The sequence below is a fragment of the bacterium Unc6 genome, from assembly GCA_013626165.1.
GTDB lineage: Bacteria > Omnitrophota > Gorgyraeia > Velesiimonadales > Velesiimonadaceae > Velesiimonas > Velesiimonas alkalicola.
The window spans coordinates 1-115,343 of the sequence record NDHX01000004.1 but is presented as its reverse complement, the minus strand read 5'-3'; the positions used below and the strand labels follow the sequence as shown (position 1 = coordinate 115,343).

Below are 115,343 nucleotides of genomic sequence, written 5' to 3'. Positions count from 1 at the left end.
GAATTTAAAAAATAAAAACAGATAATATATAATATTTTACAATGAAACATAAATACATACTAATCGGTATAATTGCACTTTTAATTAAATTTTCGGGAATTTACTGGGGGTTACCTTCTGTAAAATTAAATCGTCTCTATTTCACTGATGGGAAAAATGTTATAGAACATATAGATGCATTAAAAAAATATCCCCTGGAAGAGTCATGGAAGGGGATGGGTGCCCATCTGGTTCAGCACCCGGAAGAAACCGAACGTAAACTACCCCGTTCCAAGTATAACCCTATCCGTAGTTATCACCCTGACGAGTATTTTATAATTAAGAGCCTTTCTACGATGAAACCAGGGGAGTTTAATTTTAATCCACATCAATTTACAGTGGGAGGAGCGTATCTGTACCCTGTGGGTGGGCTGATTTTTCTTTTGTCTAAATTAAAGGTTATCACCGTAGTACCGGACATAAGTTATTATTTTTTAAATCCACAAGAGATAGCAAAGTTTTATATTGTCGGCAGGGTTATAACAACTTTTTACGGTGTGGGTATTATTCTGTTGGTTTATTTTTTACTTGCAAAACTTGCTTCCCGGAAATGGCAGTCCCTTACAGGTGCCTTGCTGCTCTTGTTTGCTCCGTTAATGCTGCTTAATTCGCTCTATATGTATGTTGACATCCCGGGGGTATTTTGGATAATGGCTTGTCTTTTTACAACGGTCCTTTTTATGGAGAGATTTTCATTCAGAAGAGTATTTTTTGCAGGTATATTTGCAGGGCTTGCCTGCGGGACAAAGATTACTTTCCTTGTTGCATTTTTTATTCCCTTACTTGGAATGGCTTTAATTTATAACAACTGGAAAAATTTTATCAAGGGAGTATGTCTTACGTTTACAGGATTTTTTATTATGTTTTTTGTTACCAATCCGTATTTTTTCCTTACTTTTCCCGCTCCTCTGATTGAATTGGGACAGCATACTGAACAGGCATTCAGCGGTATGTTTTATCTAAAATCTTTATTCTATGGAATGGGAATGCCTTTATTTTTTTTCTGTTTAGCAGGTATGTTAAGTGCTGTAATTTTGTTAAAAAAACAAAATACGTATCAGAGAAAAATAACTGTTTTACTTCTGTCATGGACGGTTTTCTTTTTTGTTTTTATTTCTCTTTTTGCAAAAAACTTTGCCAGGTATATCTTGCCTGCGATTCCATCACTGGTTATTATGGGCAGTATTGGATGGTTCAGGCTTTACGAAAGACTGTACCCTGCAAATAAAAAATTTTTATCAGTAGTTTTTATTTTTGTAGCATTATGGACTTTTGTTTACGGGATGAGTTACAAGATGCTTTTTATAAGAGAGAATATCAGAACTGAAGCAGGTGTGTGGATTAAGGAGAATATACCTGCGGGAAGCAGTATCGGAGTGGCTGAGGTGCCGTGGCAGTTCCAGATGCCCCCTTTTGATTACCAGAGATACAATGTTGTGGTTACAGGATACGATTTTAAGAGAGTGGAAGGAACGAAACCGGATTATTTTATCCTTTCATCCTTTCAGGCACCCTTTCCTCCATATCCATTGAAGTTACAGCAGGAACGTGTTGCCTTCTGGGAAGAGTTCAGGGGTTCAAAACTTTACGAAGAGAGAAAAACTTTTCAAAAATTCCCACAGTTTCTCGCATTTGTTTTTAGGACGAAAGTTCTCCCTGAAGATTTGATATATCTTAATCCCACAATTATTGTATTTGAAAAGAAATCATAAGATGCAGAAGTTTTTTAAGTATTGCCTGCCGAAGGAGTTGATAGCCCAATACCCCTCAAGGAGAAAGAAAAAGCCTGTTTGATAGTGCCTGACAAAAAAAAGAAGATAGCAGAAGAAGACATTTTCAGTAATATAGAGGATTATTTTCAGAACGAGGGCATTCTGGTTTTGAACGATACACGCGTTATCCCTGCACGGCGGGAAGGGAGAATTATTAGTTCTATTCTGGATATTTTTCTGTTTGTTGTTTTTTTGTTTCTCTTAAAAGGTTTGATAAGTACATTCTTGCTGTTGGTCCTTTTTTGACTGTTATTTTTGCAAGGGAATAGGTTTTTTAATCACTCGCCACTATTTTTCAAATAAGGAAAAGAAAATTTTTCTGTTTTGCCTTCCTGCTGACGCAGGAATTGCGGAAACGCTTTTCCACCCCATTCCGCCTTCGGCGGAAAGCAGGCGGGCAAAAAGGAAGGGGGTTTGAGTGTCATCCCCACCAGGAATTTTTGCCCGTTTGCCTAAAAAATCTCACAAAAAATTTTTGGGTCGTTTCTTTAACTTTTAAAAATTATTGCGTATAACGGTTGAGCGTATCTGAAGTTGCGAGCGAAGCGAGCAATTTGGGCAGAGTGCCGAAGGCACGAAGCCAGATACGCTCTGTTATATGACCGAGCCGAAGGCGAGGCAAGGAAACCGAAGGTTTCCGCAAGATTCGGCTTGGCGGTAATCATTTTGTCCACTCCCTTAATTTTTTAATTACAGCTAAATCTTCTGATTCTTCTCTCCACTCTTTCATTATTCCATTTATTTCGTCTTCTAATTCGTTTGGTGTCATTTTTTCGGGCGGACTACAACTCACATTTTTCGATTTGAAAAACTTGTACATCTCCATTAGAGAATTTTCTTGTCTAAATTCAATTACTTTAATTCCTATTTTTTCAGATTCTTCCTTCATCATCTCTGTCAACCTATCTATCAGAAATAAACTTACTTTTCTGGCAAGTGCCTCGTCACCTATTTCGGGATTTCCGATTCCAAGTAGTTTTAACTCAATAGTTAGAGGCTCTTTGTTCTTACTGAAAACTATGGCATCGATTTCTCTGTTCTCAACCAGTCCTTTTTTCTTCATTTCCGCAGTTGTTAAAATATAGTTATCTTCTGGAATTTTCAGTAATCGAAATATCACAAAGAGTAAACCTTTTTCGGTTTTCTTTCCCACTTCACTCCAAGCTCCTCCTTGAATTGTTAGTTTCATTGCTGAGATAATATTAACGAAAAATATACTTTCAACTTCGTCTAATTCAACTTGTTCTTTACCTTTCCGGATTATTATTCTGAGTTGATATAAGTTCTCACTACTATCAAATTCTTTTAGCAATATTTTCAATGCTTCTATGTTCTTCCTACCTAAATCCAAACATACTTCCTTTGTAGATGTCCCGCCTGTCATATTCTTTACAGTCTTATCATTTAAACCGCCAAACCACAGAAGTTTAAATTTGTTCTCTTTCCCCTTCTTTTTGAAAGTGTCTTCTAAAAGTTTTTCAAGCCAATTATCACCTCTTCGTTTGTGCTCAAACACTTCGGAAATCAGTTCTTGCGCTTTATCAATGAATCTTTTATTTATTGTAGCAAGAACATAGGCCCTATAATCTTGCCCTGTGAGAATTGAGTATATTATTTTGCTAATAAATTCTTTCATGTTTCTTACCTCTTTATTTTTGTGTCTTCAGATATCGTTTCTATTGCCTCACTAATCTTATCAACATTCTTCAATAGTCTCTCATTTGTTGGTTTTCTACTCCTAATGGAAGTGCCTTGACATTTCTTTATTTGCTCTTTAAATCCTAACATCTGCTCTTGCACAACATCGGAAACAAAATTATCATCATCTGCAGAAATATTGGTATCATCTACCTTTTGCATTACAAGGATATATTCATCATCAATTTTCCCTATATCTGCACTTGTGTATTTCCTTGTTTTATCAATATTCCTAAAAATTGTTTTTATTGGCTTAAATCCTATCTTTTCACCCATTTCTGCAAAAAAATTATGACTTTCAATCAGTTCATACTCCAAACTGGAGTTCCCTACTACAATTACGCATGTTTTATCTTTTTTCAAAACTCTATTCATCTCTATCATTGAACGGAGCATATCACCTAAATATTCTGAAAGTAGTCTAAATCTATTGATAATGAAATGGGAATGCCCACCGATCTCATGTTTTCTAAACAAGTCAAAATCCATTCCAAGCCAAAGCATGTTATACATATGGGCTCTATAATAATCCAACGCATTTACATAAGGAGGAGAAGTTACTATTAAGTTTATTGAGGCTGTTTCAACCTCTAATTTTCTTGCATCGCCACAAATTACTCTTACAACCGGAACAGTCCTAATAATCTTAGCCATCCTATTTAGGTCATTCTGCATAGATTTTACTTTTTTCAGAAACACATCATCAACATCAATTCCATTACCATTTTCTACCAATGACCATATTGTTGATGATAAAGCAACTCTTCCAAAATCAAATAAGTCATTATGTCCTTCTTCTTTTACCTCTAATAGAGTTTCACGGATGCTTTCTAATTTTGAGATTACAACCCTGTTGAATATCTTGCTTACCTTTCTGTTAGGCAGATTATTAATTCTTTCATCAACTCTTCTATAATCCAAATCTAAATATCGCTTCATAACTGCCAATTTTTTATTAAAATATCTGAACTCGTTTTCATCAATTAGAGTGGTTTTTACTTTGGTTATTAGGGTTGCAAGTGGGTTAAAGTCATTCCCAATAGAATTTCGATTATTTAAAAAAGCCTCTACCAATGTTGTTCCACAACCGCACATTGGGTCTAAGACAGTTTCTTTCTCTTTTGTAAATAATTTGATGAAAGTCAGAGGTATTTGAGGTATAAACCTTGCGGGGTAAGAATGAAACGTATGTGTAAGATACTGAGTCGTAAAATCTTTAAAGTCCCAATCAATTTTATCTAAAACTTCAACTCCTTTAGAGATGTTATGCTCGTTATTGATTAATTCTAAGTATTTTTGCTCGATGGTCCTTTCCCCAAACAAAGTTTCTTGTTTTGCCTCGTAAAGCGTTTTCATCACATCCACCTATATGTTTTTGTTTTCATTAATTTTGTTATCCGTCCGCCAAGCCGAATTTCATATAACGTTTCCAGCATAAAAGAAGTCCTGAGCGATAGCGAAGGATTTGGGTGAGTGCCGAAGGCACGAACCTTTTATGCTGTGTTATATGAAGTGGCGGTCTCATTTTGTTATTATCAAAACCTTTGTAACTGCTGTATATGTTTTTCTGCCAAAAGTGAAAACAATCTCGTCTTTCTTTGACACCGTCTCTCTATCAAAGAAATTATCAATCTTTTGGAATACTAAAGTAAAATCTCTTTTTAATTCCCAACTTCTTTCAGTGTTATCTTTATCCAACAATACAACAAATAACCGATTGTCAGCCCCAAATCTTTGAGCACCCTGATTTTCATATAGCCAGACAGCTAAATCAGTAGGATTTTTTATAGCATCAGAGGGATTATATTCACGAGGAAGGTAGGTCACTTTTAAGTCAAATGGCTGTCCATCAAAGAAAATATCAATTCCTTTTATATTTTTAATAGTGGGGATCACCCTCTTGTGAGTGCTTATATGTTCTTCTATTAACACAGTTGTCCAATGATTAAACCAAGTACAAATTACATATTTAGTCACATCTTCGTGAAGTTTCGCCCTGACATTATTTAGCAGGTCTTCATATCTTACAATTCTTCTCACATATTCAGCCTGTATTTTCTGATCTAACTGCCCTTGAACCACGCCCCAAGAAAAGGTTTGGACTTTTAACAATTCTTTTTTTAAGTCCTCATCAGAAATAACCTCCCTCCGTTCCTGGATTCTTTCATTATATTTTTGTTTTATGAATCTCTGTATTACTTTTTCGTCTACCCCTTTATCCAAAACTCTTTTAATAATCTCTGTTGCTGAACCTGTATTGTTTATTCCTAAGTTTAGAGCAGGTAGTTTTAACTGCGGTAAAGGAATACAACTGAGTTTTAAATTTAAGACTTCTTTTTGACTTAATAATGGCATAGTTTTATCTCCTATTTTTTCTTAAATAACATTATATATTCATGCTTAAAAATATAAAATCCACCTACTAACGCCCTATATCTCCAAAGTTCTTGTTGATTTCTCTTGCCTCGCGTTTCTTCAAAGTTTTTAACAATTATACTTTTTAATAAATAGCCTCTTTTTAATACTTCATTCATACAATAAAATCCTAAAGGTATCCATTCACCTTTAGAATACTTATCGCCAATAACTAAAGCAAAGTACCGCTCTTTTTCTAAGTATGGAGTTGCATTATTTATCACCTCCCCAAACATTTTCAAAAATTCTTCAGTATTTTTTGCGTTCGAAAGGTCTTTTTCATCTTTTGAAAACTTAATAATATTATGGTACGGAGGATGCATAATAAGAAGTTGAACTTGATTAATTTTGTGCTTTGTCAAAATTTCTTCTATATTCATCGTCCTACTGTCCCCAATTATTACTTCACTAACTACATTATCTTTATTTTGTTCCTTTTCAATCAATTTCTTTGCTTCTCGTGCCACTTCTTGGTTTAATTCTATTCCTATTCCGTTTCTACCCAATCTTCGGCACTCAATCAAGGTCGTTCCACTTCCCACAAATGCATCTAAAACCCAATCTCCTTTTTTGGTATATCTTATCAGGGTCTGATGCGGAATCTGTGGGATGAAATTTCCCCAATACCAACCAAGATGGACACCTGAAGTATCCCTCTTATCTAATACCCAAAGGCTATCGGTAATAATATCATCATATTCTTTCCACCTTAAAAGATTTATGTCGTTGATTTTACTTGTCTTAACTTTTTGGACTCCATTTTCCAATCTTTTTAAATAGTACTTAGCTCTTTCAACTGTTTGCGACTCAAGGATTTGATTTAATTCAGAAGTTAGAACATCTCTGCGTAAGGAGACCGTATCTCCATTAGCGTCAATATTTAATATGCCTTCTTGGTCCTTTTTATGATTAGTTATAATATCTTTTAATACAATTAGTTTGTTCTTAAGAGAAATTAAATCCTGTAGAGTTTTAGTCTCAACCAAAACTTGAATAAACATCTCTTTATTTAGAATAATTGAACCATAAGTAAGCGGAATAGCCTCTAAACTTTCTAATGTTAATTGTCGGGTATTATTTGTTTTCATGGTTTTCCTTTCTTCATTCATTTTGGAACCGCCATTTCATATAACGTTTCGAGCGTATCTGAAGTTCTCCGAAGGGGGATTTGGGCGGAGGCGTAAGCCGAAGCCAGATACGCTCTGTTATCGGAAGTTGCATATTTATTGCCGAAGGATAGATACTATCCTCTCAATTATCTGATCGATCTTTTTAGGTTTAAGATGACCAACTCGATACAGGATGATGTGACGATCTGCTGTGAATATGCGGTTAGGTCGCACATTACTTTTTCGCCTAAGCGTCCCGGTTTCAAAATCATTCTTGTCAATTAAAACTGCGTATCTGTCTCTAATAGACTGACTGGTTATCTGGCAAAGAATCAGATCATTACCTTCTAACTCTGCGATTACCAAAGCCGGTCGTCTTTTAGCTCGGGTTAAATCTGAGAAAGGGAAAGGAACGACTACTACATCCCCTTTTACAAATCTTTCCATGCTTCATCCTCCTCAGGCTTCAGCCAATCTTTTTTAAGAGACGCTTCACTTGCTAATGCAAGTTCCATCTTTTGTTCCAAAGCCTTAGTCTCTAAAAATCGGATAAAATCCAGTATCTCCATGAGATAGGGCTCAGGAACATTTTCTATCTCCTTGGCGATTAATTCTTTCACGTCCATTTTTCCATTCCTCCAATTTTATTTTATAATTCTCAAATTAAAAGCAATTTCATATAACTCGTTTCTATACGAATTGAATGTATAATATCGACCTTTTGTTGCATATTATACGAACTTAATGTACAGCTAAACTTTGGCAAATTTAGTCTTTTTACCCTGTAACAGCATAGTTTAACCTAAGCTGTTTGTTCTTTGGCATAGCTAACCTAAATACTTCATCCGCATCTAACTTCTTTTGGAAATAGCTATAGCTCCAAAAGATAAAGGAGCGTAAGATCTCACCTGCTGCCATCTGACATTTGCCGCCAATGGTAACTGAAAATTTCTGTCAAGATACATTACCGCCACAATAAGCATTGTTTCTTTTCTAACTTAATAAATAGGGCTTACTGAAAAATGCTAAAAATTTGGATACTACGACGGAAATTAAGCGATTTAAACCACAAAAATAGCGCTAAAAGTGCACGATTTTTTGTTCTTTTTATGTAAAAACCTTGCACTTTTGACAGATGTAAATTTTTCAGTAAGCCCTGATTACACAGATTTTTGAAAGATTACACCGATTTTGTCATCGGGTTTTAATCTGTGTAATCTGCTTTTTAATCTGTGGAATCAGGGTCTGATGAGTTTTTCAGCAGACCCTAAATAACTCCGTGCGGAAATCTACTTGTACGACAATGACATAACTTTCTTCAATAGTTTTATTTTCTCGTTTTATTTTGCACTTCTTTTATTGTCAAACTTTTTTTAATTGTTTTATTCTATCTCTTATCAAAGCTGCTTTTTCAAAGTTTAGTTCTCTTGCAGTCCTTTTCATTTCTGCTTCAAGTTTTTGTATATTTTTTTCCTTGTAGTAGGCTATGTTATCTGTCACCTTTGAGATCTGGTTTTTCTCATAGGTGTCAAGATAATTTTTAACCGCCTTCTGGATTGTTTTCGGTTTTATATTGTGTTGCTTATTATATCGTATCTGCACAACTCTTCTTCTTTCCGATTCTTTTGATGCCTCTTTCATTGAATCGGTGATTGTATCGGCATACAGTATAACGCTTCCGTCAATATTTCTTGCGGCTCTTCCAGAAACCTGTATCAGCGAGGTTTTTGACCTTAAGAACCCCTCTTTATCAGCATCAAAAACAGCAACAAGAGAAACCTCCGGAAGGTCAAGCCCTTCTCTTAAAAGATTCACTCCTACAAGCACATCTATGTTTCTGAGCCTCAAATCTTTCAGGATGCCAACTCTTTCAAATGCATTTAAATCGGAATGTATATATCTTGCCTTTATACCCATTTCTTCAAGGTACCTGGACAATTCTTCTGCCATTTTTTTTGTAAGTGTTGTTATAAGCACCCTTTGTTCTTTTTTTATCCTGTTTTTACATTCTTTTATAATATCGTCTATCTGTCCTTTTATCGGGCGAACCTCTATCTTTGGGTCAACAAGTCCCGTGGGTCTTATAATTTGCTCAATAATTCTATCTAAACTTTTCGTCAGTTCATATCCACCGGGGGTTGCAGACATAAATATACATTGAGGTGTAAGCATATCCCATTCTTCAAATTTTAATGGCCTGTTATCCATACAGGACGGAAGTCTGAAACCAAAATCAACGAGTGTTTGTTTCCTTGATTTATCTGCATTATACATTCCCCGAATCTGAGGGATTGTAACATGTGATTCATCAATAATGGTAAGAAAATCTTTTGGAAAATAATCAAGAAGCGCATAGGAACGGCTTCCTGCTGGACGGCGGGAAAAATGTCTAGAATAGTTTTCTATGCCATTACAGACCCCTGCTTCTTCAAGCATCTGAATATCAAATTCTGTTCTTGTTTTTAACCTGTTTGCCTCCATTTCTTTACCCGCAGATAAAAGTTCTTTTACTCTTTTTTTAAGTTCCTCTCTTATAGAGTCAAGGGCATCTTGAAATCTATTTTGTGATACAACAAAATGTTTTGCTGGATAAAGAAAAAGTTTTTCAAGGTTTGAAACAAAGGCCCCGTCTGTTTTTATAAGAGAAATCTTTTTTATTCTGTTGCCAAAAAATTCTATCCTGAAAGGGGTTTCCTCATATGACGGAAAAATTTCAACAACATCCCCTCTTACCCTAAAAATACCTCTCTTAAACCCTGTTTCGTCTCTGTTATAGCGAAGACTAACAAACTCTTTTAAAATATCCTCCATCGGTATAGTCTGTCCGACGCTTATATTTAAGTGTGCTCCCTCATACTCGGAAGGTTCACCGAGGTTATATATACAGGAAACGCTTGCAACAACAATCACATCTCTTCTTGTAATAAGGCTGCTTGTTGCTTTAAGACGAAGTCTGTCTATTTCTTCGTTTATGGTTGCGTCTTTTTCAATATATGTGTCTGTCTGCGGGATATATGCTTCGGGCTGGTAATAATCATAATAACTTATGAAGTATTCTACTGCATTGCTGGGGAAAAAATCTTTGAACTCTCTGTATAATTGTGCGGCAAGTGTTTTGTTGTGTGATATTACAAGGACGGGTTTATCAATATTAGAGATTACATTTGCAATGGTAAATGTTTTTCCTGTGCCGGTTGCGCCAAGCAGTGTCTGATATCTTATATTTTTTTTAATACCATCTGACAGGAAATAAATAGCAGAGGGCTGATCACTAACAGGTTTGTATGGACTTTTGAGATGAAATATCATATTTTTTTCAAATATGAGGTGACAAATTTACATTCGGGATACCTTGAACAACCGTAGAAGAGCCTTGCTCCTTTTTTCCTTGCTCTTCTTTCTACAAGTTCGCCCCCACAGTCTTGTGACGGACACTTCACACCTGTTCCTATGGACTTTGTATTTTTACAAGACGGGTATGCCGAACAGGCAATAAATCTACCATTTCTTCCCCATTTTATAACCATTGGGCTTTGGCACTTTTCACACTTTTTATCGGTTTTCACTTCTATTTTTTTAAAGTTTTGCATATCTCTCCCGGCATTATCAAGAGAAATCTTAAACGGCCTGTAAAAATTTAAGATAACTGCATCCCACTTTGTTTTACCTTGCTCAATGATGTCAAGCTCATCTTCTATCTGTGCTGTGAACTTAACATCTAAAATATTGGGAAAAGATTTTATAAGCATATCGGTAACTATTTCTCCTATCTCTGTTGCAAGAAGTGCCCCCTTTTCTCTCTTCACATACCCCCTATTAACGATTACTTGAAGTATGCCCGCATATGTAGATGGCCTTCCTATACCTTTTTCTTCAAGTGCTTTTATAAGGCTTGCATCTGTATAATGGGGCGGCGGTTGCGTAAAATGCTGACCCGATTTTAACTCTTTCAATTCAACCTGTTCATTTTTTGTAAAAGATGGGATTTTTATTTCACCTTCACTTTTTTCTTCCAATCCCCGTTTGTCAGCCTCCTGATAAACGGAAAGGAAACCTAAAAACACAGGCACAGAACCAGTTGAGACAAAAAGAAATTTGTCCTGATTGTTTATACCTGTAATTTCAATTCTTATTTGAGAAAATATAGCAGGACTCATCTGACTTGCAACAAATTTCTGCCATATAAGTTCATAGATTTTAAATTGCTCTTCTGTTAGGTTTTGCTTTATATCATCGGGTGTCCTATAAACAGATGTCGGGCGGATTGCCTCGTGTGCTTCCTGTGCGGTTTTTTTTGATTTATATCTGTTGGGCGATTCGGGACACAACCCATCTCCATACTTTTCCCCAATAAATTTTCTTACATCTTTGATTGCTGATTCTGAACACCTAACAGAGTCTGTTCTGATGTATGTAATAAGTCCAGCCTGTTCCTTGCTGCCTATCTGAAGCCCTTCATAAAGTGTCTGTGCAATCTTTATAGTTTTTATAGCAGGAAAATGAAATTTATTAAATGCTACCTGCTGTAATTGACTTGTTATAAAAGGAGGGGATGGATTTTTCTTTTTTTCTGTAATTTTTATATCAGATACAGAAAATTTTTTACACCCTTTAATTCTGGCGATAATACCATCTGCCTGTTGTTTTGTTTTAATGTTTATTTTCTCATCCTGTATTCTATCAAGACGAGAAGTAAATACCTCATTGTTTAATTTAGAAAATATAGCATCTATTGTCCAGTATTCTTCCGAAACAAATGCCCTTATCTGCCTATCTCTTTCAACAATAATCCGCACTGCAACAGATTGGACCCTGCCTGCGCTTAAACCCCTGCCCACTTTTTTCCACAATATCGGACTTATTGAGTAGCCAACAACCCTGTCAAGTATTCTTCTTGCCTGCTGGGACTGAACCTTATTATTGTCTATCAAGGATGGATGTTCGATTGCATATTGAACGGCTTCTTTTGTTATTTCATATAAAAGTATTCTCCTGGGATTTTCAGCCTTAATGTAATTTAAGATATGCCAGCCTATTGCCTCACCTTCTCTGTCTGGATCTGTTGCAATATATACATTTGAATTTTTCGCAATTTTTTTTAATTCTGTAAGCACGGTTTTTTTCCCTTTTATTACTACATATTCAGGTTCTCCTATTTTTTCATTACTTATTTCTATTCCCATTCTGTTGCCCGGCAAATCTATAACATGTCCCATAGATGCTTTGACGGTATAGTTTGTCCCAAGAAACTTCCCTATGGTTTTAGCCTTTGCAGGAGATTCTACTATTACAAGATTACTCAATATGTTGTTTTCCCCTTTATTTTGTGGTCCATAAACTGTAGACTATGGACTGTTGAGGATGGACCTGAATTTTCAACCAGCCATCAGTTACCTATCTTCTACATTACCACTCTTTGTCTTCCTGTAAATTTGTATATAAAATCCATGCCCTCAGACAGTGTTAGAGCCGGTTCTTTATTCTTGTATTCAAGCATCCAATATCCCCTGTATTTTGTTCTTAATATTGCAATACCAAGTTTTACCCATAAAGTCTGACCCTTTCCCGGGATAAGATGTGATTGCTCTTTATCTGCATCTGATACATGGATCTCTATTATAGATCTACCGAGTATATCTATAGCCTGTGCTGAACATTCTGGATTTAAATTCCCGCCGTTATTTGTGCAATTCCCTATATTGAAAACTGACCTTACAAAAGGAGAATTTATATTTGCTATTACACTTGCAATATTTTGTATATGTTCAAAATCAGTATTTTCTATACCGATGATAACCTTGTGTGCATGAGCAATTGGAAGTAGTTTCACAAGAATACTGTGCGCGTATTCTGACTGTTCCTGTGCTCCTCCGCTTTCAAATGATATGACAAAAAACTTACATCCGATGGCAACGGCTGTTGCAAGTTCATTATAAAGTGAATCAACCGTCTGCCCTACATCATCTTTCATATCAAGTATGGTCGGACAATGGCAGGATGATATACTTATCTTTATCTCAGAGACTGCTTTTATAACAGATGATATATCTGCAACATCGGGCAGGTCCTCGGCACATATACCAATAAATGGAAAGCCCGCATCCTTTATTATCCTTAATTTTTCTATAAGTGGAATCCCCGAATCTACACAAAATGTACTGCAACCTATAAGCATATTTTACTCCATGTAGTTATCTGGTTGTTTAATGGTTTGGTTATCTAAATAACTAAATAACCAGATAAATAACCAATTGCCATTGAGAAGATATTATATTTTAGTCGTAGAGATCTTTAAGGTGTTTAAGGTGTCATCTTTTCTTTCCTTCCTCACCCTGGACAAACATCCTAAAAGGAATAGAATCAGTAATTTTTTCTCTGAATACTGTTATTGCAGACGGTCCATACTCTGTCCATGTGCTTCTTACTTTGAGGTTTATATCCCTTTCAGTTTCTGATGGATAAAAAACACATACCAAATGACAACCACCCTGATTTTTTTCTTCTGAAGGTGCTCTTAAAACCATCTCTGAACTATCCCCGCTGTTAAAAATACTGATATCAAGACAAACATTTGATACAGGACAGATTATAAGACCTGTTCCGTTTTCAAGCCTCACAGATGCTAACCCCCTTTCCTTATTCCACACAATCTTTGCGATTTTTATTTTATATTTGACAATTAATTCCTTATCTTTTATTCCCATTAACGAGTCGGCAACAATCCAGTATCTGTCCTGTTCAAGAAGAAAGGTTTTGCTTCTTGAATTTTCGCCTGTTATACGAAGCATCCTTCTTTTTTTCCCGACCGCCCACAGGTCAACGCTACACATACTGTTTTTTTCAAAAAGTTCCTGATTCTGTATCACAGGTTTTTCCGATAAAAACATGTCAAAACCGGGCTGTTTTTTTGTTCTTACACAAAGTGTGTTTATATTTTTATGGTGCACTGCCCTTTGTATATATAGACCGGTGTAAGGAAATGAAACAGCCGATTTCTGGGATGATATTTTATCTGTATCTGTCTGATTTATATATTTTTTACCGAAACTAAATGCACAGTCTATATCTAATTTTTTATAATCAAAGATTGGCTTCTTGCCAATTATGAGTCTGACCTTTTGCACAACAGAATATATCTGTTCATTGTTTAGTCCTTTTGAATTATAGAGAATTGTTTTGTCCGGCATTATTACATTTGCAAGTGCAGATGAAGCCTTTTCAAGCCTGTTTATAAACTGTGGACTAAATTTAGTTCTTAAAAAAAAGAGAGACCGAATCTTTATAATCTCATTTAAGATGTCCACAATTGAAGATGTATCAGTATCTTTACTAAAACCATCTGTAAGAATATTGTCTAACACAAAGCCTTCAACCACAGGTAGGGTAGATCTGATCTTTTTATGTGAGCCCTGAAATTCAGAGAAATAAGAAGATATGTAAAGTAGTGTTGATGCGGCCTTAAAATTATTAAATGAACCATCACAGGATAAGTGATTAAATAAAGATTGGAAACTTGTATAAATAAATTCTATTAGATGTTCAAATTCATCATCTGTCCACTGTTTATCCTCCAATAAGAGATAAAACAAATCAACCGCTTCACATAACCTTGCAGTGAATAACAATATATTCTTATCCTGCTCAATATTGATAAATGCTTGCAAATATTTTTTTATAAATTTTAAGTATCTGATATCGGACTCTAAATAGTACACGCGAGAAAATGGCAGGATAGAAACCACAAGGGGATTCTTTAAATCAGAAGACATTATCCTTTCACAATCTGTGGTTAGTATATCCCACTGCTTGGAATTTTGCTCTTTGATAGTATTTTTTAGCCACTGTTTTTGCTCCTGTGTGTAAAACCAGGCAGAAATCTTATTGATATAATATTTCCTTAAACTAGATAAAAACATCTGGTGACTTATAACCAATGAGTTTTTTATTTCTCGAAGTTCAGGGTTATTCAGATTAATTTTGGATGAAATCATAATCAGTCACCAGTTGCCTTGTTACATTACAATTACTGCTTTGAGCGATTTTCCTGTCTTTACTGTTTCTATAGCCTTTGTTATATCTTCAAGCGAAAAACGGTGTGTTATAAAATCATTTGCTTTTATTTTACCTGATTTAATAAATTCCAGCGCCCTTACAAACTGTTCCCTGTGAGATGCAAAAGCGCCGAAAACAGATATTTCCCTGTAGTGTATAAGGTTTGAATCAAATTTTATATAAGGATTGTCTTTTGGAAGCCCGCCAAAAAAACTTATCCTCCCCTTTTTTGAAGCCATCTGTAATGCCTGTTCCTGTGCAATGCCAGCAGGACAGGCTGTTATGATACAATCGGCTCCCTGTCCCTGTGTAAGTTCAAGTATCCTTTTTACAGGATCTTCTCTGGTGCTGTTTATACATATATCCACACCAAAAGGCTTACTCATAGAAAGTCTTTCGTCAGATACATCTATAAGATATACAGAATCTACGCCTTGTGCTTTTGCAAGTGCGATATGCATACATCCGATAGGACCAGAACCAAAAACAACAACACTATCCCCTTCCTGTATGTTTAAGTAATCCTGTCCGTTTATACAACAGGAAAAAGGCTCTATAAGAGACGCAACATCAAAATCCATACCTTTGGAAAGTTTTATAAGAGAATTCTGTGAGATAGCCTCTGCTGGAATTATCATCTTTTCTGCAAAACCACCGTCCCAGAAATAACCGATTGCCCTTGTTTCAGGACAAAGATTGACATTGCCTTTTGAACAATATTTACAATCTCCACACCCAACAGAAGTAACGGTTGTTACAGGAGTTCCCGCTTTTACATTTTTTACTTCCTCTCCGACATCCTCAACAATACCCGCTATCTCATGCCCTGTTATCCGCGGTGGAACAACATTCTTCTGCCCATGATAAAATATCCGCACATCTGTTCCGCATACTGCACAGGCCTTTATGTTAAGCAAAACCTCGCCTTTTTTTGGTTTAGGATCTGAGATATTTTTAACCTCCATTTTTCCGGGTCCAAGAAATATTGCGGCTTTCATTTTGTCTTCTTTTTCTCCGAGTGAATATTTTTTTCCAATACCAGCATAAAATACATTTCTCTTTTTTTTATCTTTTCCAAATCTTTCCTTTGCCCACCTGCTGGTAATAGACCGGTTTAGGTATCTTGCCAAAATAGTATGTCCCGTAAGCACCAAAGAAGATTGAATAAAATATTGGGCATAAGGCGAAAGTTCAAAGGTGCCCAAATTATCTTCTACAGGCTGTCCCTGTTTATTCATCTCTGTTCCGATAATAACAGGTATATTCATTTTTATTGCAGTATCAAGAAACATGTAAAGGTTCTTAACTTTTCTATTTTGCTCTTTCTTATTTTTTATATTCCAGTTTCTATCCGGAATAATATTTACAATCTCTATACCTTTTTGCATAAGAAGTGAAAGAAAATTTTCCGGCTTTTTTTCTGCCTCACTTGTTCCATCAAGCCAGGTTGCGGTCGGAACAGCCTCGCATCCTGTTATCATTTCTATAACCTCTTCAATGGTTGAAAAAGAACCAGTGTCGGGTTTTATATAGGCGGGGCCCCCATATTTCATAAGATTGAAACGAATAACCTCATAAAATGCCGGTTTATCTTTCATCAAAGACTTAATTATATTTATATCTTTTTTGAATACATCTGACCAGAACCTACATAGTTTACCTGTATCAGGGAAACATTGTCTTGTTTTTATATCATATGCACATACAATATGTCTTTCTGTTGCATTGCCGGAAGGAGTAAGGGGTATAACATCTTTTTCATAATCAACCCGTACATTTTTTAAATATTCATTTACTTTTTTAACTACCTGTATATTCCTCTGTCTTGCCGTTGTCCTTAATTTTATAAGTGTGTTTTCTAGATTGCTATTTTTCTTAGGCAATTTCCAGAAACCGGTTCCCATAAGATAAAATATGCCAGGTTCGTAGGGTGAGTTTATAACCTTCTGTCCCCATTCTTTTATAAATACTCTTGTTTCAAGTCCTACCTCTGATTTTAATCCTAATATTTCACCTGCACATAGAAATTCTTCCATTCCATCAAGCACATCAAAATCAACAATCCCGGATGTTAGAAATCCTTTTTTATAAGACTCCCATGCCACCCTTAGAGGAGACCAGCCTAATAAATTATATGAAAAAAAAGTATGAAAATGCATATTTGTGGCCTGTCTTACCGGTCTTACATGTATCTTACCTGATTTTACTTTTTCGGATAATTCTTTTAAAGCCGATGTTCTTGACTCTAAATTAAAATCATTAAGTTTATTTTCCAGGATTTTTATCTCTGTACAAACCTTTTTCAAGTATATATCCTCTTACCGGATCAGGAACAAGATACCTTATAGAATGACCTTCTCTTATTTTTCTTCTTATCTGTGTTGAAGATATTTCAAGGGGGGTTATTAAAACAACCTTTATCTGACTTGGAACATCTTTAACAGGAAAACCGGGTCTACTGGCAACAACAAACTGAGACATGCGAAATACCTCCTGTATATTTTTCCAGGAAGTCAATTCTCCAAGTGAATCAGAACCTGTTATTAAAAAAAAGCCTGTGCCTTTCCCATACTGCTTGTGTAAATCTCTTAATGTATATACCGAATATGACATCCTTTGTTTTCTTATCTCTATATCACTTACTTCAAATGCATCATTCCCCTGTACAGCAAGACAGACCATCTGAAGTCTGTCATCAGGGTTGATAATGCTTGAACTATTTTTATGAGGCGGCATAAAAGCAGGTATGAATATAACCCTATCAAGTTTTAAGGATTCTTTTGCTTCTTCTGCAAGAACAAGATGCCCGATATGAATTGGATTAAAGGTCCCCCCAAGTATGCCTATTCTCATATACCTACTCTTGATAAGTAACGAGGTGACAGACTCACTAGAGACTGGTAACCGAAAAACCAGTCTCCGAAGCACCAGAGCACCTGTCACCTGTGTTTTATATCTTCCGATACCTCGACACCTATTTTTACCTTATCTGCCCCTCCCCTAATATTATATATTTGTAAGAGGTCATCTCTTCAAGTCCCATAGGTCCTCTGGCGTGAATCTTGTCCGTTGATATACCAATCTCGGCACCCATTCCAAACTGTCCACCATCTGTAAATCTGGTAGAGGAGTTGACATATACACAGGCTGAATCAACTTCTCTTATAAATTTCATTGCATTCGTATAGTTTTCTGTAAGGATTGCATCTGAATGAGAGGACCCGTACCGTCTTATATATTTTATTGCTTCATCAATTGAATCAACTATACGAACGGCAAGTATAAGGTCAAGGAACTCTTTCCCCCAATCACCCTGCACAGCTTTTTTTGCCTTTGGAACAAGACTGCAAGTTTTGTCGCATCCTTTTATTTCTACTCCAGCAGTGAACAGAAGTTCTGAAAGATCCGGCAGAATAACATTTGCAATATCTTTGTGAATCAATACACATTCTACAGCATTACAAACACCGGGTCTTTGGACCTTTGCATTATAGATTATTTTACAAGACTTCTGTATATCTGCTGTTATGTCAACAAATATATTACAAACACCCTTATAATGTTTTATAATAGGTATGCGGGACTTTTGTATAACCTCTTCTATAAGCCCCTCTCCGCCCCTTGGAATAACAAGGTCTATATACCTGTTTTGCTTTAACAATATATCAACTGCTTCTCTGTCAAATGTTCTTACAACCTGTACTGCACTCTCATCTATCCCTGCTTTTTTAAGTCCTTTTCTTAAACTTTCATCAATTGCAATGTTTGTATTTATAGATTCCTTCCCGCCTTTTAATATACAAGCATTCCCACTTTTAAGGCACAGTCCTGCTGCATCACTTGTAACATTCGGCCTTGATTCGTATATTATAAGCACAACTCCTATCGGGACATGCATCTTTCCTATCAACAATCCGTTGGGCATTCTTTTTATATTTTCAATATTACCGACAGGGTCATTAAGTTTTTGTATATCAATAAGTGCGCCACACATTGAATCAATAGTTTTCTTATCCAGTTTAAGTCTCTCAATAAATGCAGGAGGCTTTTTAAGTTTTATACAAGTATTTATATCTTTTTTATTTGCATCTAAAATTTTTGAAGATGATTTTGAAATCTCATCTACTATGAAACATAGTGCAGAATTTTTTTTCTCTGTTGGCAGAATCCCAAGAGCGATAGATGCCTGTTTTGCTTTTTGGACAACATCAAAAACATATTTTTCTATATCCATATCCACCCCTGTTACAAATTCCACACCCAAAGAGTGCCCGAATTTCCAAACAATAATCAATTTTCAAATTTTAAATTACAAACTTTGTCATTTGTCATCCGACATTTGCCATCTGTCATTTGACATTTATTTGAAATTTGTATCTTCGGGCACCCCCTGGGTGTGATGCCTGGTGTTTGAAATTTTAAGGCCTCAGTATTCCCATATTATCCCTGTGTATAATCTCATCGCCAGATGTCCAGCCCAGTATTTGTTCTATCCTGTCTGTTCGTGCTCCTTTTATTTTTTCAATTGCATCCGATGAATAACTAACAATGCCTATTCCTATCTGGCTATTGTTTTTGTCTAATATCTTTACGACTCTACCTGCATCAAACCTGCCTGCTACACTTAATATGCCAGAAGGAAGAAGACTTTTACCCTTTTTGAGCAGTACATCTTTTGCTCCATCATCAATAATTACGGAACCTACCGGATGTGCGCTAAACAAAAGCCATCTTTTTTTTGAACCCTCACACGCAGGTGAAGGAATAAAAAGTGTTCCGACATCTGCTGCTGAAACAACCCTTTGTAATATATCTTTTTCACTTCCATTGGCAATAATAACAGGAATACCAGCGCTTGTTGCAACCTTTGCGGCCTTAATCTTGGTAGTCATACCCCCGACGCTTGTGGCTCTTTTTGTCCCTTTGGCAAAATCCTGTATCTTCTCGTCTATTCTTTCAATAATATTTATTCTCTGTGCATCTTTTTGTTCAGGGTTTTTTGTATATAATCCGTTCACATTTGAAAGTATTATAAGAAGGTCTGCCTCAACAAGTATTGATACAAGAGAAGAAAGCATATCATTATCTCCAAACTTTATCTCATCAACTGCAACCGTGTCATTTTCATTGACAATAGGAACGATATTATACCTTAACAGTGTCCATAATGTATTTCTGGAATTCAAATATCTCTGTCTTGACCTTAAATCCTCTCTTGTGATAAGAACCTGTGCAGAATGAAAGTTTTTGCTGCTGAATATATCTTCATACATTTTCATCATTTTTCCCTGTCCTATGGCAGCACAGGCTTGAAGTTCGGGTAAAGACACCGGCCTTTTTGAAAAACCCAGTGTGTTCATGCCAGCAGCAATTGCTCCTGATGAAACAAGCACAACCTCTTTATTATTGTTTTTAATATCAACTATCTGCTGGACAAATCTTTCAATATAGTCTATTGAAAGCCCTGTCCCTTCTTGTGAAAGTACACTTGTCCCAACCTTTACAACAACTCTTTTTATATTATGAAGATATCTTTTTCTCATAGACTTGTTTTATTCTGTTTTTCAGTTCTTCAATTCCTTCTCCTGTAACACAAGAAATTGGAAGAACATCTGCTATCTTTTTTTTCAATACTTTAAGATTTTCTTCTGATCTTTGTAAATCCATTTTATTTGCAACCGCTATTTGAGGTATTTTATCTAACCCTTTGCCATAGTGTTTTATTTCTCTGTTCAGAATACAGTAGTGGTCAAACGGATTATCACTTATATCAAGAAGGTGGACAAGCATTTTTGTTCTTAATGCATGTCTTAAAAAATCAAGCCCCAATCCCTTTCCTTTGTGTGCTTCTTCAATAATGCCAGGTATCTCTGCTATTGTTAATTGCAAATGGTCTGTGAATCCCATTTTCCCAAGTACAGGAGACAGTGTAGTAAAAGGAAAATCCGCAATCTTCGGTTTTGCATTACTTAATGTTGAAATAAGAGAAGATTTACCGGCATTTGGAAATCCAATAATTCCTATATCCGCTATTAAGTGAAGTTCAAGAATAAGAAACCGTTCAACCCCTTGTTCTCCTTTTGTTGCACATCTCATCCTTGCGTTCCCTGTTCCCCCTCTTCCGCCTTCTGCAACCGTAAGGGCTTGCCCTTCTTCTATAATATCTGCTATAATTTCGTTTGTCTGCACATCTTTTACAACGGTGCCCTGCGGAACCCTTAATACCAGAGGCTCTCCGTTTTTTCCTTTTTTGTTTTTGCTTCCTCCATTTAAGCCCTTCTTTGCACTGTATTGGCTATGGAAAAGAAAGTCAAGAAGTGTCTGAACATTTCTATCTGCAACAAGTGTAACATCCCCGCCTTTTCCGCCGTCTCCTCCATCAGGTTTTCCCTGTCTTAAATATTTATCTCTGTATCTACTGTTACACCCATCCCCGCCTTTTCCGGAAAATATGTGTATCTTTACAACATCAACAAATTTTCTCATTTTAAAACATCCCGTATCTTTAACACCTTTGCTGTATACGAATTTTTACATAATACCACGTCTTCAGGTGTTCCTTCAACAACTATACTTCCTCCTTTATTTGCTGATTCAGGTCCAAGATCAATGATATAGTCTGCTGCTTTTATCACATCTAAATTATGCTCTATAACTATAACAGTATTACCCATTAAGACGAGCCTGTTTATAATATCAAGCAGACTTTGTATATCATAAGAATGAAGCCCTACGGTCGGTTCATCCATAATAATAAGTGTTCTGCCCGTCTGTTTTCTTGACAATTCAGCAGATATTTTTAGTCTCTGCGCCTCTCCTCCTGAAAGTGTCGCGGCACCCTGCCCCAGATGGATGTATCCAAGTCCAACATTTTTTAAAATAGAAAGTTTAAACCTTATACTGGGAATTGCAGAGAATACATTTATTGCCTCATCAACGGTTAAATTTAATACATCGCTTATTGAAAGTCCCTTAAATCTTACACATAGTGTCTGTTCATTATATCTTGTGCCTCTGCAGGTATCACAGGTTACATATACATCGGGCAAGAATTGCATACCAATTCTTTTTACTCCTTTGCCTGTGCATTCTTCGCACCTTCCGCCTTTCACATTAAAACTAAACCTCCCGGATTTAAATCCCCCTGCCCTTGAATCCGGCAATTGACTGAAAAGATTTCTTACACCTGTAAAAAGTCCTGTATATGTGGCTGGATTTGAGCGGGGTGTTTTTCCTATCGGTTTCTGGTCTATGATTTGAACCCTGTCTATATCTTGAAAACCTTTTATCTCTTTGTATCTGCCAGCAGTGCCTCTTTTTAAGCCTAATTTATGACAAACAGCAGGATATAGTGTTTCCATAACAAGTGAACTTTTACCACTGCCGGATACACCGGTTATACAACAAAAAACACTCAATGGAAAATTTGCGGTTATATTCTTTAAATTATTGTGTGTTGCACCTGATAATGTAATAGTTTTATCAAAACTTCTTCTTTTTTCAGGCATCGGTATCTTTTTTGCACCAGATAGATACTGTCCGGTTAAGGAATCTTTAACCATTTTTATCTGTTCAGCCGTACCTGTTGCAACAACATTTCCTCCATATATACCCGCACCAAAACCTAAATCAACAATAAAATCAGCCTTTCTCATTGTATCTTCATCATGTTCTACAACAATTACAGTATTGCCCATATCCCTTAGATTTGACAGCGCAGTTAACAGCATCTTATTATCCCTGTGGTGAAGGCCTATACTGGGTTCATCAAGAATATAGAGAACCCCTATAAGTTGGGAGCCTATCTGTGAGGCAATCCTTATTCTCTGTGCCTCTCCGCCTGCAAGTGTAGTGCCATTTCTTCCCAGTGTTAGATACCCCAGCCCCACATCTTTCAAAAATGAAAGCCTTTTTTGTATCTCTTTTATAATTTGAAAACCTATCAGACGCTCTCTTTTATCAAGTTGTATATGAGAAAGGGTTTTTAACAGTTCTTCAACCGATACTTCACAAATCTCTTTGATATTTTTTCCACCCACATAAATATTTAAAGCGGACGACTTAAGCCGTGCACCCTTACAATCAGGACAAAACTTATATTCTTTTATTTGTTCATTGTTTACCTCTTCCTCAATTGTAAGTCCGGTCCCCTGACAGGCTCTGCAGGCACCATAAGAACTATTAAATGAGAATGTTCTGGGCTCTATTTCGGGAAAACTAAAACCGCATCCAGGGCAAGCATTTAACTGGCTGAATGCAGTCTGATTTTTTATATCTGAAATGGATGCAATATTCACAAGTCCTTCTGATAACCTGATTGCAGTTTGAATACTTGACGAAAGCCTTTGGACAATATAAGTATATGCGGGATTTACGGTCAGTTGGTCAACAACAACAGATATATTATGCAACTTTTTTTTATCAATTTTTGGAATGGGGGTAAGGTCTTTTATACTGCTGTCTACAAATACCTTTGCAAAACCCTGCATTCTTAATTGTTCTAATAAAGCGACATGTTCTCCTTTTCTACCTCTTATCACAGGGGAAAGAACATACACGGGCTCACTTTTAAAATCCTCTAAAATTTTTTCAAGTATGTGCTGATGTGTTTGAAATGTGATAGGTTTTTTACATTCAGGGCAATAAGGGGTACCTATTCTTGCAAAAAGAAGCCTTACATAATCATAAATACCGGATTGTGTGCCGACAGTTGAACGGATACCCCCGAAAGATGTTCTCTGTTCTATTGCAATAGAAGGAGAAAGTCCTGAAATATAATCAACATTTGGTCTTTCAATCTGTTCTATAAACTGTCTGGCATATGTAGAAAGACTCTGTGCATACCTTCTCTGTCCTTCTGCATATATAGTATCAAAGGCAAGGGAAGATTTTCCGGAACCAGAAACACCCGTTATAACAACAAACTTATTTTTAGGAATCTTAACAGATATATCTTTTAAGTTATGCTGTTTTGCACCAATAATAACAATATCACCGTTCTGCATATCTGTAATATTATAACAAAAAAGGCTTCCCAATGCATAACATCGGAAAGCCTTTTTTGCCGCTGAGGGCTCTTAGGTCTATCTCTTTTTTGCCTTCTTTTTTTTCCCACCTCTTACCATCTTTGCCCTTGCAATATCACCCTGCCTATCAATAAAATAAAGGTACCCCTCTTCCTTTTTTATGCCTGTTTTTTCAACCTTCTTTGGGCTTCCTTTCCTTTCGCCGGCTCTTGCCATCTTTACCATCGCAATATCACCGTCTTTATCAAGATAATACATATAACCCGACTCTCTTTTTATACCCACTTTCTGAACTTTCTCTGCCATCTTCTATCACCTCCTTTCAACCTCAAACACATATACTCAATAATAATTTGAAAATGTTGAAAAAATCTTAAAATCTTTCAAGAACCAGATTCCCCGCCACACACTGTCGCTCACCGAGCCCTGTCTGCTGATAGGCAGGGGCGAGTCAAAAAGATACAAATAAGCACCACATCCACAGGGTACCCGAATATCAAATCCCAAAATCCAAATTCCAAATTAAAAGATAACCCCCTCCCCCCTTTTTTTATAAAAGGAGGGTATTTTTCCCTACCTCCTATCTACTACCTACTACCTCCTCTCTTATTCCTGTCACCTGTTGCCAGTTTTATTTATATTATGTTCCAATCTTCACTGTACCCATCAATCCCTGTTGTAGACAGCAGAGGGCCGAAAGTATGGCAAGAAAACTGGTTTTTGGATTTTCCTTTGATGGAATATTTTCTGTTACTGTAAAAATCTTTCCGAAATCTCCTTCAACTTCTATCTGATGTATATTTCTTTTTAAGCCAGGAACCGCTACTATCTTAACCTTTGTTTTATCAGGTCCTAGTCCTGCTGCAAGACTTAGTACAGATGCAACATTTATATTTTCAGGAAAACCCTGTATTGCTTCTCTCACACTACCATTAAATAATATTTTCTTTTCTATAAGGTTGTCAAGAGAAATTTTCATCTTTTCCAAATAGGGAGCGCCTTTAAGCCCTTCAGGGGGCTTTTTTGTAGTAAGTGTTGCAGAATAGATATTTCCAAAACAGCCTGCCTTTATTCCATCAAGCCCGCATATTGCGCCACTTGGAATAAGAAGCACAAGGTTTGCTTTTTTAAAATATTCAATTATTTCCGGATATAAAACAAACGCACCCACGCTCATCACAAGAAGTCCTTTTTTCTCTCTTAAACAAATATCCGCTATCTCTTTTACACAATAAAGGCTTGCAGATTCTATAATAAAATCACTTTTTTTAACAAGATTGGAAATACTATTTGAAATTTCAGGTTTTATGGATGGGAACAATTCAAGAAGTTTTTTAGACTTTTCCAAATCTTTGTCATACAGGCAGGATATATTGATAGAAGAAAATTTTTTGAGAATCTCCTTTGCAAGTGTTTTTCCTATGGCACCACATCCAACTATTCCAATATTTATCATACAAGTCTCTTTTTTATACCATCCGTTTCCGCCCGCCGTCGGGCGGGGAATATCTCTATTCTATACTATCTCCTCGTTATAACAAGAAATTTTTTAAGGATTCCTTGCCGTCTATTACAATCAGGGCATGGAAGTCCTGGTATATCACATACTCTTTCCCCTCATAACCCTGATACCGCCGCGCCACTGATTTCAGATTTGTCTCGAATAGTTCCTGAAGATTTTTATATGACCTTGTATCGGTTATTTTTTCTTTTAAAACAAGCCTTCTTGTATATTCATCTATAACAAAGGATGGTTTTTCAAGAGCGTAAAGAAGAATATCATCTGCTGTTTCATCTCCAATTCCGTTTAAGGATAAAAGTTCTTTTCTCAAAATAGATAACTCCACTTTTGATGCCTCTTCAATGTCTTTATACCTGCTGATAAAAAAATCTGCTGTTCTTTTAAGCCGTTCTGATTTTTGTTGATAAAAACCGGATGGTTTTATAAGAAGTGCAATTTTTACCATACTTGTTATCCGAATTTTTTTAAGAGAAGATACATTTCCCCTTTTTAGGTTTTCAATAGCCATCTGAACATTGTTCCAGTTTGCTCTCTGTGTAAGGATAGATTCTATAATTATCCTCTCCTTTTCTTCTAATGTTTTTGGTCTTTTACACCATAATGACCACTGTCCTTGCGGTTTTCCATATTTTTTTAACAAACTAAAATATATCTTTTCAATTTTGTTCATCTTTAACCCCGCTCTTTTATCCCTTGCTGTGCTTTAGGATAGAGCACTGGTGCACTGGTATTCTGGTGCTCTGATGCTCTCTGCGGTCTTACCTGCACGTTTTTTGCAAATAGATAGCGGGGAAGAATCTTATCAGAACTTATAAACCTGCCTCTTTTTACCATCTCCATTGCATATATTGATAACCCTGTAATACTTGGATACCATAGATTTTCATTTTTGCATATCATAGCAATATCCTGAAAAATTTTTCCATATACAGAAATAGCATCGCCAATAATAAGTTCAGATTTGTTTAAAATCTTTAAAAAATGATCAGCCCTTAAAAGTTTTGGAAGAGTCATTGTTTTTATTTTACCTTTTCCACCTGAATAAAACTTTCGGACATATACAGATTGTTTTTTTGCATCTACTGCAACCCATATATTTCCTTGAAAATACAGCGCGTTGTAAGCAACAGGGCTTAAACTGCACAAAGGTATTATGTTGAAATTTTTTACCAACGAAAGCCCTTTTACAGTGCTTATTCCTACCCTTAATCCTGTAAATGAACCAGGCCCTATACCAATACATATTATATCAATATCTATTATATCAGTTTTAACCCTTGATAAAAGTTCTTGGACCGTAGAAACAAGATTCTGTGAATGCTTGAATCCTTTTATCTGTATTCCTGCAATAATTTTATCATCTTCAAACACAGAGCCTATCAATAAAGCACCGGAGGTATCAACTGCAATTGCTTTCATCCTTTTACCACACCCAATGGACGCATTCTTGCAACTTTTTTGGCAATCCCTGCATTGTGGGCAACATCCACGACCTCATTAACATCCTTATATGCAGATGGCGCCTCTTCTGCAAGGGTTTCTCTTCCGCTTGAAAACACATATATGCCTTTCTGTTCTAACTCTTTTGCAATAGATACGCCTTTTGCCATTTTTATTGCGGCTGCTCTTGAAAGGCACCTTCCTGCACCATGACAGGTGCTGCCAAATGTATTTTCCATTGCACCGATAGTTCCAGCAAGAAGGTATGAGTTTCTTCCCATATCCCCCGGTATTATAACCGGTTGTCCTGCATCTTTATACTTTTGAGGAACATCTATGTGGCCTGACGGAAAGGCTCTTGTTGCGCCTTTTCTATGAACACAAAGTGTTTTTTCTTTCCCATCTATATTATGTTTTTCAAACTTTGCTATGTTATGTGCAATATCATATATGAGATACATACCCAATTTTTCCCATCCTGTTTTAAAAAATTTTTCAAATGTAATTCTAACAAGATGCATAAGACACTGCCTGTTTCCCCAGGCATAGTTTGCGGCACATTTCATTGCAGAAAGATATTCAAGCCCCTCGGGTGATTGGACAGGAGCACATACCAGTTGCCTGTCAGGAATATATATGTTGTATTTAGAAAGGCAGGGCATAAGTTTTCGGACATAGTCCTCACATATCTGGTGCCCAAGTCCCCTTGAACCTGAGTGTATCATTACAACTGCCTGCCCTTTGAATATGCCAAAGGTGAACGCTTTTTGCTCATCATATATTTCTTCTACTTCCTGCACTTCAATAAAATGGTTGCCTGAGCCAAGTGTGCCGGACTGTTTTTTTCCTCTTTCATATGCTCTTTCTGAAACCGCACCCGGGTCCGCACCCTGCATCTGTCCTTTTTCTTCTGTACATTCAAGGTCCTGTTCTATCCCGTAACCCTGTTCAATGGCCCACCTTGCGCCTTTTAAAAGTATCTTTTTTTCTTCCTGTGATGTGACCCTGATATTGCCGCTTGAACCCACACCAGCAGGGATTTTATGATAAAGACTTAAAGTGAGCTCTTTTAATTTAGGTTTGATATCTTCTACCTTTAAATCTGTTCTGACAAGCCGCACGCCGCAGTTTATATCGTAGCCCACGCCTCCGGGGGATACCACACCCTCTTCAGAAGGGTCGGTAGCGGCAACTCCTCCTATGGCAAAACCATACCCCCAGTGTATATCTGGCATGGCAAGTGATGCTTTTACTATCCCCGGCAGTGTTGCAACATTTGCAACCTGTTCAGGTGCAAAATCTTTCTTAATCTGTCCTATAAGATGTTCATTTGCATATATTATGCCATCAACACGCATCTTAGATTTGTATGTCTTTGGAATACGCCATCTGTATTCATCTATTCTTTCAATAGTCCCTGTCCATTCTTTTGACATAGCACACTCTTCTTTAATGTTATGAGCCCGTTGCATAATTCCATAAGAGCAGGCAACTGGGGGATAAATGGGGTCAACTCTATTTTCTTTTTTTAATAATACTACATTGGTTTTTTAGAGAAAATAGAGTTGACCCCATTTATCATTTATACAAAGGTCAATACTTATGATATTAAGAATTATGTTTGCAAGCAAACCCGATACTATATCATCAATTATTATACCCATTGTGCCTTGAATTTTTTGTAATTTTTTAATATAAAACACCTTTGTTATATCAAAAAATCTAAAAAGTAAAAATCCGATACAAAGTATAGGCAATGTTTTCTTAACCGCAAAAAATGTTATGTATATTCCCATTACCTCATCTATAACAATCTGCTTTGGGTCATCTGTTTTTAAATCTTTTAAAGACAAGTCTATTGAAAGAAAACCTATAAAAAATATAAATAAACCTATGATAAAGTAGACTAAAACAGAGATATTTGACAGAGTATATACAAATAAAAGTCCTATTAAACTTGCAAAAGTTCCGGGAGCAAACGGAATATATCCTGCAAAAAATACTGTTGAAAAAAGATGCGCAAGTTTTTTCATCCTATAATTTCTTTATTATTCCACAGGAATTTCCATCCCGACCATAAAGTAATTACAAGAACAATAAACATAAGTATGCTTACGCAGCCTTTAAAAAACCATTCATAACTTTGTAAAAAGCCCTTGACATTATTGTAGTGGACAGAATCCAATAAAAGCCATAACAGTATAAAGAAAATAACTCCCATCTGCCAGGCTGTTTTATGTTTACCTGAAATTTCTGCTGGTATAAGTTTTCCATTGTACGCGGCAAAAACTCTTAAACCAGTTACTAAAAGTTCTCTGAATATTATTACTACAACTACCCAGACCGGAACTATAGAAAGCCTGACAAATGAAATAAATGCTCCAAGTACAAAAATTTTATCTGCCACAGGGTCAAGCAATTTTCCAAAACCGCTGATTGCATTGGTCCTTCTTGCAATAAAACCATCTAAATAATCAGAAATACCCGCTATAATAAAAATACACATAGCAAGAAAATTAAAAAAAAGGGTCTGTTTTAGAACAAACCATATAAAAAAAAATGCACACACAATTCTTAACAAAGTAAGAATATTTGCAAGATTTTTAAACATAATTTATGGAACCTGTTGCAAAAATTTTGATATTACCAGTTCTCTGCCAGTATCTCATAATAAAAACCGTCGTCTGTATTCCATATTCTGTATTCTGTAAAAAACGGGCGACAACATACGGATAGCAGAATACGGGTTCCTTATTCCATCTCATCTGCTATCGTTGTGGGTTCTCCATGTCCTGGCCAAACAATGGTTTGCCCTGATAAAACAAAAAGTTTTTCTCTTATAGAGATTTCTAATTGCTTTTGTGAACCGCCCAGCAGGTCTGTTCTGCCCACCCCTTTCTTAAAAAGTGTATCGCCGCTGAACAGACTTCCTTCTGTATAAAGACACATACTTCCTGGTGTATGTCCAGGCGTGTGTATGCATTTTAAATTTATGCTACCAACACTTATAATATCTTCATCTTCAAGAATCTTAGATGGTTTTCTTGACCGAAAAAATGAACCGAGGAAAGAATATGAAAGGTTTGAATCTGAGTCTGTTAAACACTGCGCATCATCTTTGTGAATCCATACGGGATAATCAAACTCAGGGTTTGCTCCAATATGGTCTATATGTCCATGTGTATTGACAATGGCAATAACGGACAGTTTTAAGTTTAAGACTTGTTTTTTTATTACATCTGCATCTGAGCCCGGGTCAATAATTATTGCCTGTCCTGTTTCTTTATCTGCAACCAAATAACAGTTTGTTCCAAGAGGACCTACACAGATTGTTTTAATGAACAGTTTAGAGACTTTCACATTTTACCTGCCTGTCTCTGTCTGCGAGAGTTCAACAGGTAATATTCTTGCAAAGAACAAACATCTGCAACAGTGTTTCTTGTCTCATATATACCAGAGGCACAAGCCGATGCACCTGCAACTGTTGTAAATGTGGGAATCCCTAATGTCACAGCAAGAGACCTTATCATAGCCTCATGGTTCCTCGGTATTTTACCCGACGGTGTATTTACAACAAGATGTATCTGGTTATTTTTCATCAAATCAAGAACATTGGGTCTTCCTTCCTGAACCTTCCAGATTTCTTGAACAGGTATATTTGCATTTTTTAATACCTTTGCTGTTCCAGCCGTTGAAACAATTTTAAACCCCATATCATAAAATCTTCTTGCAACTGCGGGTATGTCACGTTTGTCTCTGTTGCTTACGCTTATAAATACTGTGCCTGTTGAAGGAATTTTCTGTCCTGCTGCAATTTGTGATTTAAGGAATGCTTTTCCAAAATTTTTATTGATTCCCATCACTTCACCCGTTGAACGCATCTCGGGCCCAAGAAGTATATCAACTCCCCTGAACTTTGTGAACGGGAATACAGTTTCTTTCACGCAAAAATAATCCATTTGTTTTCCTTGGGAAAACCCCGATTCTTTTAATGTTTTGCCTACCATAATTTTTGCTGCAATTTTTGCAAGAGGAATACCTATTGCTTTTGATACAAACGGAACTGTTCTGGATGCCCTCGGATTAACTTCAAGTACATACACCATATCTCCCTTGACTGCAAACTGAACATTCATAAGTCCTTTGATACAGAGCGCCCTTGCCATTACATATGTCGCACCTGTTATTTTATTTATTATCTCATCTGCCAATGTGTGTGGGGGCAAAACCATTGCAGCATCCCCTGAATGAACACCTGCATCTTCAATATGTTCAAGTATACCTCCTATACAGAAATTTTTTCCATCTCCTACCATATCCACATCTACCTCTATTGCATCCTCAAGAAATTTATCTATAAGTACAGGCTTTTCATCAGATACATCAATGGCTTTTTTCATATATTCACGAATCTGTTCATCGTCATACACAATCTCCATAGCCCTTCCGCCAAGAACATAAGAAGGTCTTATCAGAACAGGGTATCCGATTTTTTTTGCAACACGGATTGCCTCAACCAAAGTTGTTGCGGTCTTATTCTCAGGTTGTAGTAGGTTTAATTTATTAAGAAACCTTCTGAATTTTTTTCTATCTTCCGCTATATCTATAGAGTCTGCAGGTGTACCAAGTATGTGGACCTTTGCTTTTGCAAGAGATAATGTAAGGTTCAGGGGCGTTTGTCCTCCAAACTGAACAATCATGCCATCCGGCTTTTCCTTTTCATATATATTCATTACATCTTCAAATGTAAGAGGTTCAAAATAAAGTTTATCGGATATATCATAATCGGTTGAAACCGTTTCAGGGTTTGAATTTACCATTATAATTTCATACCCGAGTTCCTTTAAAGCAAATGATGCATGAACACAGCAATAATCAAATTCTATCCCCTGCCCTATCCTGTTGGGTCCTCCTCCGAGTATCATTATTTTTTTCTTATCCGAAACTCTTACCTCATCCTCTGTCTCATATGTAGAATAATAATAAGGGGTATATGCCTCAAACTCGGCGGCACAGGTATCCACAAGTTTATAAACCGGTTTTATTTTCTGTGACTTTCTTAAGCGTCTTATATTTAATTCACCACTAGAACCAATAATTTTTGCGATCTGTCTGTCACTGAAACCATTTTTTTTGGCAAGAAGCATGTTTTCTCTTGATATAGAATTTTTTAATTTTGTCCCTGTCCGGATTTTAAGGCGTGATATTTTGTTTTCAATGTCTGTTATTTCCTTTATGTTTGCCAAAAACCACCTGTCAATTTTGGAAAGGCTATAAATTTCATCTATTGAAAGTCCAAGGCAGATAGCCTGTTTTATATAAAATATCCTTTCTGCATTAGGGATAGAAAGTTTTTGGCGAACTCTTTCAATATCTGTATCTTCACCCTTTATTTCAAGACCACTTCTTCCTATCTCAAGTCCTCTTAAAGCCTTTTGCAGTGCTTCTTTAAATGTTCTTCCTATCGCCATGGTTTCCCCGACAGATTTCATTTGTGTTGTAAGTGTCTGGTCCGCCAGGGGGAATTTTTCAAATGTGAACCTTGGGACTTTTACAACACAATAATCTATGGTGGGTTCAAAACTGGCAGGGGTGTATCTTGTTATATCATTCGGTATTTCATCAAGCGTATATCCGATAGCAAGTTTGGTAGCAATCTTTGCGATAGGAAATCCTGTTGCTTTTGATGCTAAGGCAGAAGAACGGGAAACCCTTGGATTCATTTCTATAACCACCATTTTTCCATCTTTGGGATCTATTGCAAATTGTATGTTTGAACCTCCTGTATCAACCCCTATCTCTCTTATACAGGCAATTGCTGCATTTCTCATCCTCTGATATTCCTTATCTGTAAGCGTCTGAGCGGGTGCAACAGTAATTGAATCGCCTGTATGAACTCCCATAGGGTCAAAATTTTCTATAGAACATATAATTACAACATTATCATTTTTATCCCTCATTACCTCAAGTTCAAATTCTTTCCAGCCGGCAACGGATTCTTCTATAAGTACTGTGCCATTCATACTAAGAGAAAGCCCAAGGGCTACAACCTGTTCAAACTCATCTATATTATAGGCTATTCCTCCACCTGTTCCTCCGAGAGTAAATGAAGGCCTTATAACAACAGGAAGATTTATCTCTTTAAGTACTTCTCTTGCGGTTTCAATGTTTTTTACATATGAACTTTTGGGCAATTCAAGTCCTATGTTTTTCATTGCTTTCTTGAAAAGGTCTCTGTCTTCTGCTTTTTTTATAGCCTGCAAAGATGCACCTATCATTTTTACATTATATTTTTCAAGCACACCTTTTTCTGCAACCTGAACAGAAACATTTAAAGCGGTCTGCCCCCCGAGTGTTGGAAGAAGTGCATCGGGCATTTCTTTTTCTATTATTTTTTCTACAAACTCCGCAGTGATGGGCTCTATGTATGTTGAGTCTGCAAATTCAGGGTCTGTCATAATGGTTGCAGGATTTGAATTAATAAGAACAACCTTAATACCTTCTTCACGAAGTGCCTTGCAGGCCTGTGTCCCCGAATAATCAAACTCACAAGCCTGCCCTATGATAATAGGGCCTGAGCCGATAAGAAGAACTTTTTTTATATCAGTTTTTTTAGGCATAATTTTATAAATTCATCAAACAGATAATTTGAATCCTGAGGGCCCGGAGAGGCCTCGGGATGATACTGAACAGAAAAAACAGGTAAACTCTTGTGTCTTAATCCTTCTGATGTTTTATCATTAAGATTTATATGTGTAAGTTCCACATCATTATCTTTAATAGACTGTGTATCAACCGCAAAACCATGATTTTGACTTGTGATTTCAACTTTTCCTGTTTTAAGGTTCATCACAGGCTGATTTGCCCCCCTGTGTCCAAATTTTAGTTTATATGTTTTTCCGCCAAACGCAAGCCCAAGTATCTGATGGCCAAGACAAATGCCAAATATCGGAACTTTACCCACCAGATTCTTTACAGTCTCTACCACATATGGAATAGCCGCAGGATCTCCGGGGCCATTTGAAAGTAAAACACCATCCGGATTTTTATCTTGAATTTGTTTATAATCGGTAGAAGCTGGAACAACAATGGTATGGCATCCTCTTGTTACAAGCAGTCTCAAAATATTTCTTTTTGTACCGCAGTCAAGCACAACCACTGTAAGTTTTTTTTCAAAAGATTTTACAATAGGACCTCCTATATCACAAACTGGCTCTTCCCAGGTGTAAGGCTTCTGACAGGTTACTTCTTGGACAAGGTCTATTCCCACAATACCAGGGCTTTTTTTAGCCTTTTCAATAAGGCTTTTTCTGTTCAGGTCTATTGTTGAGATAACCCCTTTTTTTGAGCCTGAACGGCGCAAGTGTATGGTAAGTTCCCTCGTATCTATTCCCTGTATCCCAAGAACCTTATTTTCAACAAAATACTCCTGTAATGTTTTTTCCTGTCTAAAGTTTGAAGACAGCAGAGAAAGTTCTTTTATTATAAAGCCTTGGACCTGCGGCTTTTCCGATTCTACATCAATTGAATTAACACCGTAATTACCGATAAGAGGATAGGTCATACAGACTATCTGACCATAATAGGAGGGATCTGTAAGAATTTCCTGATAACCTGTGATGCTTGTATTAAAAACTACTTCTCCGTAGGCTTCACCTTCACATCCAAAAGATAAACCTTCAAAAGTCTTACCCGATTCAAGTGCAAGTATTGCATTCTTTGGCATTCTACAAATACTATTTTATTATGTATTTTTAAAAAGGCAAGGGGATTTGAGTGTTGTATGGGAATGGGAACAGACATCGGTATAAACTGGTGTTCTGGTGCATTGGTGTCTGGTGCCCTGGTGTCTGGCGCACTGGTGCTCTGGTGCTCAGGTGCACTGGTGCCCTGGTGTCTGGTGCACTGGTGTCTGTTCTATTGGAATTATACAACAGACTCTTTATAATATTTGTCAAGACACTCTATCCTGATGCGCTTTAATTCTCCCTTGGGAAGTTTGTTTAAAATTTTCCATCCTGTATCAAGTGTCTTACTTATGGTTCTTTCTTCATCTTGCCCTTGTCGGATAAATTTTTCTTCAAATTCGTCCGCAAAAGAAGAGTACAGTTTGTCTATATCTGAAAGCGCAGATTCGCCGAGTATGATCGCAAGCTCTTTTGCCTCTTTGCCTCTTGCATAGCATGCAAATAGTTGGTTGGCAACATCCGGATGGTCCTCTCTTGTCTTTTCCTTTCCTATGCCCTTGTCTCTTAATCTGGAAAGACTGGGAAGCACATCTATGGGCGGATATACACCTTTTCTGTGAAGAGAACGGCTTACCATAATCTGTCCTTCTGTGATGTAACCTGTAAGATCGGGTATGGGATGTGTCTTGTCATCATCAGGCATTGTAAGAACAGGGATAAGTGTTATTGAACCTTTTTTTTCCTTTAAACGCCCCGCTCTTTCATACAGTGTGGCAAGGTCTGTATAAAGATAGCCCGGATACCCCCTCCTTCCCGGTATCTCCTTTCTTGCAGCAGACACTTCTCTTAGTGCTTCACAATAAAATGTGATGTCTGTAAGTATTACAAGAACATGCATATCAAGTTCAAATGCTAAATATTCAGCGGTCGTTAATGCCATCCGAGGGGTTGAAATCCTTTCTATGGCCGGCTCATCTGCAAGATTTATAAAAAGAACAGCCCTTTCTATGGCACCTGTTCGGTTAAAGTCTGATATAAAAAACTCTGCTTCTTCAAATGTTATACCTATTGCACCGAATACAACTGCAAAGCTTCCCTGTTCATCTAAAACTTTTGATTGTCTTGCAACCTGAGCGGCAATATTGGAATGCGGCAACCCTGAACCTGAGAATATCGGAAGTTTCTGTCCTCTTACAAGTGTATTAAGTCCGTCTATTGCAGAGATTCCGGTTTGTATAAATTCTGAAGGATAATCCCGCGACCGAGGATTTATAGGATTCCCATTTATATCAGCCCGCCTGTCTGGTATAGGACTTTTTCCTTTATCCTTAGGTCTTCCCATACCGTCAAATATTCTTCCAACAATATCAGCAGAGACACCAAATGTTATACCTTTTCCTAAAAATCTTATCCTGCTCGTTCCAATGTCCATTCCTCTTGTTCCTTCAAAAACCTGAACAAGAGCCTTATCATAACTAACCTCCAACACTTTCCCTGTTCTTATCTGAGCATCAGGAAGAATAAAATTTGCAATCTCCCCGTATTTTACTCCTTCAACACCCTCTATCAAGACCAGTGGGCCTACAATCTCTGAGATACTTATGTATTCCTTTAACAGTGGATCAGACATTTTAACTCACCTTCCTGCCTTTTAGAGCACCAGACACCAGGGCACCAGGGCACCAGGGCACCAGAGCACCAGGGCACCAGGGCACCAGAGCACCAGAGCACCAGACACCAGTGCGCCAGACACCAGAACACCAGTTCTATGAGTAATTATGCAATGCGCTCTTTAAGTACTACAATGTCAAATCTTTTGTTGCCCTGGTGCTCTGGTGCTCTGGTGCGCTGGTGCACCTTTTTAAGTACTACAATGTCAAATCTTTTGTTGCCTGCCATACACCGTGAATATTGCAACCTGCAATTACTTTTAACATTCCAGGATATTTTGGTATTATCTCAAATATTACTTTCGGATTTATTCTGGAAGGGGACATATCAACTCTTGCGATAAAAACATCGTTCTGGTAGAGTTCTATGAATCCTATAAAGTGATTTATCTCGTTTGGATGCGAAGCCAGCCTACCTACTTCAATGATAACTGTTATAGGTTGTTCCGGTTTTATAAAATCAGGCGCTGTTATAACAGGTGTATGTTTTTTTTCAATATCAGTCAGATTTTTAGGGTCTGATATTTGATTTATCTGCGATAAAAGGTCTGTCATATTTTTCTTCCTTTTCTTATAGAGTCCTTATCATTGTTTGAATCCCTCTTCTTATAAGCATAACAGCAATTGATGCAAGAAAAAGACTGGCTATTTTTGATATTGCTCTTACCCCGCTCTTACCTAAAAATCTTATTATTGTGCTTGAAGATAGAAATACAAACCCTGCAAAAAAGATATTTAAAAGCACTGCAACCAATGTAGCAACATAACCATACACATCTATACAAAGAAGCACTGTTGTTAAAACAGCAGGGCCCACGATAAGAGGCACACCTATGGGCACAACACCCAACCCGGTACCACTGGTGGTGCCTGGTTGGATATCGGTTATATGCCTGTTTCTTTCATCTGTCTTAAGTAGATCCCTCATAGCAAAGATAAAAAGAACCGCTCCTCCTGCAACCATAAAATCTGAAATTGTTATTCTGAGAAAACTCAAAAGGATTTTCCCTGCAAAAAGAAATCCTAATGCTACCACAAGTGCAGTAAGAACAGAGTTCTTGAGAAGTTCCTTTCTCTGTTGAGATGACAACCCTTCTGTAAGTCCAATGTATATTGGAAGCACCCCGATGGCATCAACCGCTACGAACACAGAAATTGAAGCAAGCATTATATCTTTTATAAGAGGCATATTCAAATAAATTTAGCAATCATATCTCCGACTTCTGTTGTTGAATATCCCATTTTTCCTGCTGCAAGACTTTTTAATTTTTCTCTCACGACTTTTATTACAGAGTTTTCTATTGCCTGTGCAGATTGGATTTCTCCTAAATTTTCAAGCATCATACCAGCTGCACATATTGCAGCAAGCGGATTTATAATATTTTTACCGGTATATTTTGGCGCAGAACCACCTATAGGTTCAAACATAGATATACCTTTAGGGTTTATATTGCCGCCGGCTGCGATACCCATCCCACCCTGAATCATAGCACCAAGGTCAGTTATAATGTCTCCAAACATATTCTCTGTTACAATCACATCAAACCACTCGGGATTTTTCACAAGCCACATTGCTGTGGCATCCACATGTGCATAGTCTGTTTTTATATCGGGATAATTTTTTTCTCCAACCTCATTAAATGCCCTCCACCAGGTATCATGAACAAAGGTTAAAACATTTGTTTTTGCAACAAGATGAACCTTGCCCTTGAAACCCTGCTTTTTCTCATCATCAGAGAGCCCCTGCCACATCTTCTTTAAATGCCTTGCCTTGCAAACCTCAAAAGCATATCTTATGGCTCTTTCTGCCCCAAACCTTGTTGTGCAATGAACCTGTGTTGATACCTCCTGTTGCGTTCCCTTATATTGAACTCCACCCATTCCTGTATATAGTCCCTCTGTGTTTTCTCTTACAACAATAAAATCTATGTCTTTCGGAGTTTTGTCTTTTAGAGGCGTAAATCTCTCATCATACAGTTTTACGGGTCTTATGTTTATATACTGGTCCAATTCAAATCTTATTTTTAATAGTATGCCCCTTTCAAGTATGCCGGGCCTTACATCAGGATGTCCTATGGCACCTAAATATATTGCATCTGTTTTTTTTAAGTCATCAATTGCAGAAGACGCAAACGCCTCCCCTGTTTTTAGATATCTTTCCCCACCAAAATCATATTCTATATAATTTAGATTAAATCCGAACCTTGAACAGACAGCATCCAGAACCTTTTTACCTTCCCGTACAACCTCAGGTCCTGTCCCATCTCCCCCTATAACAGCAATATTGTATATTTTATCCGCCATCCATTCCCCTATCTACTACCTACTACCTACTACCTACTGTCTTCTAATCCTTTTACAAGATATGTTTTATATAAAGATTGTTTTTTTATTTTTTTTAAGATTTTTAATGCCTGTTGTTTGTTATTGCATATGGTGAACAAACAACTACCGCTTCCTGTTATGGATACATTAGAAATTTGAAGTTTAAAATAATTATATGCATTATATATTATCCTATTGGTATGGATATAGAATAAAAAGTCATTCCCCATTAATCTACAGATACTCTTAAAATCTCCATTAGAAACCGCACTAGAAATATCAGACAAATTTCCTCTTATATGAACCTTCTTTTTTTGTTTATCCCATTCTTGAAATATTTTTTTTGTAGAAATATTTATCCCCGGATCAAGCAAGATATACCATATACTACAACCAGCTTTTATGGGTGTCAATATATCGCCTGTGCCTGTTGCTTGAGCACAGGTATAACCTGTTATAAAAAAAGGAACATCAGCACCTAATTTTTTTGCTATACCTATCAGTTCTTTTCTATCTATTTTTAAGCCCCAAAGAGTATTTAAACCCAAAAGAACAGATGCCGCATCTGATGAACCGCCCCCCAATCCTCTTCCGACTGGAATACTTTTATGAAGATGGATATGAACACCTTTTTGGACATTATTCCACTTTTTTAAAATCCTTGCAGCCTTTACAACAATATTTGAAGAAAGTCCGGGACACTTAATACCTGAACTTGTAAAATCTATCCCTTTCTGTATTCGTTTTAAGGTAATTATATCAAACAATCCTATTGAATGGAAAACTGTTTGAAGGTTATAATAACTGTTTTTTCTTTTATTTCTAATTTTTAAAAAAAGGTTTATCTTTGCCGGTGCAAAAATTTTTATTTTCATTTTGCATAATCATACCACCAAAGTAGAACATTGTCAATTTTCTGGAATATACTACTTTTTATTTGTTTTTTTTGAGGGTGGGGTGTTCTGGTGCACTGGTGCGCTGGTGCACTGGTGCTCTGGTTATGCAACAGGCTCTTTAGACTTAACAGATTGGGTAAGTGTTTTTATTTCGTCCCTGATCCTTGCTGCTTCTTCAAACTGTTCTGTCTGGATTGCAGTTTCTAACCTTTCTTTTAACATTGCTATCTGATTTTCTATGGTTTGTGTGGGAACAACACCCCCTGAGGGTGCCTTGCCCCTATGCTGGTCTGCCCCATGTATTTTTTTTAATAATGGACTGAGTATTTTTTGAAATGTCTCATAACATTTGGAACATCCAAGCATACCTTTTTTTCTAAAATCTTCCTGCGTAAGATGACATATCTGACATTTTATTAAGACACCTTCTTTTTTTTCAAAAGTTTTTTCAATATCCAGAAGTCCTGCAAGAAGTGTAGCAAGTGCCTCTGATGTAATATTTTTTTTTGCCGCACAGTTCTGACACAGATGCTGTTCTTTGGGCTTGTCATTTATTATTTCAGTAACATGAACTGTTGCAGTTTTTTTCCCGCATACCTGACAAAACATTATTTCTCCTATATTATCTGTCCATCTTTCAGATGAAAAATCTTTTTTGCTTTTTTAGCAAGGGAATCTTCGTGCGTAACAAATATTATTGTCGTATTATATCTTATGTTTAAGTCTTCAAGCAATGTCCAGACAACCTGTGCGGCATCTGCATGAAGATTCCCTGTCGGTTCATCGCATAAAAGTACAGGCGGATTATTTATTATTGCCCTTGCTATTGCAACTCTCTGTTGTTCTCCTCCTGAAAGTTCAGATGGTCTGTGTCTGCGCCTTTCTGAAAGCCCTACGTATCTGATAACTTCTTCTGCCTTCTTAAAAGCAAACTCTTTTTTTTCACCATTTATGACACAGGGCATTGCAACATTTTCAAGTGCTGTAAATTCAGGAAGAAGATGATAAAACTGAAATACAAAACCCAAACTGCTGTTTCTTATTTTTGATATTTGTTTTTCACCTATCCGATACAGGTTTTCATTGTTTAAAAAAACCTCACCTTGCGTCGGACAATCAAGACCTCCCATTATATGAAGAAGTGTTGACTTGCCCGAGCCTGAGGGCCCTGTTATACAAACCATATCCGCTTTTATTATATTAAGTGTTATACCTTTTAAGACCTCTAAATTCTCATCACCTGTTTTGTATATTTTTTTTACACCCCTTACAGAGATAATATTATTCATATCTTAGTGTTTCCACAGGATTAAGCCGGGCTGCCTGATGGGCCGGATAAAGCGTTGCAAGAAAGCTTATCATTAAGGCACAGACTATTATCAAAAAAATATCTTGAAAAGTCATCTGAACTGGTAATTTTTCAAAATAGTATATATCGCCCGGAAGTTTGATAATATTTGTTGTTTTTATTAGAAGACACATACCTATACCGGATAAAGAACCTAAGGCTGTGCCAATTGTCCCTATAAAAAGTCCGTAGGATGTAAATATGAGTTTTATGGAAGCATTTGCCGCACCTATTGCTTTAAGTATCCCGATATCACGAACCTTTTCCATAACAGTCATAATAAGTGTACTTAATATACCAAAACAGGCAACAACTATCATAAGTGTAAGTATGATAAACATTGTTATTCTTTCTAACCTTAATGCTGAAAATAATGCCTTATTTGATTCTATCCAGGTTCTTGCATAATATGGAAAACCAAGCCTGTGCTCTATTTCTGTTTTTACTTTTCCTGCTCTGTATATATCACCTACCTTTATGCTAATACCTGAAACTGTATTGCCAGTAATAAAAAACTCTTGCGCATCTTTTATATCAATGAACATTATACCAATATCATATTCATACATTCCGCTTGAAAATATTCCTCTAACCTTAACATCATATTCACTACCATCAGCAGGAGATATAATAGTAATGTGATCCCCAACCGTAACACCTAACACTGATGCCATCTGTTCGCCGATTATAACATTCCAGGATGAAAGATAAAGTGTGCCATGTTTTAGATAATCTTTTATTTTTGTTACCTCTATTTCTGTGTCTATATTTATCCCTTTTAGGATACACCCCAGTACCTTATTCTTTGACCTTACCATTGCCTGACCTATGATATATGGGGATGCGGCTTTAACATCTTTTATAGTTTTTATCTTTTCCAGTATTTTCTCATAATCTTCAATACCACCCTGTTTCTCTACCACTATGCTTGCATTCATCCCGATGATTTTTCTTTTTAATTCGGTACTAAAACCCCGCATCACTCCTATTACAACTATCAACGCCATTACCCCTATGGCAACACCGAATATTGAAAAAACACTGATAAGAGAAACAAATTTTTCAAGTCTTTTTGCTTTTAGATACCTGTAACTTATCCAGTACTCATATCTCATATTTCTTGTTTCTTTAACTGCGGGAAAAGAATCACCTCCCTTATAGAGTCTTTTCCGCAGAGCAACATAATAAGCCTATCAATTCCTATACCAAGTCCTCCTGCAGGCGGCATACCATACTCAAGGGCATTGATAAAATCCTCATCCATAAAATGCGCATCAGCGTCTCCTTTCTCTTTTGCCTGAATCTGTTCCTCAAATCTTTTTTTCTGGTCCACCGGGTCATTCAGTTCAGAGAATGCATTTGCAACCTCAAGCCCTCCTATAAACAACTGGAACCTCTCAACAAGGACAGGGTTATCCTGTTTTCTTTTAGCAAAAGGCGAAAGCTCTACCGGATAGTCCACAAAAAATGTAGGCTGAATAAGTGTAGGTCCCACACATTTTTTTAAAAGCTCGTCTAATATCTTCGCCCTTGTCAGTGTATGTGATACATCAACCCTTATTTTTTTTGCAACCTCTCTTAGTTCTTGTTCTTTTTTCTTAGATAAATCTTCTCCTGCAACACAGTTTAATGTATCAAAAAAATCTAATCTTTTCCATTGCCCTGATAAAATGATTTTTTTACCTTCATATTCAATCTCTTCTGCCCCCAGTACATTTTTTGAAGCAAATTTTATAATACCTTCACAAAGACTCATCATATCGCCATAATCAGAGTATGCCTGATACGCTTCAAGCATTGTGAACTCAGGATTATGCTTTGTGGATATACCTTCATTCCTGAAATTTTTACCTATCTCAAAAACTTTTTCAAACCCTGCAATAAGAAGTCTTTTTAAGTATAGCTCGGGTGCAATTCTTAGGTATAGATCCGTCCCGAGTGCATTATGATGCGTAATAAACGGCTTTGCAATGGCACCACCGGGTATGCTCTGTAATACAGGAGTTTCAACCTCAATAAAACCTTGTTTCTCCAAGTACTGCCTGATGGATGATACTATTTTTGACCTTTTTTCAAATATGCAACGAACCTCATTATTCATTATAATATCAAGAAATCTCTGTCTGTATCTTATTTCAGTATCTTTTAATCCATGCCACTTTTCAGGCAATACCTTCAATGATTTTGAAAGAATCTTAAACCTTTCTATAACAACCGTAACCTGTCCTGTTCTTGTCTTAAAAAGTTTTCCTTCTACACCTATAATATCTCCGATATCTAAACCTTTAAAAGTTTCAAATTCATTTTCGCCCAATATATCTATCTTTGCATAGACCTGAATCCTGCCCGTTAAATCCTTGATATCTGCAAATACGCTTTTCCCATGGGCTCTTACTGACATAAGTCTTCCTGCAAGGCTTACCTGTAATTCTTCAGTAAATTTTTGCTCTGCTTCACAACAGGATAGACTTTTCTTAAACCCCCCTGAATAAGGTGAGATACCTTTTTGTCTTAATGCTTCTGTCTTTTTTAGCCTCTTTTCAAATAAAATATTTTCCACAATCTCTTCACCACTGTTACGGCAGGTGTAGCGCGCCTTCAAGGCTTGCATATGCTGCTTCCTGAATTGCCTCTGAGAATGTTGGATGGGCATGGATTGTATTTGCAATATCTTTCACAGTTGCCTGCATCCGGATTGCAAGTGAGACCTCGGCAATAAGTTCTGTTGCACAAGGGCCTATAATCTGACAACCGAGAACCTCTCTGGTTTTTTTATCAAATACAATTTTAACAAAACCCTGTGTCTGTGAAGAAGCAACCGCTCTGCCGAGTGCCTGAAACGGAAACTTTGAAGATTCTGCATCTATACCCGAAGAAGTCGCCTGCTCTTCTGTAAGTCCTACACTTGAAATTTCAGGGAATGTAAATATGCAGTTAGGCACAACGCTATAATCCATCCTTCCATCCTTACCCACTGCATTTTCAACAGCAACAATCCCTTCCATCGATGCGGTATGAGCAAGATACCTTTTCCCCGCAAGGTCTCCTATTGCAAATATTGTTGAAACATTTGTTCTCATATACTCATCAACTACCGGTCCTGATTTTTCTGTTTTAATTCCCATCTCTTCAATACCTATATTTTCAGAATTGGGCCTTCTCCCTATGCATACGAGAACCTTTTCTGCTATTATGTCCCCACCTTCAAGATTAACGATTGTTTCATCTTTATTTTTAACGGAGGCGGAAATCACTTTTGTACTTAGATGTACCTCTACAGTTCTTTTTTTCAAAAAAGTAAGAAATGTTTTTGATACCTCAATATCCTCCGTAGGAAGCGCCCTGTCTGTCATCTCAATCATATGAACCTTTGATCCCATCTGTGAATAAAAGCAAGCCATCTCGCAACCTATTACACCGCCTCCTATAATAACAAGGGATTTTGGTATTGAAGCGGTATTTAAAATATCTGTGCTTGTAAGTATATTTTTACCGTCTGTCTCAATGCCGGGGCAAGCCAAAGATTCGGAACCCGTTGCAAGAATTATAAACTTAGAAGATATTTTTTCTTCTTCGTTCACAAGCACCTGTGAGGCAGATACAACCTTACCCACACCTTTTATCACATCTATCTTTTTTGCTTTTAAAAGAGATTCTATCCCTTTTCTTAATTGCTGGATAATTTTTTCTTTTCTTTCAAATATTAAAGGGACATCAGGGGTTATATTCTGCACCTTTATACCCAACGAGCCCGCATTCTGTATGTAATAAAATAACTCTGCACTTTTTAATAGTGCTTTTGTTGGGATACATCCTCTGTTAAGACAGGTTCCACCTAAATGCTCTTTTTCTATAACACAAACCCTCCCCCCAAGCTGTGTCGCTCTTATTGCTGCAATATATCCTCCAGGGCCGGCACCGATTATTGTAATATCATATTTTTTCATAATTTAAGTGTATCTTTATAGTACCAGAAATTTATCTTCTCCTTGTCAACAGGGTTTATTTTTTCAAAAGCTACCGCCACAACAAACATATTGGTATATCTATCGGTCCTTATGACTTTTCCTGTTACCTGTATGGGTTTTTTATAACCGGGCATAAAAATTTTTATCTCAATAATAGAACCTTCTCTGATAGGCTTGTTGTTTTCAAAAGAAAGCCCTGTTGAACTTAAATCTGTTGTGACCGCATCCTTAAAACCAATATCCAAGACCACCCCTTTTACATAATACTGTATGGGTAGCCTGGTACTGAATCTTGCAGACTTTCTATCCATCGGTCTTCCTTTTATAGGTTTGAGAGGGTTGGCCATCTTCTTTTTAATGGGGTGGGTGACGGGATTTGAACCCGCGACAACAGGAGCCACAGTCCAGTGCTCTATCCAACTGAGCTACACCCACCATTTTTTGTTTCTGCCTACCGCAAAGCAGAACTGTTGTTTTCTGGTGCGCCTGGCGTGACTTGAACACGCGGCCCACTGCTTAGAAGGCAGTTGCTCTATCCAACTGAGCTACAGGCGCGACGAGCTTTGTCCGTTGCTGGTCGGGGCGGGCCGATTCGAACGGCCGACCCTCTGCTCCCAAAGCAGATGCTCTAAACCAAGCTGAGCCACGCCCCGAAAATTAAATTACCAATCTTCAAGCAGGCGGTTTCTTATTTTTATTGAAAGGTCTTGTATCGCACTATTCAGCGCAGAAATGTCTGTTGTAGCACCTGCAAAGGTACTTCCTAATCGGTTGCTTATATTTTCAGTCCACAGTGTTTCACCTAATTTTGTTCTAATAGCAACCTGTGTTGTGATATGTATTCTTGATTCTCTTATGGTTCCATCTGGATTGTATCTGAGGGCCTCTCTGTTAAACGAAAGAACAGATCCGGTCATTATAACATCAGCCTGATCTTTTTTTACAAGCCTCAGCCTTCCATCTCTTTTTAAAACATCTTCAATGTTTTTTGTAACAAGCACCTCAATACCTGCAATGGATGTTCTGTGGTGTCTTATGTTGGTTCTTTCAGATGTAATATCTATACTGTTTGTAAATGGTTCTATGTATATGGTTTTGAAATCAGGGGCAACCCCTGGCCTTGTGGTATATCCACACCCATAGATAAATAAAACAAATATAAATAAAAACCTTTTCATTGTTCCCAGCCTGTTTCCCCCAGGGATTTTCCCGAAAGGAATATTTCTGTCATTCTTTGTTTTGCTTTTTCTGCAATGTTTGTATCAGCATAATTTTTTAGTATCTGCTTATAGTATATTTTTGCACCATTAACAGAGCGTCTCTTTTCATAAAATTGTGCAATTAAATAAAGACTTTCAGCCTTTTTTTCTTTTAATGCAGTAAGAGATTGTTGAGCCTTTTCCACGATCTCCGGTTGAGAGCCTAATTTTAAAATCTCTTCGAACTCTCGTATCGCTTTTTTGGTTGATGTCTGGTCATACTTTGGCCTTAACGAAGCCATCTGTGAACTTTTTGCAATCTGTATCCTTGCTTCGCCTGCAAGTGGACTCTCCGGATAATTGTCAATAACTTTAAGAAAGGCCTCTCCACTTTCAGCAAACCTTCTAGCCCTGCTATATGCAACCCCTAAATTAAACTGTGCCTTTGCTCCATATGGTCCAAATGGCGCATTTTTCACTACTTTTTCAAATATCTGTATTGTCTCATCTGCTGACGGAAATATTTCTAATCCTAATCTTTTTATTTTTTTTCCTTCAAGAAACATTTCACCTATCTTGAAACTCCTTTCTATTGCAACCGGCACAGACTTACTATATGGATATTTTTCTATCATTTTTTGGTATGCCTTAAATGCCTGCCAGTAATTACCTAAACCTTCCTGGGATTTTCCTTCATAAAGCCCAGACTGGCTTGCATACATTGAATCAGGATAAATCCTGTAAAGTTTCCTAAATTCTGATAGTGCTCTTTTATAATCCCCTGCTTTATAAAGCTCCATAGCCCATTCAAACTGCTCTTTTGGCGAATCTTTTACAGCATACTTAGGATTTATAAACCTGCCTGTTTCAGGTGTCCATATCCAGAAAGAATGGCAAACACCTGCAAGTGTGAGTACAAATACAATAAACATAAATAATTTTTTCATATCTTACCTACCTTCATTCCCTCTATAAAGTTCAAAAATCACCCGAGTAAGTATTCACTTAAGTCCGTCATTGCGAGAAGCGACAGCGACGTGGCAATCTCATGAGATTGCTTCGGTCACCTTTCGTTCCCTCGCAATGACAACGGTGTTCACTGAGCATTTACTCACCCAACTCAGTCTGCGGAATATTGAAATGTTTTTTTGTCGCCTTATCGCCAGTTTTTTATCGCCTAATTGGCAGGCACTATTCTACCAAACCCTCGTATCTGTGTCAATCCGAATCGCTTATCATAAGGTAATGGGGGCACTTTACTTGTCCCGACAATTTGGGGCGGCAGTCGCAAGTAAAGACAGGGAAATAGCCTGTTTTACAAGAGTGTCTGCCAATTTTTTTTCTTCCACATTATACAGAGGCTTTCCTTTCACAAATAAAAGCCCTTTGCCTTTGCCCCCTGCTATGCCTACATCAGCATTTTTTGCTTCACCAGGACCGTTCACAACACATCCCATAACTGCAACTGTGAGACTTAAAATACCGGGATAATTATTGGATATATTAGATAATTTTGAATAAACCTGTTTTGCAATTCTTGGAACATCTATTGTACATCTTCCACAGGTCGGACAGGCAATAACCTCCGGGAAAAATCTCCTTATTCTCAGTGCCTGTAATATATACTTCCCTGTGCTTACCTCTTCAACAGGATTTCCTGAAAAAGATACTCTTATAGTATCTCCTATTCCATCTAAAAGCAGTGAGCCAATACCGATAGATGATTTTACAATTGATTCTGTTCCAAAACCTGTTGCGGTTATTCCTAAATGGAAAGGAATATCTGTTTTTTTTGCAAGTTCTCTATATGAAGCAACAGTCTGCTGAACATCTGAACATTTAAGTGAAACAATGATATTACACACACCAGCCTTTTGTAAGATATCTATGTAGTTTAGTGCAGATCTTACCATCTTTCCCGAAAGTGTGCCTGCGCAGACGGGAAGAGAACCTGAATTAAGTCCAACTCTTACTGGAATATTTTTTTCAGCCACTTGTTTTGCAACTGCAATAATTTGAGATTTTCTATATATGTTTCCTGGATTTAGTCTTATCCCCTGAACACCGGCCTGTATACAAAGTATTGCAATATTCCAGTTAAAATGTATGTCAGCCTCAATAGGAAGAACGCTCTTGGGTATAGCCTTTTTAAGATAAGAAACAGATTCAATATCAGGGACAGCAATCCTTACTATTTCGCAACCTTTTTTTTTAAGCAATTTAATCTGTCTTAATGTTGATGGAACATCTGATAATTCGGTCCTTGTCATAGACTGAATACTTACAGGAGAATTACCTCCTACTGCAACATCCCCGTAGAATATTTTCCTTGTTTTCCTTCTCATTTTTTTATCAAAAATTCAAATAGCCTTTGCCCCCAGAATCTCCATACATCTGCTGCTGTTGCAATGAACATTAAAAATATTATAAATGCAAACCCTATCCTTGTTACAATTTCATATGCCCTCGGACTTAAGGGGCGATTTATTGCCTTTTCAAAAAGATACACTATGGTATGACCTCCGTCTGTAATACCGGGTATGGGAAACATATTTATTACTGCAAGTGCAATACTTATTATTGCCATAATAAAAAAGAATGCTGCAAAACCGGCTCTTGATGCCCTTGCAGTAACCTCTGCAATCATAAGAGGCCCTCCTATTGCTTTGAAAACTTTATCCTCACCCGTAATAATCCTGAATAAGCCTTTTAGTGTAAGTGTGCTCCAGAAATAAGCCTGACGTGTGCCTTCTTTTAAGCTTCCCAATAAATTAAAATGTTGTATCTGCGGCGCAATACCTATAAAAAATATCTCCTGTTCCTTCCCAAACATATCAGGAACCTTATCAAGAACAGGTGTAACCTGTAAGAAGATGTCCCTGCCATCTCTTGCTATTTTTAAGTTCAATTCTTCGCCTTTAGAATTTCTTATGACAGATGTCATATCATTCCAGGATTTAATATTTTTTTCATCTATCTGGACTATAATATCCTTTTGTTTTATACCCGAGATAGATGCGGGTTTTCCCTCAATTGCTTCTCCTACTATGGGTCTTGTATCAGGAACGCCTGTATAAAATGCAATGTTTGAAAACAAAAATACTGCAAGAACCATATTCATAGATGAGCCTGCAACAAGTATCAAAATTTTTACCCACAATGGCTTTGCAAGAAACTCATTGTAATTGGGCACTGATTGAGTTCTTGTTTCACCGCCTGCAAGTTTTACAAACCCTCCGTACGGTATAAGCCGTATTGAATATTCAATATTATTTTTTTTATACACAAAGAGCCTTTTACCAAACCCTATTGAAAACTCATCTACCTTTACCTTCAACAGCCTTGCCGTCCAAAAATGCCCCAACTCATGTATAAAAATAAGAATACCGAGCATAAAAATAACCGCTATGCCATAGTGTAAAAATATGTCCAATACTGCATTCATTTTTCTCTCCTATACTGCATTGAAAACAAAATAAGGATTGCATTGATTACACAGATTTTTAAATCCGATTACACAGATTTCGACAGCAATCTTTATCTGTGTAATCTAAACTAATCTGTGTAATCATACCTTTATTTATTTGACAGAGCACCATAGAATATAAAAAAATGTCAAATACTCGTATTTCGTATACCGTATTACGTCGCCTATCACCTGTATTTCGTTTTTTTAACGATATACGGAATACGATATACGGCTTTCAGCTGTCACCAGTTGCCAGAGGAGATGGAGTTTGCTTCTCTTTTTGCCCACTCTGCGCTTTCAATAACATCCTCTACACTTTTTACTTTTTTTACCCTGTGTTTTTTCATAACATTAAAAATAATCTTTGGTATATCAATAAATTTTATTTGCCTTTTAAGAAATTTTTCTACCGCAACCTCATTAGCAATACTCATAACACAGGGAAGTGTGCCTCCTATTTTTGCAGCCTTATATCCCAGTGCAAGACAGGGAAAAAGTTTTTTATCAGGTTTTTCAAATGTAAGATTTTTAATCTTTATTAAATTAAGATATTTTGCAAAAGATTTTTCTCTTAAAGGATATGTCAGTGCATACTGGATAGGAATCTTCATATCGGTATCACTCAACTGTGCAACCACAGAGCCATCTATAAACTCTACAAATGAATGAACAATAGCTTGCGGATGGATAAGAACCTCTATTTTATCCGAAGGTATATCAAAAAGATGCGTTGCCTCAATAACCTCAAGTCCTTTGTTCATAAGGGTTGCAGAATCAACGGTGATTTTTTTCCCCATTTTCCATTTTGGATGTGATAATACATTTTTAATATCTACCGAACCTATCCTATCTTTTGAATACCCTCTTAAGGCTCCACCAGAACCTGTAAGATATATCTTATGAACCTCTGTTTTTTTACCTGCAGAAAGACACTGAAATATTGCACTGTGTTCCGAATCAACCGGTATTATCTGTGAACCACATCTATTGGCCATTTCCATAATTAAAGAGCCAGCCATAACAATGGGTTCTTTGTTTGCAATTGCAATCCTTTTGCCCTCCTGTATGGCACTTAATATTGCGGTAAGACCGTAACTTCCGCTTGTTGCAATAACAACTGTTTCAGAATGTATCTTTACCGCTTCTATCAGTCCTTTTTCTCCCCATAATATACTTGTTTTTTTTAGAGGGGTAAGTCTTTTTTTTAACTCTTCTGCTTTCTTTTCATCTTGGACAACCACAAGACTGGGAACATATTTCTTGCACTGTTTTTCTAAAAGTTTTATGTTTTCTCCGGCTGCAAGTGCAACAACCTTAAAACCCTCTTCAAGAGTATCTATAACCTCAAGAGTATCTGTTCCGATACAGCCGGTAGAACCAAGTATCGCAATATGTGTTATTGTCTGCATAATTTTTCTTACCAGTAAACTGTTGACTGTGGACTTAAATTATTCTTCCTTTTGTGGACGGAAAATCTGCCCTTTTTTCAATGGCTACGGCTTCTGCAAATGCCTTACCGCATGCCTTGAATATAGATTCAATTGTATGGTGGGGGTCCTCAGATTTTAACACATCTATATGCATAGTAATAAGAGATGAACCTGCAAAGGACTTGAAGAAATGTTTTACATCCTGTAATAAATATTTAGCACCTTTTGCTGTTTGTATTGCGCCTTGCGGGATTGATATATTTTTTACTCCCCTCGGTGTTGTCCAGTAAAAACCAGACCTTCCGCTTATATCCACTGCGACCCTGACCCCTGTCAAAGACTCATCCATAGGAACTATTGCACTACCAAATCTTTTTATACTTCTCCTATTTTTTAAGGCATCCGATATTGCCAGGCCCAGCGCAATACCTATATCTTCATTTGTATGGTGTATATCTACACTTAAATCACCTGCTGATTTTAAGTTTATATCTACAAATGAAAATTTACAAAAAAGTGCAAGCATGTGGTCAAGAAACGGTATCCCTGTATCTGTCCTTGCACTTCCTTTTCCGTATAATCTTAAATCTAGTGTTATATCGGTTTCTTTTGTTTTTCTATGAATTTTTATAGTTTGTTTTTTCATATCTAAAGTCTTGCATTCACAGACTCTAAATGTTTTGACATACCCTCGGCCTCTGAAATTTTCTCTACAACACATCTTATATTCTCAAGTGATTTTTTTGTCATACCAATGATATGGGTCTTCTTAACAAAATCCAGAACAGAAAGTCCTGAGAAAAATCTTGCTGTTCCTCCTGTTGGAAGAACATGTGACGGACCTGCCACATAGTCTCCCACTGCTGTGGGAGTATACTGACCTATAAAAATTGCACCTGCGTTTCTTATATTTTTTAAAACATTGTAAGGATTTTTTACCATTATCTGAATATGTTCGGGCGCAATCCTGTTTGAAATCTCCGCCGCTTCTTCCAAATTTTTAACCTTTATTATAAAACCTCGGACATCTTTATCTTTTACCTGTCTTATAAGGCTTTTTGAAGGGGTTATCAGTATAGAAACACCCATAGAATGTTCTGCCTGTGCTTTCATATCTGCAACGATATATTTTGGATTTGTGTGTTGGTTTGCAATTATTACAACTTCACTGGGTCCTGCTAAAGAATCCACATCAACATAACCAAATACCTGCCTTTTTGCCTCTGTTACATAAACATTTCCGGGCCCCACTATCTTATCTACTCTGGGTATGGTTTTTGTTCCCAGTGCAAGCGCAGCAATTGCCTGTGCTCCCCCTACCTTAAACACAGCCTTTACTTTCAAAAGGTTTGCAACAGCCAGTATATACGGATTTACATATCCCTCTTTATCCGGAGGGGTTGTAAGATAAATTTCTTTTACACCCGCAATCTGTGCCGGAACCACTGTCATATAAACAGTAGAAATAAGGGGTGCTGTTCCGCCTGGTATATAGATGCCTACTTTTTCTATCGGAGTTATAATCTCTCCGAGCACCATCCCATCAGGATGCTTTGTCTTCCAGGATTTGAGAGGTTTTTTCTCATAGAAGTTTCTTACATTTTTTATTGCAAATTTTAGAGCATCAAGAAAATCGGGTTTTAAGTCCTGGTATGAACCGTTTATTTCGTTTTCTGAAACCTGTAACTGCTTACTATGAATTTTTACCCTGTCAAACTTTCTTGTGTATCTTAAAAGTGCCCTGTCACCGCTCAGCCTTACATCTTCTATTATCTTTGATACAACAGACTCTACCCGCCTTCTTCTTTGTATAGACCTGTTATAAATTTCTTCTAATCTTCTTTGTGAAAACTTAATGACCTTCATTTTTCTCTCTGACTGATAATTGTTGCTTTTAGATATTCTTTTGCAAATGCAATTGCTTCGTCTATCTTTTCTATGTTTTTTCCCCCAGCCTGACCCAAACCTGGTTTTCCTCCACCGGCACCGCCTACCTTTTTTGCAACCTCATTTGCAAGTCTTCCGGCATTTATCTTTGAAGTAAGGTCATTGCTTACAGCTGTTGCAATTATTACCCTGTCTTCTTTTATAGAAAGCAGGACAACGCTTGCACTTTTTACACTGCTTTTTATCCTGTCTAATATGGCTCTTAACTGTTTATCATTGGCATCTTTAATATTTTTAACTACCACAAGTGTATCCTGTATCTTGCAGGAATCCTGTAAAATATCTGATATATCTTCCGTCCCTCTGGTTTTAAGCAGAAAGTTTTCTTTTTCAATATCCTTCAGACAGATTTGAATCTTTTCAATGGCAGGAATAATCCTTTGTTCCTGCGTATTTAACACTTTTGAAATCTCTGATAATTTTTTCTGTTTTTCTTTTACAAAATTATATGCTTCTTCTCCTGTAATTGCTTCAATTCTTCTTATACCGCCTGCAACAGATGTCTCACTTAAAATTATAAAAAGCCCTGTCTGACCTGTTGACCCTATGTGTGTCCCTGCACAAAGTTCTTTTGACACTTCCTGTATGCTTACCAATCGTACCTTTTCAGTATACTTCTCTATAAAAAGTGTCGTGGCACCCTGTTCTTTGGCATCTTCAAATGTTGTCGTTCTTATATCCAACGGGATATTTTCCAGTATAACCTGATTTACTTTTTTTTCTATCTGGTCTATGTCCTCATCATCTATCGCCTCAAAGTGTGTAAAATCAAAACGAAGCCTGTCAGGTCCCACATATGAGCCCGATTGCTCAACATGGCTTCCAAGAACCTGTCTTAAAATAGACCGGAGGATATGTGTTGCAGTGTGATTTCTTGCAATAGAAAGCCTTCTTTGTTTGTCCACAATTGAAGATACACACTGTCCTATGCCAATGCTTCCCTGTTTGACCCTACACCTGTGTAAGATTGTATCTGCTATTTTATATGTATTATAAACCTCTGTTATAGAATTTTCTGTCCTTAAAAAGCCAGTATCTCCTACCTGACCGCCTGATTCTGCATAAAAAGGGGTCCTGTCTAATATAACCTCAACCTCTGCCTCAGACTCTTCTTTTCTTACCCATTCCTGATTTTTTAATATGCCTATAATTTTTGAATCTGAAAACAGCGTCTCATATCCTACAAAAGAAGATATAATATCTTTATCTTTTATTTTTTCTGAAAGAAGAGAAGTGGCAAATATCTGTCCTGCCATACTGCTTACCTTTCTTGATGCTTGTTTTTGTTGTTCCATACACAACTTAAAGCCTTCAAAATCTATATGAATATTTTTTTCTTTTGCAATTGTCTCTGTAAGATCCACAGGAAAGCCACATGTATCGTATAACTTGAAAACAACCTCACCAGATAAAACCTTCCCACCCGCCTTTACAGTATCTTCAATATAGTTGTTTAACAGGGCACTGCCCTCTTCAAGAGTCTTAATAAACCTTTTTTCTTCTGCAAGTATTATGCCTGATATACTTTCTCTTTTCTGCTGGAGTTCAGGATAGGGCTGTTTCATAATCTCTGCAATAAGAGGCACCATCCTATAAAGAAAAGGTTTTTTAATATCTATCTGGTTTGCAAATCTCATTGCCCTTCTAATAAGCATTCTTATTACATATCCCCTTCCATCGTTTGACGGCATAACACCATCTCCTACTGCAAAACAAACCGCCCTTATATGGTCAGCAATAACTTTTGATGAAACATTAAACTGTCCATTACCATTTTTTTTTGAATATGTTTTTATCATCCCTATAAGAGGTTTTATTATATCTATCTCATAGTTTGAAGAAACACTTTGCACAACTGCGGCGATTCTTTCAAGTCCCATACCCGTATCTATATTTTTATTCGGAAGGGCTTCAAGGATTCCATTACCTTCTTTAGACAATCTGTTGTATTGCGTGAACACAAGGTTCCACATCTCAACATATCTTCCGCAGGAACACTCTATATTACAGGAAGGATTATTGCATTCTTCTGAAGTGCCCTGGTCAAAATATATTTCAGAACAGGGTCCGCAAGGGCCATCAGGGCCTTCTTTTATTACATTAGAAGGCCAAAAATTTTCTTTATCTCCGCGCTGAATTATTCTTGAAGAAGGAACACCTATGTTTTTATTCCATATTCTGTCCGTCTCGTCATCACCTTTGTATGTTGAAATCCATAAAAGTTCTTGTTTAAGATTCATCCTCTGTGTAAGGAATTCCCATGACCATTCTATTGCTTCTTTTTTAAAATAATCCCCAAATGAAAAATTACCGAGCATCTCAAAAAATGTATGGTGTCTGGGGGTTTTCCCCACATTGTCTATATCGCTGGTTCTTAAACACTTCTGGCTGGAACAGGCTCTTTTAAAGTTTTTTACAAAACCGGTAAACTCTGCCTTAAACTGGTTCATCCCCGCACCGGCAAAAAGAAGTGTCGGGTCATCAAAAGGTATAAGAGATGAAGATGGAACTATCCTGTGCCCTTTGCTTTTGAAGAAATCTAAATAGATACTTCTTATTTCATCGGTTTTCAATTGCTTTTCAGGTTATTTAAACCGTAGGTGGCTATCAGTCTAATAGCCTACAGCCTGCCTATTTTACACCTTGGCTTGCCCAATATAGTGTTAAAAATAATATACTTCCTTAAACTTTCTACTGATTCAATCTCTAACCAGTCTTTTAAGTGAACAGGTGCTACACAATCTTTTTTTACAGGTATGTATTCTTTTTTTTCTTCAGTTTTTATCCCACCTGCCATAACCTCTGTGCGCGAAGGCTGGGCAGTGCCTTGTGCTTTAGCCTGCAGATAGGTGTTTACAGGTTGGGTTGATTTATGCACCTGTTTCTGAGGAGGAATTTCAACCTCCTCTTCCTGACCTATGACTTTAAAAATATCTTTCAGTGTCCACCCTTCATGTCCCTCGGGAGCAGAAGACTTTTTTTCTTTGATTGCATTAAGAAGGCTTGCTATTGTTGATATAACAAATATTACAATAACAATAAGGTATATCCATTTCTCTGCATTTTCCATTATTCTTCCTTTATTTTTTCAGGACCTGCTATTTTTTCTCTCATTTGTGTATCTGCCTGTATATTTTTTAAGTTATAATAATCCATAACTCCGAGTTTTCCCTCTCTGAATGCATATGCAATTGCCTTTGGAACCTCTGCCTCTGCTTCTACAACTTTGGCTTTCATCTCCTGTGTTTTTGCTTTCATTTCCTGTTCCTGTGCAACTGCAAGGGCCCTTCTTGTTTCGGCTCTTGCTCTTGCAACCTGTAGGTCTGCTTCTGCTTGTTTTGCCTGCAACTGTGCGCCAATATTTTCTCCGACATCTATATCTGCAATATCAATTGAAAGTATCTGAAATGCTGTTCCTGAATCAAGCCCTTTTGCAAGAACCGTTTTTGATATGGAATCAGGATTTTCAAGAACCCTTTTATATGTTTCCGAAGAACCTATGGTAGATACTATCCCTTCTCCAACACGAGCAACGATTGTTTCTTCTGTTGCTCCTCCAACAAGCCTTTCAATATTCGTTCTTACAGTGACCCTTGCCTTGGCCCTTAATTGAATCCCATCCATAGCAACTGCGTCTATGTTTTCTTTTCTACTGTCTTTTGCAGGACAGTCTATTACCTTCGGATTTACACTTGTTTTTACAGCATCAAGGACATCTCTCCCGGCAAGGTCAATTGCACAGGCTCTTTCAAATGTAAGCCCTAGGTTCGCCTTATCTGCTGCAATAAGTGCATATACAACCTTTACAACATCTCCTCCTGCAAGATAGTGTGCTTCTAATGCATCGGATGAAAGCGAAATACCTGCCTTATGGCTACTTATCAGAGACGGAACAATTATCTCAGGCCTTACCGCTCTTAACCTCATACCAACAAGACTGATTACACTTACCTTTACCCCAGATGCAACTGCTGCAATCCACAGCCTTATAGGAATAAGATGTACAAACAAAAAAAGGAAAACTACTACTACTGCTACAACAACAATAAATACTAGTGGCACTTGCATATTTTCCTCCTATATTATTAGAGCACCAGAGCACCAGTGCACCAGTGCACCAGTCGCCTGTCGCTCAGTCGCCTATATTCTGTTATCCATTGCCTTTCTTCACTATCGCTGTGCTTCCTTCAATACAAACAACAACTATCTCTTTGTCCTTTTCTATAAATATCCCTTCTGCTTGAACATCTGTCCTTTGTCCTTCAATCTCTGCAATACCAGAAGGCCTCAAAGCAGAAAGGGTTTTCCCCTTTTTTCCAATAAGATTTTCAATCCCTTCCGGAGACGACTTAAAACCGGACTTAGAATCCACAGTCTTTGAGAGGTTCAACTTTTTCCATGCACTGGTTTTTGGTAATAATTTGAGTCCAAGTATAATAACAAGCAAGCTTCCAGCACTTACTACACTGCCGGCCCATATATTTAGTTCTGTATAACTTAGCCAGGATCCATATGCAAGAAGCCCGAGTCCTGATATACCAACTATACCCAAACCTGGGATTATAAAAAATTCTATCAATAATAGAACAAATCCTAAAACGAGCATAGATAAAATAAAAAATATTATTGGTAGTGTATCTATGTTTATACCTCTTTAACTATTACCCTGGAGCCTTCAATTTTTACTACTATAACAGGATTCCCATTTTCTATAAATTCACCCTGTGTTTCTGCATCTATAAGTTCGTTTTCAATTCTTATTCTTCCGCTGGGTCTTAAATATGTATCTGCAATACCTGTCCTGCCAACGTACTTTTTTAGTCTGTTTGCTTCCGATGTATAGCCTAGCTCTTTTTTTTGTTCTGTAGCAAGTATAAGACGTTTCCAAAAATGTGTTCTTGGTAAAAATCTCATAGTCAATATCCATACTAAAATGGAACCAACAAGTGCATATGTTATAACATAAAATGCCTGTGTAATTTCAAACTGCTCTGGTTTGAATGGGTGCTTTACCATAGCAAGAAACAGGCTTGTAACAACGAGTATTATACCGGAAATACCTGCAATTCCAAATCCGGGTGTAATAAAAATTTCAAGAATTAAAAGCCCTACGCCTACTGTAAAAAGTATTATCTCAATCCAGTTTGCAAGTCCTACAAGATAATGTCCCCAGAAAAAAAGTATAAGGAATATTACACCAATTGTTCCTGAAATTCCCCACCCGGGCATCCGTAATTCACTCAACAGCCCTAAAAATCCCAGTGTAAGAAGAAGAGAACTAACCATAGGGTCGGTAAAGAATCTTACCATAGCCTCGGCCCAGTTCATTGTTTTTTTAATCACTTCATATTCAGAGAAGCCTTCCCCCCTTATTACATCATCAACTGTATCTACAACATTGTATGCAAGTTTAAGGGTTTTTGCTTCACCGGCACTTAAATTTAAAAGCTTTCCTCTTCCAAATCCGACAGGAGCAGGAACAGTCCTTATCTTTCCTTCACCCACCCGCTCCTTTTTAATATTATATTCTTCTTCCTTGACTGCACTTGTAATTCCTTCATACTCTATCATTTTTAACAATATATCCTTATCTACCATTTTTTCAGCCAGAACAGGACTATGTCCATTTTCTTCTGCAGTTGAACGAAATTTTGCCCTTACAGCAGATATTGATTTTTCGTCAATCTCAGGAGAGCCGAAGAGACTAACCCTTCTTGGTTCCGCAGAACCTATGCTTGAGCCTTTAGCCATATATATTTTTTGACAAGAAAGACTGATAAGGGCCCCTGCTGACCAGGCTTTTCCTCTTACAAATGCAATAACAGGTATTGGTTTTGCGCCTGAAATATAAGAACTTATCTGGTCAACAGCATCAAGCCTTCCACCATGGGTATCTATATCAAGTATTATTGCAGAAGCGTTTGATTGTTTTGCCTCTTCTATCGCTCTTTTTACAAATGAGGAAAGTCCAAGGTCTATTGTGCCCTTGATAGGGATTATATAAGCATTTGAAAAAAGATTAAAAGGAAAAACAAGAAAACACAATAATATCAGCATTCTTAAAACCATAGGCTTATTATACCATCATCTTTATATTTTTGTAAAATTAAATTTTTAAAAAACCCGAGCCTAACAATGGCATTATGATATTCGTTCCTATTCCTAAATGGGGAATATACCCAAAGAATTGAATTTAAATATTTTTATGAGATAATATAAAAAAGAGTGAAGATTATACCAGGAGGTAGATATGAAAGCAAAAATATTTTTAATATTGTTTTTAACAGTTTTTTCAATTCAGGGTTTTTCAGGCAGACTAAGTAAAGATGAACAGTTAAGAGAACTGCAAAAAGAGTTTCAATGGTGGCCCACAGATGCACAGCCAGGTCCTGTCCGAGATGAAAGGGGCGGATACTGGTGGTGGCCCAAGGAGCCGGGCGAGGCACGTCCCTGGGGAAACAGGGGATATATTTTTGTACATAAAATAATATATGACTACAAAGCAGATGAACTTCCCCCACCTGAACCAGGGGAATTAAGACCATCTCTTCTTGTTAAGAAAATACTTAGAAATGTAAAGATATATTTTGATTTTGACAAAAGTGATTTAAGGAAAGACCATATAAAAATATTAGAAGATGCCGCTAGAGTATTAAGAGCCAACAGGGAAACAGATATACTTATAACAGGCAACTGTGATGTAAGAGGCTCCATTGAGTACAATTATAGATTAGGTAGAAGAAGAGCAGCATCTGTCCAAAGGTTTTTAATAGAAAGAGGGATCTCTGAACAAAGGATAAGAATGATAAGCAGAGGCAAACTTGATGCGGTTGCGACTGTAAAAGATATCAAAGGTATGCAAAGAGACAGGAATGCCCACTTTATTATTGCAGAGGTAGAAGAGATAATGCTTCCAGCAGGGGAGGTGCCGAAAGATCATCGGGCAATCAAAACAGGTGAAGAAACATATATCATAGAAGAAAGATTGTATATAGAAAGTGCTGAAAAAGTTTTTCAAAAAGAATACACTGTAAAAAAAGGCGATACCCTGTGGAAAATTGCAAAAGAACACTTAGGTGACGGGAACAGGTGGCGGACACTGTATAATTTAAATAAAGCAAGAATAAGAGATCCAAACAAATTAAAACCCGGAACAAAGATAACAATAGTGATTGAATAGCCCCAATATCTGGTGCCTGGTGCTCTGGTGCCTGGTGCTCTGTTAACATAGGAGATTAAAATGTCTGAAATAAATGTTGCAGCACCGGGAAGAGTAAATCTTATAGGGGAACATACAGACTATAACGACGGATTTGTCCTTCCTGTGGCAATAGATAGATATATAAGAATAAGAGCGAAAAAAAGAAGCGACAGGAAGATAATTCTTCATTCAAAGCTATTTGACCAGACATATGAAGGGAGTATTGAAAAAATAGAAAAAAGTCAGTTCCATTGGGCAAACTATATACTGGGGGTTAGTTTTGAATTGCAGAAACAGGGTAAGACCCTTTCTGGTATTGAGGCTGAGATTGACGGAAATATCCCCATAGGTTCTGGTTTAAGTTCATCTGCTGCAATGGAGGTTGCGGGTTTAATGATGTGGATGAAATTAAATGGTTTTGATGTTGTCCCAATCAGAGGAATAAGGTTATGTCAGAGGGCTGAAAATGAGTTTGTAGGAACAAGATGTGGAATAATGGACCAGTTTGCATCTGCACTGGGAAAAAAAAAGAATGCACTATTTCTTGATTGCAGAAGTCTTAAATATAAGTATGTTCCTGTACCGGATGGGTTCTGTTTTGCTGTTGTAGATAGCAAAGTAAAACGGCAACTTGTTGATTCAGAGTATAACAGAAGAAGGGCTGACTGTGAACAGGGTGTTCGGATGCTTAATGCCAGTGGATTAAAAATAAAAGCGCTCAGGGATATAACCCCTGATGTATTGCTCAGATACAGAAAAAAGTTTTTAGGAAACATATGGTCAAGATGTGAACATGTTGTAAGGGAAATAGAAAGGACTGTGAAGGCTGCTGAATTTCTTAAAAAAAATGATGTTGTTGGGTTTGGCAAACTTATGTATGAATCGCATACATCGCTTCGTGATCTTTATTCGGTAAGTTGTAAAGAACTTGATATACTTGTAAGGCTTGCAAAAAACTTTCCCGGTGTTTATGGAAGCAGAATGACAGGTGCAGGCTTTGGGGGATGCACCGTTACACTTCTTAAAAGGGAAAGGTTTGATGGATTTTCAAAATATATAAAAGAAAACTATTTTAAGAAAACTAATATAAACTGTGATACATACAGATTTGAACCATCAAAAGGCGCCTTATTATTATGAAAGCAGAAATTATTTGTATAGGGACAGAACTTCTTACAGGTGATATCTTAAATACTAATGTAAGGTTTGTATCTGAAAAAATGGCTCAAAGGGGTATAGATGTCCACTATCATACCGATGTCGGGGACAACCCTGAAAGAATTGGGAGTGTTTTTAAAAGTGCGGTCAAAAGGTCTGATATAGTAATAGCAACAGGCGGACTTGGTGCCACAGTAGATGATGTAACAGTCCGATCTGTCTCAAAGATATTTAATATCCCTCTTGTCTTACATAAAAAAACATTAAAAAACATAAAAAGATTTTCAAGAGAAAAAAATATTGATGTTTCATTAGATATAAAACAGGCATATGTCCTAAAAGGTTCAAGGGTAATAGAAAACAGTATCGGGACAGCACCAGGTATATATATAAAAATAAAAGCATGTGATGTGTTTCTTTTTCCAGGCGTTTCCAGAGAAATGCAAACGATGGTAGAAGGGTATCTGATGACTTATCTTAAAAAGCACTCTAAACAGAGTCTTTTTACACGAACAATTAAAACTATGGGCATCAGAGAATCAGAGGTAAATGAAAAAGTAAAAGATATTTTAACCCTCGGCCCTGATATAACAGTTGGAATTTATGCTCATCTTTCACAGGTAGAATTAAGAATAAGAACAAAGGCAAAAGATATAGAACAGGCAAACAAAAAATTTGAAAGTGTAGAAAAAGAAATAGAAAAAAGACTAAAAAATAACATCTTTGGGAAAGACAAGGAAACCCTTGAAGAGGTTGTAGGGGCTCTACTTTTAAAAAACTCATCAACACTATCGGTTGCCGAATCCTGCACAGGAGGGCTTCTGTCAAACAGGATAACAAATGTTTCGGGAAGTTCAAAATATTTTTTGGTAGGAATTACATCATACAGCAATGAAAGTAAAATAAAAATTTTAGGTGTTCAAGAAAGACTGATTAAAAGATATGGTGCAGTAAGTGAACAAATTGCAGAACAGATGGCAGAAGGAGTTAAGAGGATTTCAAACAGCACATATGCTATTGGTATTACCGGAATTGCAGGACCCGGAGGCGGAACAAAACAAAAACCTGTCGGACTTGTTTTTATTTCAATCGCAGACAAAAAAGATATACATACACATAGGTTTATATTTTCAAGCCCTAGAGAAGATATAAAGCACACCACTGTCCAGTATGCTCTGAATCTTATAAGACTAAATATATGGAAAAACAGTTTGATGTAGCCATAGTAGGGGCGGGACACTCTGGCACAGAAGCAGCCCTTGCATCAAGCAGGATGGGGTGCTCAACACTTCTTATAACCTTAAGCCTTGATAAGATAGGTGAATGTTCTTGCAATCCTGCAATCGGCGGGATTGGGAAGGGACAGCTTGTAAAAGAAATAGATGCGCTTGGCGGCCAGATGGGACTTGCAGCAGACGTTTGCGGCATACAATTTAAAAGGCTTAACACATCTTATGGCCCTGCTGTAAGGTCTTCAAGGTGTCAGATAGACAGGAAAGAATATAGAATATATATAAGACAGATTCTTGAAAATCAGAAAAACCTTAAAATAATTGAGGCAGAGGTTACAGGGTTAAAAACAAGGGCTAACTCTATCTGTTCTATTGAAATTAATAATCAGGAACAGATTGAATGTAAGGCCGCTGTTTTTTGCCCCGGGACATTTTTCAGGGGAATTATACATATCGGACTTGAAAATTTTCCCTCTGGAAGATTGCAAGAAAAGGCTGTTTCAAAAGTGGCTATCCAGATTCAAGATATGGGTTTTAGTGTGGGACGCTTTAAGACCGGAACCTGTCCCAGGATTGATATAAAAACAATAAACCTTGAAAAATTAAAAAAAATAGAAGGTGATACCCCGCCATCTGGTTTTTCATTTAGAACAAAACCGATGAAACAGGAACAAATCCTGTGTTATCTTACATACACAAACAAAACCACACATCAGATTATTTTAAATAACCTGAACCGTTCACCGCTTTATACAGGTGTAATAAAAGCAAAAGGTGTAAGATACTGCCCTTCAATAGAAGATAAGGTTGTCCGATTTTCAAACAGGGAAAGACACCACATATTTATAGAACCGGAAGGAAGACACACACCCCAGGCGTACCTTAATGGAATATCCACAAGCCTTCCGAAAGATGTACAAGAAAAAATGATTCATAGCATAGAGGGACTTAAAAAGGCACAATTCTTGCAGTACGGATATGGCATTGAGTATGATTTTATAGAACCAACACAATTAAAACATACACTTGAAACAAAAAATATAAGGGGACTTTTTTTTGCAGGACAAATAAATGGAACTACCGGCTACGAAGAAGCAGCAGCACAGGGTCTTATAGCAGGCATAAATGCAGCGCTTTTTATAAAAGAAAAAGAGCCGTTTATTATGCACAGATATGAGGGATATATCGGTGTTCTTATGGATGACCTTGTAACAAAAGGAACTGACGAGCCATACAGGATGTTCACATCAAGGGTTGAGTACAGACTTATTTTAAGAGAGGACAATGCGCACATAAGACTTTCAAGATATGGTTACAGGTTTGGACTTTTATCAGAGGGTTTTTATAGAGAAGTAGAAAGGAAAAAGAAGATTATTGAAGAAGAAAAACAACATCTGAAAACAACGATGATACTTCCCTTAAATATGGGTTCAATAAACAGGCCTGTAAGCCTTGATGAATTTTTAAAAAGACCCGATGTTACATATTCAGATATAAAAATACTTTATAAAAAAGCTGAAGATTTAGAAGAGGATGTTGCGTTTCAGGTTCAGACTGATGTAAAATATGAGGGATATATACAGCGACACTTAAAAGAAATTGAAAAAACAAAACACCTTTCAAAAATAAAAATACCTAAAGGTATGGATTTTTCAAAAATATCAGGGCTTTCAAAAGAAATAGTTGAAAAACTTTCAAAAAGGCAACCAGAAGACCTTGCACAGGCATCTAAAATCTCAGGCATAACCCCTTCTGCAATATCAATATTAAATGTATATATAAAAAAGTTTAATATTACGGAGGATAACAAAAATGAAACTCTGGGGAAAAGAATTCACAAAGGATGAACTTCTTAAAAGGGTTGGCAATATTTCTCAGATTGGAGGAATAAAACAGTATCAACTTCAAGACGGCAGGGAAAAGGGTGTTTCTGCTATTGACTTTAAAACCGGCACAGGTTTTAAATTTACTGTTCTTCCTGGAAGAGGGATGGATATAGCGTCTTGTGAATACAAAAGTATACCCCTGGCATGGATTTCTCCCACAGGGATTGTTTCACCCTATTATTTTGAACCTGAGGGGACAGGATTTTTAAGAAGTTTTTTTGGCGGACTTCTTACAACCTGCGGATTAACTTATATTGGAAGGCCCTGTGTTGATAAAGGTAAAAAACTTGGTCTTCACGGTAGAATATCTAACATCCCTGCAGGTAGTGTTTGTGTAGATGAGATATGGGAAAACAATGATTACATTATGTCTGTAAAAGGAAAAATGTATGAGGTTTCAAATTTTGAAGAAAACATCTGCCTTGAAAGAAAAATCCAGGCGAAAATGGGCGAAAATAGACTCTTTATCCAGGATAAAATAGAAAATTTAGGATATCAAAATACAGAGCATATGATACTTTATCACTTCAATTTTGGATTTCCCCTTATTGATAAAAATGTAAAACTGATACTACCCCCCGGCAAGACAAAGCCAAGGAATGGTGAAGCAGAAAAAGAAAGATGGAACAGGTTCTCATTGCCTATCCCTGGCTATAAAGAAAAGTGCTACTACCACAATATAGAACCTGATAAAAATGGCAGTGTCCAGGTATTCATTGAGAATAAGAATATAGGTATTCGTTTTTATATTAAGTATTTCAAGAACGAACTTCCCTGTCTTATCCAGTGGAAGATGATGGGACAGGGTATGTATGTTCTCGGTATTGAACCATCTAACTGTCTTGTTGAGGGAAGGGCAAAGGAAAGAAAATCAGGAAGATTGCAATTCTTAAAACCAGGTGAGAGCAGAAGATATAGTCTTGAGGCAGGAATAGAACAGATATAGGAGGATGAGATGCTCACAAAAATGCAATTAAAACTGGCGCAACAAAAAGCACTTAAGTACCTTGAAAAAGCAGGGATAGTTATTACAGAGCAAGAAAAGACAAAAATAGAGGTTGCAGATCTTGGTCTTGGAAGACTGAAAGATACAGGGGTTGAAATTCTTGTTTATGTAAATACCGACAGGTGTTGTGCAAAAGAAATTGTAATGTTTCCCTATCAAACCTGTCCTGAACACAGGCATCCTCCTGTTGGCAGTAAGCAGGGAAAGGAGGAGACCTTCCGGTGTAGATGGGGGAAAGTTTATCTTTATGTGCCTGGGAATCCAACTCATAAGTTAAAGGCAAAACCTCCGAAAGGAAAAGAGAAGTATTATACGGTCTGGAATCAGATAGAACTCAGTCCAGGCAGCCAATATACATTGCAACCAGACACACTTCACTGGTTCCAGGCAGGAAAAGATGGTGCAGTAGTATCAGAATTTTCTACGAAATCAATGGACGAATTTGATATATTTACTGACCCAGAAATTCAAAGAATTACAAAAGTGCAATAAACAGCTACATATTCTACATAATTACACAAAATTTACCATTATCATAGAAGAGTAAGAGAGGCAAATAAGATTTAGCTTAAGGAATAATCCCAGATGCTAAAGGCATATTTAAGAAAAATATTTGAGGTAGCCTTAAGAGAAGATGCCCGTGAGGAAAGTTATTATTCTACTCTGGAAGGACTTCTCCAAACCTTTTCTAACTCCATCAATAAAAAGCGGATTTATATCACTACCTTGCCTAAAAAGACTGATGCCGGCAACCCCGATTTTAGAATTTGGGATGGGAAGCAAAACATTGTCGGATACATAGAAGCAAAAAGGCCCATAGAGAAGAATCTTGATATTATAGAAGACACTGAGCAGCTTAAGAGATACCTTAAAACTTTTCCCAATCTTATCCTGACCAACTTTTTTGAATTTCGCTTGTACCGTAATGGGCAATTAATTGATAGAGTTCTTATTGCCCGGCCTTTTATTATCCACACATTAAAAACAATTCCCCCTGTAGAGAAGGAAAAAGATTTCCTGGGCTTATTAAACAAATTTTTCTCTTTCTCTCTTCCTCAAACCTATACCGCAGAGTCTTTGGCTATAGAACTGGCCAAAAGAACCCGTTTCTTGAAAGACCAAGTCATCATAGAAGAATTAAAAGAAGAGGAAGAAAAAGGCAAAGGTTTTATCCTGGGATTCTATAAGGCATTTCAGGAATATCTCATCAAGGGGCTTACCAGGGAAGATTTTGCCGATCTATACGCTCAGACTATCACCTATGGTCTTTTTGCGGCTCGCACTCGCTCACAAAATGGATTTAACCGCAAATTGGCTTATGATAATATCCCCGGCACTATCGGAATATTGCGAGATGTTTTTGAGTTTGTTTCTCGCGGCAAGTTGCCCCCGCAGATGGAATGGATTATAGACGATATTTCCGAAGTCTTAGCCGTTACTGATGTTAAAAATATCCTTCATCAGTATTTCCATGAAGGCAAGGGCAAAGACCCCATTGTCCACTTCTATGAAACTTTTTTAGCTGAATATGACCCACAAACGAGGGAAAAGAGGGGTGTCTATTATACTCCCGAACCTGTGGTCTCCTACATTGCCCGTTCCTTACAAGATATTTTGAAGGAACATTTTAATAGAGCAGATGGATTTGCCAGTGATTCGGTTACTGTTTTAGACCCGGCCGCCGGCACGCTTACCTTTTTGGCTGAGGCATCCAAATTAGCCGTAGAAGAATTTGTCTCCAAATATGGTGAGGGGGGTAAAGAAAAATTTATCAAGGAACATATCCTTAAAAATTTCTATGCCTTTGAACTAATGATGGCGCCCTATGCAGTTGGCCATTTAAAGATGTCTTTTCTATTAGAAGGACTTGGTTATAGACTCCAGAGGGACGATAGGGTCAAACTCTATCTCACTAATACCTTAGAGATGGAGGAGCTTGCCCAGGCCGAGATTCCCGGCATGGCTTCTCTTTCCGAGGAATCCCATTTAGCCGGGAAAGTTAAAAAAGAACAGCCTATACTGGTAATCCTCGGCAATCCGCCGTATTCAGGTCATTCCTCTAACATCGGTAATTGGATATCAAAAGAGATTAAGGCTTACTTTCAGGTTGACAGCAAACCACTTGGCGAGAAGAATCCAAAATGGCTTCAGGACGATTATGTTAAGTTTATTCGTTTTGCCCAGTGGAAGATAGACCAGGCAGGTGAAGGAGTCTTAGGATTTATCACCAATCATAGTTATCTTGATAATCCCACATTCAGAGGTATGCGGCAGTCTTTGATGAAGAGCTTTAACGAAATTTATATTTTAGATTTACATGGTAACAGTTTGAAAAAAGAGAAATGCCCCGATGGCTCTAAAGATAATAATGTATTTGATATTCAGCAAGGAGTGGCTATTGCTTTGTTTATAAAGAGTAAGCCCCCCATCCCCCCTTTAGAAAAGGGGGGTAAGGGGGGATTTGACTGTAAGGTCCATCATTCAGAGATTTGGGGATTGAGAGAAAAGAAAAGCGATTGGCTTTTGAGGAATGATATAAAAACGACCCAATGGAAAAAGCTAAGCCCAACAAGTCCTTATTACTTCTTTATCCCACGAGAAGAGAAAGGGAGAGAAATTTATGAGAAATACTGGAAAGTAACGGATATTTTTCCTGTTAATTGTGTTGGCATTGTTACGGCAAGAGATAAATTTGTAATTGATTTTGATAAAGATGTCTTAAAAAGACGGATAGCGATGTTCAGAAACCTATCAATGCCCGATGAACTTGTTAAACAGACTTTTAAATTAAAAGATACAAGAGGCTGGAAGTTTGCTGAAGTTAGAAGAGAATTAGCAAAAGATGACGATTGGGAGCAGGCAATTACAAAAATTCTCTACCGCCCTTTTGATAAACAATGGATTTTCTATCATGATGCTGTTATAGAACGCTCACGCAAAGAAGTAATGCAGCATATGATACAGGAGAATTTGGGCCTCCTTATTAAAAGGCAGAATAAGATGACACCATTTTCTTACACGTTTGTGTCAGATCTTATTGTTGAAAGTTGTGTTTTTGAAAGTGCTTTCGCAAACAATACTATTTGTCCTCTCTACCTCTACCCCAATACTGATAAGAAAGGTCTGTTCAGCCATTTAGAATCAGGCGAAAAGAAACCCAACCTCAACCCTGAATTAGTGGAAAAATTATCTCAAGTTTATAGCCAGGAGCCTTCTCCCGAAGAAATTTTCTTTTATATTTACGGCACTCTCTATTCCAATGTCTACCGCAAGAAATACGCTGAATTTTTAAAAGTAGACTTTCCGAGGATACCTTTTACGAAGGATTATGATTTGTTCATCAAAATGGAAAGATATGGAAAAGTCCTTGTTGGTTTGCATCTCTTGAAATCAATAGCGTTAGATGATCCCCTTGCCCAGTTTCCAGAAAGAGGCAGTGGAAGAATGGAGAATCCGAAATACAGTGAAAAAGAAAAAAAGGTCTACATCAACAAGGACCAATGTTTTGAGGGAATAGAAAAAGATGTTTGGGAATACCAAATCGGTGGTTATCAAGTGCTCAACAAATGGCTCAAAGACAGAAAAGGGAAAACCCTTTCCCTCAATGACATAAAACACTACTGCCAAATCGCCACCGCCCTGAAAAAGACAATAGAAATTCAAAAAAATATAGACAATCTATATCCAGAAGTAGAATGCTCGGTAATCTACAGTTGTGGATAAACGAACCGTGTTCGATTATCTTATCTGAAATTGAGGTTAATGATGATAGAGACTATTAGTCTAATACTTAACATAATTATGATGGTATTTATCATAATTTTAAAATGGCCTGAAATTAAGGCGTGCTTCCATAGGTGGTATCATAAGCAAAAGTCAAAAAACATGGGGATTTTAGAACCTGATAAAGAATATGCTCTTAAATTAAATGAAAAATATCAATTTGAATATAGAGAGATTGAACTCACTTCAATATGGGATGAGGCTGTAATTGCTAATGTGAAATTTGATACGCAAAGCCAAGGGATAAGGATAGACGTAGGGTCTTCCACGATTGCATTGGGAGTTATTATGATAACATTGGTTAATGTTAATTATGATTCAAAAAAAGAAAAAAGATATGCGATTATAAAAGTCAAAAGAGTGCGTCAAATTAGCTGAACGATTAGCTTGGTTTCATTCTAACGGGGAAGAGGGCATGATGGATTTAAACGGAGAAACTTGCTATTGTTGTGAATCAATATCCACATCTAGAGAGCATGTCCCTCCAAAATGCATTTTTGAACGCTAATGGGGTCAGGTCTTGGTTTTTGAATAAATTTATCCTTACCTATAAAGCAGGAAAAGGGGACGGTTCTTTATCTCCCCTTTATCTCCAAAGGAGATTTCAAATTTTATGAATGGTACGGATGAAATTAAACGATCAGAAGAACCATGAATGCAAAAATGACCATGATTTATTGGAAGGGAGAGAAATTTTGGCTTGGGAAACTTCTCGAACATCCGGAAATCATGACCCAGGCAAAGACTCTTGAGGAATTGGAAGAAAATATTAAGGATGCCTATCTATTGATGGCTATGGATGATGTACCTGAAGAACACAAGATGAAAGAAATTGCAATATGAAGCGAAAAGATTAAAGGGGTCTGACCCCTTTAACTTCTTTGACAGGTGGATGGCTTTTAGCCCCTTGGGCTGCAGCAACATGGGGATTGAAAATAGGATTCCATCCTGCTCACCATGCTTTTCGGTGGATTGAAATTAGCAGACAGCATCATCGGTGTTGATATGAGAAAAGTTCACTATGATGAAATGATAATAACAGGCTCATCTGGCGGCAATTGGTCAGATACAAAAAAAGTTTTGGAATTTATATATAACAAAGAAATCAATGTTGATAATCACATAAGTATCGTAGGAGATTTATCGCACAGTATTGAATTTTTAAGTCTTGTAAAATCGGGCAAGATTAATGGCAAAGCAATCGTATATCCCCATACAGGTTTAGATAAACCTCTGATGCCTGACAACGGCTGGACAAAAGAAAAAGAAAAAACACTTCTATTGCATAAAAGTATCTTCACCTAAGGGTAAGACTTCCGAAAATACTTGCGTTTTGTTAGAAACACAGATCCCCGTTTTCACGAGGACAAGTTTTGAAAATATTACATTCACCCCGTTAGATAGTAAACATCTAACGGGGCAGGGATTAAAAGGTTGTTTTATCCTGTTTAGAAATAAATTCCTAACAGAGTTTATCTGTGTAATCATGAAAAAAGGCACTTTTTCGGTCTCAACTACTTTAAACAAAAACGAAATAGAGAAAACTAAAAAATCCCTTGAAACTTCGCATAAGTTTTAAGAAATATTACCCTGTGAATATGTATTATATCTCTTGTAATCTCTGTGGAAAGGACGAAACAAAGATAATATTGAAACAGCCAAATTCTGAATATTTTCCTCGCACTATTGTGCGTTGTCTAAATTGCGGATTGGTATATATGAATCCGCAACCCGAGTATAAAGAGTTGTTGAAAATATACCAGGAAAATTCTTCCGAAGATATAAGTAGCCCATCGCCTGAGAAGGTGATTCCAGAAGAGCTACTTTATCCTTATCCGCCAAATATAAGGATTCCACTCAGACTATCTTTTTTGAAGAAAATGATGAAACCAGGGAAACTTTTAGATGTGGGCTGTGCCTCGGGAGAATTTCTTCATTATGCTAAACTTGCAGGATGGGAAGGAGAAGGTATTGAGCCCTCGTTTGTTATTGCGGATATAACACATAAAAAGACAGGCTTACCTATCTATAGAGGTACTTTAGAGGATTTTTCTGAAAAAGAAGAAATATTTGATTTGATTACTATGTTTGATGTAATTGAGCATGTAGCAGATCCTAAAACAGACATAAAAAGAGCCTATCAGTTATTGAAGATTAATGGGATGATTGCTATCTCTACTCCCAATATCGGATGTCAAAGATACTGGATGCAAAAAGATAAATGGCGTGGATTTACTGAGAGTCGGGAGCACATTTTCTTCTTCAGTGCAAGGACACTCTCGGATTTATTGATAAAATGCGGATTTAAGATAAAGAGAAGGTTAACAAGAAAAATATCTCCTGTTCTGTGGCGATGGCTTGTTTATTTCGGTCTTGGTAATGTCCTGGAAATATATGCTCAGAAAATATAATGGGATATAAAATTAATTATTTGCATAATAAAGTAATTAAGATCTTGGAAAATCAACCGAGAACAAGGTTGCTTGATTTGGGAACCGGAGAAGGAAGTTTAGCCAAGCAGGCCAAGGATAAAGGATTTGAGGTTATAGCACAAGATGCAGACCAGTCTCGCTTTCGGTATAAAGGTGAAATTGAGTTCAGGCAGGGCGATTTAAACAACGAGGATTTACCTTTTGAAGAAAAGAGTTTTGACTGTGTTGTTATGTTAGAGGTAATTGAACACCTGAAGAATCCCTATTTTGTATTGAGAGAAATAAACAGGGTTCTTAAAGCAGAAGGAGTTTTAATACTGTCTACACCAAACATTTTAAACCTCAAATCTCGATTGAGATTTCTCTTTGAAGGCACATATGACTACTTTCGTGAGCCGCCCCTGGAGCTATCTGCCTTTTCCAAACATAATCTTTTTAATATTCATCTTTTTGCCTATAAATATCCTGAATTAGAATATATTCTATTTGACACAGGATTTAAGACTGAGAAGATATTTTCTTCCATCTCTCTTATACAGGCAAGAATACTTTCTATCGTTTGTTTTCCAACAATGAAATTACACGCATATTTTAAGTGTCAACGTGGAAAGAAAAAAGGCGGTATGGATTACAGCCGCATTTTTAAAATTTTACTTTCCCCCGAAATGCTTTATAGCCGCCATCTTATAATTAAGGCTCAAAAAAGATAGATTATGGAATTTTATAGGGTTAGGGATTATTCAGATGCCTTGTTTAAGCGTGCATATCATAAAAAGGCATATCTTACGCTTCAGAAGAGAATAAAAAATATAGCTGTATATAAAAGTGGAGGAGGATTAGGAGATTTGGTCCATAGTGTTCCTTTGTTTCGCAGTTTTAAAAAGATGTTTCCTCAGGCAAAGATTATCTATCTTGGCTTATATCAGAGACCGACCTGTGATTTAATTTTTAGAACTATCCCCTATATAGACGAATATATCCATTATGAAAGCCCAAAAAAGAAAAGGGATTTTAAAACATATTTTTCATTTTTAAGAAGATTTTTTAGAAAATTTGACCTTATTGTAGATACACAAAGAAAGTTTTTGCCTTCATTTTACATCTGGCTTCTGATGCCGAAACATTTTCTTTCCATAAATCCACTTTTTTCCTGCTGGCGGTTTTACTATAAAAGAAAGGTTCACATAACCGCCAGATTACTCTCTTTAACTCGCATTCTTGGCTTTGGAGAAGTTAACTTTGGTCCAGAATTTAACATCCCTCCAGAATCTCTTTCTATAGCCAAAAAGTTTCTGAATGATTTTGAAGGTCCTTTCATCTCCATTATCCCGGGCGCTGGGAATCCTTATAAATCCTGGGGAGAAGAGAAGTTTGCCTTGCTTTCTGATAATCTTTCTAAAATGGGGTACAAAACGATTCTCATTGGGAACGAATCAGAAAAAAAACTTCTTCATAAAATTAAAGGAAAGATGACTTTTGAACCAATAATTCCACTTTTGAAGGATGCAAGATTTGGAGAAGACCCAGTTTACAGCCTTGGTATTTTAAAATTTTCTTCATTAACCATTGGTAATGACTGCGGAGGATTGCATCTAGCTACTTTAGCTGAATGCCCGGTAATTGGAATATATGGACCAACTAATCCTCTGAAATCCGGGCCCTTGGGAAAGAATAATGTAGTTCTCTATAAAAACCTCCCTTGTTCACCCTGCAAACTAAAAAGTTGCCCAATAGATAGAAAATGTCTTAAAAGCATAACCGTTAATGAAGTAGTTGAAACAGTAAGGTTTATTTTAGAAAAACCGTAACTATTCAGCCTGTTTGCATGTTACTTGACCCTGTTAGAGAATTGCTTGATGCCAAAAGTGTTTATAGATATTGGTTTCTCTAACAGGCTTGACATGAACCTGAGATATGTGTTAGGATAATTACACCATGAATCGAGTTAAGTTTTTCCAAAAATTGTACTTGACAGGTTTAATGAAATGTGGTATATTGGTAATAGGTAAGTTTTCCCCAAAAGGCGTAGAGGGGGACGTAAATGGGCAGGTAAAAACTGACCCCTGTAAACTTGCTTGACTTTTTATTTTGCTTGACTTTTTATTTTTCAAACGCGATAACATTTTTGCTGTTAAAGTTTTCCGCTGTTAATCATTAAAAGGGGATGCATATATGAAACGGTTTAGGGGCTTGATTGTTGTATTGTTTTTCTCAACATTTTTCTCAATCTGCAGCGCCTTTTGTTTTTCTGTCCACGCTCAGGAAAAGAGCGGCGAGGTATTGAAGCAACTTGAAAGAAAAGAACTCATCCCGCCTGAAAAACCTTCTGAACCGCCTGTCATAGAAATAGAAAAAGATAAGGTTGAGGAAAAAGATAAGGATGCTGTCAGGTTTAAAGTCAGTGAATTCAAAGTAGAAGGTGCGACACTGCTTGATGTCGAAACAATCAGGTCCATAACCGCACCCTATGAAAACAAAGAACTTACCCTTTCTGAAATCAGCAATATAGCAGAGGCAATCACAAATGAATACCGTAAGAAGGGATACATAATAGCCTATGCATTCATCCCTGCACAGGATATAGAAAAGGAAATAGTAAGAATTAGAATAATAGAGGGCAAAATAGGAGACATTGCTGTCACAGGCAATAAACATTACAGCGCCGAATTCATACAGAAGCGCCTTGAAACAGCAAGGAAAGACCCGTCCCTCAAAGAAGATACACTTGAAAGGGCGCTTCTCATCCTCAACGAATACCCGTCCCTTAATGTAAAGGCATCCTTAAAGGCAGGCAAAGAGCCCGGCACAGCCGACATTATTGCAGCGGCAACGGACTCACGATATATATCAGCAGGCATAAGCTATGACAACTTCGGATCAGAAGTCATCAGCAAACACAGGGCATCAATATGGTTTGATACAGGCAGCCTTGTCGCAGATGGAGACCTCCTCATGTTAAGGGGCGTAACAGGGCTTGACAAGATAGACCTTGACAAACTTTCATACGGCAGAATTGAATATATATTCCCTGTTGACCGCAACGGCACAAAGTTGGGATTTTACCAGCACATGGCGCATCTACGAGGGCAACACCTATCCCCTGCTAAAGTCCTTCCTGACTCCGCTGACCATTACGGCAAACAACGACAGCAAGACCTATGACGGACTGGCTTACAGCGGAGGCAGCGGCATAACCTACAGCATCCCATCTCCTGTGCTCTCAGGCGCACTGGTTTACGGCGGAACCTCGCAAGGCGCAATCAACGCCGGCAGCTATGTCATCACACCCGGCGGCTACTACTCCAACCAGCAGGGCTACGACATTAGCTATGTAAACGGCGCATTGACTGTGAACCCTGCACCTCTGACCATAACAGCGGATAATAAGAGCAAGGTGTATGGCGATGCAAATCCGGCATTGACCGCAACATACAGCGGTTTAAAGGGAACTGACACATCAGCAGTGGTAAGCGGATTAACATTGAACACGGCAGCAACTACAGGTTCAAATGTCGGCAGCTATACCATCACAGCGGCAGATGGCACAGCAACGAATTATACGATCACATTCGTCAACGGTGTTCTCACCATTACCGCAGCGCCGGCGACAACCCCAGAAACGGTTGCATACACGGATGTTTATATAGAAGGGCTTGTTAATATCATCAATGAGATGAGCGGCAATCCAACCAATATAGCAGAGCGCATCCTCACAATATTTGATTTTGCGTGGTTTTTTACAATTGATGTACCTTATGAAAACACGTTTGTCATAGAGGACATGCCGAGATATGGAATAGAAAAGTAGAAAAGGGGACAGGCTACTTTTTGAGAAATGAAAACGGAAAAGGGGACGGTTCTAATTAAATGAAAATGATTCAAACAAGAAAATGTGAATAATAAATAGAATCGTCCATTAAGAGTCCCCATGACACCTTTTGATAAACTTGAAAAAGTTACCGAATTAATGAGCGAGAACAACAGGCCCCTTTAATTTTATTTTAGTTTCATCGTTAGGTCAATAAATATAGCTGCCTGAATTAGTGGATTTTAAGGTATAATCACATTATCTGAAAGGGGGCAAATTATGGATACAGAATATACGGCTATAGTAAGGCAAGAGGGTGATTGGTGGATTGGATGGATAGGGGAAATTCCAGGGGTAAACTGTCAAGAACATACTCGTGAAGAGTTAATGGAAAGCCTCCGAGCCACTCTGAAAGAGGCACTTGAATTTAACCGTCAAGACGCGCTCTCTGCGATAGGAACTGGATATGTAGAAGAAAAAATTGCTATATGAAACGCAATGATCTGCTGAAGCATCTACGGTCGCAAGGATGTGAATTTATCAGAGAAGGAAGTCGCCACTCATGGTGGTGGAATCCAGAACAAAACAAACGTTCATCTGTGCCGCGGCATACAGAAATCAACGATAACCTTGCAAGAAAGATATGCAAGGACCTTGGCATAAAACAAATAAAGTAAGCCCAAACAAGACATTCCATATAGAAAAGGGGACAGGCTACTTTTTGAGAAATGAAAACGGAAAAGGGGACGGTTCTAATTAAATGAAAAAGATGCAAACAAGAAAATGGGAATAATAAATACACCCGTTCTCTTTAAGCGACTTAAGGGATCGCGAGAAACTGCACCCCTCCCTGCGAGATTGGCCGTTGTGGCATAATATAGATAAAAAGGAGAAAAATAAAAATGAAAGAAAAGTTAACGGCAATATTTCAAAAATCGCCATACGGATATATTGGCTTTATTGAAGAACTTCCAGGAGCGAATACTCAAGGCAAAACACTTGAAGAAGCAAGAAAAAATTTAATTGAAGCGGTCCAGCTTATTTTGGACGCCAACAGACAACTTTTTGAAGAAGAACTTAAGGGTTTCGAAATTATAAAAGAAGACTTCGGAGCAGTAACGGTTTGAAGCGAAAAGATGTAATCCGACATCTTGAGTTAAACGGATGCGAATTCCTACGAGAAGGTGCAAATCATACGGTATATGTAAATCGCAGAAAAAAGAAGGCGAGCACCGTTCCCCGTCACAGAGAAATTGATAAATATCTTGTCACGAAAATATGTAAAGACCTTGAAATACCAAAGCCATAACATTTCACTCCACAGTATATAGAAAAGGGTATAGAAAAGGAAAATGGTATAGAAAAGGGGACGGGCTACTTTTTGAGAAATGAAAACGGAAAAAGGGACGGTTGTTTTAAGTAAAAATTATTTTTGCCCTGAGGGACGTAGGTGAAAATTGACACTTTTCATGATGAATGGATGGGAGATTCAGGGGGCAATTCTTCAATCGTTACATTTTCCAAGAAGCCGTTTGAATAAATTCAGAAAAAGGAGACAAGAAGATGAAAGACAAAGTGCCTGTATCAGTGGTCGTAATTGCTAAAAATGAAGAAAAGAACCTGTTAGATTGTCTCTCTACGGTGAAATGGGCTGATGAAGTTATTCTTTTTGACGATGGAAGTACCGACAAAACAGCGGAGATAGCCAGAGAACTTGAGGCAAAGGTGGTAAAAGGAAACCTTGCTAACGAAGGGGCTAAAAGAAACTTTGCCTACGGTCAGGCAAGAAATGAGTGGGTTTTGAGTCTTGATGCTGACGAAAGGGTGAGTCCAGAATTGGTTACAGAGATTACTTCTCTTCTGAAGAGAAAAGATATTTTTCATAAAGGATTTTCTATACCGCGTAGAAATTACATTGGTAATTATTGGATTCGCCATGGTGGTTTTTATCCGGCTGGACAACTGCGTCTTTTCAAGAAAGATGTTTTTTCCTATGAAGAGACGACGGTTCATCCCCGTGCTTTCTTAAAAGGAAGTTGTGGGCATTTAAAAAGTGATTTAATCCATTATTCCTGGAAAAATTTCAATCACCTTTTTGCCAAGTTAAATAGCCAGAGTGACTTGGAAGCAAAAAAGATGTTAAACAAAAAGAAAGTTGGTCTGGGACATTATCTCTATAGAGCAATAGACCGATTTGTCAGAAGATATTTTGTCAAAAAGGGCTATCGTGATGGCTTTATTGGTTTTATTATGGCTTTTCAAGACAGTCTCTACCAGATATTTTCCTATGCAAAATACTGGGAGATGAAAAGAAATTAATAATATCATACAACATATCGTTATTTAACTACCTTTTTTGCTTCTTCAAATTCAATATAAACTGCATCTATTTCTTCGTTATGAGTTAGGTTCAATTTTATCATCTCTTAAAAATAAAATGTATACACAGTAATTACTGTCACTACCTTCTTTTCCATCGCTATTATCGGCATTACCTGTTTTTCTCCTAATTTTCACCTACTTTTAAGTGGGGGAGTAGTATAAATACCACACCACACCTAAAAGAAAAAATATTTCTTGAAAAAAGTTTAATTTAGTAATATAATAAAAGAATAAAAAGGGGATATAATGTTACATACTATATTACTTGCATTACATATTATAATTTCTGTGCTTCTTGTTATTTCTGTTCTTATGCAACCCGGGAGAGGAGAGGGGCTTTCAGAAGCTTTTGGAGTAACTTCTACACAGAAGTTTTTTGGTGCACAGACAAATGTAGTACTTGCAAAGATTACTGCTGTTCTTGCAGGTCTTTTTTTGATATCCTGTCTTACAATGGGTGTTGTTCAGAAAAATGCCGCTGATTCACTGATGCAACGAAGAAGATCTGTCCCTGCAGTACCAGAAACAAGACCTGTAAGTCCGGAAATACCTGAAACGACCCAGCCACCGCCTCAGGGTGAGCCTTAAAAAACCTGTTATACAAACCACACAATGAGACTAATATTTAAGATATTACTTCTAACATCCTTGTTCTTGGGAGCCTGCCAGAAAAAAAATGAAGAAGTTTCTATTCAAGAGCCGGTTGGCCCTATCACCCCATCCTATGGAGATGCAATTGTAGTCGGTTCTATTGCAGATGCCTTAAATCTTGTTCCGATAATCGCCTCAGATGGTGCCTCACATGAGATCTGTGGGCTTATATTTAATGGTCTTGTAAAATATGATAAGAATTTGAATCTTACAGGAGATCTTGCAGAATCCTGGGAGATTTTAGACGATGGACTTACAATAATTTTTCATTTAAGAAAAGATGTAAAATGGCATGATGGTGTTCCTTTTACAGCAGACGATGTTCAGTTCACATTTAAGAAACTTACGGACCCACAGGTAAGGACCCCTTACAGTGGAGATTTTGAAAGAGTAAAATCCCTTGAGGTTTTGGATAAATATACTGTAAGAGTAAAATATAGTGAACCTTTTGCCCCAGCACTTGAAAGCTGGGGTATGTCCATAATACCAAAACACCTACTTGAAAAAGAAGACCTAAATGCAACAGAATTTTCAAGAAATCCCATTGGCACTGGTCCTTACAGATTTTTTTTATGGGATACAGCAGAAAAAATAGAACTTGTCGCAAATAATTCATACTTTGGAAAAAGACCTTACATAGACAGGTATATATACAGAGTAATACCTAATGCCGCATCTATGTTTCTTGAACTTCGGGCAGGCGGTATTGACCAGATGGGACTTAACCCTTTTCAATACACAAAACAGACTGGCACAAAATTCTTTAAAGAAAATTTTAATAAATTTAGGTATCCGGCTTTCACATATACGTACTTAGGATATAATCTTTCAAATCCACTCTTTTCAGATATAAGAGTAAGAAAGGCCATAAATTTAGCAATAGACAAACAGGAGATTATAGATGGAGTTCTTTATGGGCTTGGAAGACAGATCACAGGGCCTTTTATACCGGGAAGTTGGGCATATAATGAAGATGTCCAACCCTCTGCCTTTGACCCTGAAAAGGCAAAGGAATTGTTAAAAGATGCAGGCTGGGTTTATAAAAACGGAGTCTTAAGAAAAGATGGAATGCCTTTTAGGTTCACACTCATTACAAATCAGGGAAATGAGCCGAGAAGAATGGCATCTGAGATAATACAAAGAAGGTTAAAAGCAATCGGGATGGATGTCAGAATAAATATAATTGAGTGGAAAAGTCTTATCAATGAGTTTATTGGTAAAAGAAAGTTTGATGCAGTCCTTTTAGGCTGGTCATTGAGCAGGGACCCTGACCTATATGATATCTGGCATTCATCAAAAACAAAAGAAGGAGAATTTAATTTTGTTGGATATAAGAATCCAGAAGTTGACAGACTTATAGAAGAAGGAAGGGCAACCTTTGATAAGGAAAAAAGAAAACAAATCTACCACAGAGTGCATAAAATCCTCTATGATGAACAACCGTACTGTTTTCTGTTTAACCCAGACTCATTGCCGATTGTCCATAAAAGATTTCATAACATAGAGGTTGCACCCGCAGGCATAGGGCATAATTTTATTTATTGGTATGTTCCCAAAAAATTACAAAGATATAGAGGTTTTGAAAGATAACTTTGAAAAACTTTATAAAATTATGTGCCGATGACCCCGTAAAATATGATTTTAGTATTACAAGATTTGGAATATGGGGAAGCAACTTAAAAGGGCAAGTGGCAACTGGTGCCCTGGTGCTCTGATGCCTGGGAAGGGGAATATGTGTTACTTAAAAGAGTCTGCAAAGATTCATTTTAATGAGTTCCTTCAGCCCCTGATAGATTCAAGCAGGGGTAATTGCTCTTTCAGGCGCCGTTCTGAACCATTCCTTTTGCTCAAGGGTGAACTTCCGCGAAGAGATGACACATTACAGTGTCACTTCTGGCTTCGCCCTCATAATGACATCTCCTGTTTCTGTAAGAAGACTATGAAAGATTGGGTTGGGAGATCCGACCCCCGAGTCGCTCCTACATTAAATTAGAAAGAGATTACTATGCGTCAGAAAGTAAGTATAATTGGTGCGGGTAATGTTGGTGCAACTATGGCAATGAAATTAGCGGAAAAAGATTTTGCAGATATCATTTTAGTTGATATTATCGAGGGGATGCCGCAAGGAAAAGGATTGGATATAACCCAGACCGGTCCGATAGATAGTTATGATACAAAAGTTATTGGAACCAATTCCTATACGGATACGCAATATTCCGATATTGTTATCATAACTGCTGGCGTTCCGCGAAAACCGGGAATGTCCCGCGATGATTTATTGGAAGCAAATTATAATATCGTTAAACCGGTGACCGAACAGGTCGCACAATATTCGCCAAACGCGATCCTGATTATAGTCGCGAACCCGTTAGATGCAATGGCGCAGTTAGCATATAAAACCAGCGGATTTTCGAAAAGTCGAGTTATGGGGATGGCAGGAATTCTTGATACTGCCCGATTCCGCACTTTTATTGCGATGGAATTAAATGTTTCTGTTGAAGATGTTTATGCATTAGTTCTTGGTGGGCACGGAGATACGATGGTGCCATTGGTGCGATATTCTACGGTAGCCGGAGTTCCTTTACCAGAAATTTTGTCGAAAGAAAAATTAGATATGTTAATTCAGCGGACTCGGAATAGCGGCATGGAAATCGTTAAACTACTGAAAGCAGGGGGCGCTTATTATGCGCCGGCAAGTGCAGCAGTACAAATGGTTGAAGCAATTATTTTGAATAAAAAACGAATTCTACCATGCGCTGCATATCTGGAAGGGGAATATGGTATCAACGGCTTATTCGTTGGCGTACCGATTAAACTAGGAGCTAATGGAATTGAAGAAATTATCCAATTGAGACTTACTCCAGAGGAAAATGCTGCGTTAAAGAAATCCGCAGCCACAGTTGAAGAACTAATTAAAATTATGGAAAAATTCTAGATTACAAACCAAATGCACTAAGAAAAGCAGACTTCAAAAAGCATTGTGATACCAGGAATATTTAATAAGAATGTGTAAAAAATATTGCAGGTGCAGTTATAAGAGTGGCAAAAGGCAAAGACTATAAATTTATTGGTATGGAACAGATTAAAAAGAGGTATAGATAATGAAAAGTTTTTTATTTTTTTTTCTATCTACTGCTTGTTGTTTATCATTCCCTGTGTTTGTACATCCCTATACGCAGACAAGGGTTTTGTTAGGGACAACTGTTTCAATAACAATTATTGAAGAACAGCAAACTGCTCAAAAAGCCTTTGCGTCTGCATTTGAAGAAATAAAAAGAATTGAAAAAATAATGAACTGGTTTGACTCAGAAAGTTGTGTCTCTAAACTTAACAGAGACGGTGCTAACTTTCCGGTGGAAGTATGTGAAGATCTTTTTAAAATAATTGAAATGTCACAAAACTTTTCAAAAGGCACTGACGGCATATTTGACATTACAGCAACATCTTTGAAAAGAAAGGATGGGTGGAAAAACATAATATTAGACAAACAAAACAGGACGGTATTTTTTAAGGACAAAGATGTGAAAGTTGATCTCGGCGGGATTGCAAAAGGTTATGCAATAGACCGTGCTGTGGATGTTCTTAAAAAATTAGATATAAAAAGCGCACTTATAGATGGCGGAGGAGATATAAGAGTGGTCGGAAAAGGCAGGAATGGAAAACCGTGGAACATAGGTTTAATGGATCCCATTGACGATAAAAAAATATTAGGAACACTTTCCCTATCTTCCAGCATTGCAACATCAGGGAATTATTTAAGAGAACACATCATAGATACCAGTAGTGGTGAATCTGCAAACACTGATGTTATAAGTTCTTCTATCATTACAGATAATTGCGCAAAAGCACAGGCACTTGCAAAGGTACCCATAATAGCAGGACTTTCAGGACTTAAATACTTAAAAGATGTGTCTATTATATGTGTAGTAAAACAGCACGGGAAAACATATGTTTTAATCTCAGAAGATATAGAGTTTATCCCAAGAAAGGGTGTAGAGGTTAGGATAATAAGATAGGCAACGGGCAACAGGTGCCCTGGTGCTCTGGTGCTCTGGTGCTCTGGTGCCCTGGTGACTGGCGTAAGAGGTAAAGATAGAGGATAAGGCTGAGGATGGCGGAGTTTCCAGAAGTTTTAAGATTTCAAAAGGACCAGATATTTAATTTTGAAGATATCTTAAACAGTTTTGTGATTTTAGGATATAGGTGGAAAGATTGTGTTGAATTGCCCGGGGATTTTTCGCACAGAGGATATATAATTGATATATTTGCCTTTGATAGAATACATCCTGTAAGGTTTGAACTTTTTGATAACAGGATAGAAAGGCTCACGGCTTTTAATCATAAAGACGGCAACATAATTGAAGAATTGAATGTTGTTATCATTGTCCCTGCAGGGATAAAAAGTCTTAGTTCTTTGCAGTTTAAGTCCTTCATAGAATCTGAAAACATAAGTAAATTTACAGATTTTGAAGAGGGGGATTTTGTTGTCCATTTTCAGCATGGCATAGGAAAATATTTAGGGAGGAAAAAACTTAAATGTCCTGAAAAAGAAGAATTAAAGAATTATCTTGTTGTTGAATACAGGGATAAAAACAGGCTCTATGTTCCAATTGAAGATATTTCAATGGTAAGAAGATATGTCGGCATTGATAAAAGAGCTCCGAACTTAAGTAGATTGGGAACAAAATTCTGGGAGAAGACAAAACAAAAAGCATACAGAGCTGTTCAGTCTCTTGCCTCTGGACTTGTGATGCTTCAGGCAGTAAGGATTTCAAAAAAAGGATTTGCATTTTCAAAAGATGGTCTGTGGCAGGAAGAGTTTGAATCGGGGTTTCCATACACAGAAACGCCCGACCAGATAAGGTCGTGGCTTGAAACAAAAAAAGATATGGAAATGGAAAAGCCGATGGACAGGCTTATCTGCGGAGATGTTGGTTATGGTAAAACAGAAGTAGCACTTCGCGCAGCATTTAAGGCTGTGATGAGCAATAAACAGGTTGCAATACTTACCCCTACAACACTTCTTGCAGAACAGCATTGCCTTATATTCAAGCAGAGGTTCAAGAATTTCCCTGTTGAAATAAGTATGCTTTCAAGGTTTGTGACACCGCATCAACAGAAGGCAACAGTATTGGCAGCATCAGAAGGCAAAACCGATATTGTCATAGGAACACACAGGCTTCTTTCATCAGATATGGGTTTTAAAGATTTAGGGCTTGTTATAATTGATGAGGAGCAAAGATTCGGTGTAAGGCATAAGGAAAGGTTTAAAAGGTTAAGACTTCTTGTAGATGTTCTTACGCTTACCGCAACACCCATACCACGAACACTGTATATGAGCCTTACGGGTGTAAGGGATATGTCTATTATCAATACACCGCCTCTTTCTCGTATCCCTGTAAAAACAACAGTTTGCCGGTTTTCAGGCGACATTGTAAGAGAAGGCATATTAAAAGAAATTAAAAGAGGCGGACAGGTATTTTTTGTGCATAACAGGGTTGAAACAATAGAAGGGGTTGCTAAAAAAATTTCTTCTATTGTTCCGGGTGTAAAAATTGCATCTGCCCACGGACAGATGCCAGGGCGGGTTCTGGAAGATGTTATGAAACAATTTTTACAAAAAAATATCAGTGTCCTTGTTTGCACCTGTATCATAGAGTCCGGGCTTGACATACCAAATGCAAATACGATATTTATAGATAATGCAGATATGTTCGGACTTGCAGACCTTTATCAATTAAGAGGAAGAGTAGGAAGGTCAGATATCCCAGCCACCTGCTATCTTTTAGTGCAGGACAGGAGCATCCTTACATCAGATGCGAAGGAGAGGCTTTCTTGTATGGAAAAATGGACAGAGCTCGGCTCTGGTTTTCGTGTTGCTATGGAAGACCTGCAGATAAGAGGTGCCGGAAATCTTCTTGGGATAGAACAAAGCGGACATATAGGTGCGGTTGGCTTTGACCTTTACTGTAGATTATTGAAAGATGCTATAGAACAGGTAAAAGAAAAAGGAGAAATAACAGATAGTGAAAAAATTACTTTTCTTGATAGAAATAATCTTGCTCGCAGGCCTGAATTGTGCGGCTGCACCTGAGCGGGGTAATTTTGATGCAATAATTGCTATCGTTAACAGTGATATTATAATGGAATCCGATATACAGGAGGCTCTCTTGCCTTTTTTCCTGCAGGAACCGGAAGTGCAGGGCGAAGAATTAGAAAAAAAGCTCGCAGAGTTAAGACAAAATGTGATAAGACAACTTATACAAGAAAAGATGATGTATCAGGAGGCTCAAAGACAGAATATAAAGGTTCAGGATGCGCACATTGAAGGTAAGATTAAAATGTTTGAATCAGAAGCAGGGGGCACAGAAGAGTTTGAGAAAAACCTTAAAGCACAGGGATGGACGAAAAAAAGGTTTAAAAAAAGACTAAAAGAACAGACTGCAATAAGAATAATATTTGATAAAGAAGTTGTGGGTAAAGCCATTGTTACACCCAAAGAGATAAAAGACTTTTATGACCAGCATCCGGAATTTTTTAAAAAAAATGAAGAAGTTTATTTAAGAAAAATTACACTGAGAAAAGAAGAAAATCAGACAGAGGACTCTTTCAATAAAACAGCAGAAGAAGTATCAAGCCTTTTAAGGCAGGGAGAGGATTTTTCAGAGGTTGCAAAAAAATATTCAAAAGATGCGTTTGCAAAAGAAGGCGGAAGTGTGGGATGGATTGAAAAAGGAAAGATGCTGAAAGAAATAGAAGACATTGTTTTTTCGCTTAAACAGGAACAGACATCAAATCCTATCAAGATCAATTCTAATTATTATATCTTTAAAGTAGAAGATCACCGTCCGGGCTATGCCATATTATTTGAAGAAGCACAGGACAAAATAAGAATGACTTTAGAAAAAGAAAAAATACAAGACAGGTTTTCAGAATTTATAGGGGAACTTTTGGCTCAATCATATATAACAGTGAAGGAAAAATAAAACAACAAATAAAAAAAAGAACAAAGCATCTGAAATATTGACTACTAAACAAATGGCTGAATATCTACAAATGGATGAGGCAACTGTCTATCGCCTCGCAAGAAAAAGAAAAATCCCTGCCATCAAAATCTTGGGTCAGTGGCTGTTTTTATAACAATCAGGTAATTTAAAGTTTCTCTTACCACTCCTTCTCAAAACTATCAAAATCCTTAACAGGTGCCACAAATTTTGAGTCTCTTATAAGTTCAAACCTCTTTTTAGCACTTCTTATCTTAATTTTTTCATCGGATTTCAATTCATAAATATTATTAGTTCCTTTGGTTTCAACTACAAAGTAAATTTTTTCGGAAGTTACACCATTCTGAACTTTTTCTATTACAATCGCCCAGTCAGGTGTGTAATTCCCTGCAGGCGTTTCTATTGAATACCAATCAGGCAGTTTTATGAATAATTTTATCCGGGAGTCTTTATTAAGTGCCTTAGCAAACTCTTCTTCTATATTTGATTCTTTAATTATCCCATCATAAATTGATTTTTGTACTTTTAATACATATTTACCATAACTCGCCACTTCCTCCCTTAAAAGACCAACATCATAACTTTCTTCCAAATTGATATATTTAATATCCTCAACTTCAGATTGTTTTTTACACTCTTTAATAACTTCTATGACCATATCTTTATATTTTTGAGGATTCACAAATAAAAGATGAAGATTATTACAACCTTCTAATATCTTAAATATTGTATTTTTAGTTAAACTGGTTTCTCTTTCAATGCAGGGTATAAGATTAAGGACTTTGGTTATCTCCGTTTCTTCCGATGCTTTTCTAATAAATTCCTCTTCAATGTCTTCATAGCTTATTTTATCTACTCTAACTTTTTTAATGCTTATTTCTGGCTTTTTTATTTCAATTTTTTGTAAATCCTTGATACATTGCGCTGTGAATTTACCACCATCTATATTTACAATATACTTTGCTTTCGGAGATACTCTATTCCATAAATTTTTAAATAAATCTCCTTGAATTACCTCATCCTTACGCTTTATTTTTATCCTTTGCCTTCTTTCTTCAACAGGTGGTGCTTCAACGCCTGCTTCTTCTCGGTATTCTATCTGTAATCTTTCTAAATATTCCCTATAACTTTCATTTGTAATCACAGTCAATAAGTTTATATCTCTATCCTGAATTCTATCCCCATTCTGGTCAACTGGTAATCTTAAACCTCTCCCGATTTCCTGTCTCTTTTTAATTTCTGAAGAAGAGTAAGCAAGAGTGCAAATATTAAATACATTCGGATTATCCCAGCCCTCTCTCAAAGCAGAATGGGAAAAAATAAACTCTACCGGTTCCCCCAACGAAAGCAATCTCTCTTTATCCTTCATAATCAAATCGTATGCTGACTCATCTTCTTCAATACTTTTATCCCTTTTCATCTTTGAAAAATAACCACTATGAACCTTCTTTACATCAAAACACCCCGTCCCTTCGGGACACCCCTCTACAAGAGGGGAATATTGATTCTCAATAAATTTGTTAAACTCTTCTTCAAAAATTCGTCGGACAATCCCATCTTCCAATAGATAATCATCAACTCTATTTAGAAAAAACAGACTTAACACTTTAATCCCTTTGGGATTTAATTGTTTCTTTTTGTCTAAATGCTCCCTTACCGTTTCCCTTACCATAAAACGAATTATCTCATCTTCATCTATTGAAGATTTTCCTTCGTAAATTTTCACACCATTAGGAAAAGAGATATACCCTGCACCTTTGTTTATTTCACTTGTGATAAAGCCATTATAATAGGAATTATCTGTCTTATTTGATAGATCATCACCGTGTTTAATCGTTATCATCTTAAACTTTATACCGTCTTTTGTATTAGCAAAAACTTTGACTTTTGCTCTTAAGCCACTTGATGTTGATTCTATTCTTTCTAAAATAATTTTTTTACTGCTTGGGTCTCCTTCTTCTGTAATAGACAGGACTTCTATTTTTTTAACTAATCCGAAATTATACGCATCATAAGGAGTTAATTTATAAACAAGATTATAAATATCTCTGTGGGTTGCAGAGTAGCGTAATACAAAAAGTGGATTCAACTCAGATAAACCCCACAAAGTTGCTTCTCCGCCCATCTTTTGAGGCTCGTCAAGAATAACGATGGGTTTTGTCTCTTTGATAATCTCAATTGGTTTATCTCCCATTTTATCGTGAATATTATGGATTATATTTATATCCTTATTAAAGGCATCTCTTGTAATAACCATAACCTGAAGGTTGGTATCTTGACCAAACATCCGAACCATTACGAGATTGTCCGATTTATAAGAAAAATAGGTATAAGGTAAATTCTCACACAACTGTTTAAAATGTTCTTTCGTAATATCCAAAGTTTTTAAAACTCCTTCTTTTATAGCAACCGATGGAACTACAATAATGAACTTTGTCCATCCGTATTTCTGATTTAATTCTAAGATTGTCCTTAGATATACATAGGTCTTTCCAGTTCCCGTCTCCATTTCAACAGTAAAATTATAAGGTTCTTTCAAATCGTCTGCGTTAGATAATGGAAGTCCATTTTTCTTTTGAGTCTCTTGTAGATTTTCAAGGATTTTTTCTGAAGGTATATCTATTAAATTAGGAATAATCTGGAATGTATAAACAAATGACTTCTCCCTCTGACCTTTAAATAAATCAACAACAGAATTTATTGCATCAATCTGGAAATCTAATTTTGAATCAAATTTTAACTTTAACATTTTATGGCTCAATTTCTTTCTGTATCCTTTGAAATTTTTCTTTAAATGCAGGAAGTTCAAGTTTAATAATGTTCCATATAACAGAAAAATCTATACCAAAATACTCATGAGATATTCTATTTCTTAAGCCAATAATGCCTTTCCAATCAATATCCTTGTAAGCATCTCTCATATTTTGCGGAATATTTTTTGAGGCTTCTCCTATTATCTCAAGGTTTCTGATAACCGCGTCAATTGTTTTTCTGTCGCTTTTGAAATTATCAAAATTCATATCTTTCACATATCCCTCTATTAAACCCATTGATTCCAAAACATCTTCAAGAAAAAGTTTCCAGTCCCTTTTAGACATAGATCAATTCCTCCATTACATATCTTCGGCGATTTGGTTTTATAGCCTCGGGTGTTAACAGGTCAACTTTAATGCCTAAGATTTCTTCCAGATAATCTGCAAGATGGATGAAAAGTAAACCTACTGGTTTCTTAAATTCAACCAGTATATCTATATCACTTTCTGCACCTTGTTCGTTTCTCACATAAGAACCAAATATGGCTATATTTTTTACATTATATTTTTCTTCAAGTTCTCTTTTATGCAGGTTAATAATTCTTTTTAATTCTTCTAAATTCTTCATATCTACATCATCTCCATTGTTTATATCACCTTTAATCTCACAAAAGCACTCAAATTTATTTTGTTGTTATCTGTTAATGCTTTGTCTATAAAGACAAACATTTTTCCTTTATATTTTGAAGTTCTTATTTCTTCTATGGTCTCAGGAGTAAATTTGTCTTTAAGAGAGATATAAAAATCTAAGTTTTGTTCTTCATCCTTAACATAATAAAATTCGTCGTTTTTAATCTTTATCTTTTCAATTTTAGAGTTTAGATTTAATCCTTCTTTCAGCATTACTTCATAAATAACATCAATCTTTTGCCAGTTAGGAACTAATGGTTGTTCAACAAACATACCAAGCCACTCTAAATATCTCTTTTTTAACTCTTCTTTATTTTCACTTGGGTCAAATTCAAATTCATCTTTAAGATTGAAGTTTGATTTATCAAGTTTGAAGACCTTGAACCCAAACACTACCCCGTCAGGCTTCGCCTGCCACCCCTTCATAGAAGGGGAATTCCCCTCTTTCAGAGGGGTGTCCCGCAGGGACGGGGTGTTCTCTTTCTTATACCTTTCTGATACTCTCCTTAATCTTTCAATACAGATATCTGCAACAGTTGGAAACTGTTTTTTAATTTCTTCATCTAAAACTTCTTCATCAAGTTGAACAAGAATAAATTTTCTGTTGCCTCCATCTTCTTTGTTTAAGTTCCAGACAGCGTGTCCTGTTGTGCCTGAACCGGCGAAGAAGTCGAGGATGAGGGAATCTGAGGAAGTAGAAATTTCAATCAACCATGATATAAGTTCAAGAGGTTTGGGATTGTCATATGTTAATTTACCGTTGAATAAATTTTTCAATTCTCTATTACCTTGTGTCTGGGAAATATTTTTAATTAAGGAAGAAGGAGTTACAGGCTGTGGTTCATTTAAAAATCTTTTCAATCTTGGTATAATTGTACCGTCACCCCAATATATTCTATTATCTCCATCCAATTGTTTAAATTCTTCTTCTGTTATATGCCACTGTCTCGTTATATTTATCCCTTTTGGAGTTGTAACAGTGTAATAATTTTTACCTTTAGGGTTTGATTTTTCTTCAGACTTACATAATTCACAACTTATCCAATTCCCCCGAAGGTCATTATCAGGATTAGCATATTCATTTTTGAATTCCTTAATTCTTAAAGGCTTACCAAATAGAATCTTATTTATATTTTTATATCCCACTAAAATATATTCATTGTCCACTCTAAATCGTGTTGTCATTTTCATTTTCCCTTGCCCTGCTGTTCCTGTTTCAGGAATTTTATACCAAATCATCATTTCTACATTCTCCTCCCCAAAAATCTCATCAATAATTTTTCGTAAGTTGTGAACCTCGTGGTCATCAATTGAGATAAAAATAACTCCATCATCTCTTAATAAACTTCTTGCTAAAAATAATCTCGGATAGATAAAATTGAGCCAGTCAGAATGGTATCTACCACTTGCTTCTGTATTCGTAGTGAGTTTTTGCCCTTCACTGTCAATCTGTCCTGTTTTTTCTAAGTAGTCTTTTAATGGTTCCTTAAAATTATCACGATAAATAAAATCTTTACCTGTGTTATAAGGCGGGTCAATATAAATCATCTTGACTTTACCAAAATATGGTTTAAGCAAAAGTTTAAGTGTCTCTAAATTTTCACCAACAATTACAACATTTTCTGTCCTATCAAAATCAACTGACTTCTCTTTATCTGGTTTTAAAGTTCCATAAGCAGGTGCTTGGATAAGTTTAAATAAATTGCTTTTCCCAGCCCAGTTAAAATAAAACCTATCATCTTCCTTTTCAATGATTTCGCCACTTAACAATGTCTTCAACTTCTCAAAATTAACTTTACCATCCTCAAATACTTCAGGATAAATTTTATTTAATCCTTCCTTAATATCTATCTTCACCGACTTATTAATTTTTTCACTCATCTTTTCACTCCATTTTATCAAAATTTTTTAAACTTCCTTCAGCAAGCCAATTATCAATTACATCTTTTTTAAACCGCCACTGACCCAAGATTTTGATGGCAGGGATTTTTCTTTTTCTTGCGAGGCGATAGACAGTTGCTTTATCCATTTGTAGATATTCAGCCAGTTGTTTAGTAGTCAATATTTCAGGTGCTTTGTTCTTTTTCATATTTATAAAAATTGTATGTTAAAATCCATTTCTATCCTCTTTTGTCTTAATTATTATACAGAAATAAGAAAGAAAAGTCAAGAAAAATTTTTGAAAGACCCTTGCCGAAAAAATTTCTTAAAGGGTGGGGGGTGGGAATAACGGAAAAAAGAGCGTCATATTTGCCCTACAATTGAATTTTCAGAACAGGGTAATGATTTTATACCTGCAAAAACAGTCCACTCTTATTTTTTAACTAACACATCATCCCTTTATTTTGTATCTATTACCAGTTAATTGTTTTTTATTCCGGTTTCATGGTATGCCACCTGGTATTAGACTGGTATGCAAAGCCTATCTTAAACAACATCTCCTCATCAAATGCCCTGCCTATGATCTGCATACCAATGGGAAGTCCTGAAGAAGTAAATCCACAAGGAACAGAGATCGCAGGAAGGCCCGCCAAATTTATTGAGATAGTAAATATATCAGAAAGATACATTGAAAGAGGGTCCTTTATTTTCTCTCCTATTTTAAATGCAGGTGTGGGAGAGGTAGGCATAATTATACAATCGCATACCTTAAATGCATCTTCAAAATCCTCCTTTATAAGTGTTCTTACCTTCTGAGCCTTAATATAATATGCTTCATAATATCCGCTTGAAAGAACATATGTTCCCAGAAGTATTCTTCTTTTTGTCTCACTGCCGAAACCGATGCTTCTACTTTTTGAAACCATCTCAATGGCGCCTAAGCCCTCGGGTTCTTCTGCCCTGTAGCCATATCTTACCGCATCAAATCGGGCAAGGTTTGAACTTGCTTCAGCAGTTGCAATGATACAATATGTTGCAACTGAATATTCCATATGCGGAAGTTGTATCTTGATAATTTTACCACCAAGTTTTTGTAAAAGGTTTATTGCTTCTTTAACAGAATCTTCAATTTCTTTATCAAGTCCTTGAGCAAAACATTCTTCGGGCACACCTATTTTTAAGCCTTTTACGCTTTGTATTAAGCTCTTTGAATAATCCGGAACCGGAATGTCTACACTTGTAGAATCTTTTGGATCGTACCCTGCAATTGTCTGAAGGAGCATTGCAGAGTCCTCAACAGTTCTTGTTATGGGCCCAATCTGGTCAAGCCCAGATGCAAATGCAATAAGTCCGTATCTTGATACCCTTCCATATGTGGGCTTCAATCCAACTACACCGCAAAATGATGCAGGCTGCCTGATAGAACCTCCTGTATCTGAACCGAGTGCACAGACTGCCTCTCCCGATGCAACAGCAGCAGCAGACCCACCGGATGAACCACCGGGAACCCTTGTTTTATCCCAGGGATTTTTTGTAATTTTATAAAAAGAGGTTTCTGTAGATGAGCCGAACGCAAACTCATCCATATTGGTTTTCCCAAACGGAATTGCACCCGCTTCTTTTAACTTCTTTATAACAGTCGCATTATAGGGAGGCTTAAAACCTTCAAGTATTTTTGATGCACAACAGGTGGGAATGCCCTGTTCACATATATTATCTTTTATCGCAACAGGTATACCGGATAGAGTTTTATCTTTCGGAGCGACCCTTGCACACAGAAGCGCAGATTCTAAACTTAAATGAACATATGCCCCTATATTTATGTCATTCTGTTTTATAATTTCTGACATTTTTTTAATTAAAACGCAAGATTTTTCTTTGTCATTTTTTATCTGTTTTATTGTTCTAAATTCAGGTTTCATTTACTTTGCCCTTAAGATATAATTTTAGGAACCTTAAAACACCCTCTTTCTTTTGATGGTGCATTTGATAGTACATTTTCAACAGAAAGACTTTCTTGCAATTTGTCTTCCCTTAAAACATTTTCAACAGATATTGCATGGAAAGTCGGTTCAACATCTCTTACATCCAATTGATTCAGTTTATCTATATATGATAATACATCTGCTAATTGTCTTTGATATAAATTAATCTCTTCTTCTTTTAAAGAAAGCCTTGCAAGACCTGCCACGCTTAAAACTGTTTTTTTATCTATCATACTGATGTTCCGTCACCTGCACGCCTTCGCCTGTGTTCCGTATTCTATTTTTTTACGATATACGAAATACGGTACACAAACGATGGCTTTTAATTACCTTTGCATAAATAATGGAAAAATATCTTCAGCGATAAATGGGATAAATGGGGTCAACTCTATTTTCTTTTTTAATAATACTACATTGGTTTTTTAGAGAAAATAGAGTTGACCCTATTTATATTTTTATGCAAAGGTCAATAATTACCTGTTCTGACGATACTACGGTTTATGTCCATAAGATGTTCTTTTTTTATTCCAATGTCAATAAAATCCCACGGAAGTTTTTCATCCAGGTTTTTTTCACATAAACATCTTTCTACATCAATCCCATTTTTTTTAAGTGCTATATCCCAGATGTCCTGCTTAAAATGTTCATTCCATGCATCAAATCTGGCGCCATTTTTCCATGCCCATTCAATTACATCCGCAATCTTTTCATTGCCTCTGGCTATGAGAGCCTCAAGAATGCTTGTCTTTGGATTATGGAAATCAGTCTTTATTCTGCTTCCGACTAATTTTTTCTGTATGATGTCTATTTTATGGTATATCTGTTCTTCTGAACACATCTTTTCCCACTGAAACGGTGTATGAGATTTTGGAACAAATGTTGAAACGCTTATTGTAACATTCGTAGATTGCCTTGCAATTTTTTTTCCTTCTCTTGAAACTTTTAGAGAAATCTCTGCAATTTTTTCCACATCTTCATCTGTTTCTGTTGGAAGTCCAATCATAAAATACAGTTTAATTTTCCCCCAGCCCTGTTTATATGCAGATGCCACGCAGTCTAACAAAACCTGTTCATTTATATCTTTGTTTATAACCCTCCTCATTCTGTCTGTTCCTACCTCTGGTGCAAATGTAAGCCCTGTTTTATAAATCTCCTTCAAAAGAGAGGGAAATTTCTGCACAGTCTTATCTATACAAAGAGACGGGAAAGATATTCCAACGCCGAGGGTTTTAAATTTCTCTATCATTTTTTGAAGAAGGCCGTATGAAGAGCTGTAGCATCCTGACGAAAGTGAAAGAAGCGAAATTTCTTCATAACCTGTGGTATGGTATAAGTCTTCTGCAAGCTGAATAATTTTTTCCACAGACCTTTCTCTTCTTGGTCTATTCACAAAACCAGCCTGACAGAATCTGCATCCGCCGGTGCATCCTCTCATAATCTCAATTGCAATTCTATCGTGAACAATACATATGTTCGGAACAACAACAGAGGTGGGGAAAAAAACATCATCAAGGCTATCAACCTTTTGTGCAACTATGGCAACAGTATCGGTATTATGCAAACAAGGAACATAAACACCAGATACTTTTGATAATTCTTCCAGGGCTGCTTTTTTTGAAAATCCCTGTTTTTTTAATTGATAGAATAATTTTAATATTTTTTCAAATACTATCTCGCCATCTCCGATTACAAAAGCATCTATGAACCTTGAAATAGGACAAGGATTGTATACGGCTGAGCCTCCTGCAATAATAACAGGATCTTTTTCAAGTCTTCTATCGGAACGGATATTTAGACCTGAAAGTTCAAGCATATTTAAGATATTTGTAGCAAGCATCTCATACTGATATGAAAAACCGACTATATCAAAATCCTTTACAGGGGTATATGTTTCAAGTGAATATAGTTTTACACCCTCTTTTCTCATAAGCTCTTCCATATCCGGCCAGGGTGCAAACACTCTTTCGCAGGATATATCAGAGTTCAGATTTCCTATGCTATATAAAATCTTTAAACCCAGATGGCTCATACCCACTTCATATATATCTGGAAAACACAGTGCAACCTTCAAAAAAGCATTATTTTTTCTTATTATGTTCCACTCGTTTCCTACATAGCGAGCGGGCTTTCTTATATTATTAATCAACATTTTTTCAAAAAAATTTTCCATTCTAAAACACAGTTCTTCTTGCCGATATATTCAATATCATTCCTATACCTGCTAACACCACAAGCATATTAGAACCGCCATAACTTATAAGTGGCAAAGGAATACCAACAACAGGCACAAGGCCTATGGTCATAGATATATTTATAACCAGCTGATATAAAATACTTGAAGCCATACCGAAAACAAGCAGTCTTGCAGAAGCATCATGAGTTTGTAGTGCTATTTTTATACACCTGTAAAAAAATATTACGAAAAGCAATATAAGAACAGATGCCCCCAAAAAACCGAATTCCTCACTTAATACTGAAAATATAAAATCCGTATGTTTTTCAGGGACGAAATTTAGTCTATTCTGTGACCCATGCATCCACCCTCTGCCCCAGAATTCACCTGAACCAATAGCAATTCTTGACTGTATAATACTGTAACCTGAACCCAGGGGGTCTTTTTCGGGATTCAAGAATGCAAATATTCTTTGTTTTTGATACTCTCTAAGAAAAGGCCAGATGAGCGGAACGGACACAATTCCCGATATTAACAGCGTCAGGAAGTGCTTCCATTTGAGCCCCCACACCCAGAGCATTACACCTGTAATAAACAAAAAACTAACAGCAATTCCAAGGTTAGGTTGTTTAAGAACAAGTATTGCGGGAAGGATTGCCATAAGAAAGCCTAAAATAATAAGTTTGTAGGAATGCTTCTCGTTCAGCCTTTGTCCTAAATAAGAGGAGAGAATAAGAACAAGACCAAATCTTATCATTTCAGAGGGTTGGAAAGAAACACCTGCAACGGTAAACCACCTTCTTGCTCCTCCTCTTACGGAACCAAAAAAAAGAACCGCTATAAGAAGTAAAAGTCCGGCAGCATATAAATAAGGACCCGCCGCTATCCACTTTTTATAAGGGACAGAAATAACCACAAAACAAACAATAAATCCTATCACTATCCAACAAACCTGCGTAAGAATATAACTCTTGCCTGTTATAAGACTTCTCTGGTATGATGCACTGTAAAGTGTCAGACATCCTATCAATAGAATTAGGATAACACTGCTGATAAGCACAGGGTCAGATTTTTTTATAAGGTTCAACAAATTTTTCATATATTCCGTATCCTGTATATCATAGACCTCGCCCGAACTTCGCATGCCGCAAAAGAAACACACACAAAGAGTACCCGAATCACAAAACTGAAAGGATAATCCACCCCTACCCTCCTTTATAAAAGGAGGGGGGTTTTCCCTACCTACTACCTACTATCTCCTACCTACTATCTACTATTCTCCATCCAATACTGGACAATTTTTTTTGCAATTATTGCAGGCTCTTCTCCGCCACGCCCTCCAAATTCAAGAAACACTGCAAATGCAATCTGCGGATTTTTTACGGGGGCATAACCTATAAACCATGCATGTGATCTGTTATTATCAACCTGTGCGCTTCCTGTTTTACCTGCAACAGAAATCCCATCGCCCCCTGCAAGTCTTCCAGTCCCTCTTCGGACAACATCTTCCATAGCGCCTTTTAAGGGTAAGAAAACTTCCGGGCTTAATATAGATACTTTTTTATTCTGATTGGTTTCTGTTTTTATCAGGCGTGGTTTAAAAGATATCCCATTGTTTGCAACAAGAAGAGCCATATTTGCCATCTGTAGTGGAGTTGTAAGAACATACCCCTGGCCGATACTAATGTTTGCGGTATCTCCTGTATACCAGTCTTCGTTGATTTTCTTTTTCTTCCAGATTCTATCGGGGACAAGTCCACCTTTTTCAAATGGAAGCTCTATACCAGTAGGGCTTCCTAAGTTAAATATCCTTGCATATGTTGATATATTATCTACACCTATCATTTTTCCGATATTTACAAAATATGTGTTGCAAGAATCTGTTATTCCTTTATGAAGATTTACATTGCCATGTGCTCTTGCGCCAAAACAATGAACTCTGTGATTCCCGATATCTATACTTCCGCTACATTGAAATGTTTGGGACGGACTTATAATTTCTTTATCAAGTCCGCTTATTGCTGTTATAATTTTAAATATTGAACCGGGCGGATAAGGCAATAAACTCCTGTTTAACATTATGGATCTTCTATCATTTAATATTTCTGTAACACGATTATCGGATGATACAAAATAATTCGGATTATAAGACGGACTGCTTACCATTGCAAGAATACTTGCGCTGGAACAATCAAGAACAACTATTGAACCCTTTCTGCCAGCAAGCAGGTTTTTCCCAAACTCTTGCAACCCCGCATCTACTGTTAGTCTTATATCTGTTCCGGGTTCAGGTCCTTTCCAACTGAGTGTTCTTATCATTCTTCCTCTGTTATCAATCTCAACCTGCGTTCCTCCGTTTTTCCCTCTTAAAACATCATCCATTGTTTTTTCCAAACCACTTCTTCCTATCCAATCCTCATCTGTTATAAATTCTTCAGTAGTTAGAATCTCAAGCAAGGTGGGCCTTGCTGTATATCCGATAATGTGTGCAAAGGTTTCAGCCTGTGGATAATACCTTCTGAAAACCTCTCTTACTCTTATGCCTGGAAATCTTATATTTTGTTCTTCAATCTTTATTACTTTTGATAATTCAACATCTCTTAAAAGAACAACGGGATAAAACGGTGCAACAAATCTTTCTTTTATCTTTTTATGAAAATATTCTACATCCACGCCACAAATTTTTGCCAGTTCTTTTAATTCTTCCCTGTTCTTTGACAGATCTTGAGGCACTGCAACAAGTTCAAAAAAATGTTTGTCAAAGGCTAAAACCACACCGTTTCTGTCAAGTATATTTCCTCTCGGGGCTACAATCGGAACAAGCCTTATCCTGTTCTTCTCAGATAGCAATAGATACTTTTCATTTTTTAAAACCTGGATATGCCATAGAATAATAATAAGAGTAAAAAGAAAAAGAAATATTCCTAAACCAAAATATTTAATTCTGTTATTCATACTATTTTTTAAGCCTTCCAAAGATATAAAATACAAACGGCGTCAAAAGGGCTATACCAAAAGATTTAATAAAAACATTTTCTAAAATTCTTAAAAGAACAACGGTATCTGTAAATATAAAAAGCAAAGACAGGGATAATACTTTTGCCGCAAGTATTGATAAAAAAGCAATGGACACTTGAACAAACCAGGCATCTTTTTTTAATACTCTTGCATATTTTCCCAATATGTGTCCTACCGTTCCCAATGTCCCTGTATGTGTTCCCAAAGGATCTGGGCAAGAAATATCTATAAGAAAACCAACCCAGGCGCCACACCATAACCCATAATCTTTACCCTGAAACAGTATTATATATAAAAAATATAGATAAAGAATTGCTGTTGTTCTAAAAAAAGATATATCAAACCATAGAATCAAGATTGAAAATATCGCAAACCAAAAAGGGTTTAAGTGATACATCCGTGCCTTACTTATCGTATACAGATAACCTCCTCTATCTTTGAAAAATCAACTGCAATTTTAATCCTTATATGACAAAATCTACTCCCGAAGGGGCGCACAACCTCTTCAACCGTTCCTATAAATATCCCCTTTGGATAGAGTCCCCCCATACCTGATGTTACAACAGAATCACCTTTCTGGACATCTGCATCAACAGGGACATATTTAAGTATCCCTTGCCCTTCCATTTTTCCTTCAAAAACCCCCGTTACTCTGCTTCTCTGAACTATTGAATGAACCCTAAAGTTCGGATCCTGTAAAAGTATAACTCTGCTATTTTTATCTCCACTTTCGCTTACAAATCCTACCAATCCTGCTGATGTTAAAACAGGTGAATTTTTTATAATCCCGTCTTTTATCCCTTTATCAATGATAATCGTAGAACTCCACAGAGATGGCTCCTGCGAAACAACCCTTGCAACTGTTGTTAACCTCGGGAAACCGGCCTTTAAAGAAAGCAGCCCTTTCAATCTTTCATTCTCCGATTCAATTTCCCGTAAAAATACCGCCTGATTTTTAAAAACGGCTATCTGCTGTTTTAATCTTTGGTTTTCTTTGTATAAGGTTGGAACTTGTTTAAATATTTTCAGCGGCGCGGAGATGTTATTTAAAAAAAGAAGCGGTCCTTGGGATATCTTATAAAAAAAAATATCCAGATGGGATAAAAAAAAGATTTTATTATGGAACACAATCAAAAAAATACTGATACAAATTAACAGAACAACATAACCCTTGCTCCTGGTGTGCGTCATATTTAACTTTCAAGGCGGGCACTTACTGTTACCTTTTTTAAGTAAGGAGATTCTAATATTTTTCCTGTACCCAACGCTACTACACTTAACGGGTCCTCCGCAATATGAACAGGAAGTCCTGTTTCTTCTGAAATAAGTTTATCAATCCCTCTTAAAAGGGCGCCTCCTCCTGCCATAACAATCCCTCTTTCAACAAGGTCTGAAGAAAGCTCAGGAGGTGTTCTTTCAAGCGCAATCCTTATAATTTCAATAATTGAAGATATGGGCTCGGAAAGTGCCTGTCTTACTTCTTTAGATGATATTGTGATGGCTTTTGGCAATCCCACAGCAAGGTCCCTTCCTTTTACCTCCATCGTCATTTCATTTTCAATGGGGAATGCCGAGCCTATCTCTATTTTTATCCGTTCTGCTGTTCTTTCACCTATCAAAAGGTTATATGTTTTCTTCAGATGCTGGATAATAGCATCATCCATCTCATCTCCGCCAATCCTGAGGCTTTTTGTAAAAACAATACCCGCAAGAGATATAACTGCAATCTCGGTTGTCCCCCCACCTATATCAACAATCATATTTCCTGCTGGCTCCTGCACAGGCAATCCTGCTCCTATTGCTGCTGCCATCGGCTCTTCTACAAGATATACTGCTCTTGCCCCTGCATGAAGCGTAGAGTCTGTAACTGCCCTTCGTTCAACCTCTGTAATACAGGATGGAACCGCAATCACAATCCTCGGATGAACAAATATTCCACTCTTATGAACCCTCTTTATAAAATATCTTAACATTGCCTCAGAAACCTGAAAATCTGCTATTACACCATCCTTCATAGGACGGGTTGCAATAATATTGCCCGGGGTTTTTCCAAGCATCCTTTTTGCCTCTTCGCCTACTGCAAGAACAGTATTTGTCTCCTTGTCAAGGGCAATGACCGATGGCTCTGCTACTAATATCCCCCTCCCTTTAACATAGACAAGTGTGTTTGATGTCCCAAGGTCAATCCCTATATCTGTTGATAAAAACCCAGCGAATCTTCCGACCCAACTTTTAATGTTTTGTAATATTTTTTTCATAACCCCTCTTTTAAAGAAATATCAAAACCTATCTATTATGATATCTTACATTTATTTATAATTTTTGCAACAAAATTTTAGTACTAAACGAATGACACACCCAGAGGGTGCCCGAAATCCCAAAATCCTCAATTCCAAAGTTTGTAATTTAAGATTTGAAAATTGAATATTGTTTGGTTATTGTAATTTGGTTATTGAATATTGTTTGGTGCCTCGGGTACCCTCTTGGGTGTGGGATTAAGATCATCAGTCTTTTCCGATACATTTATATATGAATCCCAAATTTTTCATACTCTGGTGTTCAAAGATATTTTTCCCATCTATTATTACCGGTTGTTTTAATGCTTTTTTAATTTTTTTTAAGTTCATATTTTTAAACTCTTCCCAATCAGTCATTATAACAAGACAGTCTGAATCTTTTGCTGTTTGATATATGTTTTTGCAAAATTGGACAGATTTATCCAATACAATTTTTGCTACATCCATTGCCCTGGGGTCATAACATTTTATTTTAGCCCCCTGTTTTTGTAACAACTTTATTACTTCTATTGAAACCGAATTTCGTATATCATCCGTGTCCGGCTTAAAGCTCAGACCAAACACACCTATTGTTTTATCTTTTATTATCCATAATGTATCTTCTATTTTTTTCAGCATGTATTTTCTTTGTTCCTCATTTATTTTTTTTACCTCCCTTAACAGACCAAAGTCATATCCCACAGTATGTGCAAGATGTATAAATGCATCTAAATCCTTGGGAAAACAGGCACCTCCAAATCCGATTCCTGCGTTAAGAAAGTCTTTTCCAATCCTTTTATCAAGCCCCATGCCTTCTGAGACCTTTCTGATATCTGCACCCAACCTTTCACAGATGTTTGAAACCGCATTTATAAAAGATATCTTTGTTGCCAGGAATGAGTTTGAGGCATGCTTTATTATCTCTGCTGTCTCAATGTCACAAACAATAATGGGTGCTTTTATATGTTCATAAAGCCGTGTAAGTATTTGTTCTGCTTTTTTGCTTTCAACGCCTATTACAATCCTGTCTGGATGAAATATGTCATAGACTGCGCTTCCCTCTCTTAAAAATTCAGGGTTGGATGCTATATCAAAAACTGCGGCAGGATTGTTCCTGCATATAGTCTGTTTTATTTTTTTACCTGTGTGTGCCGGAACAGTACTTTTTTCTACAATTAACCTATATGAGTTGTCCATTGCCTTTGCAATCTGTTCAACTACACTCTCTATTGCTGAAAGATCTGGACTTCCGTCAGAATGTGAGGGTGTTCCTGCACAGATAAATATTACATCTGATTTTTTTGTTGCCTCTTTTATGCTATGAGAAAATGAAAGCGTTCCCCTTTTTTTATTTTTTATAATAAGATATTCAATTCCTGGCTCATATATAGGAATTTTATTTTTTTTAAGGTTCTCTATTTTCTGATAATTATTATCAACGCAGGTTACACTGTTTCCGAGTTCTGAAAAAAAACCTGCAACTGTAAGCCCCACATAACCTGCTCCGACCACAGCAATACAAAGGTCATCTATGCAATTGGTGATAGAAGTTTCTTCCACAAGTATTATTATATATTGTTTAAAAATAATTGACAAATAAAATAATAGTAGTAAAATATGAAAGAAGGTTCAGTTCTAAAAGGGCAGGGAGTGTTTGCCTTTCTAAAAAGGAGCATGTGTCAAACACAGAAATATTTTAACATGTTAAAATATTTTAATACATTATCAACAAATTCGCTCTAGGATGTCTAGGGTGAAGATTATACCAGGAGGATAATATGAAGGGAAGTTGGGCAATGGGGGTTTTGGCATCAGCAGTTATTTTTGTATCAGGGTGTGTAAGTGTTCAAAGACATCATCCTGACGATCTTCACAGGATTGCACTTCTTCAGAAAGAGGTGGATAAATTAGGTGCTCTGATTGCTTTAAGAGAGAAGGAGAAAGAAGGTATTGCAGACAGATTATTGAAGGAAAAGAATGAGCTTGAACGAAGTCTTAAACGTGAAATTGACGACAGAATACTCACAATCAAGCATCTTGAAAAAGGGATTGTTATAACATTTTTAGATAGGATACTGTTTGATTCAGGCAGGGCAACAATAAGAGAAGAGGCGCGTCTGACATTGGATAAAGTTGCTGATATACTTAATACAAGATTTATAGATAGGAATGTAGATATTGAAGGGCATACAGACAGTGAACCTATAAAATATTCCGGATGGAAGTCAAACTGGGAATTATCATCAGCCCGTGCACTTTCGGTACTTCATTATTTTGTGGATGCAAAGGAAATGGAACCAACAAGAATATCAGCAACAGGTTGGGGTGAGTTTTCGCCGGTTGCAAGCAATGATACACCTGAAGGAAGACAGGAAAACAGAAGGGTTGAAATTGTAATACTGCCTGAAGCCATAACAAAGATTGAGCAGGAATGATAAAACCTCTGCACAACTACCATAGAACTGGTGACTCTGGTGACAGGTAGTGGGTGAATGGTGCTCTGGTGAACGGGCAAGGAGGTGGTATTTTGTGTCAAGGGTTGATGTAGGAAAAGAAGGAAGCCTTGAAAGGGCCCTGAGAAAGTTAAAGAAAAAAGTAGAAAGAGAAGGGCTTCTCAGACAGGTAAGGATAAAGAGATATTATGAGAAGCCAAGCGAGAGAAAGAAAAGGAAGGCAAAAGACGCAAGAGAGGCAAGGCGAAAAAACAGATATTTTTAATTTTTTGAACTTTCTATGAAGGTATGTAATGGAAAAAACCCATTTTAAGTCTTCCCATCCTTCTTGGATAAAAAGAACTGTTAATGTATCGGAAAAATTTAAACATACAAGAAGTATCCTCTCCGGTCTAAATACTGTCTGCTCAAGTGCCCAATGCCCCAATCAAAATCTTTGCTTTAATGATGGGGTGGCAACATTTCTTATACTTGGTAACATTTGCACAAGAAATTGCAGGTTTTGTGCCGTCCAAAAGGGTACCCCCGCAGAAATAGACAAAACTGAGCCGGCTAGGATTGCACAGGCCACAATAAAATTAAAACTTTCTCATATTGTGATTACCTCCGTAACAAGAGATGACCTTGAAGATGGAGGAGCAGAGCAATTTGTTTCATGCATAAAAGAAATTAGAAGAACACAGAAGGGTGTTACAGTTGAGGTGCTTACGTCTGATTTCAAGGGTTCTAAAAGTTCTTTAGATAAAATTATAGAAGCACACCCTGATGTGTTCGGTCATAACATAGAAACTGTCCCAAGAATGTATCCCGTTCTTCGCCCAGGAGCAGATTATGGAAGGTCACTTGATGTGATAAGATATGTTTCAGAAAAAAGCAACATTATTACCAAATCAGGGATGATGTTGGGCGTAGGGGAAAAACAGAAAGAGGTTATTGACTGTATGAATGCTCTTTTTGGTTGCGGATGCAGGGTTTTAACCATTGGGCAGTATCTTTCTCCGAGCAAAGAACATTTTCCTGTTTTCGAATATATAGAACCTCATATATTTGAATACTTAAAATGTGTTGCATACGGGATAGGATTTTCCCGTGTATTGTCGGGCCCTTTTGTCCGAAGTTCATATAAGGCAAAAATGTATTATGACGGCATTAAAGATATGTATATACCCTGATCCAATCCTTTATAAAAAGGCAGAACAGGTTCCTTGTGTGGACGATAGTATATGTGTGCTGATTAAGGATATGGCAGAAACAATGCATTCTTCAAAAGGGATAGGACTTGCTGCAAACCAGGTTGGAATACCAAAAAGAATAATCATAGTAATGGACAATCAGAATCTTGTTGAGATTATAAATCCCGAGATTGAAAGGACCACTGGCGAAGAGACAGCAGAAGAGGGGTGTATAAGCCTTCCCGGTGAAGCATGGAAAATTAAAAGAGCAAAGAAGATTACTGTCCATGGAATAAATGTTAGGGGGCGGAAGATAAAAATTAAGGCAGAAGGACTTTTAGCAAGAATCATACAGCATGAGATAGACCATCTGAATGGTATATTGATAAAAGACAGGGCGTCTTTTGGGCAAACTCAACCCTGTGTAAAGTCTTATGAAAACAAACTCTAAGATGCAAAAGGCACAGCCCTTCTTGAAAAAGAGCTGTGGTTAAAATAAAAGGGAAAAAAGAATATGTTTAAGGCAAGAATAGCAGGTGTGGGTAGTTATCTTCCTAAAAGATGTGTATCAAACGGTCACTTAAAAGGCATGATTAGAGGCTTTGATGAAGCAAAAGCCGGAATGCCATTTGAAGAATGGGTAGAAAATATGACAGGCATCGGGGAAAGATACTATATAAGTGAAGAAGAAGATATAGAGACAATGGGTGAAGAGGCTTCAAGGAAGGCAATTGAAGATGCAAACCTTAAAATACAAGACATAGAATTTTTAATCTTAACAAGTTTCACACAAAAAAGGGAGATACCTAATTCTGCCTGTTCCCTTGCACATAGACTGGGACTTGACACAATCCCTGCGTTTCCGTTAAATACTGCCTGTGCGGGTTTCCTGTATGGTATGGCGATAGCATATTCTTTTATAAAATCCGGTTGGTACAAAAACATCCTCATTGTAAGTGCCGAATGTCTGTCCAGAGCAATAGATCCCGATGACCCTCGCGTTGCAGTATTGCTCGGGGATGGGGCAGGGGCTGCTGTCTTGCAAGTTTCTTCAGAAACAGGTATATGCAGTCAGCCGTTTATTGGGTCCTTATATTCAGACCATCTTGAATACTTAAATTCTGATTTTCAGATTGCAAAAGATATAGGTGGGATTAATTATATTAAGAAATCTTACCTAAAAATGCCCGGAGGACCGCAGGTTTTAAGAAGGGCCGTTAATTCTATGTCTGAGGCGGCCATTTGCGCCTTATCTAAAAGTCCATGGTCAGCAGAAGATATAGATTATCTTATCCCGCATCAGGCAAATGCAAGAATTATTGATGGTGTTGCAGAAAAATTAAATTTTCCAAAAGAAAAGGTAATATCAATAATAAAAGATATGGGGAACAACTCAAGCGCAACAATCCCCATTACTCTTGAGATGGCCGTGCACGGGAAAATTCAAGGGAAAAATATAAAGCGTAAGGATAAACTGCTTTTTACAACAGTAGGCGGGGGATATTCCGTTGCATCTGTGGTAATGGAATACTGAAAAGATAGTAGGTAGTAGGTAGTAGATAGTGGGTGGGGGAAAAAGAAGACAATATAGATGGCGTAGGGGCGAACCTATGGTGTTCGCCCTGTTGAAACTAATATATTATGATAGCGCCTTTCTTGTTTTATATAAAAACCAAAGTGTATTTTGGATGTGAGGTTCTTGAAAGTATTCCACAGATTTCAAGGCTTGGCAAAAAACCACTTATTATAACGGGAAAACACTTTGTTTATTCTACCGGGCTTTTAGAAAAAATACAAAAAAAGTTGGAAAATATTTCCATTAGGTGGGCAATATTTTCTGATGTTGAAGAAAATCCATCTGTAAAAACTGTTGAAAAAGCAGCACAGGCATTTAAAGGGCAAGGGTGTGATTTCGTATTGGGCATCGGAGGTGGAAGTGCGATGGATACTGCAAAAGCAGTCGCCGTCCTTTCAAGCAACTCACAGGGTTTAAACAAATATTTTGGGGAAGAACTTGTCCAAAATCCTCCCTGCCCTATCGCACTTATTCCTACAACAAGCGGCACAGGAAGTGAAGTAACAAGATTTTCTGTTATTGTAGATGAAGATAATAATACAAAAAAGACAATAGCATCACTTTCAATTATGCCGGATATTGCATTCTGTGATCCTTCCTTGACATATACACTTAATCCATATTTAACCGCTTCTACCGGATTGGATGCTCTTTCACACTGTATAGAAGGCATACTTTCAGTAAGGGCAAATCCTATAACAGACATATTAAATAAAGAAACAATAGCAATGATATTTAGATGGCTTCCGGTTGCGGTAAAAGATGGAAAAGATAAACAGGCAAGGGAACAGATGATGCTTTCATCCCTTGTTGCAGGTGTGTCTTTGAATTGTACAGGCACAATGCTTGGGCATGGTATGGGTTATACGCTTACACTTGACTGGAGTGTGCATCACGGCTATGCAAGTTTAATGTTCTTACCCCAAATTATAAGTCTTATCAGAGAAAGGTATGCACAGAGGGTTGAGGTCTTGGATAAAGCATTTGTCGGAGACTTTGCAAATAGAAAAGTTGAAAATTCCGAAGGCAAAATTATTGAACTTATGGAAAAAATAAATCTTAAACCTTCATTGAAAACTATTGGAATAGAAGAAAAAGATATAGAAAACCTCATAACAAGGATTGAAAAAAATTCACAAAGGTCTTTAAGAAATATTGGATTTAAGTTCACAACACAGGATATAGAACAGGTGGTGAGAAAAACAGCAGGCTCTTGACAACCACTATTTTATATTTTAAGATAACTCTTTAATATTCTTAAAAAGGAGGAAAAAATGTCAGAATTGGTAGAAAAAACAAAGGCGATAATTGTTGAACAACTTGGTATAAAACCGGAAGAAGTGACACCGGAGGCATCATTTATTAATGACCTTGGTGCGGATTCACTTGACACGGTTGAGCTTGTTATGGCATTAGAAGAAGAATTTGGTATGGAAATTCCGGATGAAGAGGCTGAAAAATTAAAAACAGTTGGGGATGCCATAAAATATATAGAAGAAAAATCTGTGAAAAAATAAAGGATAGGTTGTGAATAGAGTTGTTATTACAGGTTTGGGTGTTATATCTCCGGTCGGGAACAATACAACCGCATTCTGGGATTCTATTATAAACGGGAAAAGCGGGGCAGGACCTATAACATTTTTTGATCCGACAAATTTTCCGACAAAGATTGCATCAGAGGTAAAGAGCTTTGATCCATCAGGCTGTATAAACCCTAAAGAATTAAAAAGAATGGAAAGATTTATACAGTTTGCTATATGCGCTTCAAAAATGGCAATTCAGGATGCAGGTCTTGATTTGGAAAAAGAAGATAAAAACACTATTGGTGTGCTCGTCGGTTCAGGAATAGGCGGGCTTCCTATTATGGAAGAGCAGATGCGCGTTCTTATAGAAAAAGGACCTTCAAAGGTTACTCCTTTTTTTATCCCAATGTTGATTCCTGATATGGCATCCGGTTTGATATCCATCTATTATGGACTAAAGGGCCCTAATTTTTGCTGTGCCAGTGCCTGTGCATCCGGGAATCATAGCATTGGACAGGCATTTCGCACAATCCGGTATGGAGATGCCAGAGTTATGGTTGCTGGAGGCACAGAATCCTGCATCACACAATTGGGTGTTGCAGGATTCTGTGCCCTTAAAGCGCTTACCACAAAAAATGACCAACCTGAAAAAGCATCCAGACCCTTTGACAAAGAGAGGGACGGATTTCTCATCGGCGAGGGTGCAGGTATTGTCATACTTGAGGATATTGAGAATGCCAGGAAGAGAAATGCTAAAATATATGCAGAAGTTATAGGCTACGGTGCAAGCTCGGATGCATATCACATAACAGCACCCGACCCGCTGGGGGACGGTGCTTTCCGCTGTATGAAATCAGCACTGAATGATGCAAAACTCGCACCTGAAGAAGTTGTGTATATCAATGCACATGGAACATCCACACAGTTAAATGACAAAATAGAAACAATTGCAGTTAAGAAAGTGTTTGGTGATTATGCAAAAAAGGTTGCAATAAGTTCAACAAAATCTATGATAGGGCACCTTTTGGGTGCAGCAGCAGGGGTTGAACTTATTGCATCTGTTCTGTCAATATATCACAGCGTCATCCCGCCTACAATAAACTATGAATATCCAGACCCTGACTGTGATTTGGATTATGTTCCCAATACCGCAAGAAGGCGGGATGTTAAAATTGCGATGTCAAACTCTTTTGGTTTTGGCGGACACAATGCAAGTATTGTGTTGAGAAAAATATAAACAAACTGGTGTTCCGGTGGCCTGGTGCTCTGGCAACCGAGAGGTTAGATGGACTACTTTTTAAGTGAACAACAGATAATGGCAAAAGAACTTGCAAGAAAGATTGCAAAGGAAAAGATACAGCCTGTTTCTGCATACTATGATGAAACAGAGGAATTTCCCTGGCAGATAATGAAGGTTCTTTCAGAGAGCGACTTATTTGGTGTGTATATAGAGGAAAAATATGGGGGAACAGGCGGAGGGGTTCTGGATCTGTGTCTTGTCACAGAAGAGCTTTCCTGTGCATGCGGGGGTATTGCAGTATGTTATGCAGCAAGTGCGTTGGGAACATATCCTATAATACTTTACGGGAATGATGTTCAAAAACAAAAGTATCTTCCAGACCTTGCATCGGGTAAAAAAATAGCTGCATTCGGACTAACAGAGGCAAGCGCAGGTTCTGATATATCAGGTATTCAAACAACCGCAAAAAACCAGGGGGATTATTATATATTAAACGGAACAAAACAGTGGATTACAAACGGTGGGGAAGCAGAAACCTATATAATAATTGCAATGACGGATAAAAACAAAGGAGCAAGAGGTGCAAGTGTATTTATAGTTGAAAAAGGAACACCGGGATTTACATTTGGTAAAAAGGAAAAAAAGTTAGGTATAAGGGCTTCTGCAACAAAAGAACTTGTTTTTACTGACTGCGAGGTTCCAAAAGAAAATATTCTTGGAAAAGAGGGGCTTGGTTTTGTTGTTGCAATGAAAACTCTTGATATATCACGCCCGGGTGTTGCATCACAATCTGTTGGTATTGCACAAGGGGCACTTGACCTTGCGGTTGAATATGCAAGAAAAAGGGTTCAGTTTGGAAAACCAATAATATCATTTCAGGGCATACAGTTTATGCTTGCAGATATGGCAACACAGGTTGAAGCAGCAAGAGCTCTTGTTTATTCAGTGGCAAGAATGGTTGATTCGGGAAATACCAGGGTAAGCAAAGAGTCTGCAATGGCAAAACTTTTTGCCTCAGATACAGCAATGAAGGTTACAACAGATGCAGTTCAGATATTTGGTGGTTATGGGTATATGAGGGACTGCCCTGTTGAAAAGTTTATGAGGGATGCAAAGATTACACAGATATACGAAGGCACAAATCAGATACAGAGGTCAATAATAGGAACAGGTCTTATAAAAGAATTTGCTTCTTTATAGAAGGGAATAGGGAAAAAATAGGCGTCAAGATATCAAGGGTTTAAGGCAAGCGCCCTTTGGGTGGGGAAAACATAATCCCCCGACCCATCCTTTGGATGGGCGCCCCGCCATCTTTATAAATGGGGGGGGAGGGGAAGGGTCCACCTTTATAAAAGGGGGCGAAAATCTCCCCTTCTTTCATATCATATCTGGTGCTCTGGTGCCCTGGTGCTCTGGTGCCCTGTGCACTGATGCTTTGGTGCACTGGTGCCCTGGTGCCCTGGTGCACTGATATCAATTTAACAGGGTAAAAAAAAATTAAAAAAAAGTACTTGACAAAACTGAAATATGTTGTATAATGAGATATTCAGATAGTCTGTGTCTATCTTGTGTTTCGGGCTTAACCGTTGCAGACATCCTTAATCTATGACAAGAAGGAGGTGAGGGATTTCTTGAACAGTCAAAGGTTGTCGGAAATGCAACGATTACTATATAGCACATGTTAATTCTCAAGGTGAGAAACGAGAAGGGAAATACATATCTTAACTTAAAAAAATCTTTTCGGATTGCACCTTGTTTTAAAAATAAGGAGGAAAATTGAAAAAAATGTTTTTTATTGCAATGGCACTGCTTTTAATGGGTTTGCCATTGTTTGCAGCAGTCCAGAATATAAGAGTTTCTGGCGATATCTCAGTGCATGGGATATCAAGGTGGGGATATGAAAGGCCATATCCTGGTGTTGATAGACTGGCGGGTGTTGATGTTTCTACCGAAGGTAGAAATTGGTATCAGTCAACAGCAAGGGTTGGGGCTTATGTGGACCTTACGGACAATGTTGAAGGAGTAATAAGACTCTTAAACAGGAGAGATTGGGGAGGAGTAGAAGAACGCACAATAGATATTGAGCTTGACCTTGCATATGTAACACTAAAGGAGGTGCTGTATTCCCCTTTAACGCTTAAAATGGGTCGCCAGAATATTGTCCTTGGAGAAGGCTTTGTTCTTGGTCAGAACAGGATTGAGACGGCTCTACACAGAATACCAGATCCGAGAGGCGAAGTAGGAGTAGGGGGAATAGATCGGGACGCAGCAACCGTGGATGTGGATGATGATGTATCATCAAGAAAAGCATTTGATGCCATAACGGCTGTATTGCTATATGAGCCGTGGACGATAGACCTTATTCTTGCAAAGTTAGCCGAAAGACCGGAAAGAGACAGTAAAGATGCAGACCTTTATGGAGTAAATGTTGGTTATAAATTTGACGAATATGATGCAGAAGTAGAAGGATACCTTCTTAATGTTCACAACAGGTTGGAAAGACCACTTTTCAGAGAAAATATTGCAGTTGCAGGTATCCGTGGAAGTACAAAACCAGCAGACGGATGGCTTCTGAAAGGTGAGTATGCACGTCAGTTTGGTACAACAGAAAGAGTTGGTATGAGAGACCTTGACCGCAGAGCATTTGCAACCAATGTTGGCGCAGAATATACATTTGAGGGTGAGTACACGCCAAAGCTTGGCGCAGCGCTTGCATGGTTCTCCGGTGATAATAATCCAAGGGACCATAAAATAGGGTCATGGAACCCATTCTTTGAGGACCAGACATGGGGCTCCATCGTGGACTATATCTACGGGAACAGCAACCTTAAGGTTGCAAAAATTGGCGGTTCTATAATACCAATAGAGAATATTACATTAGGTGCAAGCCTTTATCATTTCCAGGCCGATGAAACAGCCCCAGGTGTAAACAAGAGAATCGGAGAGGAAGTGAATCTTATTGTCCGATATGCATACACAGAGGATGTAACATTCAGGGTTCTTGGTGCATGGTTTATACCAGATGACTATGTAAGAGATGTTTATGCCGCTGAATTTCGTGTTCCTCGTGCTCGCGTGTCAACAACAGATGCCTTCCAGCTAGTTGGAGGTGTGACGCTCGTATTCTAACCACCTGGTTGCAGTTTATAAAAAAAGCCCCCAGACTTAAAATTAAAGTCCGGGGGCTTTTTTTATGGAGCGAAAAGTTTTTTGCACTTTCTATGTTATTACTTGCGTCTGTGGTACTCACATAAATTTATTGGTTACCTTACGAGCAGCATAATAAAATGGATAGAAATATTTTCTCCAGAATTCATCTGTGGAAGAATAATAATTATCAAAACAAAAACAATCTACTAATATTTCTCTTAATCTGCAAAGTTCCTTTAACCTGGATACCACACAATTTTTTGTATCAGAGATAGTAAGATCCAAAAGTTCAAGAGCGCGGTAAATGGCTTTAAGGCTGAATTGTGTGTTTTTTTCTCTCCACAGTATCGCCCTTTCAACTTCACTTCCAATATTAGCCATCTGCTCGTAAAATGTTAATTTAAACCATTTCCCCGAAGCCAGTTGTTTATGTTGATAATTCATTTTTCAATCAGGTTATTTACAATTTCTATAATTTTAAACCTAATATCAGGATTATTTATATATTTAGTATTGTTTTCCTGTAATGGGCGTAGATTTATTACAGAATCAAATTCAATCCACTCTTCACCTTGAATCTCCGGATATATATTTATCCCCCAGATATCTTCTTGTTTTGAACCATCCCCAAGTAATAATGCCTCTTCGTCCGAATGCAAATCGCCGCCAATTGCCATAATGTGTCTATTTACATCAACCACTGCTTTAACCAGATTCCCGAATGTTTCTTGTGAAATCTCTTTTAGTTCTTGTAAGGAAATTTTTATTTTTATAATCTGCATTTCTGTGTTTGTATAACCATTTCAGCAATTTTTATTACAATTATCTACTGTTTTAATATATTTTCCTAAAATACTCTATGGTTTTTTTTAGTCCCTCTTCTAACCTGATAACTGGTTTCCAGTTTAATTCTTTATTAGCAAGTGTTATATCGGGGCATCTCTGGAGCGGATCATCAGGAGGAAGAGGATTAAAAACTATTTTTGATTTTGTTCCGGTAATTTTAATAACCTGGTTTGCAAGTTCAAGTATTGTCCATTCTTGAGGATTGCCAAGGTTAACAGGGCCTGTAAAGTCATCGGGACTGTCCATCATCTTCAAAAGTCCGTCTATCATATCATCTATATAACAGAAACTCCTTGTCTGTTTACCGTCACCATATACAGTGATGGCTTCTTCCTTTAACGCCTGTACTATAAAATTACTCACTACTCTTCCATCGTTTGCTTGCATTTTGGGTCCATATGTATTAAATATTCTTGCAACCTTTATTTTTAGTTTGTGCTGTCTGTGGTAGTCAAAAAATAGTGTCTCTGCACACCTTTTACTCTCATCATAGCATGCCCTGTATCCTGTGGGATTGACATTGCCCCTGTAGTTTTCAGGCTGTGGATGAATTGTTGGGTCCCCATAAACCTCACTTGTGGAGGACTGTAATATCTTTGCTTTTACCCTTTTTGCAAGGCCAAGCATATTGATGCTTCCAAGGATAGATGTTTTTATAGTATGAATCGGATTATGCTGATAATGGACAGGAGAAGCTGGACAGGCAAGGTTATAAATCTCAGAAACTTCTAAACAAATTGGATAGCATATATCATGCCTTATAACCTCAAAATATGGATATGAAAGAAGATGCAGGATATTTGAACGCATCCCTGTATAAAAACTATCTAAACAAAGAACCTCGCATCTTTTATTTAAAAGTTTTTCACAAAGATGTGAGCCAATAAATCCAGCCCCACCTGTAACAAGAACCCGCTTCAGTTTGCCCCCCTTATAAGAAAGTTCAAAAATCAAACGGCCCACTATCCCGGGTGCCCCGAAATCAAAGTTAAATTATTAACGACCCACACTTTCCATATAGAAAGTTCAAAAATCAAGGTAAGCAGTTAGCGCCAGAGCACCAGGGCAATAGTCTAAAAGCCTATCTTCTTACAGTCTGTTTACCTGAACAGTTAAAGATTCAGATTGAAAAAATAAGAGAAAACAGCTCTGCTGCTGCTTTGTTGCCAGAACTTAAAAAAGCAACTGTAAAAGTTGAAGACAAGGTAAAAATTACAAAGGTTAAAAATGTTATGATAAACTCTATGACAGGTTTTGGCAGGGTTGTGCAAAAATTGCCAAAGCAGGGATCTTTGCTTGTTGAGATTAAAAGCAGTAATCACCGTTTCTTTGACTTAAATTGTAGAATGCCTTTCTTTCTTTCTTCTCTTGAGATAAAGGCAAGAAGTCTGCTGAAAAAGTCAATAACAAGAGGAAGTGTAACTATTTATGTAGAGTTTTCAGTACCTGTTAATTTATTAGATGTTATAAACACCAAAAGAGCAAAAGCCTGTGAATACGCTTCCGATAACCTGCTTCAGATGAGCTTGGTTCTCAAGGGTTTCCCTGTCACTTTCCCGGCGTAGCAGACGGCCGAGGAAAATCTACTCAAACTCCCCAAGTAGTCTCGGCAGGCGCTCCATCAGCATTTTGGTCGAGATGTGTTCAAGGTGAGTAATACTCTGCATCTTCTCACTATTGGTCGAGACCCTGTACCTACCTATGGGTCTGTTCAATCTCCGGATCAACGCTCGTCCTCTGGTTCCTTTGGGAGTTCCTGTTCTACATTATCTTGGGGCTCCTGCTGTTCGACTGGAGGCTCCTGCTGTTCGACTGGAGGCTCCGGCTGTTCGTCCACGAGATCGATCTTATCCGCAATGATAGTGGCTACTTCCTCCAGGCTCGGGTCAGCCTTCATGGCTTCCCTAATCATAGCCATAGCGGCGGCTCCCGTAATCCCTGCCTCGTGCATATCTATCTTTGCCGCGGCCAGGGTGCTGAATTCCTCAAGGAAGATTTCCCGCGCTATCCCGAGACCTTCAAGCTCTCCGTGCAATTTTATCAAAGCCAGGCTGTGTTCCGGGGTCAGTCCCGCTTCGTGCATGTCGACCATAGCCGCAGTGATAGTGGTCACTTCCTCCAGGCTTGGGTCAGCCTTCATGGCTTCTCTAAGCATAGCCCTAGCGGTAGCTCTCGTAATCCCTGCCTCGGTCATATCTTTCATCGCCGCAGCTCTAATACGCGCTATAGCATCAGGTGCTGGCGCCGAATAACCGATAGTAACCAGGCTCAGACTTAACAACATAGCCAGCGAGACTAACACTATTTTGTTTTTCATCTTTGTTTTCCTCCTCTTTCCATATTCTTTAAGCATTTTCATTTTCTTTTCCTCCTTCTTAAAGGCTCCTTTGCAAGAAAGAGCCTTATGAACATAAAAAAACTATAACTTCAAGACCAACTTACCTTTTTCACCTCCTTTCCTGTGTAAATATTCACTGAATACCTTTCATATTTTAGGCACAGAGACACATAGGTTCAGTATACCACATTTCATTAAACCTGTCAAGTACAATTTTTGGAAAAACTTAACTCGATTCATGGTGTAATTATCCTAACACATATCTCAGGTTCATGTCAAAAAATATGCAAGCAGGTTGAATAGTTACGAAAAATCTAACAACTGATGATGACTTAAAAATAACTGCAATTTAAACATATCACGACTTCCCTCTTTTGTCAACATCTTGTATAAGTTATACGAAGTCTTGACGAATTGTAAAGAAGGTGATAAAATTTATCTATTACACAACAGGAGGAGTATGAAAAAGATATTAGAGATATTAAGTAAAAACGCAAAAATACAGGCACAGGAAATAGCAACAATGCTTCATACATCGGTTGAAAATATTAAAGAGCAGATAAAAAAACTTGAAAAAGAACGGGTAATTGTTAAATATAAGGCTGTTATAAACTGGGACAAAGTAAAAACAGATATTGTTCATGCAATAATAGAGGTTAAGGTTATACCCATAAGAGGAAAAGGGTTTGACCAGACTGCGAAAAGAATTTATG

111 protein-coding genes and 3 tRNA genes (1 of these 114 running past the window's edge) are annotated in these 115,343 nt (G+C 37.2%); 43 read left to right on the top strand and 71 right to left on the bottom strand.

Annotation, left to right across the window (positions count from 1 at the left end; all coding sequences use genetic code 11):
- The 3 genes in view from B9J78_02880 to B9J78_02870 are tightly spaced (at most 26 nt apart) and all read left to right on the top strand, a layout consistent with a single transcriptional unit that may run on beyond the window.
- Positions 1-15, top strand: partial view of a hypothetical protein gene (locus tag B9J78_02880; protein MBA2123871.1) — the 3' portion only. Its footprint begins 1,356 nt before the window's first position; 15 of the gene's 1,371 nt are visible here — the last part of the coding sequence; its start codon lies off the left edge, out of view; the stop codon is at positions 13-15.
- Positions 16-41: 26 nt separating this feature from the next.
- Positions 42-1,751 carry a hypothetical protein gene (locus B9J78_02875; protein MBA2123870.1) on the top strand — a complete coding sequence of 570 codons (1,710 nt, stop codon included), beginning with the start codon at positions 42-44 and terminating at the stop codon, positions 1,749-1,751.
- 21 nt (positions 1,752-1,772) lie between these two features.
- Positions 1,773-2,057, top strand: a complete 285-nt coding sequence (locus B9J78_02870) for a hypothetical protein (protein MBA2123869.1) — start codon at positions 1,773-1,775, stop codon at positions 2,055-2,057.
- 415 nt (positions 2,058-2,472) lie between these two features.
- On the opposite strand, the gene B9J78_02865 is transcribed toward B9J78_02870, so the two are convergent.
- The 52 genes from B9J78_02865 to B9J78_02610 all read right to left on the bottom strand — a co-directional run bounded on the left by B9J78_02865 (position 2,473) and on the right by B9J78_02610 (position 59,082).
- Positions 2,473-3,447: a hypothetical protein gene (locus B9J78_02865; GenBank protein ID MBA2123868.1), complete on the bottom strand. Its 975-nt coding sequence runs from the start codon at positions 3,445-3,447 to the stop codon at positions 2,473-2,475.
- A 5-nt stretch (positions 3,448-3,452) separates the two neighbouring features.
- A complete protein-coding gene (locus B9J78_02860) occupies positions 3,453-4,865 on the bottom strand; it encodes a hypothetical protein (protein MBA2123867.1) in 1,413 nt (470 codons plus the stop codon).
- A 165-nt stretch (positions 4,866-5,030) separates the two neighbouring features.
- Positions 5,031-5,864: a hypothetical protein gene (locus B9J78_02855; GenBank protein ID MBA2123866.1), complete on the bottom strand. Its 834-nt coding sequence runs from the start codon at positions 5,862-5,864 to the stop codon at positions 5,031-5,033.
- An 11-nt stretch (positions 5,865-5,875) separates the two neighbouring features.
- The gene (locus B9J78_02850) at positions 5,876-7,012 is read right to left on the bottom strand and encodes a DNA methyltransferase (GenBank protein MBA2123865.1); all 1,137 of its coding nucleotides are present in this window, start codon (positions 7,010-7,012) and stop codon (positions 5,876-5,878) included.
- Between the two features lie 135 nt (positions 7,013-7,147).
- Positions 7,148-7,480 (bottom strand): growth inhibitor PemK, encoded by a 333-nt coding sequence (locus B9J78_02845; protein ID MBA2123864.1) that lies wholly within the window; start codon positions 7,478-7,480, stop codon positions 7,148-7,150.
- Positions 7,465-7,659 carry a DUF2281 domain-containing protein gene (locus tag B9J78_02840; GenBank protein MBA2123863.1) on the bottom strand — a complete coding sequence of 65 codons (195 nt, stop codon included), beginning with the start codon at positions 7,657-7,659 and terminating at the stop codon, positions 7,465-7,467. The genes B9J78_02845 and B9J78_02840 overlap by 16 nt, the downstream gene beginning before the upstream one ends.
- Positions 7,660-8,395: 736 nt before the next feature.
- Positions 8,396-10,342 (bottom strand): excinuclease ABC subunit B, encoded by a 1,947-nt coding sequence (locus B9J78_02835; GenBank protein ID MBA2123862.1) that lies wholly within the window; start codon positions 10,340-10,342, stop codon positions 8,396-8,398.
- Positions 10,339-12,339 carry a DNA topoisomerase I gene (locus tag B9J78_02830; protein MBA2123861.1) on the bottom strand — a complete coding sequence of 667 codons (2,001 nt, stop codon included), beginning with the start codon at positions 12,337-12,339 and terminating at the stop codon, positions 10,339-10,341. The genes B9J78_02835 and B9J78_02830 overlap by 4 nt, the downstream gene beginning before the upstream one ends.
- A 95-nt stretch (positions 12,340-12,434) precedes the next feature.
- The gene (locus B9J78_02825) at positions 12,435-13,208 is read right to left on the bottom strand and encodes a hypothetical protein (GenBank protein ID MBA2123860.1); all 774 of its coding nucleotides are present in this window, start codon (positions 13,206-13,208) and stop codon (positions 12,435-12,437) included.
- A 133-nt stretch (positions 13,209-13,341) separates the two neighbouring features.
- Positions 13,342-15,024 carry a hypothetical protein gene (locus B9J78_02820; GenBank protein MBA2123859.1) on the bottom strand — a complete coding sequence of 561 codons (1,683 nt, stop codon included), beginning with the start codon at positions 15,022-15,024 and terminating at the stop codon, positions 13,342-13,344.
- A 21-nt stretch (positions 15,025-15,045) separates the two neighbouring features.
- A complete protein-coding gene (locus B9J78_02815; protein MBA2123858.1) occupies positions 15,046-16,083 on the bottom strand; it encodes an alcohol dehydrogenase in 1,038 nt (345 codons plus the stop codon).
- 1,267 nt (positions 16,084-17,350) lie between these two features.
- A complete protein-coding gene (locus B9J78_02810) occupies positions 17,351-17,938 on the bottom strand; it encodes a hypothetical protein (GenBank protein ID MBA2123857.1) in 588 nt (195 codons plus the stop codon).
- 127 nt (positions 17,939-18,065) lie between these two features.
- Entirely contained in the window at positions 18,066-19,319 is a 1,254-nt protein-coding gene (locus B9J78_02805; protein MBA2123856.1) for a glutamate-5-semialdehyde dehydrogenase, read from the bottom strand.
- Between the two features lie 184 nt (positions 19,320-19,503).
- Positions 19,504-20,628: a glutamate 5-kinase gene (locus B9J78_02800; GenBank protein MBA2123855.1), complete on the bottom strand. Its 1,125-nt coding sequence runs from the start codon at positions 20,626-20,628 to the stop codon at positions 19,504-19,506.
- Positions 20,606-21,571: a hypothetical protein gene (locus tag B9J78_02795; GenBank protein MBA2123854.1), complete on the bottom strand. Its 966-nt coding sequence runs from the start codon at positions 21,569-21,571 to the stop codon at positions 20,606-20,608. The genes B9J78_02800 and B9J78_02795 overlap by 23 nt, the downstream gene beginning before the upstream one ends.
- A complete protein-coding gene (locus B9J78_02790) occupies positions 21,568-24,099 on the bottom strand; it encodes an excinuclease ABC subunit A (protein MBA2123853.1) in 2,532 nt (843 codons plus the stop codon). The genes B9J78_02795 and B9J78_02790 overlap by 4 nt, the downstream gene beginning before the upstream one ends.
- Before the next feature lie 69 nt (positions 24,100-24,168).
- Complete coding sequence (locus B9J78_02785) at positions 24,169-24,417, bottom strand: hypothetical protein (GenBank protein MBA2123852.1); 249 nt, start codon at positions 24,415-24,417, stop codon at positions 24,169-24,171.
- 334 nt (positions 24,418-24,751) lie between these two features.
- A complete protein-coding gene (locus B9J78_02780; GenBank protein MBA2123851.1) occupies positions 24,752-25,567 on the bottom strand; it encodes a hypothetical protein in 816 nt (271 codons plus the stop codon).
- Between the two features lie 76 nt (positions 25,568-25,643).
- The gene (locus tag B9J78_02775; protein MBA2123850.1) at positions 25,644-26,303 is read right to left on the bottom strand and encodes a hypothetical protein; all 660 of its coding nucleotides are present in this window, start codon (positions 26,301-26,303) and stop codon (positions 25,644-25,646) included.
- A 2-nt stretch (positions 26,304-26,305) separates the two neighbouring features.
- Complete coding sequence (locus tag B9J78_02770) at positions 26,306-27,052, bottom strand: tRNA (adenosine(37)-N6)-threonylcarbamoyltransferase complex dimerization subunit type 1 TsaB (protein ID MBA2123849.1); 747 nt, start codon at positions 27,050-27,052, stop codon at positions 26,306-26,308.
- Positions 27,049-28,509 (bottom strand): RNA-splicing ligase RtcB, encoded by a 1,461-nt coding sequence (locus tag B9J78_02765; GenBank protein ID MBA2123848.1) that lies wholly within the window; start codon positions 28,507-28,509, stop codon positions 27,049-27,051. Before B9J78_02765 ends, B9J78_02770 begins: the two co-directional genes overlap by 4 nt.
- A 114-nt stretch (positions 28,510-28,623) precedes the next feature.
- Positions 28,624-29,106 (bottom strand): hypothetical protein, encoded by a 483-nt coding sequence (locus B9J78_02760; GenBank protein ID MBA2123847.1) that lies wholly within the window; start codon positions 29,104-29,106, stop codon positions 28,624-28,626.
- Entirely contained in the window at positions 29,103-29,684 is a 582-nt protein-coding gene (locus B9J78_02755; protein ID MBA2123846.1) for a CDP-diacylglycerol--glycerol-3-phosphate 3-phosphatidyltransferase, read from the bottom strand. Before B9J78_02755 ends, B9J78_02760 begins: the two co-directional genes overlap by 4 nt.
- A gap of 140 nt (positions 29,685-29,824) precedes the next feature.
- Complete coding sequence (locus tag B9J78_02750; protein ID MBA2123845.1) at positions 29,825-30,418, bottom strand: hypothetical protein; 594 nt, start codon at positions 30,416-30,418, stop codon at positions 29,825-29,827.
- 11 nt (positions 30,419-30,429) lie between these two features.
- Positions 30,430-33,693, bottom strand: coding sequence for a carbamoyl phosphate synthase large subunit (gene carB / locus B9J78_02745; GenBank protein ID MBA2123844.1), 3,264 nt, complete (start codon positions 33,691-33,693; stop codon positions 30,430-30,432).
- Positions 33,672-34,799, bottom strand: a complete 1,128-nt coding sequence (locus tag B9J78_02740; protein MBA2123843.1) for a carbamoyl phosphate synthase small subunit — start codon at positions 34,797-34,799, stop codon at positions 33,672-33,674. The genes carB and B9J78_02740 overlap by 22 nt, the downstream gene beginning before the upstream one ends.
- A gap of 200 nt (positions 34,800-34,999) precedes the next feature.
- A complete protein-coding gene (locus B9J78_02735; protein ID MBA2123842.1) occupies positions 35,000-36,379 on the bottom strand; it encodes a V-type ATP synthase subunit B in 1,380 nt (459 codons plus the stop codon).
- Between the two features lie 250 nt (positions 36,380-36,629).
- Positions 36,630-36,986, bottom strand: a complete 357-nt coding sequence (locus tag B9J78_02730) for a hypothetical protein (GenBank protein MBA2123841.1) — start codon at positions 36,984-36,986, stop codon at positions 36,630-36,632.
- A 16-nt stretch (positions 36,987-37,002) separates the two neighbouring features.
- Positions 37,003-37,620: a hypothetical protein gene (locus tag B9J78_02725; GenBank protein MBA2123840.1), complete on the bottom strand. Its 618-nt coding sequence runs from the start codon at positions 37,618-37,620 to the stop codon at positions 37,003-37,005.
- 2 nt (positions 37,621-37,622) lie between these two features.
- Positions 37,623-38,735 (bottom strand): 3-isopropylmalate dehydrogenase, encoded by a 1,113-nt coding sequence (locus B9J78_02720; protein ID MBA2123839.1) that lies wholly within the window; start codon positions 38,733-38,735, stop codon positions 37,623-37,625.
- A 29-nt stretch (positions 38,736-38,764) separates the two neighbouring features.
- Positions 38,765-39,631, bottom strand: coding sequence for a 4-(cytidine 5'-diphospho)-2-C-methyl-D-erythritol kinase (locus B9J78_02715; protein MBA2123838.1), 867 nt, complete (start codon positions 39,629-39,631; stop codon positions 38,765-38,767).
- A 123-nt stretch (positions 39,632-39,754) separates the two neighbouring features.
- Positions 39,755-40,261 carry a hypothetical protein gene (locus B9J78_02710; protein MBA2123837.1) on the bottom strand — a complete coding sequence of 169 codons (507 nt, stop codon included), beginning with the start codon at positions 40,259-40,261 and terminating at the stop codon, positions 39,755-39,757.
- Between the two features lie 8 nt (positions 40,262-40,269).
- Positions 40,270-40,941 (bottom strand): ABC transporter ATP-binding protein, encoded by a 672-nt coding sequence (locus B9J78_02705; protein MBA2123836.1) that lies wholly within the window; start codon positions 40,939-40,941, stop codon positions 40,270-40,272.
- Complete coding sequence (locus tag B9J78_02700) at positions 40,934-42,115, bottom strand: hypothetical protein (GenBank protein ID MBA2123835.1); 1,182 nt, start codon at positions 42,113-42,115, stop codon at positions 40,934-40,936. Before B9J78_02700 ends, B9J78_02705 begins: the two co-directional genes overlap by 8 nt.
- Positions 42,112-43,611: a lysine--tRNA ligase gene (locus B9J78_02695; GenBank protein MBA2123834.1), complete on the bottom strand. Its 1,500-nt coding sequence runs from the start codon at positions 43,609-43,611 to the stop codon at positions 42,112-42,114. Before B9J78_02695 ends, B9J78_02700 begins: the two co-directional genes overlap by 4 nt.
- Positions 43,577-44,947 carry a dihydrolipoyl dehydrogenase gene (locus tag B9J78_02690; protein MBA2123833.1) on the bottom strand — a complete coding sequence of 457 codons (1,371 nt, stop codon included), beginning with the start codon at positions 44,945-44,947 and terminating at the stop codon, positions 43,577-43,579. Before B9J78_02690 ends, B9J78_02695 begins: the two co-directional genes overlap by 35 nt.
- Positions 44,944-45,315, bottom strand: coding sequence for a hypothetical protein (locus B9J78_02685; protein MBA2123832.1), 372 nt, complete (start codon positions 45,313-45,315; stop codon positions 44,944-44,946). The genes B9J78_02690 and B9J78_02685 overlap by 4 nt, the downstream gene beginning before the upstream one ends.
- An 11-nt stretch (positions 45,316-45,326) precedes the next feature.
- Positions 45,327-45,403: transfer RNA gene (locus B9J78_02680), tRNA-His, on the bottom strand.
- Positions 45,404-45,446: 43 nt separating this feature from the next.
- A tRNA-Arg gene (locus B9J78_02675) sits at positions 45,447-45,523 on the bottom strand.
- A gap of 19 nt (positions 45,524-45,542) precedes the next feature.
- Positions 45,543-45,621: transfer RNA gene (locus tag B9J78_02670), tRNA-Pro, on the bottom strand.
- A gap of 9 nt (positions 45,622-45,630) precedes the next feature.
- A complete protein-coding gene (locus B9J78_02665; GenBank protein MBA2123831.1) occupies positions 45,631-46,146 on the bottom strand; it encodes a hypothetical protein in 516 nt (171 codons plus the stop codon).
- A complete protein-coding gene (locus tag B9J78_02660) occupies positions 46,143-47,114 on the bottom strand; it encodes a hypothetical protein (protein MBA2123830.1) in 972 nt (323 codons plus the stop codon). The genes B9J78_02665 and B9J78_02660 overlap by 4 nt, the downstream gene beginning before the upstream one ends.
- A gap of 309 nt (positions 47,115-47,423) precedes the next feature.
- On the bottom strand, positions 47,424-48,512 hold the full coding sequence (locus B9J78_02655; protein ID MBA2123829.1) for a 4-hydroxy-3-methylbut-2-en-1-yl diphosphate synthase: 1,089 nt from the start codon (positions 48,510-48,512) through the stop codon (positions 47,424-47,426).
- Positions 48,509-49,612 carry a hypothetical protein gene (locus tag B9J78_02650; protein ID MBA2123828.1) on the bottom strand — a complete coding sequence of 368 codons (1,104 nt, stop codon included), beginning with the start codon at positions 49,610-49,612 and terminating at the stop codon, positions 48,509-48,511. The genes B9J78_02655 and B9J78_02650 overlap by 4 nt, the downstream gene beginning before the upstream one ends.
- A gap of 266 nt (positions 49,613-49,878) precedes the next feature.
- Positions 49,879-51,045: a 1-deoxy-D-xylulose-5-phosphate reductoisomerase gene (locus B9J78_02645; protein MBA2123827.1), complete on the bottom strand. Its 1,167-nt coding sequence runs from the start codon at positions 51,043-51,045 to the stop codon at positions 49,879-49,881.
- Between the two features lie 34 nt (positions 51,046-51,079).
- A complete protein-coding gene (locus B9J78_02640; GenBank protein ID MBA2123826.1) occupies positions 51,080-51,712 on the bottom strand; it encodes a hypothetical protein in 633 nt (210 codons plus the stop codon).
- Positions 51,713-51,714: 2 nt separating this feature from the next.
- A complete protein-coding gene (locus B9J78_02635) occupies positions 51,715-52,932 on the bottom strand; it encodes a histidinol dehydrogenase (protein MBA2123825.1) in 1,218 nt (405 codons plus the stop codon).
- Positions 52,929-55,586 (bottom strand): alanine--tRNA ligase, encoded by a 2,658-nt coding sequence (locus tag B9J78_02630; GenBank protein MBA2123824.1) that lies wholly within the window; start codon positions 55,584-55,586, stop codon positions 52,929-52,931. The genes B9J78_02635 and B9J78_02630 overlap by 4 nt, the downstream gene beginning before the upstream one ends.
- A 47-nt stretch (positions 55,587-55,633) precedes the next feature.
- Complete coding sequence (locus B9J78_02625) at positions 55,634-56,083, bottom strand: hypothetical protein (GenBank protein ID MBA2123823.1); 450 nt, start codon at positions 56,081-56,083, stop codon at positions 55,634-55,636.
- Positions 56,083-57,081, bottom strand: a complete 999-nt coding sequence (locus B9J78_02620) for a hypothetical protein (GenBank protein MBA2123822.1) — start codon at positions 57,079-57,081, stop codon at positions 56,083-56,085. The genes B9J78_02625 and B9J78_02620 overlap by 1 nt, the downstream gene beginning before the upstream one ends.
- A gap of 82 nt (positions 57,082-57,163) precedes the next feature.
- Positions 57,164-57,619, bottom strand: a complete 456-nt coding sequence (locus tag B9J78_02615; GenBank protein ID MBA2123821.1) for a hypothetical protein — start codon at positions 57,617-57,619, stop codon at positions 57,164-57,166.
- A 38-nt stretch (positions 57,620-57,657) separates the two neighbouring features.
- The gene (locus B9J78_02610) at positions 57,658-59,082 is read right to left on the bottom strand and encodes a hypothetical protein (protein ID MBA2123820.1); all 1,425 of its coding nucleotides are present in this window, start codon (positions 59,080-59,082) and stop codon (positions 57,658-57,660) included.
- 181 nt (positions 59,083-59,263) lie between these two features.
- Here B9J78_02610 and B9J78_02605 point away from each other — a divergent pair, with 181 nt between their 5' ends.
- From B9J78_02605 to B9J78_02470, 28 genes are all read left to right on the top strand, one after another.
- A complete protein-coding gene (locus B9J78_02605) occupies positions 59,264-60,193 on the top strand; it encodes a hypothetical protein (GenBank protein MBA2123819.1) in 930 nt (309 codons plus the stop codon).
- A 60-nt stretch (positions 60,194-60,253) separates the two neighbouring features.
- Positions 60,254-61,354, top strand: a complete 1,101-nt coding sequence (locus B9J78_02600; protein ID MBA2123818.1) for a galactokinase — start codon at positions 60,254-60,256, stop codon at positions 61,352-61,354.
- Positions 61,351-62,592, top strand: coding sequence for a competence/damage-inducible protein A (locus B9J78_02595; GenBank protein MBA2123817.1), 1,242 nt, complete (start codon positions 61,351-61,353; stop codon positions 62,590-62,592). The genes B9J78_02600 and B9J78_02595 overlap by 4 nt, the downstream gene beginning before the upstream one ends.
- Positions 62,571-64,451 carry a tRNA uridine-5-carboxymethylaminomethyl(34) synthesis enzyme MnmG gene (locus B9J78_02590; GenBank protein ID MBA2123816.1) on the top strand — a complete coding sequence of 627 codons (1,881 nt, stop codon included), beginning with the start codon at positions 62,571-62,573 and terminating at the stop codon, positions 64,449-64,451. The genes B9J78_02595 and B9J78_02590 overlap by 22 nt, the downstream gene beginning before the upstream one ends.
- Positions 64,417-65,436 (top strand): hypothetical protein, encoded by a 1,020-nt coding sequence (locus B9J78_02585; protein MBA2123815.1) that lies wholly within the window; start codon positions 64,417-64,419, stop codon positions 65,434-65,436. The genes B9J78_02590 and B9J78_02585 overlap by 35 nt, the downstream gene beginning before the upstream one ends.
- 9 nt (positions 65,437-65,445) lie before the next feature.
- Positions 65,446-65,988 carry a D-lyxose/D-mannose family sugar isomerase gene (locus B9J78_02580; GenBank protein ID MBA2123814.1) on the top strand — a complete coding sequence of 181 codons (543 nt, stop codon included), beginning with the start codon at positions 65,446-65,448 and terminating at the stop codon, positions 65,986-65,988.
- A 93-nt stretch (positions 65,989-66,081) separates the two neighbouring features.
- Complete coding sequence (locus B9J78_02575; protein ID MBA2123813.1) at positions 66,082-69,219, top strand: DNA methyltransferase; 3,138 nt, start codon at positions 66,082-66,084, stop codon at positions 69,217-69,219.
- Positions 69,220-69,261: 42 nt separating this feature from the next.
- Complete coding sequence (locus B9J78_02570) at positions 69,262-69,657, top strand: hypothetical protein (GenBank protein MBA2123812.1); 396 nt, start codon at positions 69,262-69,264, stop codon at positions 69,655-69,657.
- Between the two features lie 273 nt (positions 69,658-69,930).
- Positions 69,931-70,122, top strand: a complete 192-nt coding sequence (locus B9J78_02565) for a HicB family protein (protein MBA2123811.1) — start codon at positions 69,931-69,933, stop codon at positions 70,120-70,122.
- A 114-nt stretch (positions 70,123-70,236) separates the two neighbouring features.
- Positions 70,237-70,584 (top strand): hypothetical protein, encoded by a 348-nt coding sequence (locus tag B9J78_02560; protein MBA2123810.1) that lies wholly within the window; start codon positions 70,237-70,239, stop codon positions 70,582-70,584.
- 251 nt (positions 70,585-70,835) lie between these two features.
- Positions 70,836-71,690 carry a hypothetical protein gene (locus tag B9J78_02555; protein MBA2123809.1) on the top strand — a complete coding sequence of 285 codons (855 nt, stop codon included), beginning with the start codon at positions 70,836-70,838 and terminating at the stop codon, positions 71,688-71,690.
- Positions 71,690-72,421: a hypothetical protein gene (locus B9J78_02550; protein MBA2123808.1), complete on the top strand. Its 732-nt coding sequence runs from the start codon at positions 71,690-71,692 to the stop codon at positions 72,419-72,421. Before B9J78_02555 ends, B9J78_02550 begins: the two co-directional genes overlap by 1 nt.
- Before the next feature lie 3 nt (positions 72,422-72,424).
- Complete coding sequence (locus tag B9J78_02545) at positions 72,425-73,519, top strand: hypothetical protein (protein MBA2123807.1); 1,095 nt, start codon at positions 72,425-72,427, stop codon at positions 73,517-73,519.
- A 364-nt stretch (positions 73,520-73,883) separates the two neighbouring features.
- Complete coding sequence (locus B9J78_02540; protein ID MBA2123806.1) at positions 73,884-74,873, top strand: hypothetical protein; 990 nt, start codon at positions 73,884-73,886, stop codon at positions 74,871-74,873.
- A 52-nt stretch (positions 74,874-74,925) separates the two neighbouring features.
- Positions 74,926-75,519, top strand: coding sequence for a hypothetical protein (locus B9J78_02535; protein MBA2123805.1), 594 nt, complete (start codon positions 74,926-74,928; stop codon positions 75,517-75,519).
- Positions 75,520-75,798: 279 nt separating this feature from the next.
- Entirely contained in the window at positions 75,799-76,011 is a 213-nt protein-coding gene (locus B9J78_02530; GenBank protein MBA2123804.1) for a hypothetical protein, read from the top strand.
- The gene (locus B9J78_02525) at positions 76,008-76,196 is read left to right on the top strand and encodes an addiction module toxin, HicA family (protein MBA2123803.1); all 189 of its coding nucleotides are present in this window, start codon (positions 76,008-76,010) and stop codon (positions 76,194-76,196) included. The genes B9J78_02530 and B9J78_02525 overlap by 4 nt, the downstream gene beginning before the upstream one ends.
- A gap of 225 nt (positions 76,197-76,421) precedes the next feature.
- Positions 76,422-76,646, top strand: a complete 225-nt coding sequence (locus B9J78_02520) for a HicB family protein (protein MBA2123802.1) — start codon at positions 76,422-76,424, stop codon at positions 76,644-76,646.
- A complete protein-coding gene (locus tag B9J78_02515; GenBank protein ID MBA2123801.1) occupies positions 76,643-76,828 on the top strand; it encodes an addiction module toxin, HicA family in 186 nt (61 codons plus the stop codon). The genes B9J78_02520 and B9J78_02515 overlap by 4 nt, the downstream gene beginning before the upstream one ends.
- 254 nt (positions 76,829-77,082) lie before the next feature.
- Positions 77,083-77,838 (top strand): hypothetical protein, encoded by a 756-nt coding sequence (locus B9J78_02510; GenBank protein MBA2123800.1) that lies wholly within the window; start codon positions 77,083-77,085, stop codon positions 77,836-77,838.
- 309 nt (positions 77,839-78,147) lie between these two features.
- On the top strand, positions 78,148-78,489 hold the full coding sequence (locus tag B9J78_02505; protein ID MBA2123799.1) for a preprotein translocase subunit SecG: 342 nt from the start codon (positions 78,148-78,150) through the stop codon (positions 78,487-78,489).
- A 24-nt stretch (positions 78,490-78,513) separates the two neighbouring features.
- Positions 78,514-80,142, top strand: a complete 1,629-nt coding sequence (locus B9J78_02500; GenBank protein ID MBA2123798.1) for a peptide-binding protein — start codon at positions 78,514-78,516, stop codon at positions 80,140-80,142.
- A 124-nt stretch (positions 80,143-80,266) separates the two neighbouring features.
- The gene (locus B9J78_02495; GenBank protein ID MBA2123797.1) at positions 80,267-80,545 is read left to right on the top strand and encodes a hypothetical protein; all 279 of its coding nucleotides are present in this window, start codon (positions 80,267-80,269) and stop codon (positions 80,543-80,545) included.
- Positions 80,546-80,557: 12 nt separating this feature from the next.
- The gene (locus B9J78_02490) at positions 80,558-81,487 is read left to right on the top strand and encodes a malate dehydrogenase (protein MBA2123796.1); all 930 of its coding nucleotides are present in this window, start codon (positions 80,558-80,560) and stop codon (positions 81,485-81,487) included.
- Between the two features lie 166 nt (positions 81,488-81,653).
- The gene (locus tag B9J78_02485) at positions 81,654-82,568 is read left to right on the top strand and encodes a hypothetical protein (protein MBA2123795.1); all 915 of its coding nucleotides are present in this window, start codon (positions 81,654-81,656) and stop codon (positions 82,566-82,568) included.
- A 95-nt stretch (positions 82,569-82,663) separates the two neighbouring features.
- Positions 82,664-84,646, top strand: a complete 1,983-nt coding sequence (locus tag B9J78_02480) for a transcription-repair coupling factor (protein MBA2123794.1) — start codon at positions 82,664-82,666, stop codon at positions 84,644-84,646.
- Positions 84,579-85,538 carry a hypothetical protein gene (locus B9J78_02475; protein MBA2123793.1) on the top strand — a complete coding sequence of 320 codons (960 nt, stop codon included), beginning with the start codon at positions 84,579-84,581 and terminating at the stop codon, positions 85,536-85,538. Before B9J78_02480 ends, B9J78_02475 begins: the two co-directional genes overlap by 68 nt.
- Before the next feature lie 52 nt (positions 85,539-85,590).
- The gene (locus tag B9J78_02470) at positions 85,591-85,692 is read left to right on the top strand and encodes a hypothetical protein (protein ID MBA2123792.1); all 102 of its coding nucleotides are present in this window, start codon (positions 85,591-85,593) and stop codon (positions 85,690-85,692) included.
- A gap of 24 nt (positions 85,693-85,716) precedes the next feature.
- Here B9J78_02470 and B9J78_02465 read toward each other — a convergent pair whose 3' ends face one another.
- From B9J78_02465 to B9J78_02400, 14 genes are all read right to left on the bottom strand, one after another.
- Positions 85,717-88,305 carry a hypothetical protein gene (locus B9J78_02465; protein ID MBA2123791.1) on the bottom strand — a complete coding sequence of 863 codons (2,589 nt, stop codon included), beginning with the start codon at positions 88,303-88,305 and terminating at the stop codon, positions 85,717-85,719.
- 1 nt (position 88,306) lies between these two features.
- Positions 88,307-88,654 carry a hypothetical protein gene (locus B9J78_02460; protein MBA2123790.1) on the bottom strand — a complete coding sequence of 116 codons (348 nt, stop codon included), beginning with the start codon at positions 88,652-88,654 and terminating at the stop codon, positions 88,307-88,309.
- The gene (locus B9J78_02455; protein MBA2123789.1) at positions 88,647-88,937 is read right to left on the bottom strand and encodes a nucleotidyltransferase; all 291 of its coding nucleotides are present in this window, start codon (positions 88,935-88,937) and stop codon (positions 88,647-88,649) included. Before B9J78_02455 ends, B9J78_02460 begins: the two co-directional genes overlap by 8 nt.
- Positions 88,938-88,957: 20 nt before the next feature.
- On the bottom strand, positions 88,958-90,901 hold the full coding sequence (locus B9J78_02450) for a hypothetical protein (GenBank protein MBA2123788.1): 1,944 nt from the start codon (positions 90,899-90,901) through the stop codon (positions 88,958-88,960).
- Positions 90,885-91,088 carry a hypothetical protein gene (locus tag B9J78_02445; protein ID MBA2123787.1) on the bottom strand — a complete coding sequence of 68 codons (204 nt, stop codon included), beginning with the start codon at positions 91,086-91,088 and terminating at the stop codon, positions 90,885-90,887. Before B9J78_02445 ends, B9J78_02450 begins: the two co-directional genes overlap by 17 nt.
- Positions 91,089-91,371: 283 nt before the next feature.
- A complete protein-coding gene (gene gatA / locus B9J78_02440; GenBank protein MBA2123786.1) occupies positions 91,372-92,802 on the bottom strand; it encodes an aspartyl/glutamyl-tRNA amidotransferase subunit A in 1,431 nt (476 codons plus the stop codon).
- Positions 92,803-92,813: 11 nt separating this feature from the next.
- Entirely contained in the window at positions 92,814-93,098 is a 285-nt protein-coding gene (locus tag B9J78_02435; GenBank protein ID MBA2123785.1) for an aspartyl/glutamyl-tRNA(Asn/Gln) amidotransferase subunit C, read from the bottom strand.
- A gap of 233 nt (positions 93,099-93,331) precedes the next feature.
- Entirely contained in the window at positions 93,332-95,035 is a 1,704-nt protein-coding gene (locus B9J78_02430) for a hypothetical protein (protein MBA2123784.1), read from the bottom strand.
- Between the two features lies 1 nt (position 95,036).
- On the bottom strand, positions 95,037-96,182 hold the full coding sequence (locus B9J78_02425) for a rod shape-determining protein RodA (protein ID MBA2123783.1): 1,146 nt from the start codon (positions 96,180-96,182) through the stop codon (positions 95,037-95,039).
- A 122-nt stretch (positions 96,183-96,304) separates the two neighbouring features.
- Complete coding sequence (locus B9J78_02420) at positions 96,305-97,993, bottom strand: penicillin-binding protein 2 (GenBank protein ID MBA2123782.1); 1,689 nt, start codon at positions 97,991-97,993, stop codon at positions 96,305-96,307.
- A 1-nt stretch (position 97,994) separates the two neighbouring features.
- On the bottom strand, positions 97,995-98,453 hold the full coding sequence (locus B9J78_02415) for a rod shape-determining protein MreD (GenBank protein MBA2123781.1): 459 nt from the start codon (positions 98,451-98,453) through the stop codon (positions 97,995-97,997).
- A gap of 11 nt (positions 98,454-98,464) precedes the next feature.
- Complete coding sequence (locus B9J78_02410) at positions 98,465-99,247, bottom strand: rod shape-determining protein MreC (GenBank protein ID MBA2123780.1); 783 nt, start codon at positions 99,245-99,247, stop codon at positions 98,465-98,467.
- A 2-nt stretch (positions 99,248-99,249) separates the two neighbouring features.
- Entirely contained in the window at positions 99,250-100,314 is a 1,065-nt protein-coding gene (locus B9J78_02405; GenBank protein ID MBA2123779.1) for a rod shape-determining protein, read from the bottom strand.
- Between the two features lie 246 nt (positions 100,315-100,560).
- On the bottom strand, positions 100,561-101,865 hold the full coding sequence (locus B9J78_02400) for a UDP-glucose 6-dehydrogenase (GenBank protein ID MBA2123778.1): 1,305 nt from the start codon (positions 101,863-101,865) through the stop codon (positions 100,561-100,563).
- Between the two features lie 245 nt (positions 101,866-102,110).
- Between B9J78_02400 and B9J78_02395 the strand changes: the two genes are divergently transcribed.
- The 9 genes from B9J78_02395 (at position 102,111) to B9J78_02355 (ending at position 109,496) form a co-directional block, all read left to right on the top strand.
- Positions 102,111-102,767 carry a hypothetical protein gene (locus tag B9J78_02395; protein MBA2123777.1) on the top strand — a complete coding sequence of 219 codons (657 nt, stop codon included), beginning with the start codon at positions 102,111-102,113 and terminating at the stop codon, positions 102,765-102,767.
- A gap of 94 nt (positions 102,768-102,861) precedes the next feature.
- Positions 102,862-103,050 (top strand): 30S ribosomal protein S21, encoded by a 189-nt coding sequence (locus tag B9J78_02390; GenBank protein MBA2123776.1) that lies wholly within the window; start codon positions 102,862-102,864, stop codon positions 103,048-103,050.
- 28 nt (positions 103,051-103,078) lie between these two features.
- Positions 103,079-103,957 (top strand): lipoyl synthase, encoded by an 879-nt coding sequence (locus tag B9J78_02385; protein MBA2123775.1) that lies wholly within the window; start codon positions 103,079-103,081, stop codon positions 103,955-103,957.
- The gene (locus tag B9J78_02380; GenBank protein ID MBA2123774.1) at positions 103,926-104,408 is read left to right on the top strand and encodes a peptide deformylase; all 483 of its coding nucleotides are present in this window, start codon (positions 103,926-103,928) and stop codon (positions 104,406-104,408) included. Before B9J78_02385 ends, B9J78_02380 begins: the two co-directional genes overlap by 32 nt.
- A 63-nt stretch (positions 104,409-104,471) precedes the next feature.
- Positions 104,472-105,491 carry a hypothetical protein gene (locus B9J78_02375; GenBank protein ID MBA2123773.1) on the top strand — a complete coding sequence of 340 codons (1,020 nt, stop codon included), beginning with the start codon at positions 104,472-104,474 and terminating at the stop codon, positions 105,489-105,491.
- A gap of 107 nt (positions 105,492-105,598) precedes the next feature.
- Positions 105,599-106,750 (top strand): hypothetical protein, encoded by a 1,152-nt coding sequence (locus tag B9J78_02370; protein MBA2123772.1) that lies wholly within the window; start codon positions 105,599-105,601, stop codon positions 106,748-106,750.
- Between the two features lie 57 nt (positions 106,751-106,807).
- Entirely contained in the window at positions 106,808-107,050 is a 243-nt protein-coding gene (locus B9J78_02365; GenBank protein ID MBA2123771.1) for an acyl carrier protein, read from the top strand.
- Positions 107,051-107,060: 10 nt separating this feature from the next.
- Complete coding sequence (locus B9J78_02360; protein ID MBA2123770.1) at positions 107,061-108,293, top strand: beta-ketoacyl-[acyl-carrier-protein] synthase II; 1,233 nt, start codon at positions 107,061-107,063, stop codon at positions 108,291-108,293.
- Positions 108,294-108,341: 48 nt separating this feature from the next.
- On the top strand, positions 108,342-109,496 hold the full coding sequence (locus B9J78_02355) for an acyl-CoA dehydrogenase (GenBank protein MBA2123769.1): 1,155 nt from the start codon (positions 108,342-108,344) through the stop codon (positions 109,494-109,496).
- Positions 109,497-109,536: 40 nt separating this feature from the next.
- Here B9J78_02355 and B9J78_02350 read toward each other — a convergent pair whose 3' ends face one another.
- Positions 109,537-109,764: a hypothetical protein gene (locus tag B9J78_02350; GenBank protein MBA2123768.1), complete on the bottom strand. Its 228-nt coding sequence runs from the start codon at positions 109,762-109,764 to the stop codon at positions 109,537-109,539.
- A 308-nt stretch (positions 109,765-110,072) separates the two neighbouring features.
- Between B9J78_02350 and B9J78_02345 the strand changes: the two genes are divergently transcribed.
- The gene (locus tag B9J78_02345; GenBank protein ID MBA2123767.1) at positions 110,073-111,425 is read left to right on the top strand and encodes a hypothetical protein; all 1,353 of its coding nucleotides are present in this window, start codon (positions 110,073-110,075) and stop codon (positions 111,423-111,425) included.
- A gap of 117 nt (positions 111,426-111,542) precedes the next feature.
- Here the strand turns inward: B9J78_02345 and B9J78_02340 are convergent, their stop codons facing one another.
- Genes B9J78_02340 through B9J78_02330 form a run of 3 tightly spaced genes read right to left on the bottom strand, consistent with a single transcriptional unit; the run spans position 111,543 to position 113,213 of the window.
- Positions 111,543-111,890, bottom strand: coding sequence for a hypothetical protein (locus B9J78_02340; protein MBA2123766.1), 348 nt, complete (start codon positions 111,888-111,890; stop codon positions 111,543-111,545).
- Complete coding sequence (locus B9J78_02335) at positions 111,887-112,228, bottom strand: hypothetical protein (protein ID MBA2123765.1); 342 nt, start codon at positions 112,226-112,228, stop codon at positions 111,887-111,889. Before B9J78_02335 ends, B9J78_02340 begins: the two co-directional genes overlap by 4 nt.
- A gap of 52 nt (positions 112,229-112,280) precedes the next feature.
- Positions 112,281-113,213 (bottom strand): NAD-dependent dehydratase, encoded by a 933-nt coding sequence (locus B9J78_02330; protein ID MBA2123764.1) that lies wholly within the window; start codon positions 113,211-113,213, stop codon positions 112,281-112,283.
- 239 nt (positions 113,214-113,452) lie between these two features.
- Between B9J78_02330 and B9J78_02325 the strand changes: the two genes are divergently transcribed.
- Complete coding sequence (locus tag B9J78_02325; GenBank protein MBA2123763.1) at positions 113,453-113,857, top strand: hypothetical protein; 405 nt, start codon at positions 113,453-113,455, stop codon at positions 113,855-113,857.
- Between the two features lie 158 nt (positions 113,858-114,015).
- Here the strand turns inward: B9J78_02325 and B9J78_02320 are convergent, their stop codons facing one another.
- Entirely contained in the window at positions 114,016-114,651 is a 636-nt protein-coding gene (locus B9J78_02320; protein MBA2123762.1) for a hypothetical protein, read from the bottom strand.
- Between the two features lie 439 nt (positions 114,652-115,090).
- Between B9J78_02320 and B9J78_02315 the strand changes: the two genes are divergently transcribed.
- On the top strand, positions 115,091-115,343 hold a 253-nt coding region (locus B9J78_02315; protein MBA2123761.1), incomplete at its 3' end, for an AsnC family transcriptional regulator.

Coding starts and splice junctions, on each gene's coding strand:
- B9J78_02540 (MBA2123806.1), top strand. CDS start 73,884: ATGAAACGGTTTAGGGGCTTGATTGTTGTATTGTTTTTCTCAACATTT.
- B9J78_02435 (MBA2123785.1), bottom strand. CDS start 93,098: ATGATAGATAAAAAAACAGTTTTAAGCGTGGCAGGTCTTGCAAGGCTT.
- B9J78_02665 (MBA2123831.1), bottom strand. CDS start 46,146: ATGAAAAGGTTTTTATTTATATTTGTTTTATTTATCTATGGGTGTGGA.
- B9J78_02640 (MBA2123826.1), bottom strand. CDS start 51,712: ATGAAAAAACAAACTATAAAAATTCATAGAAAAACAAAAGAAACCGAT.
- B9J78_02810 (MBA2123857.1), bottom strand. CDS start 17,938: ATGAGAATAGGCATACTTGGGGGGACCTTTAATCCAATTCATATCGGG.
- B9J78_02525 (MBA2123803.1), top strand. CDS start 76,008: ATGAAACGCAATGATCTGCTGAAGCATCTACGGTCGCAAGGATGTGAA.
- B9J78_02695 (MBA2123834.1), bottom strand. CDS start 43,611: ATGCAAGCCTTGAAGGCGCGCTACACCTGCCGTAACAGTGGTGAAGAG.
- B9J78_02610 (MBA2123820.1), bottom strand. CDS start 59,082: ATGGTTTTAAGAATGCTGATATTATTGTGTTTTCTTGTTTTTCCTTTT.
- B9J78_02805 (MBA2123856.1), bottom strand. CDS start 19,319: ATGGATATAGAAAAATATGTTTTTGATGTTGTCCAAAAAGCAAAACAG.
- B9J78_02740 (MBA2123843.1), bottom strand. CDS start 34,799: ATGCCAAAGAATGCAATACTTGCACTTGAATCGGGTAAGACTTTTGAA.
- B9J78_02645 (MBA2123827.1), bottom strand. CDS start 51,045: ATGCAGACAATAACACATATTGCGATACTTGGTTCTACCGGCTGTATC.
- B9J78_02375 (MBA2123773.1), top strand. CDS start 104,472: ATGTTTAAGGCAAGAATAGCAGGTGTGGGTAGTTATCTTCCTAAAAGA.
- B9J78_02700 (MBA2123835.1), bottom strand. CDS start 42,115: ATGAGATATGAGTACTGGATAAGTTACAGGTATCTAAAAGCAAAAAGA.
- B9J78_02445 (MBA2123787.1), bottom strand. CDS start 91,088: ATGAAAAAGAACAAAGCACCTGAAATATTGACTACTAAACAACTGGCT.
- B9J78_02635 (MBA2123825.1), bottom strand. CDS start 52,932: ATGAAGGTCATTAAGTTTTCACAAAGAAGATTAGAAGAAATTTATAAC.
- B9J78_02340 (MBA2123766.1), bottom strand. CDS start 111,890: ATGAATTATCAACATAAACAACTGGCTTCGGGGAAATGGTTTAAATTA.
- B9J78_02560 (MBA2123810.1), top strand. CDS start 70,237: ATGCTTTTCGGTGGATTGAAATTAGCAGACAGCATCATCGGTGTTGAT.
- B9J78_02660 (MBA2123830.1), bottom strand. CDS start 47,114: ATGAAAAAATTATTTATGTTTATTGTATTTGTACTCACACTTGCAGGT.
- B9J78_02495 (MBA2123797.1), top strand. CDS start 80,267: ATGCCTGGGAAGGGGAATATGTGTTACTTAAAAGAGTCTGCAAAGATT.
- B9J78_02595 (MBA2123817.1), top strand. CDS start 61,351: ATGAAAGCAGAAATTATTTGTATAGGGACAGAACTTCTTACAGGTGAT.
- B9J78_02840 (MBA2123863.1), bottom strand. CDS start 7,659: ATGGACGTGAAAGAATTAATCGCCAAGGAGATAGAAAATGTTCCTGAG.
- B9J78_02875 (MBA2123870.1), top strand. CDS start 42: ATGAAACATAAATACATACTAATCGGTATAATTGCACTTTTAATTAAA.
- B9J78_02460 (MBA2123790.1), bottom strand. CDS start 88,654: ATGTCTAAAAGGGACTGGAAACTTTTTCTTGAAGATGTTTTGGAATCA.
- B9J78_02510 (MBA2123800.1), top strand. CDS start 77,083: ATGAAAGACAAAGTGCCTGTATCAGTGGTCGTAATTGCTAAAAATGAA.
- B9J78_02480 (MBA2123794.1), top strand. CDS start 82,664: ATGGCGGAGTTTCCAGAAGTTTTAAGATTTCAAAAGGACCAGATATTT.
- B9J78_02545 (MBA2123807.1), top strand. CDS start 72,425: ATGGAATTTTATAGGGTTAGGGATTATTCAGATGCCTTGTTTAAGCGT.
- B9J78_02585 (MBA2123815.1), top strand. CDS start 64,417: ATGAAACTCTGGGGAAAAGAATTCACAAAGGATGAACTTCTTAAAAGG.
- B9J78_02765 (MBA2123848.1), bottom strand. CDS start 28,509: ATGTCAAAAGAATGGACAGGGACTATTGAAAGAATAGATGAATACAGA.
- B9J78_02470 (MBA2123792.1), top strand. CDS start 85,591: ATGGCTGAATATCTACAAATGGATGAGGCAACTGTCTATCGCCTCGCA.
- carB (MBA2123844.1), bottom strand. CDS start 33,693: ATGCCTAAAAAAACTGATATAAAAAAAGTTCTTCTTATCGGCTCAGGC.
- B9J78_02715 (MBA2123838.1), bottom strand. CDS start 39,631: ATGAAAATAAAAATTTTTGCACCGGCAAAGATAAACCTTTTTTTAAAA.
- B9J78_02590 (MBA2123816.1), top strand. CDS start 62,571: ATGGAAAAACAGTTTGATGTAGCCATAGTAGGGGCGGGACACTCTGGC.
- B9J78_02760 (MBA2123847.1), bottom strand. CDS start 29,106: ATGAAAAAACTTGCGCATCTTTTTTCAACAGTATTTTTTGCAGGATAT.
- B9J78_02780 (MBA2123851.1), bottom strand. CDS start 25,567: ATGATAAATATTGGAATAGTTGGATGTGGTGCCATAGGAAAAACACTT.
- B9J78_02580 (MBA2123814.1), top strand. CDS start 65,446: ATGCTCACAAAAATGCAATTAAAACTGGCGCAACAAAAAGCACTTAAG.
- B9J78_02720 (MBA2123839.1), bottom strand. CDS start 38,735: ATGGCGGATAAAATATACAATATTGCTGTTATAGGGGGAGATGGGACA.
- B9J78_02565 (MBA2123811.1), top strand. CDS start 69,931: ATGAATGCAAAAATGACCATGATTTATTGGAAGGGAGAGAAATTTTGG.
- B9J78_02575 (MBA2123813.1), top strand. CDS start 66,082: ATGCTAAAGGCATATTTAAGAAAAATATTTGAGGTAGCCTTAAGAGAA.
- B9J78_02415 (MBA2123781.1), bottom strand. CDS start 98,453: ATGTATCACTTAAACCCTTTTTGGTTTGCGATATTTTCAATCTTGATT.
- B9J78_02605 (MBA2123819.1), top strand. CDS start 59,264: ATGAAAGCAAAAATATTTTTAATATTGTTTTTAACAGTTTTTTCAATT.
- B9J78_02485 (MBA2123795.1), top strand. CDS start 81,654: ATGAAAAGTTTTTTATTTTTTTTTCTATCTACTGCTTGTTGTTTATCA.
- B9J78_02550 (MBA2123808.1), top strand. CDS start 71,690: ATGGGATATAAAATTAATTATTTGCATAATAAAGTAATTAAGATCTTG.
- B9J78_02815 (MBA2123858.1), bottom strand. CDS start 16,083: ATGAAAGCCGCAATATTTCTTGGACCCGGAAAAATGGAGGTTAAAAAT.
- B9J78_02320 (MBA2123762.1), bottom strand. CDS start 114,651: ATGAAAATGCTTAAAGAATATGGAAAGAGGAGGAAAACAAAGATGAAA.
- B9J78_02355 (MBA2123769.1), top strand. CDS start 108,342: ATGGACTACTTTTTAAGTGAACAACAGATAATGGCAAAAGAACTTGCA.
- B9J78_02615 (MBA2123821.1), bottom strand. CDS start 57,619: ATGCTCGTTTTAGGATTTGTTCTATTATTGATAGAATTTTTTATAATC.
- B9J78_02335 (MBA2123765.1), bottom strand. CDS start 112,228: ATGCAGATTATAAAAATAAAAATTTCCTTACAAGAACTAAAAGAGATT.
- gatA (MBA2123786.1), bottom strand. CDS start 92,802: ATGAAACCTGAATTTAGAACAATAAAACAGATAAAAAATGACAAAGAA.
- B9J78_02410 (MBA2123780.1), bottom strand. CDS start 99,247: ATGACGCACACCAGGAGCAAGGGTTATGTTGTTCTGTTAATTTGTATC.
- B9J78_02405 (MBA2123779.1), bottom strand. CDS start 100,314: ATGAAAAAAATATTACAAAACATTAAAAGTTGGGTCGGAAGATTCGCT.
- B9J78_02465 (MBA2123791.1), bottom strand. CDS start 88,305: ATGTTAAAGTTAAAATTTGATTCAAAATTAGATTTCCAGATTGATGCA.
- B9J78_02365 (MBA2123771.1), top strand. CDS start 106,808: ATGTCAGAATTGGTAGAAAAAACAAAGGCGATAATTGTTGAACAACTT.
- B9J78_02500 (MBA2123798.1), top strand. CDS start 78,514: ATGAGACTAATATTTAAGATATTACTTCTAACATCCTTGTTCTTGGGA.
- B9J78_02600 (MBA2123818.1), top strand. CDS start 60,254: ATGTCTGAAATAAATGTTGCAGCACCGGGAAGAGTAAATCTTATAGGG.
- B9J78_02385 (MBA2123775.1), top strand. CDS start 103,079: ATGGAAAAAACCCATTTTAAGTCTTCCCATCCTTCTTGGATAAAAAGA.
- B9J78_02570 (MBA2123812.1), top strand. CDS start 69,262: ATGATAGAGACTATTAGTCTAATACTTAACATAATTATGATGGTATTT.
- B9J78_02380 (MBA2123774.1), top strand. CDS start 103,926: ATGACGGCATTAAAGATATGTATATACCCTGATCCAATCCTTTATAAA.
- B9J78_02530 (MBA2123804.1), top strand. CDS start 75,799: ATGGATACAGAATATACGGCTATAGTAAGGCAAGAGGGTGATTGGTGG.
- B9J78_02855 (MBA2123866.1), bottom strand. CDS start 5,864: ATGCCATTATTAAGTCAAAAAGAAGTCTTAAATTTAAAACTCAGTTGT.
- B9J78_02685 (MBA2123832.1), bottom strand. CDS start 45,315: ATGGCCAACCCTCTCAAACCTATAAAAGGAAGACCGATGGATAGAAAG.
- B9J78_02620 (MBA2123822.1), bottom strand. CDS start 57,081: ATGCAAGTGCCACTAGTATTTATTGTTGTTGTAGCAGTAGTAGTAGTT.
- B9J78_02770 (MBA2123849.1), bottom strand. CDS start 27,052: ATGAAAGCAATTGCAGTTGATACCTCCGGTGCTTTATTGATAGGCTCT.
- B9J78_02800 (MBA2123855.1), bottom strand. CDS start 20,628: ATGAGAAAAAGATATCTTCATAATATAAAAAGAGTTGTTGTAAAGGTT.
- B9J78_02420 (MBA2123782.1), bottom strand. CDS start 97,993: ATGAATAACAGAATTAAATATTTTGGTTTAGGAATATTTCTTTTTCTT.
- B9J78_02625 (MBA2123823.1), bottom strand. CDS start 56,083: ATGGAAAATGCAGAGAAATGGATATACCTTATTGTTATTGTAATATTT.
- B9J78_02820 (MBA2123859.1), bottom strand. CDS start 15,024: ATGATTTCATCCAAAATTAATCTGAATAACCCTGAACTTCGAGAAATA.
- B9J78_02690 (MBA2123833.1), bottom strand. CDS start 44,947: ATGAAAAAATATGATATTACAATAATCGGTGCCGGCCCTGGAGGATAT.
- B9J78_02730 (MBA2123841.1), bottom strand. CDS start 36,986: ATGACAGACCTTTTATCGCAGATAAATCAAATATCAGACCCTAAAAAT.
- B9J78_02505 (MBA2123799.1), top strand. CDS start 78,148: ATGTTACATACTATATTACTTGCATTACATATTATAATTTCTGTGCTT.
- B9J78_02845 (MBA2123864.1), bottom strand. CDS start 7,480: ATGGAAAGATTTGTAAAAGGGGATGTAGTAGTCGTTCCTTTCCCTTTC.
- B9J78_02850 (MBA2123865.1), bottom strand. CDS start 7,012: ATGAAAACAAATAATACCCGACAATTAACATTAGAAAGTTTAGAGGCT.
- B9J78_02775 (MBA2123850.1), bottom strand. CDS start 26,303: ATGAACAAAATTGAAAAGATATATTTTAGTTTGTTAAAAAAATATGGA.
- B9J78_02425 (MBA2123783.1), bottom strand. CDS start 96,182: ATGCGAAGTTCGGGCGAGGTCTATGATATACAGGATACGGAATATATG.
- B9J78_02650 (MBA2123828.1), bottom strand. CDS start 49,612: ATGAATGCAGTATTGGACATATTTTTACACTATGGCATAGCGGTTATT.
- B9J78_02835 (MBA2123862.1), bottom strand. CDS start 10,342: ATGATATTTCATCTCAAAAGTCCATACAAACCTGTTAGTGATCAGCCC.
- B9J78_02725 (MBA2123840.1), bottom strand. CDS start 37,620: ATGCCTCTTATAAAAGATATAATGCTTGCTTCAATTTCTGTGTTCGTA.
- B9J78_02865 (MBA2123868.1), bottom strand. CDS start 3,447: ATGAAAGAATTTATTAGCAAAATAATATACTCAATTCTCACAGGGCAA.
- B9J78_02705 (MBA2123836.1), bottom strand. CDS start 40,941: ATGAATAATATTATCTCTGTAAGGGGTGTAAAAAAAATATACAAAACA.
- B9J78_02825 (MBA2123860.1), bottom strand. CDS start 13,208: ATGCTTATAGGTTGCAGTACATTTTGTGTAGATTCGGGGATTCCACTT.
- B9J78_02520 (MBA2123802.1), top strand. CDS start 76,422: ATGAAAGAAAAGTTAACGGCAATATTTCAAAAATCGCCATACGGATAT.
- B9J78_02860 (MBA2123867.1), bottom strand. CDS start 4,865: ATGAAAACGCTTTACGAGGCAAAACAAGAAACTTTGTTTGGGGAAAGG.
- B9J78_02490 (MBA2123796.1), top strand. CDS start 80,558: ATGCGTCAGAAAGTAAGTATAATTGGTGCGGGTAATGTTGGTGCAACT.
- B9J78_02795 (MBA2123854.1), bottom strand. CDS start 21,571: ATGAGAAAATTTGTTGATGTTGTAAAGATACACATATTTTCCGGAAAA.
- B9J78_02655 (MBA2123829.1), bottom strand. CDS start 48,512: ATGAGAAGGAAAACAAGGAAAATATTCTACGGGGATGTTGCAGTAGGA.
- B9J78_02455 (MBA2123789.1), bottom strand. CDS start 88,937: ATGAAGAATTTAGAAGAATTAAAAAGAATTATTAACCTGCATAAAAGA.
- B9J78_02370 (MBA2123772.1), top strand. CDS start 105,599: ATGATAGCGCCTTTCTTGTTTTATATAAAAACCAAAGTGTATTTTGGA.
- B9J78_02755 (MBA2123846.1), bottom strand. CDS start 29,684: ATGTTTAAAAATCTTGCAAATATTCTTACTTTGTTAAGAATTGTGTGT.
- B9J78_02395 (MBA2123777.1), top strand. CDS start 102,111: ATGAAGGGAAGTTGGGCAATGGGGGTTTTGGCATCAGCAGTTATTTTT.
- B9J78_02785 (MBA2123852.1), bottom strand. CDS start 24,417: ATGGCAGAGAAAGTTCAGAAAGTGGGTATAAAAAGAGAGTCGGGTTAT.
- B9J78_02710 (MBA2123837.1), bottom strand. CDS start 40,261: ATGTTTTGTCAGGTATGCGGGAAAAAAACTGCAACAGTTCATGTTACT.
- B9J78_02430 (MBA2123784.1), bottom strand. CDS start 95,035: ATGGAAAATTTTTTTGAAAAAATGTTGATTAATAATATAAGAAAGCCC.